The sequence below is a fragment of the [Actinomadura] parvosata subsp. kistnae genome (assembly GCF_900323885.1).
GTDB classification, from domain to species: Bacteria; Actinomycetota; Actinomycetes; order Streptosporangiales; family Streptosporangiaceae; genus Nonomuraea; species Nonomuraea composti.
The window spans coordinates 1,504,971-1,616,573 of the sequence record NZ_OOHJ01000018.1 but is presented as its reverse complement, the minus strand read 5'-3'; the positions used below and the strand labels follow the sequence as shown (position 1 = coordinate 1,616,573).

Below are 111,603 nucleotides of genomic sequence, written 5' to 3'. Positions count from 1 at the left end.
CGACAGCGACCGCAACACGGACGCCTCCGGCCCTTCACCCGCGCTGATCGACGAGCTGGTGCGTGAAGGTGCCCGCCGGATGCTCGCCGAAGCGCTCAAGGCCGAGGTCGACGCCTACATCGCCGCCTTCGCCGGCGAACGCGACGAGGCCGGTCGCCGCCTGGTCGTGCGCAACGGCCACCACCAGCCCCGCACCGTGCTGACCAGCGCGGGCGCGATCGAGGTGCACGCCCCGCGGGTCAACGACAAGCGCATCGACGAGACCACCGGCGAGCGGCGCCGGTTCTCCTCAGCCATCCTGCCGCCCTGGTGCCGCAAGAGCCCGGCCATCACCGAGGTGCTGCCGCTGCTCTACCTGCATGGCCTGTCCACCGGCGACTTCGTGCCCGCGCTGAGCCAGTTCCTCGGCACCGGCCACGGCCTGTCGGCTCCGGTCATCACCAAGCTCACCGAGCAGTGGAAGGCCGAGCAGCGCGCGTTCGCCGATCGCGATCTGTCCGGCGTCGACTACGTCTACCTGTGGGCCGATGGCATCCACGTCAACATCCGCCTGGAGGAGCACAAACTCTGCCTGCTGGTGCTGATCGGGGTGCGCGCCGACGGCCGCAAGGAACTCGTCGCGCTGACCGACGGCTACCGCGAATCAACGGAGTCGTGGGCCGACCTGCTGCGCGATTGCGCCCGGCGCGGCATGCGCGCCCCGGTGCTCGCCATCGGTGACGGCGCGCTCGGCTTCTGGTCCGCGCTGGCCGAGGTGTTCCCGCAGGCCAGGGGTCAGAGGTGCTGGTTTCACAAGATCGCCAACGCGCTCGGGGCGCTCCCGAAGTCAGCCCACCCGGGCGCGAAGAAGGCCCTCGCCGAAATCTGGAACGCCGAGAGCAAGGACCATGCCCTCGCCGCGGTCGCCGCCTTCGAGGCCGCCTACGGCGCCAAGTTTCCCAAGGCCGTCGCCAAGATCACCGACGACGTCGAGCACCTGCTGGCCTTCTACGATTATCCGGCCGAGCACTGGCGGCATCTGCGCACCACCAATCCGATCGAGTCGACCTTCGCCACTGTCCGGCACCGCACCAAGGTCACCAAGGGCCCCGGCTCCCGCGCCGCCGGCCTGGCCATGGCCTTCAAGCTGATCGAGTCCGCCCAATCCCGCTGGCGCGCGATCAACGGCGCCCACCTGGTCGCCCTGGTCCGCGCCGGAGCCACCTTTATCGACGGCAAACTCGTCGAACGCCCCACCGAATCACCTGTCCCCACAGCCGCCTAGGAACTTATGATCCACAGGTCTTGACTATTGCTCAACGGTCCTCGTCGAACTCCCAGGTGCGCGTGTGCTCGACATATCTGGCCACGGTATGAGAGTAGGAGGGCGTTTCACGGCCCTTCACGCCGGATCGTGGAGCTTCATGGAATGCCATGGAGTAGACAGGTACTTACAGGCTTGCTAGCTTGGAGACATGGCGTTGGTGAGTGACGGTCCAGTGCCCCGTCGGGTGGGGCTTCGCGGCTGTGCTCCGGCCTGCCGCTCCGAGAGTGCGCACGCCGCGACTGGAGATGGCTCCTCGCTCACCAACGCCTGTTCATCGATCACGGTCCCCATGAGCGCCGCCGGCGCTCTGTTGGCGATCGCTCTTCATGAAGGACGGTGAGCCCTGTGGCAGAGGACTACGACTTTCACGGCACCCACCCCGCCACGCCACGCCCGGACGCGGTGCCGGTCAGGTGGGCCATGGTCGAAGACCGTCCGCTTCCCGCGCGCGTCCGGGGCTACACCTGCGAATGCCTGCCGATCATCTTCGAGGACTGCCGGGCCGGAGGGCAGGGCTTCATCCGGCGGTATGACCGGTCGGTCTCTCCCTGGGTCATCGCCGAGAGTCCACGCATCAAGGTCAGTGCCGCCGAGAGGCTGTGGCGGCAGCTCATCAACGGCGAAGCGAGGTGAGGACGCGCCGACCCTCGTAGCCCACGCACACGTAGCGTCACAGTCTGAAACTGATCTGTGACAAGCGTTTCCGCAGGTCGAAGGCCGACCTGCGGTTTCGCATGCCTGCCGACTGGCAGTTTTTCTGCCAGTGGCCCACGTCACCCGTCTTATCGTCGAAGCAAGCGACGGCGAGAGGGAGGGGCTCGGACGTGGCAACAGAGTACGCGACGCAAGGCCAGAGGATCGCGCGGGCACGTCACCGCAAGGGGTGGGATCAGGCCACCCTCGCTGAGAAGGTTGGCCGCTCCGTCTCCTGGCTGTCGAAGGTGGAGAACGGGCGGCTGCCACTGGACCGCATGAGCGTGGTCGGGCAGCTCGCTGAGGTGCTCGGGGTGGAGGTCGCAGAGCTCACCGGCCAGCCGTACCAGCACGAGACGACGGATCTCGACTCCGGCCACGCGGCGGTGCCGGCGCTACGGCTCGCACTTCAGCAGGCCTCGCTGCCCAGCGGGATTATGCTCCGGGCGGCAAGAGAACCTCGGCCGCTGCAGGAACTTGAGGCGAACGTGCGCCTCGCCGAGCAGCTGCGCCAGGACGCCAGGTTCACCGCTCTGGGCGAGGTGCTGCCCGGCATCCTGACTGACCTGATCGCCGTCACCAACGACTCCTCGGCCGATCGCGAACGGGCCGAGGCGCTGATGTTGCGGGCCTGCCACATGGCGCGGGTGTCGTCCAACCTCCTGGGACATCATGACCTGGGCTGGACCGCCGTGCAGCGTGAGCTCGTCGCTGCGCAACGGGTCGGCGCCCCGGACCTGGTCGCCGCCGCGAGCTGGGACCTCTGCGGCGTGTGGCTGCACGAAGCGCAGCTCGACCCCGCCAAGGACGCGGCCCTGTCGGCGATCGACCAGATCGAACCCCACGTAGGCGGGAGCGACACGATCAAGGCGATGTGGGGCGCCCTGCACCTGCGCGCCGCGGTGGCGTACTCGCGACTATGGGATCAGCGAGAGGCTGAGGGCCATCTGGAGGAGGCCCGCAGGGTCGCCGAGGTGCTGCCGCGGGACGGCAACGTCTTCCAGACGCAGTTCAACCGGGTGAACACCACGATCCACGCGGTCGAGGTGAGCATGGAGCTGGGCCGGCCCCGCGAGGTCATCTCCCGCGCCGAACACGTTGAAGTCGCCCAGATCGCCTCGTCCGAACGTCAGGCCCACTACTGGACCTGCACCGCGGCGGGTTACCACATGAACAGGAAGGACAACCAAGCGGCAGACGCTCTGCTCCGTGCCGACCGGATCGCGCCCCAGCACGTCCGGAACCGTCCACTGGTCCGCAACATCGTGCGCGACCTGAGGGACAGCGGCAACCTGCATCGTCAGCGCGAGATCCTCAATCTCGCCAAGGCGATGCGGCTGCTGTGAGCACGGAAGACGGAGGGCTATCCGCGCAATGGCTCCCCACCTGTCAGGTAACCCGGGGGCGCTCCGGCGTCCTGCCTACACAATGGGGTGGTACGTGGGTCTCAGTGAGATCGAACGACAGATCCTGCTACGTGAGCTGGCGGAGATCACGGTCGACCTGGCCGAACTCCAGCGGCGCACCGAGAGGATCACTTCTCGGCTTGATCAGGACGAGTCCGGGCGTCTAGCTCGTCCAGCCTGACTGTCAGCTTCTGCATGTGCTGACGGATCTCGCTCAGCTGCTCGGAGATGATGCGGAACTCTTCGCTGTGCTCGCCGGGAGTCGGGCCGGCGGTCTCGTCGTCGGGGGTCCGGCTGACGAAACTGCCGGCTCCCTGGCGGGTCTCGATGAGTCCTTCGTCGCGTAGGACGGCTAGGGCGTTGCCGATGGTCATCATGGCAACGCCGTACCGTTCGGCCAGTTCGCGGGCCACGGGGAGGCGCTCGCCGACCGCGTAGCGGCCCGATGCGATGTCGCGCCGGATGTCCTCGGCGATTCGCAGGTACGGCCGGCGACGGTCGGTGGATGCCATGACCCAACTTTAGCCTTTCTAGATGCCTAGGTCTCTGGGCAACCTGTAAGCAATCTCGATCCGAGTCAGCTATCTTGGTTTACAAAACTAGATACCTAGGTATCTTGGTAAGTAGAACACCGCCTCTGAAGGAGATCAGCTCTCGTGCGTACCATCCCGATCCCCGTCGACACCTCCAAGCTCGTCATCACCTGCGTGAAGGCGCCCAAGCCGCGCCTGCTCAACAAGGACACCGGAGAGATCAAGACCGACAAGCACGGCAACACCGTCTACGAAGTCACCGTCTCGGTCGAGGACGAGTTCGGCCGGATCGAGCTCGTCAAGATCGGCACCTCGGGGGAGCCCCCGATCAGCGCCGGTCAGCAGGTAAACCCGACCGGCCTGGTCGGGTACGTCTGGGAGATCGCCGGCCGGTGGGGCATCTCCTACCGAGCCGCCGCGCTCCTACCGGTGGACACGGAGCCGCTCCGTGTCTGACACCACGCTCATCATGCTCGGAGTCCTGGCCGCTTCGGCGGCCGGGCTCTGGGCTTGGCGCCGCTGGCACTACCCGTCGTTCTGGCTCGTGGTGGCCTTCCCGTTCGTCGCGATCAGCGTACGGGCCAGCTGGCGCAAGGTCGCCCTCGGCTGCAACCTCACCAAGAAGCGGCAGCGCTTCTGGTTCACCACCGTTCCTGGCCTGGTCGCCTCGACCGGCGTCGTCCGCGTCCGGCGCAAGTGGCAGCGCATCGCCGTGGACACCAAGCCGTTCATGTGGCTGCCCAAGCCCACCCGCTACGGCTGGCGGGTCACCCTGCACACCCTTGAAGGCCAGATCCCCGCCGACTACTCCGATGCCGCCGAACGGCTCGCCCACTCCTGGGGGATCCACGCGGTCCGCGTCTCCTCCCCTCGTCCCGGACGGGTCGTTCTGTCCGCCACCGTCCGCGATCCACTCGTCCGGGTCGAGAACTTGCCGACCTCGCCCGAACTGCTCAAGGTCATCGTCGGACGCCTGGAGACCGGCGGCCCGTGGATCATCGACTTCAAGACCGTCCCGCACTACATCAACGCCGGAGCTACACAGTCAGGCAAGTCCAACCTCGCCAACGCCCTGGTCCAAGGACTCGCGCCACAGCCGGTCGCGCTGGTCGGCTTCGACCTCAAGGGCGGCGTGGAGTTCACCCCGTACAGTCCTCGCCTCTCGGCGCTGGGCACCACACGAAGTGAATGCACCGCGCTGCTTGATGACCTCGTTGGCCTGATGACCGCCCGCATGGCCCTGTGCCGTGAGGCCGGCGCCCGCAACATCTGGCAACTCCCGGACGAACAGCGGCCCGTGCCTGTCGTCGTCCTGGTCGACGAACTCGCCGAGCTGTACCTGATGGCCGACAAGAGCGAGAAGGACGAGATCGCCAAGACCTCGACGGCGCTCCTGCGGGTGGCCCAGCTCGGGCGAGCTTTCGGCATCTACCTGTTCTGCTGCGGCCAACGCATCGGCTCCGACCTCGGTCCCGGCGTCACCGCCCTCCGCGCCCAGTGCTCCGGCCGCATCTGCCACCGCGTCAACGACCCCGAGACCGCCACCATGACCCTCGGCGACCTCGATCCCGCCGCACTCGCCTCGGCTCGCGCCATCCCCGCCGAGACGCCGGGCGTCGCGATCGTCGCCTCCCAGGACGGCCAGTGGTACCGCGCCCGTTCCTTCTACGTCAGCGAGCAGGCCGCCGAACTCGCCGCCACCACCTACACCGACCGAACGCCCACCTGGGCGGACATCGTCGCCGGCCACACCACCTCACCGACCGACGCCGACCTCGCCGAGTTCCTCGACTCCATCCCGGACCCGCGGAAGGCCTGATCCGATGCGACGCCTCGCCCACTGGCTGATGGACACCGGCCCCGTCCTCGTCCTGGCCCTCATCGCCGGAGCTGGGTCCTTCACCCACATCCGCGACACCGCCAGCGAACACGGACAGTCCGGCTGGATGGCCTGGGCGATCGCCGTCTGCATCGACCTCACCTGCGTCATGGCCGCCCGCGAGCGGCAGCGCGACAAGAAGACCGGGCGCCAGCGGCGCGGCCCGATGTCCTGGCCGGTCCTCGTCCTGACCGGCGGCATCGTCCTCTCTCTGGCTGCCAACCTGCAACAAGCCGACCCGACCGTCTGGGGCTGGATCACCGCGGCGACTCCAGCAGCGGCTTTCCTCGTCGCAGTCTCCATGCTCGAACGCCGGACGTCGGGCCCTCGTCCCACCTCACTCCCGGAAGCATCGCCGAGTCCTCAGCCCGATGAACCGCCCGCCGTACCCGCCAACGATCGTCCCGCTCTCGCCCCGGCTGTGGACGTGGATCGGCCTGGACCTTCTCCTGCGCTTGTCGACTACGCCCGCCGAGTGGCCGACGAGCACCACGCCAGGCACAGCAAGCCCATCACCCGTGACGTCCTCCGCGCCCGCCTGGGCGTCTCCGAGCAACTCGCATCCGACCTACTCAGCATCTGTGGAACGTTCCAGAACCACGAAAGGCAATCGCCATGAACAACGACCGAAACGCCCTCATCGCCGGCCTGATCGCTCTGGCCGGCTTCCTCAAGGCCAACCCGCAAGTACCCACCTCCATAGCACCCGTCATCATCCGCGGCTTTCCCTCCAACGACACCGACGAACAGATGTGCGCCGAGGTCGACAAGGTCGCCGCCCTGCTCGGTACGGACATCGACCGCGACCACCTCCCTCACGGCCACTACATGACCAGCATCTCCTTCGGACCGGTCACCTACGAGTTCACCGCCATCCTCGCCACCGCCCGTGCCCGCCACGCCGCCGTGGACAGCTACCGCGACTGCATCCAGACCGACATCTAGGAGGTACGCACCATGCGCATCCGCATCGAGGGCAACCGCGCCGAGCTCACCCTCGGCATGATCCACCTACGCCAGAACTTCACGGTCACGTCCATGTCGCGGGCCTTCCCCGCCAGGAACCGACCGCGCCACTACCGCATCTATCTCACGATCACGCCGCGCGAGAGCCACTGATCGTGACGTCAGAAGAGATCGCACTCGGCTGCTGCTGCACCTGCAACGGCTCGGGCCTCGACGGCGACGGCGACACCTGCCGTGACTGCCGCGGCACCGGAATCGACAACCACGGCGCATAGCCGAGATCCCCTCACCTGGCCACACAACCGCCAAGTTCCGCGCCAGGTGAGGGGCCATCCCACCCAGAGCACATCCGGACAGGACGGATCCATCTTGCACCACCCACACGCCATAGCCGGGATGATCTCCCGACTTCATGACCCCAATTACAACCGCTGGGCCTGCCAGATCAAGCGGACCGGCGGCTGCCGACAGCCCATTCACCTACGCGGCAAGGTCGAGCACTACGACCAGGCCACCGGCCACCTGCTGCACCGGTACAGCACCACCACCGAACCCAACGGCGTCCTTCGAGTGCCGTGCAAGACGCGCCGCGCCTCGCGCTGCCCGGCCTGCGCCGAGGTCTACCGCGCCGATACGTACCAACTCGTCCGCGCCGGCCTCGTCGGCGGCAAGGGCGTGCCCGAGACGGTCACCTCACACCCGTGTCTGTTCGTGACGCTTACCGCGCCGTCCTTCGGCGTCGTCCACGCGCGGCGGGAGAAGAACGGCAAGGTCCTGCCCTGCCACGCCCGCCGCGACGCCGAGGTCTGCCCGCACGGGCGGACGATGTCCTGCACCGACCGGCACAACGCCGACGATCCGCGACTCGGCGAACCGCTGTGCCCCGACTGCTACGACTACGACGGCTCGGTCCTGTTCAACGCCATCAGCCCTGAGCTGTGGCGGCGCTTCACCCTCGCACTACGCCGACGCTTCGCCAGGCTCAACGGCTTGACCGTCAAGGCGCTCCGCGAGCACGTCAGCATCGCGTTCGCCAAGGTCGCCGAGTACCAGCGCCGTGGCGTCGTCCACTTCCACGCCGTCATCCGCCTCGACGGCCCGGACGGACCCGACGCGCCACCACCGACATGGGCCACGGCAGACACACTTGCCCAAGCCGTCCAGCACGCGGCTGCCGCAGTGACGGCAGAGATCAAGCCTCTGCGCCGTGCCTTCCGCTGGGGCACGCAGCTCGACACCCGCCAGATCACCATGACCGGGGACCTCACCGACCAAGCCGTGGCCGCCTACATCGCCAAGTACGCCACGAAGGCGGCGGAGTGCGTCGGCACCCTGGACCGGCGGATCCAACCCCTCGACAACCTGAACGTTCTTCCGGTGCGCGAGCACGCCCGCCGGCTGATCGCCGCCTGCCTGCGCCTCGGCAGCCAACCCGCCCTGGCCGACCTCCGGCTCATCCATTGGGCCCACATGCTCGGCTTCCGCGGCCACTTCTCCACCAAGAGCCGCCGCTACTCCACCACCCTCGGCGCGCTCCGCTCCGCCCGCGAAGAACACATGCGCGCAGAAGAGATCTCCACCGGACGGCTCCCTCTGTTCGAAGAGGGCACCGTCCTGGTCATCGCCCACTGGGAGTACGCCGGACAGGGCCTCTCCTTGGGCGAACAGCTCCTCGCCGCAGCCATAACCGGTGTCCGCCTGCCGCAGATGGTCGGTGATCCTCAATGAGCAGAAGCGACGAACTGCTGACCGTTCCTCAGGTCCTCGACGAACTGGGCGGAGTCTCCCGCCGCACCTTCTACCGCTGGCGCGAACTCGGCCGCGCGCCGGTCTGCGTCCAACTGCCCAACCTCGAACTCCGCGTCTGGCGGAGCGACCTCATCGCCTGGCTCGACTCTCGACGGGAGGCCGCGTGAACACCACCTACGACGTGAAGTTCAGCCAGGTCCAGCAGCGCTCGAACCGCGGAATGCCCGTCTACGTCGCCCGCTGGAGGGTCGCGGGCAAGGAGAAGTCCAAGAGCTTCCGAACCAAGGGCCTGGCCAACGCCTTCATGTCCGACCTCCGGCAGGCGGCCAAGGCGGGGGAAGAGTTCGACGTAGCCACCGGCCTGCCGGTGTCGATGCTGGCGCCCGAGGCCACTGGACCGTCCTTCCTGGAGTTCGCGCAGGCGTACGTCTTGCGCCGCTGGAACATGTCCGCGGCACGCACCCGAGAGACGGACGCGTACGCGCTCCTGTCGCTGATCCCAGCCCTCGTGGCCGACGCGCCGCGCCGCCCGCCCGCGGATGACCTGCGCGAGGTCCTCCGAATCCACGCGCTATTGCCGGAGCAGCGGCGTACAGACCTGACCCCGACACAGGCATCGGTTCTGAGCTGGTTGGAAAGGGCGTCGCTGCCACTGACGGCTCTGGGGGAGGCACACGTACTTCGCGCGGCGCTCGCCGCGATCTCGGTCACCTTCGCAGGCGAGCCGGCCGGAGCCAACACGGTCCGACGTAAGCGCGCCGTACTGCATCACCTGCTGGAGCACGCGGTGGAGCAGAAGGTCTTCAGCAGCAACCCGCTGGACGAGATCAAATGGACAGTGCCCAAGGCGGTGACGGCGGTCGACCCGCGCACCGTGGTCAACCCAGCTCAGGCCAAGCAACTCCTCGACGCCATCCCCAAGGTCGGACGCAAGCGCGGCCCCCGGCTCAAGGCGCTGTTCGCCTGCATCTACTACGCCGCGCTTCGGCCCGAAGAAGCGGCCGATCTCAGGCAGAGGAACTGCACCCTGCCGGAATCGGGCTGGGGCCTGATCGTCCTGGAGAAGGCGCGGCCCCAAGGGACAAAGCGCTGGACCAACTCCGGCGAGACCCACGAGTCGCGCAGCCTGAAGCATCGCGCGGACAAGGAGACTCGAGAGATCCCCATCCCTCCCGTCCTGGTCGCCATACTCCGCGAGCACATCGCCACGTTCGGCACCGCCGAGGACGGCAGGATCTTCACCACCAGGACGGGCGGGACCTACTCCAGCTCGGCGCACTCCTACGTCTGGCAGGAAGCCCGCAAACTCGCCCTCACTCCTGCCCAGGTGGCCTCGTCGCTCGCCGCCCGACCGTACGACCTCCGCCACGCGGCGGTCTCACTCTGGCTGAACGCCGGCGTCCCGGCCGTCGAAGTCGCCAAGCGGGCCGGTCACAGCGTGGACGTCCTGCTACGGGTCTACGCCAAATGCATGGACGGCCAGCAAGAGCAGATCAACAGCAAAATCAACAGCGCTCTTGACGAGTAAGTCCAGGATATTCACCTTCGGCCCCGGTCTTCCGGGGCCATTTCACGTTCTGCTGCTCGACATGCCGCGTCGCTCCGTTCCAGAGACGGCACGCTGCGTCACCCTGGCATGAATAGGCAGCGAGAGGGGGCTTATGGACAAGGACCATGACTCAACCCCGTCCTCCGGACCGCTGAGGCGACCACCGTACGGAATTCCGATCCGCCCTCGGGTCAGGCGCGATATGCCGACCTCCCTCGAATGGCGTAAGTACTCGCCCCCGACTCCACCGCAGAGATCATCGTCGCGGCGTTGGACGCGCACTGCCAAGCTGCTGCTCGGGGCCGGCTGCTCGACCTGCGCGATCTTCGCCGCCTGGTCGATCGTCTGTAGTCCGCTCAGCTCACCCGGCGTTGGCTCTGTTCCGGCGCCCACGGCATCAGGTGCGATTGTCCAGACCCCGACACCGATGCCTTCGCCGACGTCCACTGCGCGTCCTCGTACGAAATCCAACCCGGCTCCAAAGCGACCGAAGGCCACCACGATCCCATCACCCAGAAGGCGGGAACGATCAGTGGGCCGTCCCACGCCGGCTCGCCATGCCGGTCGGGAGGCGGAGCCGCGACCAGTGCAAACCCGTCGAACGCCAGAGAACAGACAAGCCGCCCCGAAGAGTGACGTTGGGAAGCGGCCAGGGCCACTGATAGCCGCCAGATGCGACAGACTCTTCCCGCCCTCTGTCCCCGCCTTTCGCATCCGGAATTGGGCATGCCACCGCTTGTACCGGTGATCTACAGCCGAAGCAGAGGCTCTACGCCAGCGGCTTATGCCCACTGGCCCATGACGGGATGTCGGCCGGCACGGATGACTTCACCTGAACGGTGGCTGCGGCCCAGGCAAGCCCAAGCTGCACCCCCTCAACAAGGGACTTCTCCCTGCCGATCTCCCACAGCAGGCCGGCGGCGAAGGCGTCTCCGGCGCCCGTTACGTCCATGGCATTCGTGGGGAGGGCTGGGAAATGATGAGTGCCGTCCTCTGAATGCACGGTGACACCGTTAGCGCCGTCGGTGACGATCGCGACGGTGCCCTCGGGGATGACGGCGAAGTCATTACGGGACCCGATCACATACCGCATGGCCGGGACCGTGCCGGGCGGGACGCCCGTGACCAGAGCTCCAGCGGCGGCCATGGCTTGAGCTGCGGGAGTGAAGACGTCGCGCCAGGCGGCGAAATAGACGATGTCACCCGGCGCCACCGCCGTGGCGGGAATGGTGACGTCATGCAGCAGGTCAGGGTGAATGCCGACGATCGTGCGCTCCCCATCGGGCTCGATGAGCAGAACTACGGACGATGTGCGTCCTTGCAGGACTTGTACGTGCTCGACGTCCACCCCTGCCGCGGTCAGCGTGGTCGTCATCCTCTGGCCGGCGGCATCCGATCCCACGTAACCGACCATGTGCACGCGGGCTCCGGCGCGGCTCAACGCAGTGGCGACGTTCGCGCCGGTGCCTCCGGGACGCTCGGCACTCTCGCCGGCTTGAACGAAGTGACCGCTGCCGGGCAGGTGGTCGACATACAGCGCGAGGTCCCAGGCGATCGGCCCGATGATCCAGAAGTCAGGCATACCTGGCCTGTCGCATGGCCAGCAGCCCTTGTGCGAGGACTTCCAACGAAGGGGGAAGTGCGACTTGCGGCGCCCAGGGGATGTCCACCGCGTCTTGGCGGCAGCTCAGGATGCCTCCGACGATTGCAGCCACGGTGTCAGTGTCCCCACCGAGGCTGACGGCGTACCGCATGGCACCGACTGGGTCCTCGTAGAGGCTGAGCACGTGCAGGACTGCTCCCAACGTGTCCATCACGTCCAGTGACACGCCACCTGGGCTCGGTTCCCACCCTTCGATGCTGAAGACGCCGAAGTGATCGAGCTCCTCGGTGGCGATCGTGATCAGGTCCTGAGCGGCGCAGGTTTCGAGTGCCCAAGAGCCCATGGCGGCTACCGCGCTGGCGGTGGCGATGGCACGCGCGTCGGCGTGGGTGGTCCTGGTCATACGCTCGACCAGCTCACGGCGATGCTGAACGTCGGTGGCGGGGACGGCCCAGCCGATGGGCAGGACGCGCATCATCGCGCCGTTGGTCGCTCCGCCGTCCGTCGTGACGGAACCGGTCGCCTCGAACCGGGCAATCGCTCGCCGCGTGGTGGGGCCGGCGCCGCGCATGGTGGGCAATGCCGCCGCGAGGGCGGTCAGGAAGGCATGTTCTGAGCCGCCGGTGCTGATCAGGTTCTCGGCGAGCAGGATGAGCTGTTCGGTGTCGTCCGAGGTGCTGCCGGTCGGCCATTCCCCGCGGGCGGTCAGGGTGTCCGTGAGAGCGATGTCCTGAGCCGGCTTGCCCTCCCACGGCACGCCCAGAGCGTCACCACAGCAGAACCCGACGAGTCCGTTCAGAATCCGCCCCGAAGGAGGGATCGCCTGTTCGGCGAACAACTGATCCAGCACTCCGAACCCTCCCTGGACCGCGAGGCGTCGGCCGTGGTCGGCGTGGTGGATGCGCTCACGACCCTGCGTGAGGCGTGCCAGAGAGAGGTGGGCGGAGGCTACGTCGTATGGAGTGCCATGGTGCTCGAACTCGGTCAGTGCCTGCTCAGTCAGTCGCCGTGCACTTGAGTGGTCACCGTTGGCTTGGTGAACGTCGGCCTCGCTGTGCGTGACCTTCGCCGCCAACAGGCCGTCTCCCAGATCGCGGGCCATCCGGCCTGCTTCGAGCAGGCTGTGAGTGGCCTCTTTCAGCAGGCCCAGGCCGCACTGAGCCTTACCCGTCCCGTGCAGGGACTGAGCGACTCCGCGGGCGTCCTCTGACGCTTTGCGGATCGCGAGCGCCTTGTTCTGACTGTCCAGCGCGGTGCGCCAGGAGCCGGTGGCTTCGGCGACCAGGGCGGCATCTTGCAGGAGCCCGGCGTAGAGCACCTGATCCCTCAGGTGGTCAGGACGAGCCCCGACTTCCTGTAGTGCCTGGTTGATGAGCGCGTCCGCCCGGTCGACGTGACCGGAGAAGTATTCGATCTCGCCGAGGAGCTTAAGCCAAGGCGCCTGGTCTGCCGTGCTGTTCATGCCTTCGGTGGCGTGCCGGCGTCCGTCGGAGAAGCGCCCCCGGTACAGCTCGATCTCCGCCAACCGGAACAGGAACCCTTGCCGCGCCTCTCCCTCCGCGAGGGTCAAGGCCGCCTGGGCGAGGCGCTCGGCTCGCTCGAAGTCTCCCCGGCAAAAGGCCACTTCGGCACGGACGAGCTCGGCATGCGCCGATCTCCGAGGTAGGTCGTCCAGCAGGGCTTCGGCTCGGTTCCAGTGCCCCAGTCCGAGATAAGCGCGGGCGACCCGGTACAGGCAACGACCACGATCCTCGTCACGGTCGATACGCAGTTCGCTGAGCAGTCCCGCGAGCGCGCGGCACCGGTCGAAGCGGCCGGTGGCAAGGCTGCGATCCATGAGCGCCACCCACGCCGTCACGCCCTGGGGTGATGAAAGATGGCTCAGATGGTAAGCCGCCTCCATCTCGGCGGTGAACTCCTCGCGCTCGCCGTAGTACCTGGCCAGGACCTCATGGGCACGGCGCAGCTCGGCTGGCCGGACGTTCTGCAGCGAGCGACGCAGGATGTTGTGCATGGTGTAGGCGCCAAAGCCGCCGGCTGTGCCTCCTCGCAGCGGGGCGATGAAGGAGAAGGCCGTCAGTCTGCTGAACGCGCTGCGGTCGCAGGGGAAGTCCAGCTCCTGCCCGAGATGGCGGAAGGTCTCGGCGGTGAAGGCTCGGCACGCGCTGACCGCCAGGATCCCGTACTCGGCTTCGGCGGGCGTCCATTGCAACAACCGGTGGGCCAGGTCGCGTTCCTTGTCGACCAGGCCGGTGAAGTCGGCAGGGGTGAGGCGAGAGCCGGCAGCGAGTGCCACGTCCGCGCACAGGCCGAGGAAGTACGGGTGGACTTCGTCGGGGGCGGTGGAGGCGTACTCGACCAGCGCTTGCCGCATGGTTGGGTCGGTGATGCCGGCCATGCTCAGGTAGTGCTGGGCGTCGATGCTGGTCAGGTGGCCGACCAACCGGAAGTCCAGATACCGGTCGGGGATCGGGAAGGCGGGAGCCGCCGACCATGGCGGCCGAGTCCGGCCCGCCAGGATGGCGATAATTCCGGCGCCCAGGTCGAGATGCCCCAGAAGGCAGCGCAGCCACTCGTCCCGCATCAGCTTGTCAGCGTGGATCAAGCTGTCCGGGTCGCCGATCGCCTCGCCGAAGAAGGCCTCGTGGGTGTCGAAGAGCAGCACGATGCGTGGATGGTCGCCGGCGGCGTCGTTCAGGTCCTTGGCAAACAGGCGGGGGAGCTCGTGCAGGAGGTCCGGCTCGGGGACGAGGGTGAGAATCTGCTCGGCGTCCTCCTGGGGGACGCGCCGCTGCATCCGCCTGCGGGTGAAGACCTTGTCCATCCGCACGTTGAGCATCTGAAACAGTTGCTGGCCCACCCGCAGGACCGGCAGCGTCATGATGGCGTCGGCGATGTCCAACGCGATGCCGGCCTCTCCTCGCGGGAACAGCTCCGGAACCCGATGGGCGATGTCGAAGCCGAGCTTGTGGAGGTAGGTGATCGCGGCGAAGTCGAAGCGAGGAGTCGCGATGCCGTATCGGGCGAGCTGTCGCTTGAGCATGAAGAGCCCGGAGAACGCCTCTTGAGGGCGATTCTCTCCTGCGGGCCGTGCTCCGAAGTCGATCCTGGCCACCGGGACCGGCCGGCCATGCTCCGTCAGTCGCTCCAGCAGCTTGACGTCTGAGGCCGCCTGAATGGTCGCCCACTGGTCTGTACGCAGGCAGCAGCGCTGTTCCAGGTGCCGCAGCAGCAGTGATTTGCCATTCCCGCCGAGTCCGTGCAAGTAGAGAATCCGTTCGGTCACGGGGTCCTCGTTGATGAGCGAGACGACGTGGCGGGTCAGCTCGAAGCGATTCGCGAAGAGATCAAGCGAACGATCGGGAGCCACGACGGACTTGGCTGGGCCTTCCTCGAAGATCGGCACAGTCAGCCCTGCACAGACGCATATCGCATGTGGTTCTCCAGAGAGGACGTGAATGGAGATGGCAAGAGGGTGCTTACAGCCGTACTTGGTTCTACACCGAGGCAACATATCCCTCCACCTTCTCAAGCGAGAAGCGCGGGAGACGTGGATAGCCAGGCCGGGTTGCTCTCGTGCAGGCATTTGTGCCTGACCATATACCCATGGTTCAAATGGTTAATGAGAATGCATAACGTGTTTACCTCGCATATCGGGACATGCTTGACTTCCGCCTTGTAAGCCACACCCTCTGGGAGTGTTCATGGGGGAGTTCGTCGGGATCGATCCCCTCGGGGCAGACAAGCTGATCCGCCAGATGGAGACGGGGAAGGACGTCCTTGGCAGAACACGGCCGGGACTCGAATCAGCGATCGCCGAAGCCGGTGCGGACTGGGCCGGCCGGGCGGGTGTCACCGCGATGCACCGGACCTGGTGGTTCTTCCACGAGTCGCAGCAGGACCTGAAATGGCGCGTCGACACCCTCAAGCGGATGGTGCCGACCCAGCAGAAGGGCATGCTGACCGCCACCATGCCCTTCAGCAACCAGACCGAGGCAGCACAGGCTGCCAAGAAGGACGCGGCAGCGATCACTGAGGCTCTCAAGCGCCACGATGAGCACCTCTCCGGGCAAAGCTGGGCTGAGGTGGAGAAGGCCGCGGCGGCGCTCAAAGGACGTGTCGATGATCCCGCCTATGCTGCGGCACTGCTCGCGGCACTTGGCCCCACGGCCTTCCAGAAGCTGTTCCGCGACTGGATGAACAACCGAGCCGCAGGGAATCGCCGAGGCCTGACGCCGGAGTCGGCCAAGCGAGCCGGCGACGGTTTACCGGGCCTGCTCGCCAAGGCCTTCGCCAGCGCAGAGAGCTCTGGGCGGCTCGGAACCGAATGGCAGAAGATGGTCGAGACCGCTCCTTCGGACATCCTGACCACTCTCGTCAAGTTGGCTCCGCAGTCCAGCACGTTCCTCACCAAGGCGGCTATCAATCTTCTGAACCGCCCGCCGAACTCCGACGCGTTCCCCACGGATGCCAACTGGAACCTGTACAACCTGGCCAAGGCATTCGCGGCGAACCCCGAGGCGTTCCAGCGGTTCTTGGCCGAGCACCCGAAAGAGGCTGGGACCATGCTCGACGCCTACACCATCAGGTCGAGCGGCGTCCCCGCTTATGAAGAAGCGCTGGCAGAGGCGTTGGACGGGGCATTGAAGCCGAAGTCCGGGGTGGACGAGGTGCGAGAGCGCGCCTGGATCAACGTCATCAACAGCATTGGGTCCGAGCACTCCCTCTGGATCGGCGGGAGTCTCGGCACCTTCCCCAATTCGCCGGTCAGCCGTGTGCTGGCCAAGAACATCCGTCCGATCTTCGACAACCTCGCAAGGGGCCAAGCTGACAAGAGAGCTCAGGAGGCGTACAAGCAGGCGGTAGCGGACGGAGTGGAGAACCCACCACTACCGCCGCCCTATCTTGCTCCCCGAGCCCCATGGAACACGCTCGACCCAGCCGTGAGCGCCCGATTCTTCGGCGCGTTGATGCAGGATCCCGCCACGGCCAAGACTTTGATGAACCTGGCGAAGGAGTACGTCCAGGACATGGACATGGGCCGCTTTCACCCCTCCGACCAGGGCAACTATGGCGCGGCGGCGTTCTACAACTACTCCGCACGGGCGGGAGCGCTGTCGAGCCTGCTGTTGTCCGGATCGACTTACGCCGAGTGGAGCGACGATGAATACGCGGAATGGCTCGCCGACAGCATCTTGATGCCGGTGGACTTCGCCGATGAGTTCGTGCCCGACGTCGGCAAGATACCGGGAACCGGCAAGGCGAAGATGCTCGACGAGATCAAAGACAGATTGAAGAAGATGATCACCGATTACATGGATGGGAAGACGCCGGATGACGCCGGGACGGTTGCCAACAGACTCGTGAACATGCAGGTAGACGTGATGATCAAATCACTCAAGGAAGCCGGGCACGGTGGGCTGACGTCGGACGAGCAGGCCACATTGAGAGATGCGGCAATGGGCCGAATGCTTGGTGCTCTTACCAATGCTCTCAAGGTAAGAGGCGGTTGACCATGCCTTCTAGAGTTCAGCTACTTCGAGAGGCGGCTGAAAAGGAGTCGCTCGCTTCCAAGTTCGCCGGCTATGCCACCCGCCTCGCAGGGACCTTCGAAGGGGTGCCATCGCGGCCAAGCGACAGCGATCCTGTTTGGAGAGGAGCGGCTGCTGATCGGTATCTTGCGGATGCCGTTCGTCTCAGGCGGGAGATGGGCGATCTTGAAAGCTCGTGCCTGGCCACTGCTGATGCCCTTCGCCGCCGAGCTGAGCAGCTTCGAAAGGAGGCTGCGCAGGCGCCCGACCTAACGTGAGCGGGGGGTCAGCCGTTGCGGGGATAGCATTCGGTCTTGCCGACGATCACGACGTTGGGTGTGGAGTCCATCCGGGCGAAGAGTATGAAGGTCAAGCGGGCTTCCGGATTGACCAATACAGCAACGCTCGTGTTATCTTCCCGGAGGTCGAGATTGTCGACAATCTCGTCGTGATAGCCCCTGCTGAGGAGCTCGCCTTTTAGTATCCCAACAAGACTGATCGGGCTCTCCTTGGCTGGATTCGCGAAGGTGCCCTTTGCGATGTAGGAACGGCGCTGCTTATCGGGTCCACAAGTCGAGTTCCGGTCCGGGCTGTCAGCCCGTTCCTTCGTCAGCCCTGTTACGCCGGTCTCCACCCAGGACACCACTGCATCCCCGTCGCTCACGAGTCTCTTGACCGCATCCGCCAGTGGCGGTGGTTCGGGCTCGCCCGAACAGCCCGACAGGACCGCACAACAGGCAAGTGTCGCGGCAACTACCCTCAAAGACGCACCAAGGCGCACGATCGGACCTTATCCGAGTGGCCTTCGCTCGTACATGCGATTGGACACAGGTATAGCGAGTTGCGATGAGGCGCGTCTCTTACTGCTTGACTACTTTTGCTTGGAGCGACATGCCGGATCACCCAGGTCAGGCCGCTTGGCTGTAGTCAATGATCACGTGCGCCGGGCGAGTTGCTTGGTGTCCTTGTGTGACACCAATATGTGAAAAAGTGCTCTGCGTCGATCCATGCGCCCCACCATATGTCTCATGGCAGAACGCCGTAACTCGTGGCGGGCGTTGGTAGGCGCCTTGGCGCTGGCTTCCCTGATGATGCTCGTCGTAGCAGTCGTGCGAGCCTTCGACCCTGATGAGACCATCAATGTCGCTGATCTGGCTGCTGTGCTGATCGCCGCAACCGTCGCCGCAACTGCAGTCTTCACCTGGTCCAGATTGCCGCGGCAACTTGCGTCAGCCCTGGGGCCGGCTCAAGCATCGAAGGCCGCTGAAGTCTTGGTTGGTCTGATCCGCAAGCAATGGGAGGCCGAGGCCCGGCATCGCTCTCTGGATGATCCGCAACCGATCCCGGTGTGCTGGAAACTCACGGGGAACGAGGCGGTGATGAGCCAGGGGCGACTGGTCGCCACCCAGACGAACCTCACCTTCGACGGACGCAGTGACGACATCGTCGCTATCGCCGGTCAGTTTCGCGGCCTTTCTCGTTGCCGGTTGGTCATCACTGGAGAGCCTGGCATGGGCAAGACCACCTTGGCCGTGCAACTGTTGCTGCAGCTACTGGCCACCCGGACACAAGATCAACTGGCGACTCGGCAAGGCAAAGTCCTTCCGATCCCGGTTCTCCTGCCTCTCTCCGGCTGGGACCTCAATGTTCATCCTCGGCTGCAGGAATGGTTGGTCGACAGGCTTGCTAAGGACTATCCCGCCCTGAGCGCCCCGGAACTCGGCTCCGGCGCCGTAGGTGCACTGGTGGCCGGAGGTTACATCTTGCCCGTGCTGGATGGCTTGGATGAGATTGCCCAGCACGCCCGTCCTAAGGTGATCAAGGCATTGAACGCGTCGCTCGGCAGTGGCGACCAGCTCATCATGACTAGCCGTACAGCTGAGTTCACCAAGGCGATAGCCGGCGCTGGTCGGCCGTTGAATGGCGCCGCCGTCATCGTTCCGACCCGTCTCAGTCCACAGGACGCAGCTGCATATCTGCGTGCCTGCCTTCCCAGGCTCCCTTCGGAGAGTTGGTGCAAGGTGCTCGCGGCACTGGAGAATCGATCAAGTGCCGCGTTGGCCGAAACGGCCGCAACACCGCTGGGCCTCTGGCTGATCCGTACTGTCTATGCGGACTCCGGCGCCGATCCTGCTGAGCTGACCGGCCCCCTCGGCATTGACCGAGCCAGCCTTCGCGCTCACTTGCTCGATCAGCTCATTCCCGCACTGATCAGGACACGTACGCCCAGCACTGATCGCAGCGGTCATTTTCGACCTCGCCGCAGGCGCGACCCGGATGCTACCCGTCGTCATCTCACCTACCTCGCGCAGGCCTTCCCGCCGGCCATCACGTGCGATATCGCATGGTGGCGCATCGCCGCCAGTGTTCCCCAGATTCGACACATCACTGGCCTGGTGGGTGGGGTCGTGGCGGCCACATTGGGTGGAGTCGGGGCTGGGCTGGCGTTGGGCATCGCGTACGGACTCGTGCATGGGCTGGTCGCGGCGCTGACGTTCGGACTCGTGTTCGGGCTCGCCGTCGGCATCGGGCACACGTGTTGGGCGGATGAGGAGCCCGGCCACGCGAATCTTCGTCTCCGCGGCCGGATGCGCCTTCTTGCTCAGAGCGTCCGGCGTTGCAAAGTGGCAAGCTCCGTGACGCGGCTCAAGGTCATGCTTCCCGCCGCGCTCGCATTGGGACTCACGGCCTTCGTCACGACAGGGTTCGAGGTCGGCGTCGCTACAGGACTTGTGGCTGGGCCTACGTTCGCGCTGACAGTCGAGGTCGCAGTGGGGGTCGTGGTGTGGGCCGAGAAGCCGACGTTGACGTCCGTCAGCACTGCCATCTCTAGCTGGAAGTCCGACAGGACCCTGACTTTGATGCGGGGAGTCCCGTTCGGGATTCCCTTCGGATTGGCTTGTTGCTACATGGTTGGGCTCAGCAGTGGCCTCGCCTCAGGATTGACCATCGGTGTAGCGACCGGTCTGGTGTTTGGCGTTTCCGCAGGGCTCGTGTTCGGGCTCCTTATGGGAAGACACCATGCGTGGCTCGTCGGTGTTATCGCGAGTTGCTATCTGGCCCTGAGAGGGGAGCTGCCTTGGCGCATCATGAGCTTCCTGGATGATGCTCATCGGCTTGGGCTGCTCCGGGCTGTCGGGCCGATCTACCAGTTTCGTCATGCTGACCTGCACGATCACCTCGCCGCTGTGCCGTCCGGTGGACTTCTCCCTGAGACGGTCGGACATCCCTCAGAGCGGTGAGGAGCAGAATCGGTACCGTTAGACGTCGGAAGTCATCCGCGATGGCTGCCTGACCATGGTGCACGTGACCTGCGGAGACTCCTTCAAGATCATCCCGCATATATCCCGTGATCAAGGTCCTACGGCTGCATACGGGCGCCTTCGGCTACCTACTCGAGGTCTGGAAGCAAAAGACCTGCGGCAGAGAAACCGCAGGTCAGAGGCTGAAATACCTGGTCGAGATACGTGCCCCCGGCAGGATTCGAACCTGCGGCACCCGCTTTAGGAGAGCGGTGCTCTATCCCCTGAGCTACGGAGGCGGACGCTCGTAAGCCTAGCGAAAGTTTGGCACTGTGTGCGACGCGGCCCCGCCGCCGGTTTCCCCGGGTTGGTTATGGGTGCTCTGAGCTGCGGTAAAGGCATGACAAGTGATCAGAATCGTGCGCATCGTGCCCGGATACCGTCGGGGGCTGTGACCAGGAGGCGATGTGCGCAGGCCCGTCGGCGGCCTGTTGTGCTGTTCGGGGCGTTGCTGGCGCCGGCGATTCTTGCGGGAGGGTTGCTGGCGGGGGAGATGCGTGGGTTTGAGTGGGGGGTCGCTCGTGCGGGGGTGGGGAGGAGGGCGTAGCGGGGGTGGCGTTCGAGCCGGTGTTGGTGCCGGCGCCTCCCCGGCCTGAGCGGCGGTATGCGGCTGCCATGCCCTCGCCTGTGCGGGAAGTGCCTCGGCGGGTGCGGAGGGTGGAGGTTGAGGAGGCTGCTCCGGAGGAGCGCGGGAAAGAGGAGGAGCCTGTTACGCCGGCTCCTGTGCGGACTCAGGGTGGGTGTCCGGGGGAGTGGGTGGATACCTGGTTGTGGGAGTTGTGCCGGGATCGGGAGCAGGAGCAGGAAGGGGCGGGGCAGGAGGAGGGTTTGGTGGGTGATGGGTGGTTGCCGGGGGTTTGAACCGGTGGGGGCTTGAGGGCGTACACGAATGTGAGGAGCTGAGTGCGCCGGGGGCGTCGTGAGGGGGCGGGGCGTGGTTCGGTGGGCAAAGTGGGCTATTTGTCTCGTAACAGCTCTTCGGAGTTCGGTCCGGGCACTCGGGGGGCTGTAGTAACGTGCGTGCCTGACCAGGGTAACGAGATTGCAAACGGAGGAGTCGGACGTGCCAGCCCCTCGATCAGCGGGTCTGATCGCGGTTGTCATGGCGGTGGCTTCTCTTCTCGTGCCCTTGGGGGGCGTTCCGGCGCAGGCTGAGGTGCGGGTCCAGCGCGCGCAGCAGGAAGCTGTGCGGAAGGATCCGGGCAATCTGACCGAGCTGCGGAAAGAGGCCGAGCGGTCGGCCAAGGAGCTCGAGGACGCCACCAAGGCGCTGGAGAAGCGGCGGGCCGAGATCGCGGCGTCCGAGAAGGAGCTCAAGAGCAAGCTGACCACGCTGCAGGAGCTGGAGCGGCGGCTGGCCGTGATGCGGCAGCCTGTCTCGCAGATGGCGGAGCTGCTGTACCAGCAGCCGTTCATCGCCGGCGGCATCGTGCCGTTCCTGTCCGGTAGTGCGGATGAGAAGACGTTGCGGGCGCTGATGGACGCCAACCAGATCGTGGCGGTGCGGCAGCAGGCCGTCGAGCAGACGAGCGCCTTGTACAAGGAGACCGAGCGGCTGGCGGGCGAGGCGCAGGAACTGCGGGCGGGGAATCTGCTGGCCGAGGCGCAGCTGGCCGCTGAGGTCGACACCCTGCGGCAGCGGTCGGACAAGATCGTGAAGTCTCTGACGGCGGCGCTGGTCAAGCTGGGGATCAAGGTCGACAAGGTGGGGCGGGCGGCGCTCGGGTGCAATCCGCTCCGGGCGGCCACCGCGGATCAGTATCCCAACGGGCTGATTCCGAAGGCCATGCTGTGTCCGTTGCAGCAGAAGGGGTTCAGTCTCAGGGCGGATGCCACGATCGCGTTCGTCAGCCTGAACGAGGCCTATCGGCAGCGGTTCGGGAAGCCCATGTGCGTGACCGACGCCTATCGGAGCCTGGCCGAGCAGCAGTCGGTCTACTATCGGCGGCCTGGGTTCGCCGCTGTGCCGGGGCGGAGCAACCACGGGCTCGGGCTGGCTGTGGACCTGTGCGGTGGGGTGGAGAGGTCCGGGTCCGCGGAGTTCGTGTGGATGGAGAAGAACTCCAAGCGGTACGGGTGGTTCCACCCCTCCTGGGCCTACAGCAGCCCGTTCGAGCCGTGGCACTGGGAGTACGATCCCAAGATCGACAAGCTGCTCTGAGCCGTCGGGCTCAGGCGGCCGGAGCCACCTGGGCGCTGCAGTAGGCGCAGCGGGAGGCGGGCTTGGGGATCTCCGACAGGCACTCTGGGCAGTCGCGGGTCTTCGACTCGATCTTGGCGGCACCGCGCTCCTTGAGGTGGGTGTACGGCTTCACCACCAGGAAGTAGATCACGCCTGCGACCAGCAGGAACGATACGACCGCGTTGATGAAGTTGCCGTACATGAAGTTGGACCGGCCGACCGTCACCTTGAGAGAGGAGAAGTCGGGCAGGCCGCCGAAGGCGGAGACGAGTGGTGTGAGCAGGTCGGCCACGAATGACTGCACGATCGAGTTGAAGGCGGCCCCGATGACGACTGCCACGGCCAGGTCGATGACGTTCCCCTGCATGAGGAACTTCTTGAATCCGTTCATGGGAATGGATCGTAGTCGAACGATTACCGTAAGTTAGGTTTGATGGTGAGTGACAGGCGGGCGTGAGCCTGGGCGGTGGCCAGGTCGGCTGCTTGGGTCGGTGTTGTGGCCAGAACGATCAGCGTGCCGGCGTCGTCGTCTGTGGTGGTGGGCTTCGGGATGGACAGGACCGTGGTGTCCTCGGCGAGCCGGCGGGCGGGGGTGCTCGCGTCGTAGGCGGCCAGGAGGGTGATCGTCGAGCCGGGGGAGATCAAGGCCGCCGCGGCGGCGTCGGCTATGCGGACCGGGGTGGCGACCAGGCCCGGCGGGAGGCGGTAGGAGGCGAGCAGGCGGACGTCGGTGAGAGGCTCGCCCTTGCGCATCGGGGTGGCCAGGGTCTGGCCTGCTGGGATCGTACGTATGGCTCCTGTGGGTGGAGGGACGAGGGCGGCCGGGTGGAAGTCGGCGGCGTTGAGCGGGCCGGGGGAGAGGTCGCGGGAGGCCACCAGGACCGTGGGGGCGGAGCCGGCGGGGCGGGTGGCGGCGAAGGCCGCGACGACGGAGACGGCGGCGAGCGCCGCCGCTACGAGGCGGCGGCGACGGCCGTGGCGCGACAGCCAGGACTGGATCACGGCAGCTCGAAGGGGAGCTTGATGCCGTCGAGAGCCGACCCGCAGGGGCAGGTGCGCTCCTCCGGCAGGGACTGAACGGTCTCCGCGACCAGAGTGCGCATGCGGGTGACGTTTTGCGCGAAGAACTCGAGGACCTCGTCGTGCGTCACGCCCTGGCCGGCCTCCACTCCGGCGTCGTGGTCGGTCACGAGGGAGATGGACGTGTAACACAAGGCCAGCTCGCGGGCCAGGATCGCCTCGGGGAAGCCGGTCATGCCCACGATCGACCAGCCGTTGCCCGCGAACCACTGCGACTCCGCGCGGGTCGAGAAGCGCGGGCCCTCGATGACCACCAAGGTGCCGCCGTCGACCGTCTCCCAGCCGCCCGCGCGGGCCGACGCCACGGCCGTCGAGCGGCCCGCCGGGCAATAGGGGTCGGCGAAGGAGACGTGGACCGCGCCGTCGATGTCGTAATACGTCTGAGTGCGGCCAGAGGTGCGGTCAACGAGCTGGTCGGGGACGACGATGGCGCCGGGGCCGTACTCGGCTCTGAGCGAACCTACGGCGCTCGGCGCGAGCACCTGGCGGACGCCGAGCGAACGCAGTGCCCAAAGGTTGGCACGATAGGGGATGCGGTGCGGGGGGAAACGGTGATCTCGGCCGTGTCTGGGGATGAACGCCACCGAGCGGGAGCCGATGCGCCCGACGGTGACGACATCGCTCGGGGGGCCGTAGGGTGTGGCGAGCTCGATCTCCTCCGCGTCGTCGAGCAGGGAGTAAAAGCCGGAACCGCCGATGACACCGATATCTGCGCGAGTGACCATGGCGCAGAGAGTATCCGGAGCGGTGGTGGGTGAGGCGGACACGAACGGCGTTCTGTGGATAACCGCGGCTGGCGCCCGGTGAGCTGTGGACAGCGGGGTCGGCCGGTGGGCGGCTGTGGATAGTCGGTCGCGCGGAGTAGGCACACCAGTACGAAGAGTAGGATCGCCGCATGCGGCAACAGGGCCTCGGGCTCATCATCCTCGCGCTCATGCTCGGCATGCTGCTCGCGGCGCTCGATCAGACGATCGTGTCCACGGCGCTGCCGACGATCGTGAGCGACCTCGGTGGGCTGGAGCGGCTGTCGTGGGTCGTGACCGGTTACCTGCTGGCCTCGACCGTCTCCACGCCGCTCTGGGGCAAGCTCGGCGACCAGTACGGGCGCAAGAAGCTGTTCATCGGGGCCATCTGCATCTTCCTGGCCGGTTCGGCGCTGTGCGGGCTGAGCCAGAACATGGGCCAGCTCATCGCCTTCCGGGCCGTTCAGGGGCTGGGCGGGGGCGGGCTGATGGTGCTGGCGCAGGCGATCGTGGGCGATGTCGTCTCGGCGCGGGAGAGGGGGAGGTACCAGGGCTTCTTCGGGGCGGTCTTCGCGGTTTCCAGCATCGTGGGGCCGCTGCTCGGCGGGCTGTTCGTCGATCACCTGTCGTGGCACTGGGTGTTCTACGTCAACCTGCCGCTGGGGGCGGTGGCGCTGTTCGTCATCGTGGCGGTGCTGCCGGGGGACGACACGCGTACCAAGCACACCATCGACTACGCGGGCGTGGTGCTGCTCGGAGCGGCGACCTCCTGTCTGGTGCTGATGGCGACGTGGGGCGGCACGACGTACAGATGGACGGATCCGGTCATTCTGGGCTTGGCGGGGGCGGCGGCGGTCCTGCTGGCCGGGTGGGTGCTCGTGGCGCGGCGGGCGAAGGAGCCGGTGCTGCCGCTCGGGCTGTTCCGGGTGCGGGCGTTCGCGATGTCGTCGGTGGTCGGGTTCGTGGTGGGGTTCGGGATGTTCGGGGCGCTCACGTACCTGCCGCTGTTCCTGCAAGTGGTGCACGGGGTCAGCCCGACGCTGTCGGGGGTGTATCTGCTGCCGATGATGGCGGGGATGCTCACCCTGTCGATCGTGAGCGGGCAGATCATCTCGAAGACCGGCAAATATCGATTCCTGCCCATCGCCGGCACGGCTGTCGCGACCGTGGGGATGTTTCTGCTCTCTACGCTGACGGAGGGGAGCAGTCTGCTCGCGATGGGGGTCTACCTGCTGGTCCTCGGGGTCGGGCTGGGGATGACCATGCAGGTGCTGGTCATCGTGGTGCAGAACGCGGTCAGCTTCAAGGACCTCGGCGTCGCCACTTCCGGGGCCACGTTCTTCCGGTCCATCGGAGGGTCCTTCGGGGTGGCGACCTTGGGGTCCGTGTTCTCGGCCACCTTGAACGACGATCTGCGGGAGGTGCTGCGCGGGGTGCGGCTGCCGGCCGGGTTCGATCCTGGGCGGGTTCAGGAGGACCCCACTGTCATCCAGCGGTTGCCGCGCGGGCTGGCGCAGGGATTCCTGCATGTGTACGCGGATGCGATCGCGTCCGTCTTCCGCGTGGCGGCGCCCGTGATGTGCGGGGCGTTCCTGCTGAGCTGGTTCATTCCACAGGCGCGGCTCAGGGAGACGACGAAAGCGGCGGACCTGGGCGAAGGGCTGGGGGCCACGTCCGCCGAGCGGTCGTCGCTGGCCGAGGTCGAGCGGGGGCTGGTACGGCTGGCCGATGCGGATCTGCGGCGCGGCTACTACGACCGGCTCGGGGCGTTGGCCGGGCTGGACGGGATCGCGCCCCAAGGGGTGTGGGTGATCGCCCGGCTGAGCGGTGAAGGGTGGGTGCGGGCTGAGGAGCTGGCCGCGCGGGCCGAGGTGAGCAGGGAGTACGGGCGGCCCTATGTCGATCAGCTCGTGGCGGTGAACTTGGTGCGGCGGTCCGAAGACGGGGATGCGTTGTGCCTCACCGAGGCGGGGGAGGAGGCGGCTGCGCGGCTGCTGGGGCGTGCTTGCGAAGGGCTTCGGGGGCTGGTGGCGGATTGGGGGGCGGATCCGCAGCTTGAGCGGCTTGTTGAACGGATCGCGCCGGAGCTGCTCGGTGCGCCGGCCGATCGGCCTTCTTGATGAGGGAGTGGTGCTTCGGCGGGTGATGAGGGTGAGGGGGAGTCAGGCGCTTCGATGAGCGCCGGGCGGCTTGCCGGTGGTGCGTGGGTGGTTCCAGGCAGGCCAGGGGTGTTGTGGGGTGGGTCCGGAAGGTCAGGGGTTTTGTGGGTCGGGTCCGGAACTGGTGGGTGCTGTGTGCACTGGTTCCGGGAGCAGGCGCGTGCTTTGTGGGCGGGTTCCGGGAGCGGGCACGTGCTTTGCGGCGGGTTTCGGCAGTTGGCCGGCGCCTTGTGGGGCGTCGTTCCGGTGGCTGGTGGCTGAGTCTCGGCGGCTGGCGGGTGGCACGCGGATGAGGTCCAAGCGGCTGGCGCGTGCTGTGGGGGCGGAGTTTCGGGAGCCGGCGGTGCTGTCCGCTGGTCTCGGGAGCCGGCGGGGTGCTGTGCGGGTGAGGACTCGGGTGCTGGTGAAGGGGCTGTGCGGGTGGGGCTCGGGTGCTGGTGAAGGGGCTGTGCGGGTGGGGCTCGGGTGCTGGTGAAGGGGCTGTGCGGGTGGGGCTCGGGTGCTGGTGAAGGGGCTGTGCGGGTGGGGACTCGGGAGCTGATGAGGGTTGTGCTGGGTGTGGGCTTTGGAGGCGGTGAGGGCTGTGCCGGGTGTGGGCTTGGGAGGTGATGGAGGTCGTTGGGCGGAAGCGGGCGAGGGCGGGATGGGCTCTTGCCGCAGGGGCTCGTGCCGCCTATCGTCTCGATGTATCGGCTCGATATATCGGGCTGGAGGCTTTGCGAGTAGTTCGACTGACCGGGAGTGGTGATGAGGCGGATCGACTACGACAAAGAGCAGTACCGGAACTACGCGCGTGGCCGAGCGCTGAGCGAGCAGCAGTTGCAGGTGTGGATCAGGGCGTTCGAAGCGGTGTTGCCTGAGCGGCGTCCGCTGGCGGGGCTGGACGTCGGGTCGGGGACCGGGAGGTTCACCCCTGCGCTGGCGCGGGCGTTCGGGCCGGTCGTCGGGGTCGAGCCGGCCGTTCGGATGCGGGAGATCGCGGAGGCGGAGTCGCGGCATCCTGATGTGCGGTACGTGGCAGGTTCCGCCGAGGACATGCCGCTGCCGTCCGGGAGTGCTGACTACGCTCTCATGTTTCTGGCCTGGCACCACGTTCAGGACAAGGTGCGGGCGGTCGGCGAGCTGGGCAGGGTGCTCCGGCCGGGCGGGCGGCTGCTTCTGCGGGCGAATTTCCGGGATCATCACCCCAGGCCGTGGTGGCTGGAGCACTTTCCTCGCGGCCTTGAGGCGGACACCGCGTTGTTCCAGCCTTTGCACGAGGTGATCGCCATGTTCACGTCGGGCGGGTGGCGCGTCGTCAGCTTCGGTACGGTCACCGAGCCGTCCTCCGGCACCTACGGTGACGTGCTCGAACGGCTACGGTTACGGACCCTTTCGATCTTCGGGCAGCTGAGTGACGAGGAGGTGGAGATCGGGTTCCGGCGGCTGGAGGAGGTTGTGGCCGAGAATCCCGGAGCGCCTGCGCCTGTGTTCGCTGAGCCGCTGCTGACGCTCGAACGGTGCCCGTGAGGTCGAGGACGCGGCCTTAGGGATCCGACGGTCTCGCAACCGGAGGTGGTGCCGAGGGTCGCTCCGGTCTTGCGGCGAGCGTGGTCGTCCGGTCTTGCGGCGGGGGTCCCGCGAGCATGGCTGCCCCGTAGTGCGCAATAGTCCCGCCACCGTGGCCGTCCGGCTGGGTGCGGGGCGGGGGCGCTCCGAGCTGGGAAGCTTCGCGCTGCGTTCGGATGGCGCAGGAGAAGCGCGCCTCGCACCGGCTATCCGGGTAGGAGCAGGCCAGGCAGGAGCCGGTGACGGCGCTGCAGGCGCGTGCGGACCTCACGCCGACCGCCTCTTACCGCCATCGGTTCAGTCACAGCAGCTCCAGAGCACTTGCCGCGCGTGCCGGATGGGCGCCGCGGGCCAGGCGAAAGGCAGCGGCGCGCCGTACGGGCACGGCTCCGCGGGGTGGTGGGAGCCGTGCGGGACCTCAGCTGGACGCGGCGGCCGGGGCGGGGGCCGAGCTGGTGGTGGACGAGCTCGAGTCCGACGACTTGCTCTCCCCGGACTTCGACGAAGACGAAGACGAAGAGGAAGAAGAGGTCGAGGACGACGAGGTCGACGAGGACGAACGGTTGTCGGTCTTGTAGAAGCCAGAGCCCTTGAACACGATGCCGACCGCGGAGAACACCTTCCGCAGGTTGCCCTGGCACTTGGGGCAGACCGTCAACGCATCGTCGGTGAACTTCTGGACGACCTCGAGCTGCTCACCGCAGTCGTTGCAGGCGTACTGATAGGTCGGCACGCGCTCCTCCTTTAACAAGCTCTAGCACTCGAGCGATGCGACTGCTAATGGTAACCGATCGGGTCAATCACCTATTCCAACCCCCGCTCTCCGTACCATCCGGCCAGCTTGCCGCTGCGGCTGACGGCGCGCAGGCGGCGTTCGACCTGGTCGCGGCAGGCGGCGGTGGTGACGACGAGGAGCTGGTCGTCCACCCGGACGCGGGTGGTGGAGGCGGGGACGAACGATTTGCCGTCGCGTACGACGAGCGTGACCTGGGCGCCGGCGGGCAGGCGGAGCTCGAAGATCTCCACGCCGTGGAGGCGGGAGCCGGGCGGGATCGTGACCTGCAGCAGATCGGCGTTGAGCTCCTCCAGGGGCGCGGACTCCACGGAGAGGTCGTGGGCCTCGCCGGGGGCGGACACCCCGAGCACGCGGGCCGCGAACGGCAGTGTCGGCCCCTGGAGCAGGGTGAACACGATGACGATCACGAAGACCTGGTTGAAGATGTCCTTGGAGCCCTGGACGCCGGACGCCCAGGGGATGGTGGCCAGGACGATCGGGATCGCGCCGCGCAGCCCCGCCCACGACAGGAACGCCTGGTCGCGCCAGCTCACCCAGCCCAGGCGCAGGGCCCAGGCGAGCGCCGAGCTGGCCACGACCGAGAGGGGGCGGGCCAGGAGGACGAGGATGGTGCCGGTGATCAGGGCGGGGACGATGGCCGACGGCATCTCGTGCACGTCGGCCAGCATGCCGAGCATGACGAACAGGCCGATCTGCGCCAGCCACGCGGCTCCCTCCGCGAATCCCCTGGTGGCGGCCCGGTGCGGGAGGCGGGAGTTGCCGAGGATGAGCGCCGTCAGGTAGACGGCCAGGAAGCCCGAGCCGTGCAGGAGGACGGCGCCGCCGTACGAGACGAAGGTGAGCGCCAGCACGGCGATCGGGTAGAGGCCGGAGGCGGGCAGGGCGACGCGGCGCAGGGCGTACGCGCCGGTGGGGCCCACGGCGAGCCCGACGGCCGCGCCGATGATCAGCTCGACGGTCGTCTCCAGCAGGAACGTTCCGAGCGTGGCCTGCGAGTGGGACGCGCCGCTGAGCAGGACCACCGCGATGACCGTCGGGGCGTCGTTGAAGCCGGACTCCGCCTCCAGCACCCCCGCCAGGCGCGGCGGCAGGCGTAGCCTGCGCAGCACGGAGAAGACGGCGGCGGCGTCGGTGGAGGCCAGGACGGCGCCGAGGATCAGCGCGGTGGAGCCGTTGATGCCGAGCAGCCCCTGGACGAGCAGGGCGACCACGACGATGCTCACCGTCACGCCCACGGTCGCCATCACCAGGGCCAACGGGACGGAACGCCGCACATGGGACCAGGTGGTGGTCAGACCGCCCTCGGCGAGGATCACGGCGAGCGCGGACAGGCCGATCTGCTGGGCGAGTTGCGGGCTCTCGAACGGGATCCCGAACCCCGAAGGCCCCAAGGCCAGCCCGAAGCCGAGAAAGATGAGCAGGCTGGGCAGACCGGTACGATGCGCCAGCCGTACGGACGCGATCGCCGCGATGACGATCGCGGCACCGATGAGAAGCCAGAGATCAAGCGTCATCTGGCTCCTCTCCGTTATCTGCGTTCACATAAGCCTAGTGAGTCCTGAAGGGGTCATCGCAAAGCGGACCGGGCGGTCATGGGGCTCCGAAGGGACATCGTCGATCAGCTCGCCGTCGTGCAGCAACGCCACGGTGGGGACGTTCGGGCCGACGCGGGCAAGAGCGCGGTCGTACGAGCCGCCGCCGCGCCCCAGGCGGACCCCCGTGCGCCGGTCGACCGCCAGCGCGGGCACGATCACGAGGGCGGCGGTGCGCACGGCGTCGACGCCGCGGCGGGTGTCGACCGGCTCCATGATCCCGAAGCGGCCGGGAGCGAGGGTGTCGGGCCCGTCGTACACCGCCCAATCCAGGTCATTGTCCTCACGGAGCACCGGGAGGATAACGGTGGCTCCATGTTTCCAGAGAGCGAACACCAGCCCGTGCGTCTCCGGCTCCGACCCCGCTGACCAGTAGCAGGCCACCAGACCGGCCATCTGGACCCAGGGTTGTTCGAGCAGGGTTTCGCGAACCTTGATGGCGTTTGCACGCAGTTGTTCGGGGGAGAGGGAAGCACGCGCCGCGCTCACCTCGCGACGCAGGTTCAGCTTGTCCACAGGTCCCTCCACTAGGGTCTACTCATGGCTGACTTCGACCCTGTGACGAAAGCCGTCGTGCCCGCCGCGGGTCTGGGCACCCGGTTTCTTCCGGCGACCAAGGCGACACCCAAGGAGATGTTGCCCATCGTCGACAAGCCCGCGATCCAGTATGTCGTCGAGGAGGCCGCCTCCGCTGGGCTCCTCGACGTCCTCATGGTCACCGGCAAGAACAAACGCTCCATCGAAGACCATTTCGACCGGGCGTTCGAGCTCGAGGAGGCCCTTGAAGCCAAGGGCGACGAGCACCGGCTGTCCCAGGTTCGCGAGCCCGCCTCGCTGGCGACCCTGCATTACGTACGGCAGGGCGAGCCGAAGGGGCTCGGCCACGCGGTGCTGTGCGCCAAGCACCACGTCGGCGACCACCCGTTCGCCTGCCTGCTCGGTGACGACCTCATCGACCACCGCGACCACCTGCTGCGCCGCATGATCGAGGTGCGCGACACGTTCGGGGGGAGCGTGATCGCGCTGATGGAGGTGCCCAAGGAGCAGGTGTCGCTGTACGGCGTGGCGACCATCGAGGCGACCGCCGAGGAGGACGTCGTCCGCGTGACGGACCTGGTGGAGAAGCCGCCGGCCGACGAGGCGCCGTCCAACTGGGCGATCATCGGGCGTTACGTGATCGACCCGGCCGTCTTCGAGGTGCTGGAGAACACCCCGCCGGGGCGCGGCGGCGAGATCCAGCTCACCGACGCGCTGCGGACGCTGGCCTCGCGCGGCTCCGAGGAGGGCGGGCCGGTGCACGGCGTGCTGTTCAGGGGGCGGCGCTACGACACGGGCGACAAGCTCGACTATTTGCGGACCGTGGTGAAGTTCGCGGCGGATCGTGAGGATCTGGCGCCGGAGTTCGTGCCGTGGCTGCGGGAGTTCCTCGATGAAATCAGTTGACGCGCATCTGGCCGAGATCCTGGCCACTGTTCGTCCGCTGGCCCCCCTTGAGCTGGAGCTGGAGCAGGCTCTGGGCACGACGCTGGCCGAGGACGTCTCCTCGCCGGTGCCGTTGCCGCCGTTCGACAACTCCGCCATGGACGGCTACGCGGTCCGCGCCGCGGACCTGGCAGACCTTCCCGCGACGCTGCCGGTGATCGACGACGTGGCGGCCGGGTCGGTGGAGCTGCGGGCCGTGGGTCCCGGGCATGCCGTACGGATCATGACCGGCGCTCCCCTGCCGGCCGGGGCCGATGCGGTGGTGCCGGTCGAGTGGACCGACGGCGGCACCGTCACCGTACGCATCGACCGCCGCGCCGAGGCCGGCAACGCGATCCGGCGGGCCGGCGAAGACGTGCAGGCCGGCGAGGTCGTGCTCAGGGCCGGCACCGTGATCGGGCCGGCCCAGCTCGGGATCATCGCGGGCGTGGGGCGGCGGCGCGTCTGGGCGCGGCCGCGGCCCCGGGTCGTCGTGATCTCCACCGGCGCGGAGCTGGTGGAGCCGGGCGGCACCCTCCAGCCCGGCCAGATCTGGGACTCCAACAGTTACACTCTGACGGCCGCCGTGCGGGAGGTGGGGGCCGACGGGTTCCGCGCCGGCTCCGTCGGGGACGATCCGGGCGTTCTGCTCGATCGGCTCGACACCCACCTCGTACGCGCCGACGCGATCATCACCAGCGGCGGGGTGTCGATGGGGGCGTACGAGCCGGTCAAGGAGGCCCTGTCGCCGCTGGGCACGGTGCGCTTCGAGAAGGTGGCGATGCAGCCGGGGATGCCGCAGGGGTTCGGGGTCCTAGGGGACGACCAGGTGCCGATCTTCGCGTTGCCGGGCAATCCGGTCTCGTCGTTCGTGTCGTTCATGCTGTTCGTACGCCCCGCGCTCGACAAGATGCGCGGTTTGCCCGGCGGGATGCCCGAGACGGTCACCGCGGTCACCACCGGGGTGCTGCGCTCGCCGTTCGGGCGGCGGTCGTACCTGCGCGGGGTGCTCGCGGCCGACGGCACCGTGTCGCCCGCGCACGGGCAGGGATCTCATCAGCTCGCCGCCCTGGCCTCGGCGAACGCGCTCATCGTGGTGCCCGAGGACGTGACCGAGGTGGCGGCGGGCGCTTCCGTGGAGGTGGTCCGGCTGTGAGCGAGCTGACGCACATCGACGAGACGGGCGCCGCGCGCATGGTCGACGTGTCGGCCAAGGACGTCTCGGCGCGCAGTGCCGTCGCCACCGGGCGGGTGCTGCTGTCGGCCGAGACCGTGGCGTTGCTGCGGTCGGGCGAGGTGCCCAAGGGCGACGCGCTCGGGGTGGCGCGGATCGCGGGGATCATGGGTGCGAAACGGACACCCGACCTGATCCCGCTCTGCCATCCCATCGCGTTGCACGGGGTGAAGGTGAGCCTCGACGTCGAAGACTGGGGCGTGGGGATCACCTGCCGGGTCAAGACGGCCGACCGGACCGGGGTGGAGATGGAGGCGCTGACGGCGGTGTCCGTGGCGGCTTTGGCCCTGATCGACATGGTCAAGGCGGTGGATCCGGCTGCGGTGATCACCGACGTGCGGGTGGAGGAGAAGCTGGGCGGCAAGACGGGCCGGTGGACACGCGATCCGGCGTGATACGGGAGCGAGGTGGGTGTGATGCGGGCGTTGGTGATCACAGTGTCGAACCGGGCGTCGGCGGGGATTTATGAGGATAAATCGGGGCCGCTGCTCGTCGACCTGCTCCGGCAGGACGCCGGGTGCGAGGTGGTCGACGGGCCGGTGGTGGTGCCCGACGGCGAGCCGGTCGAGACTGCGCTGCGTGACGGAGTGGCCAGTGATTACGACGTGATCGTCACCACCGGAGGGACCGGGCTGACGCCCATGGATTTGACGCCGGAGATGACGGCCAGGGTAATTTCTCGCGAAATTCCGGGCATTGCGGAGGCCATCCGGTTGGCAAATCGCGAAAAAGTGCCGACCTCCGTACTGTCGCGTGGATTGGCCGGGCAGGCGGGCAACACCTTGATCGTTAATTTGCCCGGTTCGTCGGGCGGCGTGCGTGACGGCGTCGCCGTACTGGCTCCGATTCTGCGGCACGCGGCCGATCAGATCCGGGGCGGCGATCACCCGCGCTGACGGCGGATCCGATCGCCCTCGATGATCCGTGGCGACATCGCGCCCGATAGGGGGATGATGAGAGATGTGGATCGACTTCGTGGCTGGCCGGTGACCCTGAACGAAGGTCCGGTAGGCCTCCGGCCGCTGCGGCTGGGCGACGTGCGGGTGTGGCGCGAGACTCGGCTGCGCAACGCCGACTGGCTACGCCCGTGGGAGCCCAGCAATCCCGAGACGCCGCTGTTCAGGACGGGGCTCGGGCCGTACATCTCGATGGTCGGCACCCTGCGCCGCGAGGCGCGGCAGGGACTCGCGCTGCCGTGGGTGGTGACCTACGACGGGCGGTTCGCGGGGCAGCTGACCGTGGGTGCCATTGTGTGGGGCTCCGCCCGTTCTGCCCAGGTCGGCTACTGGGTCGACGGGGCCCTGGCGGGCAAGGGCATCATCCCCACCGCGCTCGCCATGGCCGTTGACCACTGCTTTTTCACCACCGGTTTGCATCGGCTGGAAGCGAACATCCGCCCCGAGAACCAAGCCAGCCGTAGAGTGGTTGAGAAGCTGGGATTCAGGGAAGAAGGCATTCGGCGTCGCCAACTTCACATCGACGGAGCCTGGCGCGATCACATTTGCTACGCGCTGACCGTTGAGGATGTTCCTGGCGGGCTGCTCGTGCAGTGGCGTCGCGCGCGTGAGTCAGCCGCTCACGGCGGGTCTCCTGTCGAAGAGGTTTGACGATCTCGCGACACACCGCACCGAATGCTCGTCAATCAGTGACACGCGGTCTTACGGTGCGTGACGTGAGCATATTGAAGGCGCGACGAGCACATCCGCGTCTTCGTGCTGCCCGGAGGTGGTCGTGAGCAGCGTCCTCCTCTACTTCGCCATCGTCGTGATGTGGCTGTGCGTCCTCATCCCGATGTGGCTGCGCAAGGACAAGGCCAACCTCGCCGAGCTGGCCGAGCTCGAAGAGTATTACACCGGCGAGCACCAGCTCCCCGATCTCGACAACCTCGCCCCGCCCGACTCCGACGAGGACGACGAGGCGCCGCCGGTGGAGATCGAGAAGGTCGACGTCCGCCAGTTCCGCCTCCGGCGCCGCGCCATCATCGTCGCCCGCCGCCGGCGCCTGCTCTTCTTCACCGCCCTGCTGGTGCTGGCCTCCGTCGTCACCGCCGCGGTGAAGGTGATCCCGTGGTGGGGCGTCGCGCCGTCCGTCGTCATCATGCTCGCGTACATGACGTTTCTCCGCATCGCCGTACAAGTGGACAGGGAACGCCGCGAACGGGCGCTCCAGGCGCGTGCTGAGCGGCTGCGGCGGCAGCGTGAGCAGCGGCGGGCCGCCGCCGAAGCGGAGGCCGAGGTCATCGACCTCACCCCGCACCATCCCGACGTCCTCTTCGACCAGTACGCCGAACCGCCCAAGCGGGCGGTGGGGGATTGATGGGTGGCGCGAGGACTCTCGGAAGTTTGCTAATCTAGTCGAGTCCTTGGGGATGTAGCGCAGTCCGGTAGCGCACTTCGTTCGCATCGAAGGGGTCAGGGGTTCGAATCCCCTCATCTCCACCCAGGTCAAAGGCCGCTTCCCGGTTATAGGAAGCGGCCTTTTGCGTTGCCGGGTGACTAACCGAGTGACTACGTGTCCTCTGCCTCTTCTGGGCGATCTCGGTGGCGGAGGAGTGTCACTTCCTCCAAGGAGTCGCGCCCCGTGAAGCAGCCGTAGGTCATGAGCAGCGCGTCCTGCTGTGCGCGATCAAGCTCGGACGAGGCGATCGCTCTCTCGACGGGGTCCGTGAAGCCTATGGCGCGGTCCATCAGCTCTTGCCAAGACACTTCCAGGATGCTGGCCAGCGTCTTCCACTGGCCTCCTTTGGGGCGTCTGTGTCCGTTCTCGAGGTTGGAGATTGTTCCTGTGGACACCCCGAGGCGCTGAGCCACGTCCTCCTGGCGCAGGCCGAGCTTGTTTCTTGCGGCGGCGACGAACTGGCCGAATTCATCCCTCATGGTGCTCATCGTGACCGACTCCTAGCTCTCTGTCCGATGGTCGCCAGAAATCGGGCCGAAGAGTTCGTCCATAGCCACTGCACCCTCCAGGAGCATTGGGCGGAGCTGCTTGCGGTAGACGGTCTCGGTAACGGTGGTGTTGCGGTGGCCGACCAGGCGTGAAAGCCCTCGATGGGCATGCCGGATCGCCGAGCGCGGCGACCTCATCATCGATGACCCCGCTCGCGCGGCCGGGCACCTGATGCTGCTCATCTCCGCCGACAACCTCACGGACCGGGCGGACCTGCATGACGAGAACGCTCCGGGAGATGGTCGCCGCCGGGGTCTCGGCCTTCCTACGACTATGCGGAACGGGGCCGGCGGGCGTGGCTCATGACGCGCGCTTTCGGGGACAAGGCCGAAGGCCGCTTCCCGAGCGTTGGAAGCGGCCTTCGCGTTACGAGCGTTCGGGCGTTCGGGGTCAGCTGCAGCTCCACCGAGCCCAGTACGTGTTCCGGTAGTCGTCCGTGACCCACATCGCGTGGACGATGTTGTTGTCGCCCAGGTAGATGTCGCCCGGCCAGGCGAGCGGGTCCGGATACGGGAAGATCACCGGCGCCCCGGAGGCTCCCCAGAACCCCGCGTCGTACCCGGTCGTGGTCGTGCGCTCGACCAGGCCGACGGTGTCGCCGGTGGTGTTCGCCGCCACCGGGCGGGCGCCCGCGCGGGTGTGCAGCACCGAGCCGTCGCTGTTCCACACGATGGCGACCTCGCCGCCCGACGTGGCCGTGCCGTAGCCCACCGGCCGGCCGCTGTTGTCGCTCTCCGTGATGGAGAAGCTGCTCACTCCGGCCGGCGTCTGCAGGTCGTGCAGGGTGCCGTCCGGGTACAACATTTTCTTGGACGTGAGCAGGATGCGGCCGTCCTTGTCGATGCTCACCGGGCGGCCCTGCCCGACGACGCGGTACGTCGAGTAGTTGGACGCCGGCCACACCACCACCGAGTTCCCGGAGCTGACGCTGGCCAGGCCGACGATGTCCCCCTTGTCGTTGATCGCGATCTCTTCCGTGTAGGTGGAGCCGGACACCTTGGCCAGCTTCACCTTGGACCCCGAGCCGGGCCGCCACACGTACGGCTCCGACGGCCCTCCCCACGGGGTGAGGCTGCCGATCACGGTGCCGCTGCTGTTGACGTCCTGCGGGGTGTCGCGCTTGTTGCCGTCCATGGTGGGCCACTTCGCCACGGTCTGGCCGTTGCGCCATAAGAAGCGGCCGTTGTTCTCGCTGGCGCCTACCGCGTACTCGCCGCTGGCGCTCGCGCCCACGATCGAGGCGTAGTTGTCGCCGTTCTGGTCCGGGAGGTTGCCCAGGTAGGTGCAGGCCGTGGCGGCGGACGCGGGGTTCGCCGGCACCATGAGCCCGGCGGCGGCCAACGCGCTCACCAGGATTGTGCGCACGTGCTTACGCATGGAACTCCTCGCGGGTCGATTCCCGGCTTTCAGGACGAGCTGCCGGATCGAGCGCAGCCTCCCAGCCGCCCATCAAGGGGACCTCGAATTGATATGGGGAGGCGTCTCAAGCCGCTCGGCGGCCCATGATGAGGTCTACGGGGATCCGTACCGGCAGGCACAGGGTTTGGCCGTGCTGGTCGAACAGGTCGTCGCGGGAGGTGAAACAGCCCAGATCGGCCAGGACGTGTCCTGAGAGGTCGCAGGAGGAGCAGGTGCTGCCGTCCCAGTCCACGGCGGTGTGCGCGATCGCGTCGAAGAGTGTCACGCTTCCGGTGTTGGTGAATCGGCCTCCCGTTCGCAGCGCGGTCAGGTCGCCGTAAAGCTCGGAAACGGCCACCCACTTTCCGTCGAGGAGGAATTGCGGCCAGGCGAGCACCACCTGCCGGGGGATCAGCGCACGCAGCCGCGGGAACCGCGGATGCCAGAAACGTCCATCGAGCAGCAGCCCTCTGGCGCGCGTGGGGATCCCGCGGCCGCGTGCCGCCGCCTCCAGCAGGGCCAATCGCTGGCTGCATGAGCCGCGGCCCAGACGCAGGGTCCGGGAGGCGGGCTGTCTTTCGTTCATGGCGTAGACGGGGCGCACGCGGGCTGCGATGAGCTGGTGCGCTGTGATCAGGAACGCTCGTTCTCCCGCAGGGGCGACGTCCCGGATCTCGGCCGGCACCGCCAGGACCAGGGGATGTCGCCAGTCGAGGATCGGGGTGGCCGCCGTACTTCCTGCTGGTGTTGTTCGCCGAGAGACGGCCGGACCGTCGCAGCGCGGTCGTGAACGGGCTGGATCCATTCGTTGATCTTAGGTGGCATCATCTCCGCATGAGCTGCGACCATCGCCGCGTTCGTGGAGCGGCTCTTGTGACGGTGGCCGGACCTGGACGACGTGGACGAGGAGGGTGTTGACGACCTTCCCTGGTCGACGTCTCCCTTGATCGGAGAGGCGGCAGGCCCTTACATCTACCTCCCCATGGCGTACAGCCGCGCGGAGGAAGTCTCGGCATACGTCGCCCAAACTCGCCGGCTGCTGACCCCGTGACCGGTGGCTGGCCGCTCAGTACCCGCCGCGCCGTGGGGCGGCGGTCGGGCGGCGGGAGAGGGTGGGGCGGCCCGTGGGTTTGAGGTCGCGGGCCGGTGGTTCGTGCCGGTGGGAGGAGCGGGACTGCGGGTCGGTCTTGGACGGGGTGATCGAGGCGGGCAGTCTGATGTGCATGGATTCTCCTTAAGCCCTGCTGAGCCAGGTGACCTGGGCGCCGTTGTCGAAGGCCTCGCGCCGGGTGGGGGTGAACAGGGTGGGGCGGAAGGGGCCGGAGAACATGGGGATGCCCGCGCCCGCCACCACCGGGTAGCTCTTGAGGATGATCTCGTCGATCTCCGGGAGCAGGGCGGCGGCGAGTTTGCCGCCGCCGCAGAGGTAGATGTCCATGCCGGTGTCCTCGGCCTTCAGGCGCCGGACGAGCTCGACCGGGTCGCCCGGCGCCACCTGGACGGTCGGGTCGTCGATCGTCAGGGTGCGGGAGACGACGTACTGGCGCAAATGGGCGTAAGGGCTGGTGGTGGGGACGTCGAGGGCCGGCTCGTAGGTGCCGCGGCCCATCACCAGCGTGTCGAAGACCTTGTTGGGCGCGTTCTCCAGGCCGACGAGCTTGCGGATGTGGGTGGGGAGGGTCTCGGGGTAGCGGGCGTTGATCCAGGCGGCCATCTGGTCGGACACGGGGTAGAAGTCGAACTCCGCGTTCGGGCCGGCGATGTAGCCGTCGAGTGAGACGCCGATGTAGTAGACCAGCTTTCGCATGAACGTTCAACTCCTGATGTAGTACTCTGTTTGGAGTGGTTTGAACGTAGTACTACGGATGGAGTGGTGTCAAGTGCGCAGGAATCCGGAGCGGCGGCAGGCGCTGATCGACGCGGCCATCGAGGTGCTGGCCAGGGAAGGGGCGCGGGGGCTGACCTTCCGGGCCGTCGACGCGGAGGCGGCCGTTCCCCCCGGCACGGCGTCCAACTACTTCGCCAACCGCGACGACCTGTTCACCCAGGTCGGCGGGCGCATCTACGAGCGGCTGCTGCCCGACGAGGCCACGATCGCGCGCGGCCGGGAGGGCGTGCAGGACGAGGCCCGTTACGCCGAGCTCATGCACGAACTGGTGGATCGGGTCTCCGCCTTCAACTCCGGATACCTGGCGCTGCTGGAGCTCCGGCTGGAGTCCACGCGGCGCCCCGAGCTGCGGGCCGTGCTGACCAAGCGCATCCGGGAGGACATCGACGCCAACATCGGCTACCACGCCGCCTCCGGCCTGCCCGGCGACTCGACCTCGGTGGTGCTGCTCTACCTGGCCCTCAACTGGCTGATCGTGGAGCGGCTGACGCTGCCCGACATCTTCACCGAGCAGGAGGTGCACGAGCTGGTGGACGCCGCCGTCCGGAGGTCGCTGGCGAGCGACGGGGTCACGGGAGGATGAGGACCTTGCCGGGGGCGTGGCCGGCCTCGACGTCGCGGTGCGCGTCCGCCGCCGCGGCGAGCGGGTGGCGGGCGGCGATGGGGTGGGTGAGGACGTCGTCCTCCAGCAGGCGGGTGACGTGCTCGGTGGCGGCGCGCAGGGCCGGGGCCGGCATGACGAACACCAACGTGGTACGGATCGTCGCGCCTTTCCGCATCAGCCGGTAGAACGGCAGCGCCGGCTCCGGCACGGCGTCGGAGGCGTACGTGGCGATGGTGCCGCCGGTGGCGATGACCTCCGAGGTGAACGGCAGGTTGGCGCCGAAGGCCACGTCCACCACCCGGTCCACGCCCCCGGGCACGAGGTCGAGGACGGCCTCGGCGGCGCCGGGCGCGCGGTTGTCGATCACGTGGCGGGCACCGGCGTCCAGGGCCGAGGCGCGCTGTTCAGGAGTGCGGGCCGTGGCGATCACGGTGGCGCCGCCGTGCGCGGCGAGCTGGACGGCGTAGTGGCCGACGGCCCCGGCGGCCCCGGTGACCAGCACCGTCCGCCCGGCCACCGGGCCGTCGGCGAACAGGCAGCGGTGAGCCGTCAGCGCCGGCACGCCGAGGCAGGCCCCTGCCTCGAACGACGTGTTCGCGGGCAGCTCGATGGCCTGGGCGGCGGGCACCGCCACGTACTCGGCGGACGTGCCGAACGGGCGGCCGTGGTTCGCGGAGTGCACCCACACCCGGCGGCCGATCCACGACGTGGGGACGCGGGGGCCGACGCGGTCGATCACGCCGGCGCCGTCGTCGCCGGGGATCACGCGCGGGTCGCGCATCACCCGGTCGCCCGCGCCCTGGCGCCGCTTGACGTCGGCCGGGTTGACCCCGGCGGCTCGTACGCGGACGCGCACCTCGCCGGCGGCGGGCTCGGGATCGGGCAGCTCGCCCACGGTGAGCACCTCGCCGGCGGGGCCGGTGCGGTCGTACCAGACGGCCCTCATGACGCGAACGGGAGGAACGCGTCGAGCGCGGCGGCGACCAGGTCGGGCCGTTCCAGCGACATCATGTGCGGGGTGCCGGGAAGCTCCTGGTAGGTGGCGCCGGGGATGCGCCCGGCCAGCGCCTTCATGATCTCCGGCGTGCAGGAGGCGTCCAGCTCGCCGGCCAGCACCAGCGTCGGCGGCTCGAACCCGGCCAGCCGTCCCTGCACGTCCACCCCCTTGAACGCGCGCCACGCGGCGGCCCAGTCGGCCGGGTCGGCGCGCAGCACCAGCTCCCGCGCGTAACGCACGCCGGGGCCGTTGACGGCGAGCGCGGCGGGCGTGAACCACCGGGTGAGCGACGGCACGATCTGGGCCGCCATGCCCTCTTCCTCGGCGGACCTGGCCCGCCCCTCGAACGCCTCGAAGGCATGGTCGGTGGTGCCCAGCAGGGCCAGGGAGGCGAACCGTTCCGGCCTCGCGACGGCGGCGGTCTGCGCGATGCCGCCGCCGTACGACAGGCCGACCACGTGGGCCTGCTCCAGGCCGAGCGCGTCGAGCACGCCGAACAGGTCGGCGGCGGCGTCCTCCATGGTGAACGAGGTCGGCGCCCCGGCGGCTGCGCCGTGCCCGCGCAGGTCGTAGGCGTACACCTGCCTGGTTCGCGCGAGTTGTTCCATGACGGGCTCCCACATGCGCCAGCCGAGCCCGAGCGCGTGCAGCAGCACGACCGGCGGCCCCGACTCGCCGTGGCGGGCGACGACGGTCTCGTGGTCGGCGAGCCGGACCCGCTGGAGGGTGGCGGGCGCGGGCGTCCCGGCCGCGGCCAGCACCTCGTCGATCACGCGCAGCGCGTTGAGCGCCCGCGGCATGCCGGCGTAGAGGGACACGTGCTCGGCGAGGGCGCGCAGCTCGGCGGGGGTGACGTCGTTGCGCAGCGCGGCGGCGGTGTGCACGGCGAGCTGCGGCTCCGCGCCGCCGAGCGCCGCGAGCATCGTGACGGTCGCCAGCTCTCTCGCGGTACGGCTCAGCTCCGTGCGGGCGATCGGCCCGCCGAAGCCTTCGAGGATGGCGTCGAACAGCTCCGGCGACTGCCTGCGCAGGCCGGCCAGGGCCTGCTCGGGGGCCGATCCCATCATGGCCGTGTACTCGCGGCGGCCTCGTTCCCAGCGGTCCATGTCGTGGTCTCCTGTTCCTTCGTGGTGAGACCACGATGCCGCCGTACAGAGTGATAAGTCCAAGACATGATCGGACTTATGGTGATATCGGGGAGTTATCACCGGTCATGAAGCCGATGAACGCCGCCAGCGCGGGAGCGGGACGGCGGCCGGCCGGCCAGGCCAGCGTCGGCCGCCAGACCGGCTCGGGATCCAGGGACGCCACGCTGACCGGCGGGCCCGGCGCGACCGCGACCGAGCGCGGCATGATCGCGGCGGCCAGGCCGACCGACGCGAGCGCGCGGGCCGTGCCGTACTCCCTGCTCTCGAACCGGGCGTGCGCGCTCACCCCCGCCTCGGCCAGCGCGGCCTGGACGATCCCGCCCACCGCCGACCCCGAGGCGTAGACGACCAGGTCGGCGCCGTCGAGCTCGGCGAGCCGCACCTGCTCCCGCCCGGCGAACGCCCCCTCGGCGGCCGTGACCAGCACCAGCGGCTCATCGCCCAGAGAGCGCCAGGCCAGCCGCCGGTCACCGGGCGGCGGCGGGGCCGCCAGCGTGGCCACGTCGAGCCGGCCCGCGTGCAGCGCGGCCGCCATCTCCTCCGTGTTCAGCTCGCGCAGCTCCACCTCGACCGCCGGGTACGTGCCGCAGAACACCGCCAGCGCCTCGGCCAGCCGCCCCATCAGCCCGCGCGCGGCCCCCAGCCGGATCCGGCCGCGAACCCCGGCGGCCCAGCCGAGCATCTCGTCCTCGACGGACACCAGGTCGGCGAGGATGCGGTCGGCGTGCTCCAGCAGCGCGGCGCCCGCCGGGGTGAGCGCCACCCGATGGTTGTTGCGCTCGAACAGGGCCAGGCCGAGCTGCCGTTCGAGCTTGCGGATCTGCTGGGACAGCGCCGGCTGCGCGATGCGCAACGCCTCGGCCGCCCGGGTGAAGTGCAGCTCCCTGGCGACCGCCTGGAAGTACTCCAGCTGGCGCGAACTGATCATAGGACGATTATCCGGCCGTACGGGCTGATGGTCGCGTCCGAAACGTGCCGGTACCTGCGCCTTCATGGCTGCTTGGCTGGGGCTCGCACCCCACACGCACCTGCCTGAACGGAACTCATGTCCACCACCACGCTCGCCCGTCCCCTCGTCGGCCGGCTCGCCGTCACCTCGCTCATGCTGGGCATCTTCGCCATCGTCACCAGCGAGATCCTGCCCATCGGCCTGCTGACCGCCATCGGCGCCGACTTCGGCACCTCCGACGGCGTCACCGGGCTGACCATGACCCTGCCCGGCATCGTCGCGGCGGTCGCCGCGCCCACCGTCACCCTCACCACCGCGCGCCTGGACCGCCGCGTGATGCTGGTCGCCCTCATGGCGGTGCTCGCCGTGGCCGACGTGCTGGCCGCGGCGGCGACCTCCTACTGGGTCATGCTGGTCTCCAGGGTGCTCGTCGGCCTCACCATCGGCGGCTTCTGGTCGATCGGGGCGGGGCTGGCGGGACGTCTGGTGCCGCCGCACGCCGTCGGCACCGCCACCGCGGTGATCTTCTCGGCCGTGCCGCTGGGGTCCGTGCTCGGCGTCCCGGCCGGCACGTTCATCGGCGACCTCGCCGGCTGGCGGACCGCCTTCCTGGCCCTCGCCGTGCTGGCGCTGCTGGTCATGGCCGCCCTGCTCGTGCTGCTGCCGCCGTTGCCCGCCGAGCAGGTCACCAGCCCGCGCGTCCTGCTGGGCCTGCTGCGTGCCCGCGGTACGGTGCTCGCCCTGCTGGCCACGTTCCTCGTCGTCCTGGCCCACTTCGGCACCTACACCTACGTCACCCCCTTCCTCCTGGACGTCACCGGTCTGACGCCCGCGGCCGTCAGCGCGGTCCTGCTGGTGTACGGGGCCGCCGGGATCGGCGGCAACTTCCTGGCCGGCCGGGCCACCACCACCCGCCTGCGGGCCGCCTTCGCGGTCGCCGGGGGCTGATCGCGGTCGCCACCCTGCTGCTGCCCTTCGCCGGCGGCACTTCCGTCGGGGCCGTGGTGCTGCTCGTGGTCTGGGGGCTGGCCTACGGGGGTGTGCCCGTCTGCTCGCAGGCCGCTTTCATGGCCGCCGCCCCTCGCGCGCCCGAAGCCGCGACGGTGATCTTCACCTCCTCCTTCCAGGCGACGTTCGCGCTCGGGGCCCTGGCTGGTGGGCGGGTCGTCGACGCGTTCTCGGTCTCGGCCGTGATGGTCTGCGGCGGGGCGATCGCAGCGATCATGGCGGTGGTCACCTTCGTGAAGCTGCGCTGAGCTCCTACGTTCGCTGTTCGGCCACTTCGTGGCGTTCCTGGTCGGCTTTCACGGGAGCAGGCCGCCTGTGCAGGAGGAGGGCGGTCAGGCCGCCCGCGACCAGGCCCCAGAACGCCGCTCCGATGCTCAGGATCGTCATCCCCGAGGCGGTGACCACGAAGGTGACCACCGCGGCCTCCCGTCCCTCCGGCTCGGTCACCGCGCCGGCCAGCGACGAGCCGAGCGCCGACAGCAGCGCGAGGCCCGCCACCGCGGTGACCAGCACGGGCGGGGACAGCAGCACCAGCGCCATCGCCAGGCCGGCGCCCAGACCGAGCGCCAGCTGGCCGGCGCCGAGCGCGACCGTCGCGATCCACCGGCGGCCCGGGTCGGGGTGGGTGTCGGGGCCGGCGGTCAGCGCCGCGGTGATCGCGGCCAGGTTGAGCGCGTGGCCGCCGAACGGTGCTGCCACCGCGCTGGCCAGACCGGTCGTGACGAGGAGCGGGCGCAGGGGCGGCGCGTACCCGTAGGTCGACATGACCGCCATGCCGGGCACGTTCTGGGCGGCCAGGGTGACGAGGAACAGCGGGACGGCGATGCTCACCAGCGCCGACAGGCTCAGCGTGGGGACGGTCAGCTCGACCGCCGGACGCAGGGTCGCACTGGACAGGCCGCCGCCGGTGCCGTGGACCGCGATGGCGACGACCGCCACGACGAGCGCTCCCGGAACGGCCCACTGCCGCACGTATCGCTGCAACACCGCCCAGGTCAGGACGACGGGCACGGCCAGCAGCGGGACGTCGACGACGGCGCGTACCGGTGCGGTGCACAGGCTGAGGATGACGCCCGCCAGCATCGCACTCGCGATCGGACGCGGGATGGCGGCGATCGCCCGGGCCGGCCAGGGCGACAGACCGGCCAGGACGATGAGCGCCGCGCACACGACGAACGCCCCGACCGCGGCCGGGAAGCCGCCCGGCACGGGACCGGTTGCCAGCAGCAGCGCCGCCCCAGGGGTGGACCAGGCGATGCTGATCGGCATGCGATACCGCAGCCCGAGGAAGATCGCCGTCGCCCCGATGCCGCAGCAGAGGGCCAGCAGCCCCGACGCCGCCTGCCCGGGCGTCGCGCCGATGGCGCGCAGCCCGGCGAGCACGACGGTGAACGAGCTGGCGTAGCCCACCACCGCGCTGACCAGCCCCGCCATGACGGCCTGCATCCGCACGCCCACTCCTCGGTGTCGCCGATCGTTCCACATACGGAACGAACCATAGCCAGCTACGTCATGACCGGACAAGCCTCCGGCCATCAGCAGGGGTCCAAGGCCATCGCCGCGGGTGGTGCTCCTCGGCCGCGAAACCGTACGGTCGGGTGGTTACGGTCGGCGCGGCTGGCGCTGCTGGCGGAGGGAGATCCGGTTGCCGTCCGGGTCCACCGCCTCGACGCGGACCCCGAACGGGTAGTCCACCGGTTCGGGCTCCACGAAGGTGACGCCTCGGCGGCGCATGACCTCGAAGTCCTTCCGCAGGTCATCGGATTCGAGGATCAGCGGACCGGGCGCGCCATCCTGGTCGCCGGCCGGCTGTCCCGCGGCCGCCGCATGCGACCACAGGAGGATCTGCACCGGGCTCTCGGGGACGCCGACGGTGAGGAAGCGTCCGTCGGGCCCGGAGTAGTCGGCCCGCTTCTCCAAGCCGAGTCCCTCGGTGTAGAACTCCAGCGCGCGGTCCTGATCGGTGACGTAGACCGTCGTGTACATGATGGTGTGCAGCATCGTGCTCTCGATTCACTCGTCCGTGTGGCGACCGTTCCTTTCCGGTCGTCACAGCCATGACGAGGACCGGCGGGAGAAGGTAACAGCAGGGCGGGATGGGGTCATGGTGTTGCCGTGCGGATGACGTGCCTGCCGACCAGGGAGGAGACGCCGAGGGTGACGCCGATTCCGATGGCGATCGTGATCGCGTAGGGGAGGGGGGCCGCCGCCTGGAGGGGGTTGCCGGTTTTGACGATGGCGAAGGGGAGGACGGCGAGGAAGGCGCCCATGCTGCCGGCGACGACGCTGATGGCGGTGGCGGCGCCGATCTCGCGGACGAGCATGCGGTGGGTCTGGGTGCTGGTCGAGCCGACCAGGGACATGGTCGCGAACTCGGTGCGGCGCTGGGAGATGGAGGCGACGAGGTTGTTGGTCAGGGCGATGGCCATGAAGGCCGCGATCAGCGCCACCACGAAGTAGTTGATCGAGGCGAGCACCTGGCCTGTGCTGTCGGTGGTGCCGGCCGCGTTCTCGATGCCCTGCATGCTGAGCGTGCCCGCCGCCACGCCGACGAACAGGGTGAGGAAGGTGACGGTGGGGCGTACCCGGCCGGGGGCGGCGGAGAGGTTGATCGCGGCCAGGTGTGAGGGGGCGGCTCGGTGGGTGCGGCGGGTGGACATGCGGTTGACGAGGGCGATGAGCTCGGGGGCGAGGACGCAGAGGCCGACGGCGACGAGGACGCAGCCGGGCCCGGTCATCGCCGTGGTGAGCACGTCGGACGGGTCCATGCCGAGCACGGCGGCGGATGAGCCCAGGCCGGCGATGATCATGAGTGTGGCCGTGACGCGGCGCCCGGGTGGGGTCGCGCGGGTGCGGCGGGCGAGGGGCGGGGCGTCGGCGACGGGGCTGCGGCGGGCCAGGGAGCGGCTGCCGATCCAGGCGGCGAGGACGCTCGCGGCCAGCACCACGAGCACGCCGAGTACGGGCAGGAGCACGCCGGGGGCGAACACCAAGGTCGCGCTGGTAAGGCCGGCGGCCTGGATGTCGCCGGTCACGATCCGGCCGATCACGTAGCCGCCGGCCAGGCCGAACGGGGCTGTGACGGCTGTGACGGCGGCGGTCTCCACGACGAGCATCCACTGGACCTGCCGGGGGCCGGCGCCGATGAGGCGGATGCCGGCGATCTCCCCGGCGCGGCCGGCGAGGGCGACGCTGATCGTCGAGACCATGGCGAACAGCACGATCGCGACCGTCCAGCCGCCCATGATGAGCGGGAACTGCACCAGGAACGCGCGGTCGGCGGCGGCCGTGCTCGGGGCCAGGCCGGTGCCGAGCAGGGTCATCATGCTGGTGACGAGGATCGTGCCGACGAGCGCCACGAGGCCGGTGGCGATGGCGGCGGTGCGGTGGTACGCGAAGGAGCGTACGGCGATCTTGATCATCGGCTTGTCACCGCGCTGTTGGCGGCCTGCTCCGCCGACTCGACCAGGACGGCCATGCGGCCCGCCACCTGCTGGGCGGTGGGCTGCTTGAGGCTGTCGACGATGCGGCCGTCGGCGAGGAAGAGCACGGCGTCGGAGTAGGAGGCGGCGACGGGGTCGTGCGTGACCATGATGATCGTCTGGCCGTGGTCGGCCAGCTCGCGCATCAGCCGCAGGACCTCTCTGGCGCTGCGGATGTCGAGGGCGCCGGTGGGCTCGTCGGCGAAGACGATCTCGGGGTCGGTGATCAGGGCCCGTGCGACCGCGACGCGCTGCTTCTGGCCGCCCGAGAGCTGGTCGGGGCGGTGGCTGCCGCGGTTGCCGAGGCCGACGCGGGTGAGGAGGTCGGCGGTGCGGGCCGGGTGCGTCCTGCGTGCGTCAAGGCGCAGGGGGAGCTCGACGTTGTCGATGGTCGAGAGCGCGGGCAGGAGGTTGAACGACTGGAAGACGAAACCGACGCGGCGCCTGCGTAGTTGCGCGAGTTGTGCCTGGTCGAGGCTGCGCAAGTCCTGCCCGTCGAGCTCGACCGAGCCGGACGTCGGCCGCTGCAGGCCGGCGGCGCAGTGCAACAGCGTGGTCTTGCCGGAGCCGGACGGGCCCATGATCGCGATGAACGACGACCTCGGGACGTCGAGGTCGATGCCGCGCAGGGCGTGGACGGGGCCGGCTTCTCCCGGGTACTCGCAGCGCAGGTCGCGGATGCGCAGCACGGGTGGCGCGTACATGAAGACTCCCTAAAGGATCGTTTTAGACGTCCGTTTCATATGAACGTTTATTTGATACCGTAGGGCATATGAGTGCCAAGGACAAGCTGCTGACGGCAGCGCGCGACTGCCTGCTGACGAAGGGGTACGCCCACACCACCGTCCGAGACCTGGTCGCGGCGTCGGGAGCCAATCAGGCGTCGATCAACTACCACTTCGGGTCCAAGGAGCAGCTCCTCACCAAGGCGCTGCGCGACCTGAACACGGAGTGGGGGGAGCTGCTGTTCGCGGTGCTCGGGGAGGGCGGCGAGCCGGAGGATCAGGAGGCGTTGTGGGGGCGGATCATCGAGTCGATCCGGACCAACCGGGAGCTGTGGTTCGTCAACTTCGAGTCCGTCGCGTCCGCCCGGCAGGACGGTGAGATCCGGGCGATGATCGCCGCCGGGCAGGAGCTGGCGCGGGCGTCGCTGGCGCGGGCGTTCGCGGGGCTGGGGCCGGGCAGCGATCCGGACGAGGTGCACGCGGCCGGGTCGCACTACCTCGCGCTGCTCGTCGGGCTCGCCTCACAGTGGCTCACCGACCCCGAACGGGCGCCCACGGCGGAGCAGTTCGTCGCCGCGCACGGCCGCCGCTGATCAGCGACGACGGCAGACGCTGATCAGCGGCGCAGGATGGGTCCGGGCCGGCCGCGTCCTGCCAGGGTGGCGGGCTCGCCGAGGGCTGGTCAGGGGTTGGCGAGGAGGGAGAGGCCGAGGGCCGTCGTCGCGTACAGGACGTGGCGTCCCGAACGTTCGCAGGCCACCAGGCCGCTCTCGCGCAGCACGCGCAGATGTTGCGACACCGCGCTCGGCGTGACGCCGAGGGCGCGGGCCAGGTCCGTCGTCGTCGCGGGGGAGCGCAGCGCTTCGAGCAGGCCGGCGCGCACCCGGCCGAGCAGACGGACCGTGCTGCCCGCCGGGGTGCGCGTCCCGGCCGTCCACAGGGTGCCGACGCCGCGGGCCGGGTAGCGCACCGTGGTCTGGGTGGACGTCCTCTTCTTGATCAGCACGTACGGCGTGCCGAGGGCGACCGGCATGAGCACCAGCCCGCCGGGCCCGCGATCCACGGTCAGGCCGGAACGCCAGCGGGAGCCCTCCAGCCGCAGCCGGCCGTCGTGCCAGTGCAGGTCCGGATGCAGGTCGGCGAACAGCCGCGCCGCCCCGCCCGCGGCCAGTTGCCTCGCGCGGTAGGTCACGTCGGCGTCGAGCACGGCCCGGATGCGGGGCCAGTGCGGCGCGATGAGCCGGTCGTGGGCGGCCCGCAGCTCGCCGGCGATGGCCCGCAGCCCGGCCGCCGGCCGCTCGGCGAGCGCGGCGACCGGCGGCGGCGGGTCGTCGCCGAACACGCGGCGCAGGCTGAGCCGCACCTGGGAGGCGGGGGTCCGGCGCAGCGCGGCCAGGTCGTCCTCGATGGACGCCCCCGAGCCGCGGGGCGCGGGGACGAGGAACTCCGGCCAGTTCGGACGGTCGCTGACGAGCAGCGGCCAGGTGTGCGACAGGTCGAGCGGGCGGGCGGCGAGCTCGTCCGCCGCCCACCGCAGCCAGCGCAGGTTGACCGGACGCCGGTCGCGGTCGCCGAGCTGCTGCAACGCGGACACCGTCTCGGACAGCGGCGAGATCGCGAACCGGGTCGCGGCCAGCTCCGCCACGCCGAGATCCACCGTCAGGGCCATGGGCCGATTATGTAGCCATGGTCTAAAGGATGTCGGCCGGAGTGCCGCGCGGCGCAAGATCCACGGTTATGACGGAGAGCCTGTCCCGGGGGTACCGGCGGTTGTGGTGGGCGACCGGGATCAGCAGCGTGGGGGACGGGGCGTTCACGGCCGCGATCCCGCTGCTGGCCGTCGCGGTCACGCGGGACGCGCGTCTGGTGTCGGTCGTGTCCGCGGCGACGTTCCTGCCCTGGCTGCTGCTGTCGCTGCCGGCCGGGGCGCTGGTCGACCGGCACGACCGGGTGGCCCTGATGTGGCGGGCGCAGGTGATCCAGGCGGTGATCGTCGCGGCCATCGCGGTGCTCGCCGGGGCCGGGCGGATCGGGGTGCCGGTCCTGGCGGTGATGGCGTTCACCACGGTCGGCCTGCAGTTCGCCGGGCCGCCGGTCGGTGGGCTGCTCTTCGGGGTGGCGGCGGCGCTGCCGTTCGGGCTGGACGCGATCTCGTTCGCCGCGTCGGCGGCACTGCTGGCGACCCTGCGCGATCCAAGGCGCCGGCGGGCGCCTGGTGAGCATCCGTCGACCAGGCGCGGGCGTGATCAGCGGCCGCCGATGCGGGCGGCGATCGCGGAAGGGCTGCGGTGGCTGGCCCGGCACCGCCTCCTGCGCACCCTCGCGCTCCTGCTCGCCCTGAACACCTTCTGCTGGCAGCTCGGCAACGTCTCCCTGATCCTGCTGGCCACCCAGAAGCTCGGTCTGGACGCGCCGGGTTACGGCCTGCTGCTGGCCGCCGCCGCCCTGGGCAGCCTGCTCGGCGGGCTGGCCGGCGCGCCCGTCATCGAGCGGGCGGGCCCGCTGCCCGCCCTCGTCGCCGCTCTCCTCACGAACGCCGCCGCCTTCGTCGGCATCGCTCTGAGCCCGAACGCGGTCGTGCTCGGCGCCCTCCTGGCCGTCACCGGTTTCGTCACCACGCTCTGGAACCTGGTGACGGTCGGCCTGCGGCAGGAGATCGTGCCGTCGGGGCTGCTGGGCCGGGTGAACAGCGTGTACCGGATGCTCGGGTGGGGGTTGATGCCGCTGGGGGCGCTGGCGGGCGGGCTGGTGGCGCACGGGCTCGGGGTGCGGGCGCCGTACCTGGTGGCGGGCGGGCTGCGCGGGGTCGTTCTGCTGGTCGCGGTGCCTGTGCTGGTCGGCGCGATGCGGGGCCTGCGGAGGGCGCCGGTGGATTAGGTCTCCCTCCAAGTCACATTCAAGCCGGCTCCAAATTCGGGCTGATGTGCTCTGTCTCGCGCCGCCGGAACCCCCGGCGCCGCAAGCGAGAAAAGGGAGGGAAGACATGGGCAAGAAGATCGTGAGCCTGGACGACCTCAGCGCCGAGCTGCCGGTGATCGACGAGGCCGACCTCGGCCTGGTGTCCGGCGGCCGGCCGATGGAGCGCTGCTACCACACGGCCGGCACCGACAGCCAGCCGTCCGACGGCTGGGTGTCCGACTACTAAACGCTCGGCGTCGCGCGGGAGGGGCCTCGTGCTCCTCCCGCGCGGCTGAGGGGGGCCGCATGCTACTGATTCTGAGCGAGCCGGGCGACGCCACCGTTCGAATGGTCCTGCCCAAGCTGAAGGCCAGGGGCGCCGAGGTCGTCTGGTGGGATCCGGCCCGGTATCCGGCCGCCGCACACCTGACGGCGCGGTTCAAGGCGGGCGGGCCGCACCTCACGCTGGTGACCGGCGGGGAGAGCGTCGATCTGTCCAGGACGACGGCCGTGTGGTACCGGCGGCCCGGACGGCCGACCGCCGCGCCGGATGTCACCGCCGGCGATCTGCGGACCCGGGTGGAGGAGCTTTCCGAGTGGTTCCTGGAGGGCTTCTGGGACCTGCTGGACGCGCGGTGGTTGCCGGGCAGGCACCCGGTGCTGCGCCGGGCGCACAACAAGCTGGTGCACCTGGCTCTGGCGGAGCGGCTGGGCTTCGCCGTACCGCCGACGGTGATCACCAACGATCCGGCCGAGCTGGCGCCCGCCTACGAGCGGGCCGGGGGGCGGCTGATCGCCAAGCCGGTCGAGTACGTGCCGTTCGAGATCGACGGCGCGCGGCACACCGTCTACACGACCGTGGTGCAGCGCCGGGACCTCGCGGGGCGCGCCCGGCTCGCCCACGAGCCGACCATCCTGCAGCCGTACGTCGGCAAGGCCGTGGAGCTGCGGGTCACCGTGGTGGGGCGGCAGGTGTTCGCGGCCGAGATCGCCTCGCAGGACTCGGCGCGCACGCGCGACGACTGGCGCCACTACGACTTCGACCGGGCCCGCCACAGCGTCCACCACCTGCCGGACGACGTCGCCCGCCGGTGCGTGGACCTGGTGGCCGCGCTCGGGGTGACGTTCGGGGCGATCGACCTCATCCTGACCCCGGACGGCGAGTACGTGTTCCTGGAGATCAACCCCAACGGCCAGTGGGCCTGGATCGAAGACCTGACCGGCCTGCCGATCGGCGACGCCATCGCCGACTGGCTCGTGGCCGGGGAAACGGACCTGTGATGACTCAGCCCGCACTCGGCGCGGCCCTGGAGAGCGGCGTGAGCCTGCTGCGCGGGTTGACCCGCCGCCGCTCCGCCGTGGACGACGCCCGCCGCGCCGCCGCCACCTGGGCCGCGGCGCATCCCTCGCTGGCCGCCCAGCTCGTGAGCAACCCGCGCCCCGGCTCGCCGATCGTGGACTACGACCTGCTGATCGACGACCCCGAGGGCGGCACGATCATGCTCGGCGTGCAGCCGGACGACGGCACGTCCTGGCTGGTCGACCACTCGACGCACTGGGCGGCGGGCAACCTGCTGAGCGTGGACGGCATGCAGATCTCCGTCCCGGAGGCGATGCTCATGCTGCGCTCGCTCACGCGCGCCGGGCTGTCGCCGCAGGAGGAGCTGGTGCGGTTCTGCGTGCTGCGCGGTGCCGCCGCCAAGGAGGAGGTGGATCTGGACGACGTCCAGGCCGCCGCGGATGCCTTCCGCCGCCGCCACGGCCTCCTCACGGGCGAGGCCATGCGGAAGTGGCTGGAACGCATGGGGATGAGTGCCGAGGCGTTCCACGACCACATGGTGACGAATGCGAAGGACCAGAGGTTCCGTACGCGGAAGAGGGCCGAGCTGGCCCCCGAGTACCTGAGCCGTCATCGCGACCGGTTCGCCAGGGTGTGGGCGGTCTGGGCGGTGTCGGGGGAGCCGGTGGACCCCGCCGAGCTCGACGGCTCCCTCGGTGACCGCTGGGACGTGCGGGTCAGCCGCGTCCGGGCGTGGTCGGGCGAGCTGCCCGAGCCGCTGCGCGCGGTGCCGGCCGGGGGTGAGGCCGGCCCCGTTCCCTTCGAGGACGGTCACCTGACGGGGGCGGTGCTCAAGCGGGAGGACGCCGTGGCGGACGCGGACACGCTGGCCGCCGCCGGGACGGCGGCCTTCGACGACTGGCTGGCGGAGGCGGCCGAGCGGGCCCGCGTCACCTGGCACTGGCTCTGACCACGCCACTGACCCCCGTACCGGCTCACGCGGGGTCAGCCGGAAGAAGCGGGCCGGTCGTAGATCCCGACCGCCCACCTGCCCGGCCGCTCGCCCACTTCGGCCTCCAGCCGCTTGCGGACCTTCGGGTCGAGCAAGCCGCTGATCAGGGCCGACTCGTCGCAGCCCGTCTTCCGGCATCCCCTGACAGCCCGCGCGACCTCCAGCACCGGGGCGTCCGAGGGGAAGACCCAGACCTGCAGCGACTGCGGGCGCTCCAGCCAGTCGGCGGGCGCGGACAGCCGGTCGTGCTGCCCGCCGAGCCCGTCGCCGCACCGTGCGGCCGCGCCGCCGCGCTCGCCGCCCTTGAGCCGGTGCGCCGTGACGACCCACGCCTGGGGGTCCTCGCAGACCACCTTGTACCCGGTCCAGGTGCTGGTCGGGGTGAAGGTGACCGAGCGGCCGCGGCCTAGGGTGCCGAAGCGTTCGGAGTGGATCAGCGGCAGGTCGAACTGCTCGGCTCCGAGCCGTACCTCGAAAGTCGCGGGGATCTCGGGGCCGGGCGGCGGCTCCACGCGGGCGGAGTCCACCGGCTGCTGCGCGACCGGAGCGCCCTCCGGCCGCAGCGGGAGGCCGATGACGGCGAGCGCGGCGACGGCCAGGGCCGCCACGCCGGCCGTCACGGCCCGGCGGGTGCGGCGGATGCGGCGGCCACGCCGGAGGATCGTGCCGAGCTGGGCGAGGTCGCCGTCCTGGTCCTCGGCCCGCTCGGTCAGGAGGTCGCGCAGATCGTTCTCGGTGTGCCTCATCGCTGTACCCTCTCCAAGCTCATGCTCTGAACGTCCGGATCGACCCGGAGGCGGGTGAGGGCCCGGCTGAGCTGGCTCTTCACCGCCCCCAGCGAGCACCCGACGATGTCGGCGACCTGCGTCAGGGTGCGGCCCTCGTAGTAGTGCAGGACGATCACCGCCCGCTGGCGCGGCGACAGCGTGCCGATGGCCCGCCACAGCGACGCCTGGTCGTCCACCTCGGCTGCCGCGTCGCGCGGGTCGGCGGTCTCGGGGAGCGTCTCGGACGGGACCTCGCCGCGCCAGCGCCTGCGCCACCACGACGTGTGCGTGTTGACGATGATCCGGTAGACGTACGGATCGGGGTTGCCCTCGATCCGCCGCCAGGCCAGCCACGCCTTCGCCAGCGCGGTCTGCACCACGTCCTCGGCCGTGCCCCAGTCCCGGGTGAGGAGGTACGCCATCCGGCACAGGCGCGGCTGCCGGTGTGCCACGTACTCGGCGAACCCGTCGTCCATCCGTCATCTCCGTCTCGTCGTCGTCCGGTGATGACTACCGTCCGGGGGCCGGATGCGGTTTACAGCGTCACGAGGCGAGCAGGGCGCGGACGCGGCCGGGCGTGTGCCCCAGCTCGGCCCGCATCACGCGGGTCAGGTGGGCCTGGTCGCTGAAGCCGAGGGCGGCGGCGAGCGCGGCGAGGTCGGTCTCGCCCTGGTCGAGGCGGGCGAGGGCGCGGCTGACGCGGACGCGGTTGCGGTAGCGGCTGACCGGCATGCCGACGTGGTGGCGGAAGGTGTGGCTCAGGTGGGACGGCGAGGTGTCCAGCAGCCGGGCCAGCTCGACCAGGCTCGCGGCGGCGAGCGGGTCGGCGAGGACGGCCTCCCTGGCACGCTCGGCCAGGTCGGCCCGGCCGGGCGGCGGGCTGTCGTGCGGCTGCTCGCGCAGGGCGAGCCGGACGAGGTCGAGGACGGCTTCGGCGGCGGCGAAGCCGGGGTCGCCGCCGCTGCGCAGGAGCAGCCGGTGCGCCAGTTCGAGCCGCGCGTCCACCCGCACGGCCCCTGACCCCACCCGCGCCCCGCCCGTCAGCTCGTCGTCGGACAGCGTGACCGCCGTGCACAGGTCGCCGCCCGCCGGATGGGCGAACCGCAGCTCCTCCCCGGGCAGGTGCAGGTACCCGGTGGCGGGCTCGGCGGTGACCTTCCGCCCTTCGACGTCGACGCGGAAGTGCCCCCGCTGGACCAGCACGATGTGCGCGGACGGCGCCGGTTCGGGCGCCGACCAGCGGGGATGGTCGTCGGTGCACTCGACGGCGCGGATCGCGAAGTGGCGGGTCTCGATCACCGTCCTGGTGGTACGCACGAGCACCACCGTACGACAGCCCGCGAATCCGCACATTCGTTCAAGACCGGGCAGCCACCCCGGCACCATGCTGGGCGCATGATCACAACTGTCCGTCGTGGCCCGATGCTGGCCGTGCTGCTGACCGGCCAGGCCATGGCGTCCATGGACGGCTCCATCGTCTCGGTGGCGGCGCAGACCATCCGCGAGGGGCTGGGCGCCGACGGCGCGGCGATCCAGCTCGTCGTCTCCGGCTACCTGCTGACCATGGGTGTGCTCCTGGTGACCTGCGCGCGGATCGGTGACGTGATCGGGCACCGGCGGGCGTTCCTGCTGGGGCTCGGCTGGTTCACCGGCGCGTCGCTGCTGTGCGGGCTGGCCCCGTCGGCGGGCGTGCTGGTGCTCGCCCGCGTCGCGCAGGCCGCCGGGGCGGCGCTGCTGACGCCGCAGATCTTCGCGCTCATCCTGCGCAACTGGGAGGACGGCCCGGCCCGCCGCCGGGCGATCGGCGTCTACAGCATGGTGCTCGCCCTGGGGGTCGCGCTCGGGCAGGTCATCGGCGGCCTGGTGGCGGGGGCCGACCTGCTCGGGCTGTCGTGGCGGCCGATCTTCCTGGTGAACGTGCCGATCGGGGTGATCCTGCTGGCGGTCGGCGCGCGGGTGCTGCCGGGCTCCCGCCCCGACGACGAGCCCGCCCGGCTCGACCCGGCGGGGGTGGCGGTGCTGACGGTCGCGATGACCGCGCTCACCGTCCCGCTCATCTTCGGGCGGGAGAGCGGCTGGCCCGCCTGGGCGTGGATCTCGCTGGCCGGCGGAGTGGCGCTGCTGGCGGCGTTCGCCGGCTACGAGAGCCGGGCGCGGCACCCGCTGCTGGACCCGGCGGCGCTGCGGCCTTCCGGCGTGAAGCCGGGGCTGGCCGCCTGCTGGATCGTCATGGGCTGCTACACCGTCTTCCTGCTCACCCTGACCCTGCACCTCCAGGGCGCGCTCGGGTACTCGCCGCTGCAGGCGGGGCTGGCGTTCGTGCCGTACACGCTGGGGTTCGGCACGCTCAGCCTGACCTGGAGCCGCTACCCGCGCTGGCTGCGGGACGCGCTGCCGGTGGCGGGCCCGCTCGCGTTCGCCGGCGGGGCCGGGCTGCTGGCCCTGAGCTGGCATCCGCTCGGCTCCGTGCCGCTGCTCATGCTCGCCGGCGCCGGGCACGCCGCCGGGTACAGCCCGCTGATCGCGCGGATCACGTCCCTGGTGGAGCCGCGGCTGGCCTCGGCGCTCTCGGCGCTCAACTCCACAGGCCCCGTCCTCGCCGGGGTGACGACGGTGGCGGGCCTCGGCAGCGTCTACTTCGCCGCCCCCTCCTCCGCCGAGGGGCTGCTGCGGGTGGTCGCGGCCGTCGTCGTGCTCCTCCTCATCGGTACGGCCTGCGCCGCCCGCGTCGCCCTGCTCCAGACAGGGGCGCGTACGGCGGAGGCGAACGAGTGAAAGATCCTGCAAAGAAGCGATATGGCATGAGGTGGACCGTGGCGATCCGGCAATAACCGAAGAATTCGGGGTGTCGTGCGGGATGGTGCCATGGTCGGGATGGTGTGGGAGGACGCTCCGTACCCGATGCTGGCGGTCAGCACCTCGGGCGTCGTCGAGCAGGCGAACGAGGCTGCCCGCGCGCTGTTCACCGGCCAGGTCGTCGGTCAGCGCCTGGCACCGGAGTGGCTGGCGCGGGCCCACGACCGGCTCGGCGCGGGCGGGGCGGAGCCGTACGGTGAGCTGGGCGATCGCGTGTTCCAGGCGCACGCCGTGTACACGGCGGGCGGCCGGGTCGTCTGGTGGCTCATCGACGTCACCGGCAGACAGCACGAGATGGACGCGTTGCGGGAGTGGACCGCGTTCCTGGCGGAGGCGTCCAACGAGCTGCTGCCGTCCCTCAACCTGGACCGTTGCCTGGAGACCACCGCCTGCCTGGCCGCGCGCCGCCTGGGGGAGAGCGCGCTGGTGGTGCTGCCGCGCGCCGGCCGCCGCTACGCGATCGCCCGCTGCGGGGGCGACGGGCCGGGCGGTCCGGCAGGACGCGGTCATCGACCCGGGCACGCTGCCGGGGCTGACCGAGGCGTTGCGCGGCTTCCCGCCGGTGCCCACGCGCTGGCTCGCCCCGCAGGAGGCTCCCGGCTGGGTGGGCCCCGAGGAGGGGGCCGGATCGGTGGCGGTGATCGCGTTGCCCGGCCACGGCCTGCCGGCGGGCGCGCTGGTGCTGGTGCGCCGCTCGGGCGAGCGTTTCACCGCCGACGAGCGGGTCTTCGTGCGGCTGTTCGCCCTGTGGGCGGGCTCCGCGATCGCGGTCGCCCGCCTGTACGTCGAGCAGGCCGCCATCACCGAGACCCTGATGGCCGAGCTGCTGCCGCCCGCCACCCCGGCCCTGGACGGCGTGGAGCTGGCGGCGCGCTACCGCCCGGCGGGGCCGGGGGAGCGGGTCGGCGGCGACTTCTACGACGTGTACCCGGTCGCGGGCTCGGGACGCGAGTCGCTGGTGGTGCTGGGCGACGTGGCGGGCAAGGGCCTGGAGGCGGCCGTGCTCACCGGCCGGATCCGCAACACCCTGCGCGCCCTGCTGCCGCTGGCCGACGACCATCAGCGGATGCTGGAGCTGCTCAACGGGGTGCTTCTCAACGACGGCGATCCGACCCGTTACGTCACGCTCGTCCTGGCCTCGTTCCAGCGGCGCGGCCCGCGTGTGGCGCTGCGGCTGACCAGCGCCGGGCACCCCGCGCCGCTGATCATGCGCAACGACGGCCGGGTGGAGACCGTCCCCGCCGTCGGCACGCTGATCGGCGTCCTGGAGGACATCACCAGCGTCACCGACGCGGTCCTGCTGGAGCCCGGCGAGACCTGCCTGCTCTACAGCGACGGCATCACCGAGGCCAGAGGCGGCCCGCTCGGCCGCGAGCTGTTCGGCGACGAGCGGCTGTGCGAGCAGCTCCGGCAGTGCGCGGGCATGCCGCCCGAGGCGCTGGCGGAGCGCGTGCAGATGCTCGCCTCCGAGTGGGCCGGCGAGGGCGAGCACGACGACATGGCGGTCGTCACCATCTCGGCCCCGCGCGCGCCGGGCGAGGAGCCTCCACCCGCGCCGGGCGAGGAGCCCCCGCGCGCGGGGGGTGAGGAGGCTCCGTGAGCGGCGGCGTCGAGGAGCGGGTGGAGGCGTTGTGGGCGGCGGCGACGGCCGGTGACGAGCGGGCCGCCACCCGCGTGGCGACGGACGCGCTCGACGCCGGCCTCCCCATGGAGACCCTGCTGCTGGACGTCGTGGCCGCCGTGCAGTCCCGCGTCGGCCACGAGTGGGCGGCCAACCGCCTCTCGGTCGCCCAGGAGCACACGGCGACGGCCGTCAACGAGCGCGTGCTCGCCGCTTTGGCCCACCACCCCACCCGGCAGAACGACCCGGCACCCGGCATGGGCCGGATCGTCGTGGCCTGCATCGACGGGGAGTGGCACGCGTTCCCCGCCCGGCTGCTGGCCGAAGTGCTGCGGGCGCGCGGCTGGCACGTCGACTACCTGGGCGCCCAGGTCCCGACGCCGCACCTGGTCGCCCACCTGCACCTGACGAACCCGGACGCGGTCGCGCTGTCCAGCTCGCTGGCCATCCGGCTGCCGGCCGCGCACACGGCGATCAGCGCCTGCCAGGCGGCGGGCACGCCCGTGGTGGCCGGGGGCGCCGCCTTCGGCCCCGACGGCCGCTACGCCCGCCTGCTCGGCGCCGACGCCTGGGCCCCCGACGCCCGCACCGCCGCCGACCTCCTGGCCGCCGGGCCGCTGCCGCGCCAGGCCACCTCCGGCGAGGAGCCACGGCAACTGGCCGACCGCGAGTACACGGACCTCACCCGGTCCGCCGGCAGCCTGGTCGGCGCCGTCATGGACGACCTGACCCGGCGCGTCCCCGCGATGGCCGGCTACACCGAGCAGCAGCTGGAACGGACCGCCGAGGACGTCGCCTACCTCGTCGACTTCCTGCGGGCCGCGCTCTACGTCCACGACCCCGAGCTGTTCTCCGCGTTCGTGGGCTGGATGACGAGCGTGCTCACGGCGCGCGGCGTCCCCGAATCCGCGGTCCTGGCGGCCTTGGACGCGCTCGCCGGCCGCCTCACCGGCTTCCCCCGCGCCCTCGGCACGCTGGCGCGGGCCCGCACGACACTCGGGTGAACCCTCACCCGGGCTCTTCGCGGGGGATCCCGCTCGTACGGAGGTCAGCGCACGTAGATGTCCGGCCGCGGGGGCGTGGGCATGCGGTCGCCGAGGAAGAAGCCCGTGTGCGGGGGCTGGTTGTAGGCCGTGTTCTGCCAGGCCACCGAGACGCGGTAGAGCGGGTCGTGCATCAGCGTCCAGATGCGCCGGTCCGTCGGCGTCGTGGTGGCGTAGATGCGCAGCGCCCGGTTGTCGCTGGTCGGCCAGACGACCTCCTCGCGCCAGTCGCCGAACAGGTCCGCCGACAACGACGGCGTGGCCTTCGTGCCGTTGTTGGAGTGCACGCCGGACGCCGTCAGCAGGCGTGTGTCGGCGTCGGTGCCGTACTTGTCGATCCTCGTCTGGTCCAGCAGCTCCCTGACCGGGTCGCCGTCCCACCAGATGAGGAAGTTCACCGACGACGGCTCCCGGCCCGCGCTGTTGCCGGTGACGCTGCGCAGGGTGGTGTCCGAGGCGGACCAGAACTCGCTGGCCACCCGCACCGTCGAGATGTCACCCGCCACGCCCCGGCCGTTGTCGGAGCCGGACGCGGTCGACCACAGGATCGTGCCGGTGCGCGGGTCGATGTAGAGCGAGCCCGGCTGCGAGGTGGACTCGCTGACCTTGAAGTACTCCAGGCCCGCCCTGGCCGGGTCGAAGTCGCCCAGGTGCTGGGCGTCGCCGTGGCCCGTGCGGGTGCTCCACATGCCGGTGCCGTTGTCGTTGACCGCCATGGCGCCGTAGACGATCTCGTCGCGGCCGTCCTGGTCGATGTCGCCGACGGACAGGCTGTGACTGCCCTGCCCGGCGTACTGCGAGCCCGCCGCGTTGCTGTCGAACGTCCACCGCTTGGTGAGCGTGCCGTTCCTGAAGTCCCAGGCGGCGATGACGCTGCGGGTGTAGTAGCCGCGCGCCATGATCAGCGAGGGGCGCTCCCCGTCCAGGTACGCCGTCCCGGCCAGGAAGCGGTCCACCCGGTTGCCGTAGCTGTCGCCCCACGAGGAGACCGTGCCGCGCGGCGGGTCGTAGCTCACCGTGGACATCGCGGCGCCCGTCAGGCCGTTGAACATGGTCAGGTATTCGGGGCCGCTCAGGACGTACCCGCTGGAGTTGCGGTAGTCGGCGCCGGAGTTGCCGATCACCGTGCCGGCGCCGTCCCTGGTGCCGTCGGCGGTCTTCATCGCCACCTCGGCGCGGCCGTCGCCGTCGTAGTCGTAGACCTGGAACTGCGTGTAGTGCGCGCCCCCGCGGATGTTGCGGCCCAGGTCGATGCGCCACAGGCGGGTGCCGTTCAGCCGGTACGCGTCCACGTACACGTTGCCGGTGTAGCCGGACTGCGAGTTGTCCTTGGCGTTGGACGGGTCCCACTTCAGCACGATCTCGTACTGGCCGTCGCCGTCCAGGTCGCCCACGCTCGCGTCGTTCGCGCTGTAGGTGTAGGCGACGCCGTCGGGGGTGGTGCCGCCCGACGGGGGCTGGATCGGCACGTCCAGGTACGTGCCGCCGGTGAAGCGCAGCGAGGCGGGGGACGCGGCCTGCTCGGCCCCGTTCACGACGGCGCGGACCGTGTAGGAGGCGTCGGCGGCGGCGCCGTTGTCGAGGTAGTTGGTGGACGCGGTGAGGTTCGAGGCGATCCTGGTCGAGCCGCGGTAGAGGTTGAAGGCGACGCCGTCGGGGTCGGTGCCGAGCAGCCGCCAGGAGACGAGGTTGCCGGAGCCGGACCTGACGCTGATCACGCCCCGGTCCAGGTCCTCCATCTGCTTGGTGGGGGGTGCGGCTTGGGCGGGGGCGGTGGGGATCGTGATCGCGGTCAGGGCCAGGACGGTGGCGGCGGCGGCCAGGTGTAAGCGCATGGCGGTTTCCTTTGCGGTTTTCCTTGCGGTGGGTAAGCGCTTTCCCGAGGGGTGAAAAGAAAGTTTCACGGGACGGGGGCGGCGGCGTGATAGCGCTAACAGAGGAGGGGCGGGCTGATCTGCGGCGATGGTCACAGAAGCTCCTCGTCTGCGGCGGGGCGGCCGGGGTGTATTTAAGGCCAGCCGGTAGGCCGCGCGCAAGAGCGTCCTTGCCGCCGTTTTGACCCCGGGCGGGATGACGTTGTCATCCCCCTTTTGTTGTGACGGCTCCTCCTCGCGGCGGCGGGCGTTAGGGCTGTGACGGCTCCACCTCGGGGGATGCCGCCTCCGCGTGGCGCCGGCCGCGCAGCAGCGGGACGGCCGCCGCCATGGACAGCGCGACGGCGAGGACCAGACCGGGCAGCAGGCGCGACGGCGAGGACGCGTCCTCACCGGCCTCGCGCAGCCACTCGCCGGGCAGGCCCAGCAGGAGCGCCCCGGCGGGCTCGCCCAGCGCGGCGAGGGCGACCAGCGTGCCGGTGACCCGGCCGAGCAGCCGGGCGGGCGTGATCGCCTGCCGGTGACTCGTCAGCGCGATCGTGGCGGCGATCGAGCCGGCCAGCGGGACCAGGACGCCGATCATGTACCACGACCATCCGCCGGCCACCCCGGACAGGGTGACCAGCAGCGTGAACGGCTGGCTCACCAGCAGGGCCACCCAGGCCAGGCGGTAGACGCCGAGCTTGCGGTGCAGCAGCATCGCCGCCAGCGCCCCCAGCACGAGAGCGCCGTAGACCGACCCCATGCTCGCCAGGGCGACCTCGGCCGGCGGAACGTCCTCCACCAGCACGTGGAACGCCATGCCCACCATGTCGTCGGCGAACTCGCCGGTCAGCCCCGTCACGAACAGGCACAGAGCGATCGCCCGCAGCACCGGGTCGCGCAGGGTGAACCGCACCCCTTCGGCCGCCTCCCGCCAGACCCCGGCCCTGGGCAATGGCGGCCCCTCAACCGCCTCCTGCTGGAGCTCCGCCCTGATTGGCGGCGGTTCCTCGGTCGTCTCCACCGCGTGGAAGGCCACCGCCGCGCAGGCGGCCGCGCCGGCGACCACGATCACGAACGCCGGGCCGCCGGGGTCGGCCAGCGCGAGCAAGGGGCCGATCGCCGCCACGCCGAGCTGCGGCAGCACGGTGAGCAGGGCGTTCGCGGTGACCAGCCGCCCGCGGACGCCGACGACCGACGGCAGGTACGTCTCCTCCCCGACCTGCCACAACGCCGTGAGAGCGGCCGACGCGATCAGCATCACGGGAACGACGAAAGCCCCCACCCCCTCCGCCGCCACGCCCGCGAACACCAGCGTGAGCGCGAGGGCGGCCGCCAGCGTGACCGGCACGACGCGACGGCGCCGCACCCTGTCCAGGAGCACCCCCAGCAGCGGCGCCAGCAGAAGGGACCTGAGCCCCGACGCGCTCGACACGTGGGCGGACGCAGGCGGCGTCAGAGCGCCCAGATCGTACAGCGACGGCTTGCTGAACATGAAGGCGAACGAGACGAGGGTGACGCCGAGGACGAAGAGCGGCATCCGCCGGAGTCGTAACGGGCTGGGGGAGTTCATCGGGACATCTTCTTACAAGGTGGAAGATGCCGACGGCCGGTGCGGGTGGGACTGGATGAAGTCAACCCATAGCAGAAGGTAACCGGGGCGGCAGGTGTCGTGCACTGCGTGGTGACATGACCACGCAGCGGTATGGCCCAGGCCCGTGGTTGAGCGGACAGTTGAAGTCCCTCCGACACGAAAGACTGCGCATGGAACCCCAGCAGATCCCCGTCCCCGGTGAGCGCACGTCACAGACGATCCGCCGGTTCAGAGACCACGGTGGCCCCGTGGTCCCCATCGAACTGCCGGGCAAGGTCAACGCTTGGATGGTGACCTCGTACGACAGCGTCAGCGAGGTCCTGCTCAACGACGGCACCCTCTTCAGCAAGAGCCCACTCAACTTCCCCGCCCTGCACGACGGCACCATCCCGCCCGACTGGCCGATCCGCCAGCTCATCCAGGGCGACCACCTGCTCACCAAGGACGGCGCCGACCACCGCCGGCTGCGCGGCCTCATCAACCGCGCCTTCACCCCCGCGCGGGTGGCGTCCATGGAGCCGCGCATCCAGGAGCTCACCGACGGGCTGCTCGACCGACTGGCCGGCGAGGGCGAGCCGGTCGACCTCGTACGGCACTTCAGCGAGCCGCTGCCCATCGCCGTGATCTGCGAGCTGTTCGGCGTGCCCGAGGAGGAGCGCTACCAGATCCGCGAGTGGACGAACACGATGCTCTTCCACACCGCCACCCCCGAGGAGGCCGCGGCGGCCGGCGGCCAGATGCTGGCCTACCTGGGCGCCTTCGTCGAACGCAAGCGCGCCGAGCCCGGCGACGACCTCACCAGCGGCCTCATCCAGGCGCAGGAGGACGACGGCGACCGGCTCTCCGACAACGAGATGTTGTGGATCCTGTGGCTCGTGCTCATCGCGGGTCACGAGACCACCGTCCACCTCATCGCCAACACCGTCGTCGCCCTGTGCGCCGACCCCGCTCAGATTCCCGCCGCCGATGATCGCGACGCCTGGGCCGCAGTGGTGGAGGAGGCGCTGCGCAGCCGCAACTCCGTCCTCAACGTGCTGTTCCGCTACCCGCTCCAGGACGTGCAGATCTGCGGCACGAAGATCCGGGCCGGCGAGCCGATCTCCGTCGCCCTCCACGGGGCCGGCACCGACCCGGCCAGGTACGGCGCCGGCGCCGAACGCTTCGACGCCTCCCGCGAGCCGGACGCCCACGTCGGCTTCGGCCGCGGCCCCCACTTCTGCCTCGGCGCACCCCTGGCCAGGCTGGAGATGCGGATCGCCCTGTCGTCCCTGTTCGGCCGCTACCCGGGGCTGCGGCCGGCGATCGACGCGGACGCGATCACGTACACGCCTTCGCTCATCACGGAGGGCCCGATGGAGCTGCCCGTGGTCCTGGGGCCCCGTCCCTGACCCGTCTGCCGGTCACCGGAGCCCCAGGGGCGACCCTGGGGCTCCATCCCGGCCTCCTAACTCAACACTGTAGAGTTATACTGAAACTCCACACCGTTGAGTTATTGCTCTCCCGGAGGCCCCGATCATGGAGTACCTGCTCATCAGACAGCGGTTCACCGACTACGACACCTGGCGGAAGGCGTTCGACGGCATGGCGGACGTGCGGGAAGCGGCCGGCATGCGCACCGTCCTCGTCAGCGTCGACGCGCAGCAGCCCGACGAGGCGGTCGTGCTGTTCGCCTGCTCGGACGCACAGGCGATGCGCCAGCACTTCGCCTCCGACGCCCTCCAGGAGGCCCACCGGCAGGCGGGAGTGGTGCCGGGCAGCAACCAGGCCAGCGTGCTCCTCCCACGCTGAACACCCTCCCGGCCCACCCACCGGAGCGCCCGCCGATCCCCGCCCCGGCCGACCCACCGAGCGCCCCTCGCCGCCCCCTGGCCCACCTCCCGAGCGGCCCTCGCCCAGACCAGGGCCTTCCCGAGCCGCCCTTGCCCCGATCGGCCACCGAGCGGCCCTCGCCCCGACCGGGGCCACCGAGTGACCCTCGCCCCGACCGGGGCCACCGAGTGACCCTCGCCCGCCGCCCCGACCGGCAGCCAGGGCATCGGTCCGGCCCTTGCGGTGCCTGTCAGAGCATCGCTTCCAGCAGTCCGGCGACGAGCGGATCGGAGTCGTTCACCCGCCAGGCCGCCGCCACGCTCGTCCGCGCGTCGCCCGGCGTGACCCGGCGAAAGGCCACCCCCTTGAGCCGGATCCGCCGGATGCTGGCCGGCGCCAGCGACACCCCGAACCCGGCCCCGACCAGCGCACACACGGTCTGCCACTCCACCGCGTGCTGCACCACCTCAGGCGTGAACCCGGCTTCCTGGCACACCGCCACGATCCGGTCGTACAGTCCGGGCCCGTGCTCGCGCGGCAGCAACACGAACGGCAACCCAGCCAACCGCGCCACCTCGACCACCCGCCCGGCCGTACTGCCGGCCACGAGCGGGTGGGCGGCCGGCAGCACCGCCACGAACGGCTCGCGTAGCACGGTCGCGAACCCCAGCCCCGGCTCCTCATCCGGCGGCTCCCGCAGCAGCCCGACGTCGATGCGCCGCTCGCGCAGGGCGGCGAGCTGCGGCGCCGTCGTCATCTCGTGGACCTCGATCTGCACGCGCGGAAAGCGCTCCCGGTAGGTGCGCAGCAGCTCCGGCAGGATGGTCAGCGCCAGCGAGGCCGCGAACCCGAGCCGGATCCGTCCCGCCCGCCCGCTGCCCACGTCCCGCGCCGCCGCCAGACCGCCCTCCAGCTCGGCCAGAGCCCGGCGCGCGGCCGGCAGCAGCTCACGGCCGGCCGCCGTGAGCGCCACCCGCCCTGGCGTACGGTCGAACAACGCGTGCCCGACCCTGCCCTCCAGCCGCCGGATCTGCTGGCTCAGCGGCGGCTGCGCGATCCCCAGCCGATCGGCGGCGTGACCGAAGTGCAGCTCCTCGGCGAGCACGACGAAGGCGTGCAACTGCACCAGCGGCGGCAACTCCGATCGGTCCATACCTCTAGAGATATCAGCCGATCCCTGGAACCGTCTTGGACGTATCGTCCCTGGTGGCGGTACGGTTCCGCGCATGACGGAGCGACGCGCGATCCTCAGCGGTTCCACGTTCGAGGAGCAGATCGGATATGCCAGGGCCGTGGTGGACGGCGACCGGGTGCACGTCTCGGGCACCACCGGGTTCGACTATTCGACGATGACCATCTCCGACGACGTGGTGGAGCAGGCCAGGCAGTGCCTGCGCAACATCGGCCAGGCCCTGGAGGAGGCCGGCTGCGGCTTCGGCGACGTCGTCCGCGTACGCTACCTCCTGCCCGACCGCGCCGACTTCGAGCCCTGTTGGCCGGTGCTGCGCGAGTGCTTCGGCGAGGTACGACCGGCCGCCACGATGCTCATGTGCGGCCTGTCGGACCCACGCATGAAGATCGAGATCGAGGTGGACGCCCGCCGTCCCACCACCACCTGACCCTCGGGGCGAAACGCCGGACACGCGCGAGCCGCACCGCCTGAGCCTCCTGCTCCTCCTGGCGAACTGCTGGACATGCGCGAGCCGCACCACGCCATCGTCCTGCTCCTCCTCGCCCGCACAAGCCCGGCCCTCAGTCAGTACGCCGCCTTCTGGCACGCCGACGACGGCAACGAAAGGCAGGGGCGCCGGCACCCGAGATCTCAGCGGTCGGGGCGGCGGGCGGCCTTGCTGACGAGGGCGGCGAAGGAGACCAGAACACCGAGTGCGAGCACGACCATGAGTCCGATGGCAGGCGGGCCCGACAGGCCTGAGGCGGTGACGAGCGCCAGCCCGACGGCGCAGCCTCCGCCCAGCAGGATCAGCCATAACGTGGACAGCTTCCCGTTCACACGATCGGCCTTCCCCTGAGCACGCCGGGTTATCCGCCGCCTCGCGCACCCAGCTCGATCGGCCACACCACCAGCAGGTAGGACTCGCCAGGCCGGTTCGACAGCCGCTCCCGGTCACGGGCACGCCCGTAGACGCCCAGACCGTAACGGCCAGCGCCCTGATAGGTCAGGTTCGGCCGCTGGTCGTCGTCGGTGATGAGGGTCGTGAGGTGCATGACGCCCGTCGTCGTGACGAACTCGATCTCCTCGCTCTCCTCCCAGCCCTGCGCCTGCATGCGAGGGGCCGCCGGCTGCCAGTTGACGTGCACGCCGACCCTGCCCCTGCGTTTCAGCGTACGAATGACCAGCGAGTCGGGGGCGGCGGCGACCAGTCCGGCAGGCAGCTCCGGCGCCGGCGCGGTGTCCTGGTAGGGATTGACCACGCGTAAGCGGTGCTCGTCGGCCATGGCGACGGCACGCAGCGGCGGAGGCACCGTCAGACGCTGCTCCACCCGCACAAGCCGACCGGGCTCATGCTGTGGCTCCACCCTGACGAGCCGACCAACCTCATGCGACGACTCCGCTCTCGCAGGGAGGCCGGGCTCGTGCTGCTGCTCCGCTCTCGCGGGGAGGCCGGGCTCGCATTGTGGCTCCGTTTCGGCCGGGCGGTCGGGCTCGTGCTGCGGCGGCTCCGTCCTGGCGGGACGGTCGGGCTTGTGCTGCTGTTCTGTTCTCACGAGGCGGCCGGGCTCGTGCTGTGGTTGGGCGTGCTGCCTGGCCCACTCGCGGATCGCGCGGGACTTGTCGGGCAGGCCCAGCTCCTCCGCGACGCCGACCCCGAGCCGGGCACGCGCCTGCGGCCCGACTTCGATCGGCCACACGGTCACCTGGTAGAACTCGAACGGCACCTTCGCCACGCCGTCACGGTCGATGCCCCTGCCACGGGCGTGCACCCGCATCCCGTACCGGCCGGGGCCGTGCGCCGTGAGGACGGGCAGCTCGTCGGCCAGGCCCATGCCCAGGCCGGCGAGGCGCATCTCGCCCGTGAAGCTGATCAGCTCGACGTCCTCCACCTCCTCCCACCCCTCGCCGGAGCCGGTGGGCGGGGCGTCGGTGATCCGTACGGTGACGTCCACGACGCCGGTGTGGATGCCGGTCAGGATGACGGCGGCGCCGGGCACCGACGCGGCGAGCCCGTTGGGCACGTCGGAGGGCGCGGTCGCGTCGCCCTGCTCGTAAACGAGGAGCTGGTGGTAACTCACGTGGACATCGGCCCGTACGGACGTGCTCACAGCGGCGACCCCTTCGGCACGGACGGCTGCGACGACCGCGACAGGCGCGACGACTGCGGCGGCACGGCAGCTGCGACGTATGCGATGACCGGGCCAGCGTGTCAGCCGCCACCGACAAAAGTTGCTCGATGGTGCCATGCAGCCGCCACCGACGAAGCTGCCCGATGGTGCCGTGCAGCGCCTCGCCGCCAGCACCTGCGCCAAGACTCTCCACCGCACACCGCGAGCGTCCGCCGCTCTTCGCGCTTACCGCCGCTGTGCGCCGGCCTCCGTCACTCTCCCCGGCCAGTTGCAAGGCGGCGTGCCGGTGAGCGCCTTGCGGGGTCAGGGGCTGGGCCGCTGGTGAGGCTCAGCCGGTCAGGGCCTTGAACAGGTTCGTCACGCCGATCGAGTCCAGGAGCGACGTGGAGGTGCCGCCTGCGGCCTGCGGGGTGCCGCAGGCGGATGAGTAGCCGGTGATCGTGCCCAGGAGCTGGTTCACGCCGATGACGTCCAGCAGCGACGCCGAGCTCTGGGACGCGCCAGCGCTCGCGCCGGACGCATTCTCCGAAGCCCCGTCCACGGAGTCGTCGCCGGACGTACCGGTGGAGGCGGTGCCGGTGGAGGTGCAGGCGGACGAGAAGCTGTTCATGAGCGATTCGAGGTAACGGGCGATCTCGGCGGTGTCGATGGCCGGTGCGGGCGGCACCTCCGTGCCCGGGGCGGACGTGGCGTGGGAGCACACCAGCACCCGTCCGATGAGGTCCTCGAACATGGCCTGGACGGGCGAGACCGGCGTCCCGTCCGCGTTCAGCGGCGAAGGGGCGACGCCGGGCGCGGTGGACGCCGAGGAACTGGGGGCAGCCGATGGGCGCGGCGGCAACTGGCTGGGGTTGGGGCCTGACGACCCGCTCGGGCTGGGCAGGGGCGGCAGGCTGGGGCTGGGGCCGCCGATCCCTGGCTGGGTCGGGTTCGGATTGGCGCCGCCGGTTCCGGGCTGGTTGGGGCTCACACCGCCGGTTCCTGGCGGGTTCGCACCGCCGACCCCCGGCTGGTTGGGGTTCGCGCCCCCGATCCCTGGCTGGTTCGGGCTCACACCCCCGATCCCTGGCTGGTTGGGGTTCGCGCCGCTCACCCCTGGCTGGTTGGGGTTCGCGCCGCTCACCCCCGGCTGGTTGGGGTTCGTGCCCCCGACCCCTGGCTGGTTCGGGGTGACGCCACCGACGCCGGGCTGGTTCGGATCGGTGCCCGGCTGGGCCGGCCCCGCGTCAAGAGGCTGGCCCGCCGGCGTGCCCTGGGGCGCCACAGAAGAAGCATGGGGCGCGGCTCCGGGAGCAGCCGGAAGGCCGTAAGGAGCAGCGGGCAGGCCGTACGGGGCGGCGGGGACGCCGTACGGAAGGCCGTACGGAACGTAGGGCACCGCCGGAACGGCAGGCGCCCCGGCCCCGGCGGAGAAGAACCCCTGGAGCCGGCTGCCGGCGATGATCGTGTCCATCAGCCCTCTGATGTCGTCGGCGGTGACGCTTCCGGCGAGCGGCGCGGGCGGCGACACGTTGATGCTGAACACGTCCTGGTTGCTGCACTGGGCGGCGGCGGTCTCGTTCTTGGTGTCGTCCGCGAGCGCCGGTGCGGCGGTCGCGAGCAGGGCGGCGGCGGAGGTGGCAGTGACGGCGGCAACGGCATGCCGGTACATGGTGCTCCCTGAGGGTGATGATCCGGTTATCGCTGCGATCAGTACCCTTAGTGGTGGTTCAATTACTTCATAGTTGGATCTAGCCCTCTTTACGCCTGGCCTCTATTGTCACGCTTCGTGAAATCATTGAAGACAGCCGTCCTGGCGTGTGCCCTGGTCGCGCCATTAGTCGGCACGACGAATGCCGCAGCGGCGACATACCCCGTGAAACATCCCAAACTCATCGCGAACCCGCTCTACAAGGCGGGCGCCCTCCCCACGTCCACGTGTGCGGAGCCTGAGGTCGCGAGCGGCAACGTCAAGCAGGCGCGCGCCTACTTCGACGCGGTCGTCGAGTGCCTGGAGACGACGTGGAAGAAGCACCTCACTGACGCCGGTCTGAAGTACACGGACGTGAAGGTGCAGCATGTCACGAAGTTTCCGAAGAAGTGGTGCGACATGGAGACGAACAAGGACGATTCTCAAGCGTGGTACTGCACCGACACCCGCACCTTGGCCGTCAAGACCGGTAAGAGCTGGACCTCTGACCCGTCCGACCTTTGGCTCTTCTACGTGGCCGCATCGACCTACGCCTACCACATTCAGAATGTGGTCGGCATAGACGCCGCATATCAGGCGATTCCGTATGGCAAGAGAGCAGAATTGCTCGAGCAGAACCGCCGTTACAACCTCCAGTCGACGTGTTTCGGCGGCGCCTTCATCAAGAGCGTCTGGCCGATGGAAGGCCGCACGTCGAAGGACTGGAACGAGCTGGTGGCCCTGGTCGAGGGCGACGAGCCGGGCGACGAGCGCTGGGACGGCAAGACGGCCAACCAGCGTTTCTGGCTCAAGCGTGGCTTCTCGACCGGCGACCCGGGCTCCTGCAACTCGTGGACGGCCCCGCCCTCCAAGGTGGCCTGACCAAGCGATCGTCCCGCGGCGGCATGCCGGTCGCCGCGGGACCTCCGGTGGAAGGAGGCGGTGCATGCGCGCGTTCCTCATCTCCCTGCTCACCGCCCTGGCCTTGGTCGCCGCCTGTGGTGAGGCGGCGCCGGAGAATCCGGCGTTGCGGGCCGAGCTGCTCGACCGGCTCAAGCAGGATCAGGAGATCAGGACCCTGGAGGCGTCCCAGGAGGACTGGGATCGGGTGGAGAAGGCGAACACCGAGCGCATGCGGCAGATCCTCGACCGGTACGGGTGGCCGGGGTTCGCGCTGGTCGGTGAGGACGGGGCGCGGGCGGCGTGGGCGCTGGTGCAGCATGCCGATCGTGATCTGGAGTTGCAGAAGCGCGGGCTGGAGCTGATGCGCGCGGCGGTGGAGAAGGGCGATGCCGACCCGTCCGACCTGGCGTTTCTGGTGGATCGGGTGCGGGTGGCGGAGAAGCGGCCGCAGGTGTACGGGACGCAGTGGGAGACCGATCCGCAGGGGCGGTGGCGGCCGCGCACTCCGATCGAGGACGAGGCGAGGGTGGATGAGCGGCGGGCCGGAGCGGGGCTGAAGCCGCTGCGTGAGTATCTTGAGGAACTCAAGTCGGCGGGGTGATCTCCAGCTATATTGAAGCGCTGTTATATCGCTGAGAGGAGTCCGCTTTGTACCCCGCGATCGAACCTTACGAGCACGGCATGCTCGACGTCGGTGACGGCAACCTCGTGTACTGGGAGGTCTGCGGCAACCCGGACGGCAAGCCCGCCGTGGTCGTGCACGGCGGGCCCGGCTCGGGTTGCTCGGTCAACATGCGCCGCACCTTTGATCCGGAACGGTTCCGCATCGTCCTGTTCGACCAGCGCAACTGCGGTCGCAGCCGCCCGCACGCCAGCGACCCGGCCACCGACTTGACCAACAACACCACCCACCACCTGATCGCCGACATGGAGCTGCTGCGCGAGCACCTGGGCATCGACAAGTGGCTGATGTACGGGGGTTCGTGGGGCTCGACGCTGATCCTGGCCTACGCCGAGACGCACCCGGAGCGGGTGTCGGAGATCGTCATCCCGGCCGTCACGATGACCCGCCGTTCGGAGATCGAATGGCTCTACCGGGGCGTCGGCAGGTTCTTCCCGGAGGCGCAGGAGCGGTTCCTGCAAGGGGTACCGGAGGCCGATCGCGACGGGGACGTGTTCGGGGTGCTGGCGGCGTACTCGCGGCTGCTGGCCGACCCCGACCAGAAGGTACGGGAGAAGGCCGCCCAAGACTGGGTCACCTGGGAGGACGCGGTGATCTCCCAGGAGGCCAACGGCAAGCCGAACGCCTACAGCGACCGCCCGGCCGACGCCGTCATGGCCCTGACCCGCATCTGCGCCCACTACTTCGCCAACGGCGCCTGGCTGGAGGAGGGCGTCCTGCTGCGGAACGCGCACCGCCTGGCCGGCATCCCCGGCGCGCTGATCCACGGCCGCATGGACATGGGCGGCCCGCTGCAGACGGCGTGGGAGCTGACCAAGGTCTGGCCGGACGCCAGGTTGTACGTGGTGGAGGACTCGGGGCACACCGGCAGCCCGACGTTCAGGGACCTGCTGAGCCAGGCCATCGAGGGCTTCTCCCCGCCCAGGAAGGGGTGAGCCCGCGGCTCGCGATCATCTGGGGGTTTTGGACGGTGCCCCTGGTGACCATCGCCTCGCCGTCGGACGACTCCGTACGGTGAGCCGCGGGCCCACGAGGCCGGCAGACGGACAGGGTGCGGCGAGGCGCCGCCAGCGGCATCGCCACCCCTTGTCCGCGCGCTGACCTGCCGTAACCGTAACCGGGCGAGCCATTCGGCCACCACCTATTTAGTGTTGCGGTCGGCAAGTGTTCATGATGATCAGCGTTTGCGGCCGGTGCGGGGCCGCGAGGGGCGCTCGGGTGGCAGCACCTCCACCGACGTCTTGCGGATGTGGTCATAGACCAGGGACGTGCGGACGTCGGCGATGTTGCGATGCCGGGAGACGTGGTCGAGCACGAAGTCGCGCAGATGCCCGGCGTCGCGCACCCCGACCTGGATGATGAAGTCGTCCCCGCCCGACACGACGAACACGGCCAGCGTCTCCGGCAACGCGGCCACGTAGTCACGGAACCCCTCCACCGCCTCCCTGATCTTCGGATGCAGGCGTACGTTGATCAGCGCCTGCACGGGGCGGCCGATCGCGTCGAGGTTGACCTCGGCGTGGAAGCCCTCGATGACGCCGGACGCGCGCAGCGAGCGCACCCGCTCCAGGCAGGTCGAGGGCGCGATGCCAAGGTGCTCGGCCAGCTCGCGGTTGGTCTGGCGGCCGTCGCGCTGCAGCTCGGCGAGTATCGCCGCATCAAGTTCGTCCACGTACGCATCCTGGCACGTCTTTCCGAATTATCTTCGGAAAGACGTGCTTTTGTTTGGCGGACGAGCGGCCACGGTGTGACTCTTCTGGGAGAACTTCGGAGAAGGGATCCGTGGATGACCGTGCTGGACGAGCTCGACCGGCGTACCGACCTGCCCACCAAGGAGCTCGCGGTCAAATGGGTGATCGTGATCGACCGCGACCTGCCGCGCGGGCTGCAGGCCAACGCCGCCGCCTGCCTGGCCGCCTCCGTCGGGGTCAGCGTCCCGGCCATCGTCGGGTCGGGCGGCGTGGACGCCTCCGGCCTGCCGCACGCCGGGCTGCCGTGGACGGGCTGCACCGTGCTCGGCGCGCCGGCCGCGATCGTGGAGCGCGTCAGGAAGGACGCCGCCGCCGAGCCGGAGCTGGTGGTGGCCGACATGGCGGCGATCGCCCAGCGCACCAACGTGTACGACGACTACCTGGCCGAGCTGGCCCGCACCGAGGAGCCCCCGTACTACGCGGTCAGCCTCTTCGGGCCCCGCGCGATCGTCGATCGGCTCACCGGGCGGCTGCCGTTGCTGCGATGAGGCGCCCTCAGAGGAGGGTGCCTCCTGAGGCGTCGAGCCAGTGGCCGGTCACCCAGCGGCTGTCGTCGCCGGCCAGGAACGCCACCGCGCCGGCCACGTCCTCAGGGGTGCCGACGCGGCCCATCGGTGACAGCGACGACACCCAGGCCAGCGCGTCGCCGACGAGCCTGCCCTCGTGCATGTCGGTGTCGATGACGCCGGGCGCGACGGTGTTGACGGTGATCGCGCGCGGGCCGAGTTGCTTGGCGAGCGTCGAGGTGAGCACGTCGAGCGCGCCCTTGGACATCGCGTAGCTGATGGACTGCGGCATGGCCGAGCCGCGGGTCAGCATTGTGGAGATGTTGACGATCCGGCCGCCGTCGCGCAGCCGGGGCAGCGCGTGCTGGGTGATGAAGAACGGGGCGGTGGCGTTGACCGCGAAGATCCGCTCGAACTGCCCCCGGGTGACGTGCTCGATGCCGGGCTCGTCGTTGAGGATGCCGGCGTTGTTGACCAGGATGTCGAGCCCGTCGGCGCGGGCGTCGAAGGCGGCCCACAGGCGTTCGGCGTCGCCGGGCGTGCCCAGCTCGGCTCGCAGGGCGAACGCCTGCCCGCCGGCCGCCTCGATGGCGGCGACGGTTTCGGCGGCGGCCCGCTCGTTGCCGCCGTAGTGGACGGCGACGCGGGCGCCGTCACCGGCCAGGCGGCGGGCGATCGCCCGGCCGATTCCCCTGCTCGCACCGGTGACGAGGGCGGTCTTGCCGTGAAGGGTGTGCATGCTGTGTGTTCCTGCCTGCTGTAAGGCTGTGCGAATGCGGAAGGGGCCTCCCTCACGGGAGGCGGTCGGTGCCCGGGGCGATCAGCGGTGCGGCCGGGTGTCCTGGAGGAAGTCCATGGTGGCCAGCTCGTTCACGGTGGCCTGGAGCTGGTCGACGCGGGCGCGCCCGGCCCGGACGAGCTCTTCGCCGGCGGCCAGCCACTGGGCGAGGTCGCGGGAGAGCGGCGGGATGCCGGCGAGGATGTCGGCGCTCTCCTTGAGGGTGAGGCCCACGCGCTGGGCGGCCAGGGCCAGCCGGATGCGGCAGATCGCGTCGACGGTGAAGCGGCGGGCGTTGCCGCTGTTGCGGTGGGCGGTGATCACGCCGTAACGCTCGTAGAAGCGGACCGCGTTGGCCGTCACTCCGGCGGCAACGGCCACCTGCCCGACCGTGAGCGAGGCCGAGCCCGCCTCCGGGCCGTGGTGGCCGGTGACCGTCATGGCACACCTCCGACCTTCGCCGCCGCCTCTCGCCCGTCCAGTATGGCCGAGGCGGGCCTCGGGAAGCGCAGCCGCACCAGCAGGGCGAGCGACATCACGACGACGGCCGCCGCCTGGGTCCACCGCAGCGCGTCCACGGCGGCGGCCACCTGGGCGGATCCGCCCGGGCCCGACAGGTCGATGAGCGACGCGCCGCCGGTCACCGCGGCCGTGAGCACCGTGAACAACGCGCTGACCGCCACGGTGCCCAGGCCGTTGGCGACCGTGTTCACCAGGGACAGCAGCGCGGAGCCCGAAGCCAGGTCGGGGCCGTTCAGATCGCGGCTGGAGCTCGACATCGTCGGCATCATGATCGCCCCGGTGCCCGCCCCCTGGAGGAATCCGAGCACGCCGAGCACCGGATAAGGGGTGTCCGGGCGCAGGACGAGCACGCTCAGGAGGCCGGCGGCGATGGCCAGGCCGAGCCCGGTGCCGACGACCCGCCGGGGGCCGAGCCGTTCCAGGAGCCGGGCGGCGATCTGCAGGCTGACGCCCATGCCGACCGCGCCAGGAACCATCAGCGCCGCCGTGACCGACGCGCCGTCGCCGCGGAGCACCTGCACGTACGCGGGCATCAGCAGCGCCGAGCCGAAGTACGGGGCCGCGTACAGGGCCAGGACCGCGGCGCCCGCCCCGAACGTCGGGTTGCGCAGGAGGCCGACCCGCAGCAGCGGCTCCGGATGGGTCAGCGCCCGCACCGAGAACGCCGCGACCAGCGCCACACCCAGGATCGCGGTGGCGAGGCGCACCCAGGCGGGGCCGTCCTGGGCGCTGATGCCGAACGCCACCCCGACGACGCCCGGGACCAGCAGCACCGCGCCGGCCAGGTCGAGCCGGGCCGCCCGGTCGCGCGCCGGGTCGGGCGGCAGCCACGCCAGCGTGCCCGCGATCCCCAGCAGCGCCAGCGGCACCGTGACGAGGAACAGCGCCCGCCACGACCCGGCGCCCAGCAGGGCCGCGCCGAGCACCGGGCCGAGGATCGGCCCGACCAGCATCGGCAGGCCCGTGATCGCCATCATCCGGCCGCGCCGCTCGGGCGCGACCGCGCCGAACCCGATCGCCATGCCCAGCGGCGCCATCAACCCGCCGCTGAGGCCCTGCGCCGCCCGCGCCGCGATCAGCCAGCCCAGGCCGCCCGCCGCGCCGGCGACCGCCGAGGCGACCGCGAAACCGGCCAGCGCCACCACGTACACGCGCCGGGCGCCCCACCGCGCCGCCAGGCCGGCGGCGAGCGGCATCGTCGCCACCATCGCCAGGGTGTACGCGGTGATGATCCACTGCACGGAGGTCAGCGCCGTGCCGAACGCCGCCATCAGCCCCGGCAGCGCCACCGCGACGATCGTGGCGTCCAGCACCGCCATCAGCCCGCCGGACGCCAGCACGACCGCGGCCCGCAACTCCGGCCGCGTCAGCCTGCTCACGGCCGCCCAGCCGGGTTCGCGAGCGGCTGACCGGCCGGGTCCGCGAGCGGCTGACCGGCCGCGTCCGTGCTCCGTCGGCCGGCCGGGTCCGTGCGCCGGAGCGGGCGCAGGGCGCCCGCCCATGTGCGCAGCTCGCTCATCATCGCGTGCAGCGCCTGCGCCGTGCCCGGCGGCGGGACGAACGCGCCCGCCGCGTCCAGGTGCTCCCACGCCATCGGGATCAGCACCGACTCGCGGACGGTGGTCGCCCGCAGCTCGGGGAAGACCGTCCGCAACTGCTCCACGGCCCTGATGCCGCCGGAGGCGCCGTATCCGACGAACCCGACCGGCTTGTACGCCCACTCGGTGAAGTGCCAGTCGATCGCGTTCTTCAGAGGCGCGGGGAAGCTGTGGTTGTACTCCGGCACGAGGAGCACGAACCCGTCGGCGTCCGCGAGCCTGCCGGAGATCGGGGACGCCGCACCACCGCCGGGAAGCAGGTCGTGCATCGGCAGCGCCGCCGTGGCGAGGTCGATCAGGTCGAGGTCGAGCCAGTCGATCGCGGCCAGCTCGCGTTCCAGCCACGCGGCGAGGGGGTCGGCCAGCCGGGGCCTGCGCACGCTGCCGATCACGACGGCGATACGGAGGCGGCCGATGAGGTCGTTCGGTGTCATGGCAGCGACGCTAGAAGTTCGCCTATAGGCGAACTCAAATCGCTCCGGGTCAGATCGGCGGCACCAGGTCGAAGTAGCGGTCGAGCACGGTCTTGTCCCCCTGGACGTCGAGCGCGTCGGCCGGGATCCGCCGCCACAGGAACAGCATCAGGTCTGACGCCGTGCCGGCCAGCTCGACGTGAGCCGCTCTGCCGCCGAGCCGTACGTGCTCGCCGTCGAAGCGCACCACCCACTCGCCGGGCCCGTCGGTCCGGACGAACCGGAACCGCTCGCCCGAACCCGGCGGCGCCGACTGCCAGGCCCGCCGGGCCGGCGCCATCACCTCGAACGTCTGGGTGACGGCGTCGACCGCGATCTCCTCGTGGATCGGGCCGGGGTCGCCGACGGCGTTCTCGGCGTCCCAGCGGTGCACGGCGGCCTCGATCGTCTGCATCCGCAGCCAGAACCCGACCGTGTGATCCTCCGACCAGGTCCACACGGGATCGCCCGGTGACCGCTCCTTGAACAGGGTCTCCAGCCGCTCCGCGCCCTCCTGGAAGGCGTCCAGCAAGGTAGGGGGGATGGGCCCGTGGGTCGGGGTGCGGCCGGGGACGGGCCAGCCCTCCGTGTCGGCGGGCAGCTCGGCCTTGGCCAGCTCGGCGGGGTCGGGCGGCCCGTCGAGCCGGTCCCTGATGATGGCGATCACGAACCGGTGCACCCCGGCCAGGTGGAACACGAGGTCGGTCATCGTCCACTCGGGGCAGGACGGCACGGGGGGCGCGTCGCCCGCCTTGGCGGCCCGGCGGGCGGCGGCGTGGAAGGCGCGGGCTTCCTGACGGAAATGTGCGGCAGCATCCATACCCCTCAGCGTGTCATCGCGGAACCTCCACCTCCATCCGATTCAGCCGGACGCGCAACCCGGCGATGCCCGCGACGGCCAGCGCGAGCCCCACCATCGCGGCGCTCACCCACAGCGGCGAGCGGAGCCCGAGCCCGGCCCCGATGGCCAGGCCGCCGAGCCCGGGGCCGAGCGTGGCGCCCACGTTGAACGCCGCCGTGGCGAAGGCGCCGCCCATGGTGGGTGCGCCGGTGGCCGCGTACAGGACCTGCGTGATCAGCGTGGAGCCGACGGCGAACGACAGCGTCCCCTGGACGAGGACCAGCACGATCGCCGGCACGGCGGCGCCGGCCGCCAGGGCGAACGCGGCCCAGCCCGCCGCCAGCGCGAGCCCGCCGACCACCAGCAGCGGCACGGGCCTGCGGTCGGCGATCCGCCCGCTGATCGTCACCCCGGCGAACGAGCCGGCCCCGAACAGCGCGAGCATCGCCGGCATCCAGGAGGAGCCGATCCCGCTCGCGCCGGTGAGCACGGGGCGAGGTAGGTGAAGGTGCAGAAGGTGGCGCCGTTGACCAGGGCGCCGAGCAGCAGGAGCACCAGCAGCCGGGGCCGGCGCAGCACCCGCAGCTCACCCCGGACGCTCCCGCCCCGCGGACGCGAGGCCCCGCCCGAAGAGGCTCCGGTTTCCACAGCGGAGGTCCCGTCCGAAGAAGCTCCGGGAGCACCGCCGGGCACGGACTTCAGGACGGCGACGATGGCCGGCACCAGCGCCAGGGCCACCGCCCAGAACGCCGACCGCCACCCCCACACCTCGCCCAGCAGCGCCCCTCCGGGCACTCCGGCGACGCAGGCGAGGGTGACCCCGCCCAGCAGGACGGACGTGGCGCGCCCCTTGGCGTCGGAGGGGGCGAGGGCGACGGCGGTGGCCAGGGCGACGGCGAGGAACCCGGCGTTGGCCAGCGCCGCCACGACGCGCGTCGCGACCAGCACCTCGTAGCTGGTGGTGACCGCGCCGAGCACGTGGACGGCGAGGAAGACGATCAGGAAGGCGAGCAGCGCGGCCCGCCGGGACAGCCGCAGGCTGAGCGCGGCCATCAGCGGCGCGCCGACGACCATGCCGGCGGCGAACGCGGAGGTGAGCAGCCCGGCGGCGGGGATGGACACGCCGAGGTCGGCGGCGATGCCGGGCACGAGCCCGGACAGCATGAACTCGGACGTGCCCTGGGCGAAGACCGCCAGTCCGAGCAGGTACACAGCGAAAGGCATCAGAGGAGCTCTCACAGGAAGGCGGGACCCGGAGATCGGCCCCGCTCGTGATGGATCAGCCTGGCTCAGGCTGAAAGGACCCGTGACGCGGTGATCCGGATGGCGAGAGCGCCCATGGTGAACACCCGCCGCAGAGGGGCGGGGAGGCAGCGCGAATCAGCCACCGGACGACCGGTGGCTAGCGTCTGGATGCCTCGGGGCTGGACATGGGCGTCAATTTAGCATGGACGCGACCATGGACCCGCCCGGGAGAGGCCGATGCACGCCAGACCGCAGGTTGTGATCTTCGATGTGAACGAGACGCTGACGGACATGGAGCCGTTGCGGGCGAGGTTCGAGGACGTGGGGTTGTCGGGGGAGCAGTTGCCGGCGTGGTTCGCGAGCGTGCTGCGTGACGGTTTCGCGCTCACGGTGGCGGGCGGGTTCGCCGAGTTCGGCCGGATCGGCGCCGACGTGCTCAAGGGCCTGCGCCTGCCGGACAAGGCGGTCGATCACGTGCTGGGCGGTCTCGCGGGGCTGCGGGTGCATCCGGACGTGCCGGACGGCATGCGCAGGCTGCGGGAGGCCGGCATCAGGCTGTTCACGATGACGAACGGCTCCGCCGCCACGACCGAGGGCATCCTGCGCCGCGAGGGCCTCCTGGACCTGGTGGAGGCCACGCTCGACGTGAGCGGCCCGCGCGCGTGGAAGCCCGCCAGGGCGGCCTACGCGTACGCGGTGGGGTGGGCCGGGGTGCTGCCCGCCGAGGCGGCGCTGGTGGCGGTGCACCCGTGGGACGTGGACGGTGCCCAGCGGGCGGGGCTGTCGGGGGCGTGGGTGGACCGGCGCGGCGTGCCGTACCCGGAGACGATGAGCGCCCCGCACGTGTCGGCCCCCGACCTGCGCGCGCTGGCGGCGCTGTGGGCATAGACGTCAGTGGCGGCCCAGGAACTCCAGCACGATGGGGCTCGCCACCTGCCTGAACTCCTCGAAGTACGCGTGCCGCGCCCCCTCGATCATCCGCAGCTCGGCCCCGGGGATGCGGTCGGCCAGCAGCGGCGCGTTGGCGGCCGGGTTGAACACGTCGTCGGTGCCGTGCACGACGAGCGTGGGGGCCGTGATGGCGGGCAGCGCGTCCCAGGCGTCGTGCCCGGCGCTGGCGGCCAGGTGGCGGCGGCGGGCGTGGGCGGGCATGCCGGGGTCGCCGGTCGTGCGGTAAGGGCCGGGGTGGGTGGCCAGCCAGGCGGGCGTGTACATGAGCTCCAGCAGCGCCCGCTCGGCGGCGGCCCGGTCGGGCTGGGCCAGCGCCTTGCGCACGTCGTTGCTCCGCTCCACCCCGTGCGCGCCGCCGGGCGAGCTGCAGCCGAGCACGAGCGCCCCGACCCGCTCGGGGTGGTCGGCCGCCAGCCACTGGGCGACCCGGCCGCCCATGGACGTGCCGTAGACGTGGGCCCGCCGCACGCCCACCTCGTCGAGCACGGCCAGCACGTCAGCGGCGAACCCGCGCGTCGTGTACGGCTCGTCGGGCTTGTCGCTGTCGCCGGTGCCCCGGTAGTCGAGGGTGATGGTCCGGTACGAGGCGAAGTCGTCGCGTACGGAGTCCCACCAGCGGTGGTCGTTGGCCTGGCCCTGGAGCAGCACGAGGGCTGCCCCGTGGCCTTTGACCTGGTAGGACAGCTTCACGCCCGAGGGGGTCGTCGCGTATGGCACGCCTCCGATGGTGCCATGTCCGGTGCGGGGCGGCGGCTCCGACGTCCCTGGTGAGAGCTCACGAGAGAGAGGACGGCAGTGATGAAGTACATGATCCTTTCGTACGCCTCCCAGCGGGAATACGATGAGATGTCCGGCAAGGGCGGCACCTGGTCGGCGGCGGACCTGGAGGCGATGACGACGTTCATGGCCACGGTCAACAAGGAACTGGAGGAGTCCGGCGAGCTGGTCGAGACGCGGGGCCTGGCGGCGCCGGTGCACACGCGCCGGGTCGGCCTGCGCGACGGGGTCCCGTACGTGACCGACGGCCCGTACGCCGAGACCCAGGAGGTGCTGGCCGGCTACTGGGTCGTCGAGTGCGAGAGCTTCGACAGGGCGGTGGAGATCGCCGGCCGCCTCGGTCAGTGCCCGGCCCCCGAGGGCGCCACCGCCACCATGTACGCCGACATCCGGCCGATCATGGAGTCGGCCGACGACCTGGGGTTCTGAGCGACGTGCGTGACTCCGAGGGCGTGGAGGGCTGAGCGGCATGGACACTTCCGAGGACCTGCTGCGCGACCTGGCGCCGCAGGTCCTCGGCGCGGTCGTGCGGCGTTACGGCCATTTCGACCTCGCCGAGGACGCCGTCCAGGAGGCGCTGCTCGCGGCGGCGACGCAGTGGCCGCGCGACGGCCGGCCGGACGACCCGCGCGCCTGGCTGGTCACGGTGGCCGCGCGCCGCCTGACGGACCTGCTCAGGGCCGAGCAGGCGCGCCGCCGCCGCGAGGACGCCGTGGCCGCCCGCGCCCTCCCCGAGGACCGGCTGTCACCGCCCGCCGACCGGCCGCCGGCCTCGGACGACACGCTCGTGCTGCTGTTCCTGTGCTGCCACCCGTCGCTGTCGCCGCCGTCGCAGGTGGCACTCATGCTGCGCGCCGTCGGCGGCCTGACCACGGCGCAGATCGCCCGCGCCTTCATGGTGCCCGAGGCGACGATGACCCGCCGCATCACGCGCGCCAAGCAGAAGGTCAAGGACAGCGGCGTGCCGTTCCGCCTGCCGGGGCCCGCCGAGCGCGCCGACCGGCTCGGCGCGGTGCTGCACGTGCTCTACCTGATCTTCAACGAGGGGTACGCCAGCACGTCAGGGCCCGACCTGCACCGTGCCGAGCTGACGGCCGAGGCGATCAGGCTGGCCCGCCTGGTGCACCGGCTGCTGCCCGAGGACGCCGAGGCGGCCGGGCTGCTGGCCCTCATGCTGCTCACCGACGCGCGCCGCCCCGCCCGCACCGGCCGCGACGGCGCGCTGATCCCCATGGCCGAGCAGGACCGCACGCTGTGGAACGCCGCGTTCATCGCCGAGGGCGTCGAGCTGGTCACGGCTGCGCTCTCGCGGGGCACGCCGGGCCCGTACCAGCTCCAGGCCGCCATCGCCGCCCTGCACGACGAGGCGCCGAGCGCGGAGGAGACCGACTGGGCGCAGATCACGGCCCTGTACGAGCTGCTGATGCGCGGCTCGGGCAACCCGATGATCGCGCTCAACCACGCCGTCGCCGTCGCCATGTCGCGGGGCCCGAAGGCGGGCCTCGACCGGCTCGACCGCCTGGCGGGCGACGACCGGCTGTCCGGCGACCACCGGCTGTACGCGGTCCGCGCCCACCTCCTGGAGCGGTCCGGCGACCACGAGGGGGCCCGCGCGGCGTACGAGGAGGCGGCGGCCCGCGCCATGAGCCTGCCCCAGCAGCGCTACCTGCACGCCAGAGCGGCCCGGCTGGAGGGGCGTGACACCGGACCGCCGCAGCCGGACCGGCTGGAGGCGCGTGACCCCGGACCGCCGCGCCCGGACCCGCTGGAGGCGCGTGACACCGGGCCGCCGCAGCCGGGCCGGCTAGAGCCGGATGTGCCGGAGGGTGACGCCGATCCGGCGCAGCCGCCCCCGTAGCGGGGAGTCGCCGTTGGGCGCCAGGCGGAGGCCGGCGGAGGCGGCGATCCGGTCGGCGACCTGCGGCACGGACAGCCGGTCGGTCTCGACCTGCTCGGCGAACTCCGGCCGCCGCAGCCGCTCCAGGCACTCGTCCAGCCGCGACACCGCGAACGCCTCGCGCTTGAGGCTGCGGCTCAGGGAGCGCTCCCGCAGCCGGGCCAGCACGGTCTCCCGGTCGGCGACGAGCGCGAAGTGCCGCACGTCGTGGCCGGCCTCGCGCAGCCGGCCGATGATCTCGTCGTAGTAGGCGGGCTCGACCAGCGTCATCGGCGCGACGACGACGCCGGGGTGCTTGCCCAGCACGAGGTCGAGCACCTCGTACACGCCCTGCCGCCAGGCCGGGTGCCGCTGGAAGTCCGAGCGCAGGGCGCGCGGGGTCATCTTGTGCAGCCCCATGCCGACGTACTCCGGGTCGCACACCACGCTGCCGGCCAGCCGGCGGTGCAGCTCGTACGCCGTCTGCGTCTTGCCCACCCCGAACGTGCCGTTGATCCACAAGAGCATGCGGAACAGCCTACGGTGGGCAATTGTGGCAACGGAGACGATCGCGATCGGCGAGGCGGCGCGGCTGCTCGGCATGAACGCCTCGGCGCTGCGGTACTACGAGGAGCGCGGCCTGGTCGCCCCGGCCGGCCGCAGCCAGGGGCGGCGCGTCTACAGCAGGCAGGAGCTGCGGCGGCTGGTGTTCCTGCGCACGATGCACCGGCTCGGCGTGCCCCTGGACACGGCGGGGGCGATGCTGGACGCGCCGGGCGAGCAGTGGCGGGCGGCGGTGGAGGAGCAGATCGCCGAGCTGGAGAAGGTGGTCGTGCGGGCGAGGGTGGCGCAGGAGGTGCTGCGGCACGGGCTGCGCTGCCCGGAGGAGCACCCGCCGCTGGAGTGCGGGACGGCCGTCGGGATGCTGGACCGGCTCCTCGACGGCTCCTCCTTCGAGCAGCTGGCCGCCGAGCACGACCCGGGGTGGACCGAACGGGCGGGCGACGGAGACAGGGCGGGAGACAGGGCGGGAGACAGGGCGGGAGACAGGGCGGGCGGCAAGGAGACGAGCCGGGCCGGCGGAAAATAATCGACGTGGCGGGGGAATGGATCCCGCCGGGGTGTGGTTACATATTTCGTGGCCGGTGTGCCCAGTGTCCCCGGGCCTCACCTATTGCCTTCGCGGACTACCGTTCGGCTGGAGCCGCGTTGTGCCTTTCGCCGAGAGGCGACACGCACACCGGTACGCACTCGTCGGGCGCCCGCCCTCCTCGGAGGGCGGGCGCTCACGTGTGTCCGCGCTCAAACCCTGCCCGCTCAGACCCTGGCCTTCAGTTCGGCCTTCAGCACGGGGTCGGTGACGCCTCCGGGGGAGGCGAGCGCCTCGGTGTCGAGCCCGGTCAGCCGGGCCCCCGCCTGGTAGGCGCTGTCCAGGAACTCCAGCACGGTTCCTACGGGGTCCTCCATCGTCCGTACGTCGTCGTAGCGCAGCACGGCCAGATGGCTGCCCCTGGCGGGGATCCACTCGGCCTGGAGCGGGCGCAGCGGCTCCCGTTCCAGCCCCTCGGGCTCCGGCGCGGTGTAGGAGTAGAACGCCGGCCAGGGCCGTTCCTTGTCCCCGAACCAGAACCCCGAGCTGATGACCTCCCAGCTATAGGCCTCCCGGGTGACCGGGTCGGCCTCGGGCGAGATCTTCACCACCCGCCCGGTGAACCGGGTGACGGCGATGTCGAAGGTGTGCCAGAAGTGGTGGACGGGGCTCGTCTTGCCGGCGAAGTCGGCGGCGAACCGGTCGAGGAGCTGCACCACCTGCGACAGGATCCGCCAGTACCGGTTGATCAGCATCGGGTCGTAGCGCGCGTGCAGGGTGTCCTCGGCGAACGGCGTGTCGTCGCTCATGTCGAACGGCACGGCCCGGATCTCCGGCCGGATGCCCAGCCCGGCCAGCGTCTCGAAGAGCCGGTCGTGGAACGAGGCCACCGACCTGCCGATGAGGCTGAACTCGGCGCTGCGCCCGTCGAAGACGTCCACGACCAGCCGGTGGCGGATGAGGTCGAAGTCGATGCAGAACAGCGGCTGCTCGCCCAGCCCGCCCATGGGCCGCGTGGTGAGCCCGCGCCCGGTCGGGTGGAAGGGCACCTGCCACCAGTGGTTGCGCCGGTTGCTCGACGCGAGCCGGATCTTCCCCACGATCTGGGCGAACCGGTGAAAGGTCTCCTTGGCCTCTGTCCACTCTGCGAGCGGCATGGCCGGGAACAGCTCCATTTCGGCCCCCTCCGACGTAGAGCATTTCCCCACAATCGTAACTACTGGGAGTATTCGGTCAGCTCCCAGGGGTCGTGCGCCGAGAACACCCCGACGCCGTGGTCGTGCACGAGCGCGCGCAGCCGCTCCTGGCTCGACAGCCGCCGCGCCGGATCCACCTGGGCCTGGAGCTGCACGAGGTCCATGATCGGGTGGGGGTGCGGCTCGCGGGCCAGCTCGCCGTGGTAGAAGTACGCGTCGCCGGCGTGCAGCAGCCACCGGTCGCCGTCCCTGACCGCCACCCCGGCGTGCCCGTCGGTGTGCCCGTCGAGCGGCACGTACAGGAAGTCGCCCTCCGGCAGGCCGGCCAGCGGGCGCACGCCGTCCACGCCCAGCCAGCGGGTGCCCGTCCCCGGGTAGGTCACCCAGCGGGGCGCGTGCGCCCAGTGCGAGGGGCGGTAGCGGCGGCTCGGCCCCTCCGCCAGCGCCGCCTTCAGCTCGGCCTCCATGACGTGCACCCGGGCGTGCGGGAAGTCGGGCAGGCCGCCGCTGTGGTCCACGTCGAGATGGGTCAGGACGATGTGCCGCACGTCGGCGGGGTCGTGGCCGAGCGCCGCCACCTGGCGCACGGCCGTCTCGGCGGGCGAGAGCACCGGCTCGACCAGCTCCGTCCACTCGCGTTCGAGGTGCAGGGCGGGGTCGGCCACGTCGGCCAGACCGAGGCCCGACTCCACCAGCACCAGCCCGGAGGCGGGGGTCTCGACGAGCAGCGCGTGGCAGACGGCGCGCGCGGAGGCCAGGCCGTCGGGGGAGTCGATCTCGCGCATCGAGGCGAGGTTGAGGTGATGAATTCGCATGGGGCTAGACTGCGACTTGAAGCGCGGTTCAAGTCAAGGAGCCAGGTCGTGGACGACACGTTGATCGACATCGGCGAGGTGGCCAGGCGGAGCGGGCTGGCCGCGTCCGCGCTGCGGTTCTACGAGCGCAAGGGGCTCATCCGGGCCGAGGGGCGCAACGGGCTGCGCCGCGCGTACCGGCCGGAGACCCTGGAGCGGTTGGCGCTCATCTCCTGCGCCCGCGACGCCGGGTTCACGCTCTCCGAGATCGCCGAGTTCCTGGCGGCGCGGCCGTCCGACGAGCGGCTGCGCGCCCGCATGGCGGCCAAGGAGCGCGAGGTGTCGCAGCGGGTCGACCAGCTCACCCGGCTGCGCGACAGCCTGCGCCACGCCGTGGTGTGCACACACGACCCGCTGGTGGAATGCCCCGAGTTCAAGCAGGCCGTACGCCGGGTGCCCCAGGGCTGACGGGGCACCCGCCGCCGGGCGTCACGCCGAGCTGACGTACTTGCGGGGCCGCAGCGCGTGGGCCCGCAGCGCCGCCAGGGCCGCGAGCTGCCCCGGCCGGTCCATCCGCACGGCCAGCTCGTCGCTGAAGGCCAGCCCCAGCGCCGTGAGCTGGGCCACGAGGTCGGTCACCGGCCCCGTGACGTCCTCCAGGCTCGTCGCCGGGTGCCAGCCCTCGCCGCCCACCACCTCGGCCACCCGCTCGCGCAGCTTGGCGGGCGACATCAGCGTGCCGTCGGCGAGCAGCATCAGCGCCGCCTCCCTGGCCGACACCTCGAACTCGTGCTCGCCCCTGGCCAGCAGCAGCCGGGTCACCGCCGACCACATGGCCGACTTCGACTTCAGCAGCCGCATGCCGTAGTCGGTGATGGTCAGCTTGGCGCCGTCGCGGCGGATCGCGCCCAGCTCCCGCTCGGCCAGGTCGCGCAGCCGCGCCGCCGCGGGCGAGGGCGCCAGCCGCAGCGGCAGCGTCTCACCGGACGCGGCCACCGACAGCAGCCGGTGCAGCGCCGGCAGCGGCTGCGGCGCCACGGGGGCGTGCAGGCGCACCTCGAACGGCTGCGCCAGCTCCCGCCTGGCCGGGCCGCGCCCCAGCACCCAGCGGTTGAGCCGCTCGCCGTGCACGCGGTTGAGCCAGCTGTCGCCGCCCAGGTCGGCGCGCGGCTCGGTGAGCCAGCGGCGGGTCAGGGCCGTGCGGTCCACGCTCTCGCCGGCCACGATGGCCAGCTCCAGCGCGGCGGAGCAGGCGATGTGCGCGCCCAGCTCCTCAGGCCCCATGATCATGCTCCACTGCAGCTCGGGCACGTCGGGCGGGAGCACGCCCGTGGCCTCCAGCGCCTGCTGGTAGGCCGTGGTGCCGGCGTCCTCGCCCTCGCGGGCGTAGGTGCGCAGGATTTGCAGGGTCGTCGGTGACACGCACATGGCGGCATACCGGTCCATGCCGCCGAGCTGGAGCAGCCGCCCCAGGGAGCGCGCCAGGCGCTCCATGTCGCCGCTGCCCTTCATCGTCCCGGCGTTGGGCGGCGCGACCTTGAGCGGCAACGTGTACCAGAGGAACTCGCAGACGTCGAGCTGGGTCACCGTCTCCAGCGGCTCCCCACCCGTCAACCATTCGACGGCGGTCCTGGCCTCCTCGGCCAGATCCGGGTGAGATCGCTCCAACTCGGCGAGAAGGGCGGTGACATCCGGTGCACTCATGCCTCGAAGTTTGCCGTATCGACCCCGGGCCTGACGATGACCGAATCCGGTGCGTATTGGGTCTTGCACAGCGACTACCTAAGAAACCCCTATTGAGCCGACTGTAACGTGATCATATCCACCGTTTCTCAAACAACATGCGCGCCTTCCAGTCCACGTACGGAATCAGCTCGGCGGAGAGAATGGGGTGCAGCCACCAGAAGTTGATGAGCGCGAGCAGGGCGAACGCGCCGACGACGGCGGCACCGAGCGTGCGCCGCATCGGCATCGAGCCCGAGGCCGTCGGCGTCGACGGCCCGATCAGCAGCCCGGCGCACAACGTGATGGCCAGCACCATGAACGGCACCATCGGAATGGCGTAGAACAGGAACATCGTGCGGTTGTCGGCGATGGCGAAGTAGAACCACGGCAGCCAGCCCATGGCGTAGGCCAGCAGCACGGCCCCGGCCCGCCAGTCGCGCGCGGAGAAGTACCACGCGATCAGCGCCACCAGCGCCGCCAGCGCCCCGAACCAGATCACCGGCGTGCCCACGCCGAGCACCGCCTGCGAGCAGTCCTTGACGCCGCACGTGTTCTGCTTGCCCTCGTAGAAGAAGGCGACGGGGCGCAGCAGCAGCGGCCACGACCACGGCTCCGACATGTACGGGTGCGAGGTCTCCAGACCGCTGTGGAAGGTGAAGACCTGCCATTGGTAGGCCACCCACGACCGCATCGAGTCGAAGAGGAAGAACAGCGGGTTGCCCGGCTCGGTGGCCCGGTCCCAGTTGCGGCCGTAGCCGCTCGCGTTGACGAACCAGCCCGTCCAGGTGGCCATGTACGCCACGAACGGCACCACGCCGAACGCGAGGACGCCCTGCGGCACGTCCTTGTTGAACGCCCCCAGGTAGGGCCGGCGCAGCCCCACGGCGCGGCGGGCGCCGAAGTCCCACATCAGCGACATGATCGCGAAGGCGACCGCGAACGCCAGGCCCGACCACTTGACCGACATCGCGAAGGCCAGGCACACCCCGGCGCCGATGCGCCACCACCTGATGCCCAGCGACGGGCCCTGCTGCGACAGGGGCGAGCTCTCGTACCAGGTGACCAGCTTCTCGCGCGCCCGGTCGCGGTCGACCACCAGGCAGGCGAACGCGGCGAGCACCCAGAACATGAGGAAGATGTCCAGCAGCGCCGTGCGGGACAGCACGTAGTGCAGGCCGTCGAGCGCCAGCAGCAGGCCGGCGAAGCAGCCGAGCAGCGTGGAGCGGGTCATCCGGCGGGCGACCCTGGCCAGCACGAGGATGGACAGCGTGCCGATCAGCGCGGCGGCGAAGCGCCAGCCGAACGGGTTGAGCCCGAACAGCCACTCGCCGACGCCGATCATCCACTTGCCCATGGGCGGGTGCACCACGTAGGAGGCGCACTTGTCGAGGTCGGCGGGGGTGCACGACTGCCAGATGTCGGTGTTGCCGGCGAGGATCGCCTTGTCGGCGTCCTTGATCGTGACCTTCTCGACGCCGTGGGTGATGAGCGAGAACGCGTCCTTCATGTAGTACGTCTCGTCGAACACCACGGCCCTGGGATGACCGAGCTGCATGAACCGGATCACCCCGCCGAACAGGGTGACGAGCAGCGGCCCCACCCATCCCCACAACACGCTTCCGCGCAGGGGAGGCACGACCCGATCGCGTACGGACCGGGTCTCGGGGTGGCTCGCGCCGGCCTCCGAGCTCTCGTAGGCCTGGTACGGGGAATCGGTCACCGCCATTCGGACATCGTACGGGCCCCAGAGCGGTGTTTACCAAGGAAACACGGTCTAATCGGGCCGCCCTGCCACAATGGTCGGGTGACAGGGAACGGCAGGTTGGTGCTGGCAGGGGCCCCCATTGGCCAGGTGGGAGACGTCTCGCCGCGGCTGCGCGAGCTGCTGGCGGGCGCGGACGTGGTGGCCGCCGAGGACACGAGGCGGCTGCGCAGGCTCGCCGCCGACCTCGGCGTGGAGCTCACCGGCCGCGTGGTGTCCTACTACGACCAGAACGAGGCGGGCCGGGCCCAGGAGCTCGTGGAGACGCTGAAGCAGGGCCGCACGGTCGTGGTGATCACCGACGCGGGCATGCCGGGCGTGTCGGACCCGGGCTACCGGCTGACGCAGCTCGCGGTGGAGGCGGGCATCACCGTCACCGCGCTGCCGGGGCCGAGCGCCGTCACCACCGCGCTGGCGGTGTCGGGGCTGGCCAGCGACCGGTTCTGCTTCGAGGGCTTCCCGCCGCGCAAGGGCGACGAGCGGGCCCGCCGCCTGGGCGCGCTGGCCGCCGAGGAGCGCACGATGGTCTTCTTCGAGTCGCCGCACCGCCTGGAGGAGTCGCTGCGGGCGATGGCCGAGGCGTTCGGGGCCGGGCGGCGGGCGGCGGTGTGCAGGGAGCTGACCAAGACCTACGAGGAGGTCCGCAGGGGCGGGCTGGGCGAGCTGGCCGAGTGGGCGGCGGGCGGCGTCAAGGGCGAGATCACGATCGTCGTCGCCGGTCACGCGCCGGGCGACGACGAGCCCGACCTCGACGCGCTGGCGGCCGAGGTCGACCGCAGGGTGGCGGCGGGGGAGCGGCGCAGCCTGGCCGTGGCCGAGGTCGCCAAGGGCGCGGGCGTGCCCCGGCGGGAGCTCTATGACCTGGTTCACAGGAGAACCACCACCCCGTAGGGTGCGCATCGTGAGGAACTGGGGGGTATCGCCGCAACGGCTGATTCCGCCGATGCAGGGCGGAGCCCTCCTCGGCTGGCTGGCGCCGCTCGCGGTGGCGATCTTCGGCGGGATCCTGCGCTTCGTCCGGCTGGGCGAGCCCAAGGCCGTCGTCTTCGACGAGACGTTCTACGTCAAGGACGCCTACTCGCTGCTGCGATACGGCGTCGAGATGGCCACCCTGGGCGACGCCAAGAACCCCATCGCCGACCGGCGGCTCATCGCCGGCAGCCTGGACATCTTCAAGCAGTGCGCGCAGCCGTCCGAGTGCGCCTCCTTCGTGGCCCACCCGCCGCTGGGCAAGTGGATGATCGGCGTCGGCGAGTGGCTGTTCGGGATGAACCCGTTCGGCTGGCGCTTCGCCGCCGCGCTGGCCGGCACGTTGTCCATCCTGGTGCTGGCCAGGGTGGCGCGCCGGATGACCCGCTCGACGCTGCTCGGCTGCCTGGCCGGGCTGCTGCTCGCCCTCGACGGCCTGCACCTGGTGCTGTCGCGCACGGGGCTGCTCGACATCTTCCTGATGTTCTGGGTGCTGTGCGGGTTCGCGTGCGCCGTGGCCGACCGCGACTGGGCCCGGCACAGGCTCGTCCGCTGGTACGAGAGCGCCGCCGGCTCCGGCACCGGCCCCCGGCTCGGCTGGCGCCCGTGGCGGCTCGCGGCCGGGGCGTGCCTGGGCGCCGCGTGCGCCGTCAAGTGGTCGGGGATCTTCTTCCTCATCGGGTTCGCCGTGCTGTCGCTCATGTGGGACATGGGGGCGCGGCGAGCGCTCGGCCTGCGCGAGCCGTACCGGGGGGCGCTGGCGTACGACCTGCCCGGCGGGTTCGGCGCGATGGCGCTCGCGCCCGCGCTCGTGTTCACCGCGTCGTGGAGCGGCTGGTTCGTCTCCGCCGACGGCTGGGGGCGCAACTGGGAGCGGGCCACCTCCTCGGGGCCGCTGTTCTTCGTCTTCGACTCGGTGCGCTCGTGGGTGCAGTACCAGCTACAGGTGCTCGGCTTCCACAGCGGCCTGGAGGCCTACCACCCGTACATGTCGGAGCCCTGGCAGTGGCCGCTGCTGTTACGCCCCGTCTCCTTCCACTACCCCACCGACCTGCCGCCGTCGGCCTGCGGCGCCGACAAGTGCGCACAGGCCGTGCTCGGCGTCGGCACCCCCATGATCTGGTACGCCGCCGCGCTCGCCCTGCTCGGCCTCGTCGCCTGGTACGTGTCCTCGCGCGACTGGCGGGCCGGGGCGACCCTGCTCGGCGTCGCCGTGGGATGGCTGCCCTGGTTCTACTACGCCATCGCCGACAACCGCACCATGTACCTGTTCTACATGATCCCCGTGGTGCCGTTCATGGTGCTGGCGCTCGTGCTCGTGGCCGGGCTCGTCCTCGGCAGGCAGGACGCCCCCGCCACCCGGAGGGCGACGGGGGCCGCGGTCGTCGGCGCGTACGCGCTCGTCACGCTGATCAATTTCTGGTGGCTCTACCCGGTGCTGACGGCCGAGACGATCACGCACGCGCAGTGGTGGGCTCGGATGCTGATGAGCTCTTGGGTGACCGCCGCACCCAAGTGACCCCGCGCCGCAGCGTGATCGCCGCCGCGATACAGGCCAGCGGCACGGCCGGCAGAACGTAGCGGTAGTCGAACTCCGCCGTGGCCGCCGGGGCCAGCAGCAGCCCCACCGCGCCCAGCCACGGCAGCACCACCGGGCCGCCGAACTTGCGGTAGCGCACCACCACGCCGTACAGGCCGATCAGCAGGATGCCGCCGAGCATGATGCCGCGCAGGTAGAAGACCTTCTGGTAGTTGCTCATGATCGTCGCCCACGGCTGCACGATCTGGGTTTCCGGCGGGCCCTGCTCGTAGCTGAAGGCGTCGGTGTCGGTGCGCCCGCCCGCGTACGACGACCACTTCGGCAGCCGCTTGGGCTGGCCGGTGTCGTCCAGCTCCACGTACGGCTTGAACTGGTACATGTTATAGGTCGACTCGTCCGGGAAGCGGGGCCGTGCCCAGTGGAAGGAGCGGAAGAAATCGCGGGCCACGACCTTCAGGTAGTCACCAGGCTGCGACAGGATCGCCCGCGTGGCGAACTTGCTGGCGGCGTCGTTGGTGATCTCGCTCCACTTCTTGTTGATGCCCCACCGGTGCAGCACCTCGCCGGTGCCGGTGCCGTCGCCGTTGCCCTGACCCCACAGGTACCACTGGGCGTAGTCTTTGCGCTGGCTCACCGGATCGTTGATGCACAGCAGCAGGAGCTGGACCTCTTTGTACTTGTCGATGTCCATCTTGTTGCAGTCGGCGAAGATGGCCGTGCGCATGTAGAGGATCAGGCCGTCGCTGTTGGTCATCGCGAACTTCCCGTACGCCGAGGCGAACCACCCCATGTACGCCATCACCGGGATCGCGCAGGCCGTGATCACGGCCACGATCGGCCGCCATCCGGCCCGCTTGACCAGCAGGTAGAGCACCACCAGCGCCAGGATCGGCAGCCCGATCGAGCGGGTCAGCCAGGTCAGCGCCAGCAGCAGGCCGACCACCGCGCCCGCCTGCCAGGTCAGCCGCCGCTTCCACAGCACCATCGTGATCACGCCGACCACCAGCAGCATGAACATGGTGTCGGACATCACGAGCTGCTCGAGCTGGATCTGGTAGGCGTCGAACAGCACCGGCGCCGCCGCCAGCGTGGCCCCCCACTTCGGCAGCCTGAACTTGATCCGGAGCAACGCGTAGATCAGGCACGCCGTGGCCAGACCCATGAGATGCTGCGTGAACGTCACCAGTGCGAAGCTGTGGAACGGCTGGAGCAGCATCAGCCAGAAGCTGTAGCCGTCGGGCCTGATCGGGTGCGGCCTCGGGTGCAGCGCCACCGAGACGTACTCGTAGGAGTCGTTGAACCACATGGCCGGGCCGTAGCCGAGCATGGTGATGAGCCGCAGCACGGCGCCGACGCCGAAGGCCGCGGCGAACACCCGATGCCTGCGCACCATGGACAGCAGACGGGCTGTCCTGCCAGGGGCGGAGGGGTCCACAGGGGTAATCTCCGCGACGCTCACCATGCTGTAAAGAATGCCAGTCGTTTTCAGGTCTGTGCCCGAGCATGGGCACGTTCAGGGCATGATGGTTCACTGGAAGAGCCTTAACTGAAGGGTAGACACGTGGAACTGACGGTGGTCATGCCCTGCCTCAACGAGGCGGAGACCGTGGAAGTCTGTGTGCGCAAAGCACTGGCGTGCATGGAGGAGCACGGCATCGAGGGCGAGGTGCTGATCGCCGACAACGGCAGCACGGACGGCTCCCAACAGCTCGCCCGAGACGCCGGGGCCCGCGTGGTCCATGTGGACGAGAAGGGATACGGAAACGCCCTCATGGGCGGCATCAGGGCGGCCCGCGGCAAATACGTCATCATGGGCGACGCCGACGACTCCTACGACTTCACGGCGCTGATGCCGTTCGTCGAGCAGCTGCGCGACGGCGCCGACCTGGTCATGGGCAACCGCTTCCGGGGCGGCATCTCCCCGGGCGCCATGCCGCCGCTGCACCGCTACCTCGGCAACCCGGTGCTGTCGTTCATCGGGCGGCTGTTCTTCCCCTCGGCGATCAAGGACTTCCACTGCGGGCTGCGCGGCTTCCGCCGCGACTCGATCCTGCGGCTGCAGCTCCAGACGGGCGGCATGGAGTTCGCCTCCGAGATGGTGGTCCGCTCCACCCTGGCCGGCCTCGACGTGCGCGAGGTCCCGACCACGCTCTCGCCCGACGGCCGCTCCCGCCCGCCGCACCTGCGCTCCTGGCGCGACGGCTGGCGCCACCTGCGCTTCCTGCTCCTCTACAGCCCCAAGTGGCTGTTCTTCTACCCCGGCGTGCTGATGATGATCGTCGGCCTCGTCGCGGGCACCGCGCTGGTGTTCGGCCCGGTCGAGATCGGCGAGCTGGCCTTCGACGTCGACACGCTGGTCGGCTCCGCCGCCCTGGTGGTGATCGGCTTCCAGGCGGCGCTGTTCGCGGTGTTCACGAAGGTGTACGCGGCCGAGGAGGGCTTCCTGCCCGAGTCGCCCAGGATCCGGCGGCTGATCGACATCGTGAGCCTGGAGAAGGGGCTCGTCCTCGGCGGGCTGCTGGCCCTGGCCGGCCTCGTCGGCCTGGTGATGTCGCTGGTGCACTGGCAGGTGCGCGACTGGGGCGAGCTCGACCCGCGCGAGTCGCTGCGCATCGTCGTGCCGTCCGCGACGGCGCTCATCATGAGCTTCCAGACGATCTTCGCGGCGCTGTTCATCAGCATCCTCGGCATCCGCCGCACCCGCGAGACCTCCATCGACAACGCCGCCGCCGCGGCCGAGGAGGCCGCCGCCGCGATCGCCCTCGAAGAGTCGTCCCAGCACGAGAGCCTTTCGCAGCAGCACTAGAGCCGTTCGCACGCCGCCGCGGGCACCGGCACCGCGGCGGCGCGTAACAGATCAATCTCGCGGCCCCGTAGGCTTGAGAGCATGACCCAGCACATTCTCACCGCCGTGGCGTGGCCGTACGCGAACGGGCCCCGCCACATCGGGCACGTCTCCGGGTTCGGCGTGCCGTCCGACGTCTTCAGCCGCTACCAGCGGATGGCGGGCAACAAGGTGCTGATGGTCTCCGGCACGGACGAGCACGGCACCCCCATCCAGGTCCAGGCCGACAAGGAAGGCGTCAGCGCCAAGGAGCTGGCCGACCGCTACAACCGCGTCATCGCCGAAGACCTCACCGGCCTCGGCCTGTCCTACGACCTGTTCACCCGGACCACCACGAAGAACCACTACGCCGTCACGCAGGAGATCTTCAAGGGCCTGCACGCCAACGGTTACATCTTCCCCAAGACCACGATGGGCGCCATCTCGCCCTCGACCGGCCGCACCCTGCCCGACCGCTACATCGAGGGCACCTGCCCCATCTGCGGCTACGACGGCGCGCGCGGCGACCAGTGCGACAACTGCGGCAACCAGCTCGACCCGATCCAGCTCATCAACCCCAAGAGCCGCATCAACGGCGAGACGCCCAAGTTCGTCGAGACCGAGCACTTCATGCTCGACCTGCCCGCCTTCGCCGAGGTGCTCGGCTCCTACCTGCAGTCCAAGCAGGGCGAGTGGCGCCCCAACGTGCTGAAGTTCGCCCTCAACCTGCTCGGCGACCTGCAGCCGCGTGCGATCAGCCGCGACCTCGACTGGGGCGTGCCGATCCCGCTCGACGGCTGGCGCGACCAGCCCAACAAGCGCCTGTACGTGTGGTTCGACGCCGTCATCGGCTACCTGTCCGCCTCCATCGAGTGGGCCAGGCGCTCCGGCGACCCCGACGCGTGGCGCCAGTGGTGGCAGAATCCCGACGCCCGCGGCTACTACTTCATGGGCAAGGACAACATCGTCTTCCACGCCGAGATCTGGCCGGCGATGCTGTTCGGCTACAGCGGCATCGGCGCCCGCGGCGGCTCGCCCGGCTCGCTGGGCAAGCTCGACGTGCCGTCCGAGGTGGTCTCCAGCGAGTTCCTGACGATGGAGGGCAAGAAGTTCTCCTCCTCCCGGCAGGTCGTCATCTACGTGCGCGACTTCCTCGCCCGCTACGACGCCGACGCCCTGCGCTACTACATCGCCGTGGCCGGCCCGGAAAACCAGGACACCGACTTCACCTGGCAGGAGTTCGTCAACCGCAACAACGGCGAGCTGGTCGCCGCCTGGGGCAACCTCGTCAACCGGTCCATCTCCATGGCGGCAAAGAACTTCGGCGCCGTGCCCGAGCCCGGCGACCTCACCGACGCCGACCGGGCCCTGCTGGAGCGCTCCCGCAACGCCTTCGGGCCCGTGGGCACCGAGCTGGGGCGCTCGCGCTTCAAGAACGCCATCACCGAGGCGTTCGACGTCGTCCGCGAGGCCAACAAGTACCTCGCCGAGCAGGAGCCGTGGAAGCTCAAGGACGACCCTGAGCGGCAGAAGTCGATCCTGCACGTCGCGCTGCAGGTCGTCGACGACGCCAAGACCATGCTCACGCCGTTCCTGCCCGGCTCGTCCAACAAGGTCTACTCCATGCTGGGCGGCGAGGGCGTGTGGTCCGGCATGCCGGAGATCCGCGAGGTCGACGAGGACGGCGGCAGCCCCTACCCGGTGATCACCGGCGACTACGCGGCGGGCGCGGCCCGCTGGGAGCACCGGCCGATCAGGCCCGGCACGCCGCTGGCGCCGCCGGTGCCGCTGTTCAAGAAGCTCGACCCGAAGGTCATCGACGAGGAGCTGGCCCGGCTGGGCGAGTGACGTCGGCTCCCGGCGCGGGAGGCTAGGCTTTGATGGCGTGACCAAGCTTCCCGCCTCGCTTCCCGCCGCGCCAGAGCCGCTCTCCTCGCCCGTCTTCGACAGTCACTGCCACCTCGACATCATGGTCGGCAACCGGCAGGCGTCGTCGGGCGACCCGGTGGCCCAGGCCGCGCAGGCGGCCTCGGCCACCGTACGCGGGATCCTCGACGACGCGCGGGCCGTCGGCGTGACGCGGCTGGTCACGATCGGCTACGACCTGGCCTCCTCGCGCTGGGGCGCCGACGTGGCGGCCGAGCAGGAAGGCGTGTACGCCGGGGTGGCCATCCACCCCAACGAGGCCCACGAGGCCACTCCTGAGGTGCTGGCCGAGATCGAGGCGCTGGCCGGGCGGCCCGAGGTGCGGGCGGTGGGGGAGACCGGGCTCGACTACTACCGCGACTGGGCGAGCAAGGACGACCAGCACGCCAGCTTCCGCGCGCACATCGAGATCGCCAAGCGCACCGGCAAGGCCCTGGTCATCCACGACCGGGACGCGCACGACGACGTGCTGAAGGTGCTGGCCGCGGAGGGCGCGCCCGACAAGGTGGTCTTCCACAGCTTCTCCGGGGACGCCGAGATGGCCAAGAAGTGCGCCGACGCCGGATATTTCATGTCATTCTCCGGGCCGGTGACGTACAAGAACGCCGGCTACCTCCGCGAGGCCGCCGAGATCGCGCCCGCCGAGCTCATGCTGGTCGAGACCGACGCCCCCTACCTGCCCCCCGTCCCGCACCGCGGCAAGCCCAACGCCCCTTACCTCGTCCCGCTCACCCTGCGCTGCCTGGCCGAGGTCAAAAAGGTGCACCCTGACCGGTTGTGCGAGGCGATCAGCGTCAACGGAGTCACAGTTTTCGGCGAGTGGTGACCATCTTTTGGCGAAGTCCGGTGTACAACTCGTAGACAAGCGTAAAGTTCGGGCCGTCCTGCCCCACACCGGAGGTGGCTCGTGCGAGGAAAGAGGCGTGCGCCCCGGCCGCCAGTGCCGTGGCGCTCCCCGTGGACGCCCGTCGTCTGCGCGGTGGGGGTCGCGGCCGTCGGCACGCTCATGGTCGTGTCGCTGCTGGTCAAAGAGGTCACCGTGGTCATCGACGGCGAGCGCAGGCCGGTCCGCGCGTTCGGTGGAACGGTCCAGGAAGTGCTCGCCGACGCCGGCGTCTCCGTCGGCTACGGCGACCTGCTGAGCCCCGCCGCGCGCGCCCAGGTCGACGACGGCACCACCATCGAGGTCCGCCGCGCCCGCCCCATCAAGCTCACCCTCGACGGCCGCACCAGCACCCACCTCGTCACCGCCACCAACGTCGGCGACGCCCTCGCCGAGCTCGACATCACCCCCGCCGCCGCCGGCAAACTCTCCGCCCCGCCCGCCCACAAGGTGCCCCTGGAAGGCATGGAGCTCACCGTCTACACCCGGCGCAAGGTGTACGTCGTGGCCGGCACCACCCGCGTGTCCTGGCGCACGACCGCCAGAACCGTCCGCGAGGCACTCAAGCAGAAGCGCATCGCCCTGCGCCGCGGCTACCTCGTGAACCCGCCCCTCAGCAGCTTCCCCAAGGACGGCACCGTCATCACCGTCACCCCACCCCGCACCGTCCAGATCCAACCCGAGATCATGGAGCTCGACTGGGAGTCGCTCGCCGAGTGCGAGTCACAGGGCGACCCCGAGGCCTACAACCCCGACGGGCCCTACTACGGGCTGTACCAGTTCAGCCTGCCGATGTGGCAGGCGGTGGGCGGCATGGACACGCCGACGACGTGGCCGGAGGAGGAGCAGACGTACCGGGCGCAGCTCCTGTACCAGCAGGTGGGCGGCCGATGGCAAGGCCAATGGCCCCACTGCGGCGACCGCCTCTTCACCATGAACGCCCGCTGACCCCGCGCCTCCCCGCCCGCCACCCCGCGCCCGGCGGCCCGCGCCCGCCGCCCGCGCTCGCCGCCCCGCGCCCGGCGGCCTCGCGCGTTCACCGCAGCATGGCCACGCCCACCGCCCTTTCGCCCGCGCCCGTCGGAGCGCGCCGCGCCTGCCCTTCGTGCTCGTGCCTTGGCGCCCAGCACCCGCGCCCGGAACTACGCCCGCCGCCCTCCGCCGCGTCCGCGCCTGGCCGCCCGGCACCTGCCCCATGCCGCGCTCGCCACGCCACCCTGCGTTCGCGCCCGTGCCTGCGCGCCTGACCGCCTGGCATCCGCCTCCACGCCGAGCAGCGCAGCGCGCGTCCCTGCCGAGCTCCCGGTCGCAGCGCGCCGTGTCCGTCGCTAGCGCTCGGGCCTCGCCGCTTCGTGTTTGTGCCTTGCCGCCCAGCACCCGCCCCCGGCGTCTACGCTCGCCCTTCCGCGCGTGCCGTCGCTCGGCCGCGCCCGCCCTTCCGCGCGTGCCGTCGCTCGGCCGCGTCCGCCGTGCCGCCGCATGCTCGTCGCTCGCGACCACCGCCCAGCCCGTCCCGTGCCCGGGTGCTAGCCGGACAGGGCGGTGCCGAAGTCGATGCCTGCTGGGGGTTGGAGGGGTTGTGGGGGTGTCTCGTCGTTGCGGGCGGTTACCGTGACCTTGCCGGATGGGGCCGCGTCCGGTTGGCCGACGTACAGTTTGTTGCCGCTGAAGGTCACCGACCAGCCGAACAGGCCGTCGGCGGTGGGTAGTTCGCGGTCCTCGGCGGCGTTCTTCCAGGAGATGACCCGGACACCGCCGCCGTAGGGGGCGCCGATCGCCAGTCGTCCGTCCGCTGAGACGGCCATCGAGAAGCCGAACGCCTGCTTGCCCCCCTGCGTCACCCTTCGCGTGGGTTTGCGGGCGGTGTCGAGGAGCTGGACGTAGCCGGGGCCGGGGGTTCCGAGCGCGTAGCCGAAGCCTTCGGCGTAGGCGATCGCGTAGCCGAAGCGGTCGCCTGAGCGGTCCGTCGGGGAGTCCAGTTTGAACGAGGTGATCTGCGGCGCCAGCGCGTCGTCGATGAACACGACCGACCCCGAGTCGATCTTGCCGGCTTCGACCTGGCGGCCGGCGCCGTCGTCGTTCTCGTACGGGACGCCGACGACCAGCTCGTTCTTCGGCCCGAACGCCATCGACCAGCCGAACTGGTCGCCCACCTCGCTGTTGCCCCGCACGTCCACGGTCTCCTGGCTGATCCTGCGCGGCTCGCCCTCGCCCTTGCGCACGTAGACGGCGCCCACGTCGGGGAGCGGGCCTTCGTCCTCGTACGGTGCGCTGATCGCCAGCAGGTCGCCGCGTGCGGCCAGCGACCAGCCGAAGTGCGCGAACCGTTGCGGCTGGGACGCCACGAGGCGTTGCGGGGCCGTCGCGCCCCCGCCGCCGTAGACGACGTACGCGGCGCCGGCGTCCTCGACGCCGTCCACGTCCGTGTACGGGGCGCCGATCACGAGGTCGGCGCAGCCGTCGCCGTTGACCTGCGCGAGCCGTACGGACCAGCCGAGACCATCGCCCCTGGCCGGCCCGGAAACGGGGACCGGCACCACTTTGCCGCCGGACAGCACGTGCACGGCGCCCTTCTGGCCGTCGGCGAACGGGTCGCCGACCGCCACGTCGTCCACGCCGTCACCGTCGAAGTCGGCCGCACCGGAGCAGGCCGCGGCCGTCGCGGGGGACACGGCCGCCGTGACCCCTCCGGCCACGAGCATGAGCGCGGCGAGCGCCGCCCTGAGCGTCACAGCGCCACCTCGATCTGCTTGCCGTTCTCCAGGAGGGTCGCCGTCATCTTCATGGGCTTGCGGTACATGGCCAGGTCGAACACGAACGCGCTGTCCACCCGCCCGCCCGGCAGGATCGCCGGCGGCAGCGTGAGAGGGGCGGGGTCGTGCTCGCCGCCCCGGTCGTCGACCATGGTGACCACGGGCTGCACCAGGACCCTGCGCTCGCCGCCCGGGTTGAGCATCGTCCAGCGGATCACGCAGAGCTGGCCCTTGGCGGACGTCGTACCCTCGAACTCCTTCAACCCGCACTCCGGTGCGCCCGTCACGATCGCCACCGGGTCGTCGAAGGCGGCGCCCAGCGCGAACCGGCGGCCCACGTCGTTCGGGCTCGGGCTGCCCGCCGCCTGGGTGGGGGTGCCCTGGGTCGCGGTGGTGGTCGTGGTGCGGGCGGAGGTGACGATCAGGACGGCCACCGTGACGCCGATGGCGAGCACGGCGGCCGCGGCGGCGATGAGCCACCGGGTGCCGGGCGTGCGGGTGCCGCCGATGGTGTCGTCGGAGTGCTCGCGCTGGTCGTTGGGCGTTCCCAGGGTGCCGGGGTGGGTGTCCGCGCCTAAGACGGCCCCTTGCCTGGCCCGCCCCATGGCCGCGTCGTGGCGCTCGGGCTCCAGCCCGGGGCCGCGTCCCGCCGCGCCCAGGGCCTCCGCGCCCTGCTTCGTGGCCTGCCCGGACTCCGTCCTGAAGCCCTTGCGTGCCTTGGCCCGGCCCGCGTCCTGCGGGGCGGGCACCTGCCAGCGGGCCAGCTCCGCCTTGGCCGCTTCCTCCTCCTGCCGCGCCCGCTCCTCCAGGGACGGCCCCACACCGGCGCCAGGTCCAGGTGCGATGCCCGGCCCGCTCCCGGAGCCCGGCACGCTCCCAGAGCCCGGCGCGTTCCCGGGCCCCGGCCTGCTCGCGGAGCCTGCCCCGCTCGGGGTGCCCGGCGCGTTCCCGGAGCCCGGCGCTCCGGGACCGGTCGCCGCGTCGGCGCCGGCGAGGTCGCCGGCCGCGGCAGCGGGACCTGACGCTTGGGGACCGGAAGCGCGCGAACGTGCCGCCCGCGGACCGGATGCCTGCGAACCGGCCGGCTGGGGGCCGCCCGACTGAGGGCCCGTTGGGACGTTGCCCGGGGCCGGGGAGGCACCGGGGGTCGTGGTGCGGCGGCCGGTCGCGTCGCTGGGGGGCGGGGTCGTGAAGGTGGCTGTGATGTCCGGCTCGTCCACCACGTTCTGCGGCGGTTCCCAGTCGCTGAGCATCTCGGTCGCCACCAGCGTCGGTGGGTCCACGGTGGCGGGCGCCGGCGCGCTGCCGCCGACCAGCGCGATCAGCAGGTCCTGGGCGGTCGGCCGCAGGGCCGGGTCCATGGAGGTGGCCCGCCGGACGAGCTCGTTCAGCGGTGCGGGCAACGCCCCCAGGTCGGGCTGGGTGTTGAGGACGCGGGAGGCCATGGTGATGGGGTCGCCGCGCCCGAACGGGTGCCGCCCGTTCCCGGCGTAGGCGATAAGGCAGCCCCAGGCGAAGATGTCCACGGCGGGGCTGACGGGCTCACCGCGTACCTGCTCGGGCGCCCACCAGCCGGGGCTGCCCAGCAGCTCGCCGGAGAGCGTGAACCCCGTCTCGCGGTCGAGCGCCCTGGCGATGCCGAAGTCGATCACGCGGGGCCCGGACAGCGAGAGGATCACGTTCGCCGGCTTGAGGTCGCGGTGCACCAGCTCGGCCACGTGGATGGCGGCCAGCGCCGCCGCCACGCCGAGCGCGACGCCGTGCAGGGGCCCCGGCTCCAGGGCGCCGTAGTTCGCTATCTGGTCGGACAGAGGCGTGCCGGCGATGTACTCCGTCACCATGTACGGCCGGCCGTCGCCGGTGTTGCCGTTGTCCAGCACCTGGGCCGTACAGAACGACGCCACCCTGCGCGCGTTGTCGACCTCGGCGTGGAAGCGGGCGGCGAAGCCCTCCTGGTTGGCGAACTCGGCCTTGACCACCTTGAGCGCGACGAACCGTCCCGTCGGCGCCCGCGCGAGGAACACGGTCCCCATGCCGCCCTCGCCCAGCCGGCCCAGCAGCCGGTACGGCCCGATCGCGCGCAGGTCGGTCGGCCGAAGCGGCGCGGCGCCCGTTGGCTCCATGAGGGACGTCCCTTCCTGTTCCACGCCATCCTCTCCTTTGGTCTCCCCATCCGCCATCGCAGGTTCTTCGATGCGGGAGACTGGTTGGATGATGAGGCTGTTGGGCCCTGCAGAAATACGTATTTTGGCGAACAAGCTAGATCTTCGTCCGACAAAAAAACTGGGCCAGAACTTCGTGATCGACGCAGGGACCGTCCGTCGCATCGTCCGCGTGGCCGACCTATCGCCCGATGACGTGGTCATCGAGGTCGGTCCCGGCCTCGGCTCGCTCACGCTGGCGCTGCTGCCGTCGGCGGCGCACGTGGTCGCCGTCGAGATCGACCCGGTGCTGGCCCGGCAGCTCCCCGTCACGGTGGCCGAGCGGGAGGCGGCCGACACGCTGACCGTCGTCAACGCCGACGCCATGAAGATCACCCCCGACGATCTCGCCGGCCACGCCCCGACCGCGCTGGTGGCGAACCTGCCGTACAACGTGGCCGTCCCCGTGGTGCTGCACCTCCTCGAAGTGCTGCCCTCGCTGCGCAAGGGCCTGGTGATGGTGCAGTCGGAGGTCGCCGACCGGCTCGCGGCGGGTCCCGGCTCCAAGGTGTACGGGGTGCCGTCGGTCAAGGCCGCCTGGTACGCCGACGTACGCCGGGCCGGCCCCGTCGGCCGTACCGTCTTCTGGCCCGTCCCCAACGTCGACTCCGGCCTCGTCTCCCTGGCCCGCCGCGACCCGCCGGCCACGTCGGCGTCGCGGCAGGAGGTGTTCGAGGTGGTGGACGCGGCCTTCGCGCAGCGCCGCAAGACCCTGCGCGCGGCCCTCGCCACCTGGGCCGGCACCGCCGCCGACGCCGAACGCACGCTACGGGCGGCGGGGGTGGACCCGTCGGCGCGCGGCGAACAGCTCGACATCACGGCCTTCGCCCGCATCGCCGAACTCCGCCCCTGACCGGGGCCATGCCCTTCGCTGAGCGACCGGACGCCATGAGGCGCCGGTCGCCGTGAGGGGTGGGCGTGCCAGGCACCGGGCCATCCCAGGGCGCCAGACCTTGGCCTTGCGAGGTCAGAAGGCGCTGAAGGTGGCCTCGGGGCGGTCCCGCTTGGTGTAGAGGTCCCAGGCCGTGTCCGCGATCGTGTCCGGGTCGAGCGTGCGGATGCCCGCGTCCCCGAACAGCTCCGGCTGGGACATGACGTGCGCATGGATGTCCCCACGCTCGATCAGCCCGCCGATGATCAGGCTCCCGGCGTAGACACCCTGGTCGGTCAGTGCCGCGTTGAGCGTCAGGGCGTAGTTGCGCAGCGCCGCAGAGGAGATCGCGAGGCTGCCGAGGGCGGGCATCGGCATGACGGCGCTGAGCCCGCCGGCGAACAGCAGCCCGCCCTCGCCCCGCTCGACCATCCCGGGCAGCATCTTGCCGACGAGCGCGACGGCCGGATACACCACCTCCATCGCCTCCCGCACGTCCTCGGGGGTGATGCCGGTGATGGGCGGGAGCGGCGCGGCGTCCAGATCGGCGGCTCCTGGCCCGTAGTAGAGCACGTCGACGGTGCCGAACCGTTCGACGATCGCGTCCAGGGCGGCCAGGGCCCGGTCGTGGTCGCGTACGTCGGCGACGAACGCCGCCGCCTCCACTCCGGCCGCGGCCAGCGACGCCACATACCGGGCGTGCCGGGCGTCGCTGCGCGAGACGAGCGCCACGGCGTACCCCTCGCGCCCGAACCGGTGGGCGACGGACAGGCCGAGCCCCGGCCCGGCTCCGATGACGACGGCGGTCTTGCGTGTTGCTGCGGACATGGCGATGCCTTCCCTTAGGAGAGTAAGTCGAGGGCCACCTCAACTTCCCTCAACGTAGCACACAACTTGAGGCATCCCTCAGATTCGTATGATGGAGAGATGGCAGCCGGAACCAAGCCGCTGCGGTCGGATGCCGCACGCAACCGCGACAAGCTCCTGGTCGCGGCCACCCAGCTCATCGCCGAGCACGGCCTCGACGTGCCCTTGGAGCACGTCGCCCGCCGCGCCGGAGTCAGCATCGGCACCCTCTACAACCACTTCCCGACCCGCGAGGCGCTCCTCGGAGCGGTCATGCCCCAGCGGCTGGCGGCCCTGGAGCAGGTCACCGAGCGGGCCCTGGCCGACCCCGACCCCTGGGACGGCTTCGTCGCCTTCCTCGAAGGGCTCTTCGCCCTCCAGTCGGAGGACCACGGCCTCAACGACGCCCTGACCCAGGGCTTCACCCTGGCCACCGACGTGAGCCAGGCCTGCCACCGGGGCCTGCTGGACGCCGAGCGCATCATCGAACGAGCCCAGGTCGCCGGCCGCCTGCGCCCCGACTTCGGCACTCAGGACCTGGTGACGCTCATCTGGGCGATGTCGCAGGTCATCCGCGAGTCCATGAACACCGCTCCGGGCGCCTGGCGCCGCTGCCTGGCCTTCTTCCTCGACGGCCTGCGCACGGAGGCAGCCCACCCCCTGCCCGAACGCTGATCAAGCTCCCGGCGCCGAACGCGGGAGGACGGGACCGCCCCGCCGTGTCCGCCGCGCTGCACTGCGGGCCCTGCCCGAACCGAGGCGCCACCAGCGGCATGCACGGAGGGGGCGGCGTGGCGGCGCAGGTGCGGCCACGCGAGCGGGACGGGCAGGTGTCCGGCATATGGGGATCAACTTGACTCTCCGTGCCGGGCCGCCGTGGGGACATGCGGTTCATCTTTCAAGAACCGCATGTCGGCCCAGCGTGCCCGGATAACATCGAGTGTCCTTGACCCCGGCAAGCGATGAGAGTGGCAGAAGATCGATGAGTTCGGTGACCGTACGTGTGCCCGCGAAGGTCAACGTGCAGCTTTCTGTCGGCCCGCTCAGGGAAGATGGCTATCACGACCTGGTCAACGTCTTCCACGCGGTATCGATCTTCGATGAGGTGGTGGCGAAGGAGTCGGAGGCCATCACGGTCCGGGTCAATGGCAAGTGGTCCGACCAGGTGCCGGTCGACGACTCCAATCTCGCCATCCGCGCCGCGCGCGCCCTGGCCAAGCACGCGGGCCGCACCTACGGCGCCGATCTCGTCATCAACAAGGACATCCCGGTGGCCGGGGGCATGGCGGGCGGGAGTGCCGACGCGGCGGGCGCGCTGGTGGCCTGCAACGAGCTGTGGGGGCTGGGGCTGCCGCTGGAGGATCTGATGGAGATCGCCGGGGATCTGGGCAGCGACGTCCCGTTCTCGCTGATCGGGGGCACGGCGGTGGGCACGGGCCGGGGCGAGCAGCTCAGCGAGCTGCCCACGGGAGGCACGTTCCACTGGGTGTTCGCGCCGGCGATCGGCGGGCTCTCGACGGCCAGCGTGTACGCCGAGTGCGACCGCCTGCGGCAGGCTTCGGGGGCCGAGGTGCCGTGGCCGCAGCTGAACGATTCGCTGATGGAGGCGCTGGGCACCGGCGACGCGTACGCTCTCGGCTCGAACCTCAGCAACGACCTCCAGGCGGCGGCGCTGACCCTGCGCCCCGAGCTCGGCCCCACCCTCGACGCGGGCCGCCAGCACGGCGCGCTCGGCGCGATCGTCTCGGGCTCCGGCCCGACCTGCGCGTTCCTGGCCATCGACGCCACGCACGCGCGCGACCTGGCGGAGAGCCTGACCGCGACGGGCGCGGCCCGCACGGCGGTGGCCGCTCACGGGCCCGTTCAGGGCGCGGTCCTGATCTGATCGTCCCCCGCCTCGGCAGCGGAAAGGCGGAGGGCCGGGAGCCGATACTCTGGGAAGGCCATGAATCTGGTCAACCTTGAGTCCGTTTCCCACGCTTACGGCCCCAAGCCGCTGCTCCACGACGTCTCCCTGGGTGTGGAGGCGGGCGAGCGCATCGGTGTCGTCGGGCGTAACGGGGGCGGCAAGACGACGTTGCTGTCCGTGCTGGCGGGCACCGTGCGCCCCGACAGCGGCCGGGTCACGCACAACCGCGGCCTGCGCGTCGGCTTCCTGTCCCAGCAGGACACCCTCGATCCGGGCGCCACGGTGAGCGAGATCGTGCTCGGCGGCCTGGCGGAGCACGAGTGGGCGGGCGATCAGCGGGTCCGCGAGATCCTGTCGAACCTGATCGGCGACCTCGACCTCGCCTCAAAGGCCGCCGACCTGTCGGGTGGCGAGCGCAGGCGTACGGCGCTGGCGAAGCTGCTCATCGACGACCACGACCTGATCATGCTCGACGAGCCCACCAACCACCTCGACATCGAGGCGATCGCGTGGCTGGCCGCGCATCTGGCGGGCAGGAAGAGCGCGCTGGTGGTGGTGACGCACGACCGGTGGTTCCTCGACGCGGTCTCCACGCGCACGTGGGAGGTCGTCGACGGCAGGGTCGAGCGTTACGAGGGCGGCTACGCGGCGTACGTGCTGGCCAAGGCGGAGCGGGCGCGCATCGCGCAGGCCGCCGAGGAGCGCCGCCAGAACCTCATGCGCAAGGAGATCGCCTGGCTGCGGCGCGGCCCGCCCGCGCGCACGTCCAAGCCGAAGTTCCGGATCGAGGCGGCGCAGGCGCTGATCGCGAACGAGCCGCCGCCGCGCGAGACGGTCGAGCTGATGAAGTTCGCCGCGGCGCGCCTCGGCAAGACGGTCTACGACCTTGAGGACGTCACGCTGCACGCGGGCGGCCCCGGCACGGGCCCGCTGGTGCTCGATCACCTGACGTGGCAGTTCGGCCCGGGCGACCGGATCGGGCTGATCGGGGTGAACGGGTCGGGCAAGTCGTCGGTGCTGCGGCTGCTCGCCGACACGATCAAGCCCGACTCGGGCCGGGTGGTCAGGGGTCGCACGGTGCGCCTGGCGCACCTGTCGCAGGAGCTGGGCGAGCTCGATCCGACGCGGCGGGTGCTGGAGTCGGTGGAGGAGGTGCGCAAGTACCTCCAGCTCGGCAAGCGCGAGTGGACGGCCTCCCAGCTGCTCGAACGCCTCGGCTTCCGCGGCGACGCGCAGTGGAAGGTGATCGGCGACCTGTCGGGTGGCGAGCGGCGCCGGTTGCAGCTGCTCAGGCTGCTGATGGACGACCCCAACGTCCTGCTGCTCGACGAGCCGACGAACGACCTTGACATCGAGACGCTCAACGAGCTCGAAGACCTGCTCGACGGCTGGCCGGGCACGCTGATCCTGGTGAGCCACGACCGTTACTTCCTGGAGCGGGTCACCGACCGGTGCGTGGCGCTGCTGGGCGACGGCAAGCTGTCGCTGCTGCCGGGCGGGGTGGACGAATACCTCGAACGCCGCGCGGCGGGCACCGCCGTGACCGCCCGCCTCGGCGCGGGCGCGCCGGCGGCCGCGGCGAGCGCGATGACCGGCCCTGCCGGGGCCGGGGCCGGAGCAGCGGCCGGGGCCGGGGCGCCGGAGCAGGGCGGGCTGTCGGCCAAGGAGGAGCGCGAGCTGCGCAAGGAGCTCAACCGCCTGGAGCGCCAGCTCGACAAGCTGAGCGAGCAGGAGTCGCGGCTGCACGCGGCGATGGCCGACGCGGCCAGCGACTACGCCAAGCTGGGCTCGCTCGACGCGCAGCTGCGCGAGATCACGGCCCAGAAGGACACGATCGAGGCCGAGTGGCTGGAGGTCGCCGACCGCCTCGGCGACTGAGGGCAGAAGGGCGGACCGCCTCGGCGACTGAAGGCGGAAGGGCGGACCGCCTCGGCGACTGAGCGCCCCCCGAGGCGGGGAGGTCAGAGCGGGAGGTCAGAGCGGGGAGTCGAAGGGTGTGAGGAGGGTGCGGAGCAGCGACGCCAGCGTGCGCTGATCCGCCGGCCCCAGCCCCGACAGCAGCTCCCGCTCCCTGCGCAGCAGGTCGTCGAAGGCGGCGTCCACCCGGGCGAGCCCCGTCTCGGTCAGCGAGACCAGCACGCCGCGCCGATCCTCGGGGTCGGGCCGCCGGCGCACGAGCCCGGCCTGGGCGAGCCGGTCGATGCGGTTGGTCATCGTGCCGGAGGTCACCAGAGTGGCCCGCAGCAGGGCTCCGGGGCTGAGCTCGTAGGGCTTGCCGGCCCGCCGCAGCGCGGTGAGCACGTCGAACTCCCACGGCTCCAGATCGTGTTCGGCGAACGCCGCCCGCCGCGCACGGTCGAGATGCTTGGCGAGTCGTGACACTCTAGAGAGCACCTGGAGCGGTTCGACGTCGAGGTCGGGGCGCTCCGCCCGCCAAGCCGCGACGAGGAGATCGACCTCGTCCCTAGCATCCTCCGTCATGACACAAGAGTGTACTGTCTTGACATCGAGATATCTCTCTCGATATCAATTATCTCTATGTCAAGAGATATTTGGGACCCTGTGACATACGCGGTCTACGCCGACGAGCGGTCCCGGCCGTTCATCGAGCTGATCTCCCGGGTGGGCGCGGTCGAGCCCGACTACGTCGTGGACGCCGGCTGCGGCAGCGGCGAGCTCACCGTGGAGCTGACCAGCCGCTGGCCCAACGCGACCGTCGAAGGCTTCGACTCCTCCCCGGCGATGATCACCAAGGCCCGCAAGCTGGGCTCGCAGGTGCGGTTCGCGGTGGCCGACGTCGCCATGTGGCGGCCCGACCGGCCCGTGGACGTGCTCGTCTCCAACGCCGTCCTGCAGTGGGTGCCCGCGCACCGCGACGTGCTGGAGCACTGGGTGGAGGCGCTGGCCCCGGGCGGCTGGCTGGCCTTCCAGGTGCCGGGCAACTTCGACGCCCCCAGCCACGTGGCGATCCGCGAGCTGTGCTCCTCCCGCGCCTGGTCCGACAAGCTCGGCGACTTCACCCGGGGCATGCCCGTGGGGGAGCCGCTGGAGTACGTGGACCTGCTCAACCAGGGCGGCTCCCAGGTGGACGCGTGGGAGACGACGTACGTGCACATCCTGCACGGCGAGAACCCGGTGCTCGACTGGGTCTCCGGCACCGCCCTGCGCCCCATACTCGACCGGCTCGACCCCGACGAGCAGCGGCGCTTCAAGCAGGACCTCGCCGGGCCGCTGGCCGAGGCGTACCCGGCCAGGAGCTACGGCACGCCGTTCCCGTTCCGGCGGATCTTCGTGGTGGCGCAGAAATGACGATCAGGGGCCTGCACCACGTGCAGCTCGCCGCGCCGCGCGGCAGCGAGCCGGCGTTACGCGCGTTCTACGCGGGAGTGCTGGGCCTGCGCGAGGTCCCGAAGCCGCCCGAGCTGGCCAGGCGCGGAGGCGTCTGGTTCCGGGGCGAGGGCGTGGAGGTGCACCTCGGCGTCGAGGAGGACTTCAGGCCCGCCCGCAAGGCCCACCCCGCCTTCCTGGTGGACGACCTCGACGCGTACGCGGAGAAGATCCCCGAGGCGCGGCCGGACGACCTGTTCCCCGGGTACCGGCGGATCTACGTCTTCGACCCGGTGGGTAACAGAATCGAACTTCTGCAACCCGTGTGATGTTCACCGGGCGGTGGCATCATGGTCCGAAATCGGACTCTTGCGAGGTGCAGTGGGTATCGAGATCGAGGACAAGTTCGACGTCCCCCCGGAGTACGAGCTCCCCGACCTCGGGGGTCTCGCCGACACCGTCGGCCCCAAGAGCTACCAGCTCGTGGCCCTCTACTTCGACACGCCCGACCTGAGGCTCGCCGCGCGGGGTGTCACGCTGAGGCGAAGACGGGGCGGCGCCGACGCCGGCTGGCACCTGAAGCTGCCCAAGACCAAGGGCGCGCGCCAGGAGATCACCCACCCGCTCACCCGCAGCGCCAGGGACGTCCCGTACGAGCTGTCCGAGCTCGTCCGCGCCTACACGCGGGGCGCCGAGCTGAAGGTCGTCGCCGAGCTGGAGACCCGCAGGAGCGTCACGCTCCTCAAGGACGGCGAGACCCGGCTGGTCGAGATCGCCGACGACCGCGTCAAGGGCACCGTGTACGGCGACCAGCCCAGGATCGTCCGGTGGCGCGAGGTCGAGGCCGAGCTGCTCGAAGGCGGCACCCAGCAGTTGCTGGCCAAGGTCGGCAAGCGGCTCAGGAAGGCCGGCGCGACCCCGTCCGAGTCCTCCAGCAAGCTCGAGAAGCTCCTCGAACCCGCCCGTCTCCCCAAGGCCGCCACGAAGGCGGGCAGCGCCGGTGAGGTCGTCGTCGACTACCTGGCCGGCCAGGTCAAGGCCCTGCTCGCGCAGGACCCGCGCGTGCGCAGGGCCGAGGAGGACGCCGTCCACCAGATGCGCGTGGCCGCGAGGAGGCTGCGCAGCGCGCTCAAGGCGTTCAAGACGATCGTCACCGACACGGCGGAGGTGCAGGAGGAGCTGCGCTGGCTCGGCACGGTGCTCGGCGAGGCGCGCGACCTGGAGGTGATCAGGGCCAGGTTCGCCAAGGCGCTGGCCGGGCTGGCGCCGGAGCTGGTCACCGGCCCGATCCAGAACCGGCTCGGCTCCGACCTGCGCAAACGCGAGGAGGAGGCGTACGGGCGGATCAAGGAGGCGCTCAGCAGCGAGCGCTACTACGTGCTGCTCGACGCGCTCGACCGGCTCGTGGCCGCCCCGTCGCTGGGCAAGGCGGCGGGCAAGCCCGCGCAGGAACAGTTGCGTACCGTCGCCGCCGCCAACTGGAGCCGGGTGACCAAGGCGTACGATCGCGCCCAGGCCGTCGAGGACGCCGAGCGCCGCGAGATCGCCATGCACGAGGTGCGCAAGGCGGCCAAGCGGGCCCGCTACACCGCCGAGGCGCTCCAGCCGAGCCTCGGCTCCGACATGGGCAGGCTCGCCAAGCTGGCCGAGAACGTCCAGGAGGTGCTGGGCGCCCACCAGGACGGCGTGGTCGCGCAGGAGACCCTGGCGAAGGAGGCCGAGAGCGCGCGGCAGGCGGGCGAGGACACCTTCACGTACGGGCTGCTGATCGGGATCGAGCGCAACACCGCCGAGCGGGCGCACGCGGAGTTCCCCCGGGTCTGGAAGGAGACCGTCAAAGCGGTTACCAAGGTTCTATGAGCCTTCCTACCATCCCCTTCTCGCGCGGCAGTCTGCTCGAGGTGCCCGAGGCGTACCGGGAACTGCGGGCCGAGCAGGGCA

The 111,603-nt window shown here is 70.5% G+C and carries 108 protein-coding genes, 2 tRNA genes and 1 pseudogene (2 of these 111 running past the window's edge); 60 read left to right on the top strand and 51 right to left on the bottom strand.

Going from position 1 to position 111,603, the window contains the following annotated elements; all coding sequences use genetic code 11:
* From KIS93_RS27505 to KIS93_RS27495, 3 genes are all read left to right on the top strand, one after another.
* Positions 1-1,264: the 3' portion of an IS256 family transposase gene (locus KIS93_RS27505; protein ID WP_080044965.1), read on the top strand. 26 nt of this gene lie to the left of the window's left edge; only the last 1,264 of its 1,290 coding nucleotides appear in the window; its start codon lies off the left edge, out of view; its stop codon occupies positions 1,262-1,264.
* Positions 1,265-1,642: 378 nt separating this feature from the next.
* Positions 1,643-1,939: a hypothetical protein gene (locus KIS93_RS27500; RefSeq protein WP_222107638.1), complete on the top strand. Its 297-nt coding sequence runs from the start codon at positions 1,643-1,645 to the stop codon at positions 1,937-1,939.
* 101 nt (positions 1,940-2,040) lie between these two features.
* Positions 2,041-3,345: a helix-turn-helix domain-containing protein gene (locus tag KIS93_RS27495; RefSeq protein WP_080044967.1), complete on the top strand. Its 1,305-nt coding sequence runs from the start codon at positions 2,041-2,043 to the stop codon at positions 3,343-3,345.
* A 188-nt stretch (positions 3,346-3,533) separates the two neighbouring features.
* Here KIS93_RS27495 and KIS93_RS27490 read toward each other — a convergent pair whose 3' ends face one another.
* Positions 3,534-3,917: a GntR family transcriptional regulator gene (locus KIS93_RS27490; protein WP_080044968.1), complete on the bottom strand. Its 384-nt coding sequence runs from the start codon at positions 3,915-3,917 to the stop codon at positions 3,534-3,536.
* 144 nt (positions 3,918-4,061) lie between these two features.
* On the opposite strand from KIS93_RS27490, the gene KIS93_RS27485 reads away from it, so the two are divergent.
* The 8 genes from KIS93_RS27485 (at position 4,062) to KIS93_RS27450 (ending at position 10,060) form a co-directional block, all read left to right on the top strand.
* Positions 4,062-4,394 (top strand): SCO3933 family regulatory protein, encoded by a 333-nt coding sequence (locus KIS93_RS27485; RefSeq protein WP_080044969.1) that lies wholly within the window; start codon positions 4,062-4,064, stop codon positions 4,392-4,394.
* On the top strand, positions 4,387-5,757 hold the full coding sequence (locus KIS93_RS27480) for an FtsK/SpoIIIE domain-containing protein (protein ID WP_080044970.1): 1,371 nt from the start codon (positions 4,387-4,389) through the stop codon (positions 5,755-5,757). Before KIS93_RS27485 ends, KIS93_RS27480 begins: the two co-directional genes overlap by 8 nt.
* Before the next feature lie 4 nt (positions 5,758-5,761).
* Complete coding sequence (locus KIS93_RS27475) at positions 5,762-6,436, top strand: DUF2637 domain-containing protein (protein ID WP_080044971.1); 675 nt, start codon at positions 5,762-5,764, stop codon at positions 6,434-6,436.
* A complete protein-coding gene (locus KIS93_RS27470) occupies positions 6,433-6,762 on the top strand; it encodes a hypothetical protein (RefSeq protein ID WP_080044972.1) in 330 nt (109 codons plus the stop codon). Before KIS93_RS27475 ends, KIS93_RS27470 begins: the two co-directional genes overlap by 4 nt.
* Positions 6,763-6,774: 12 nt before the next feature.
* Positions 6,775-6,936, top strand: a complete 162-nt coding sequence (locus tag KIS93_RS27465; RefSeq protein ID WP_155129025.1) for a hypothetical protein — start codon at positions 6,775-6,777, stop codon at positions 6,934-6,936.
* Between the two features lie 243 nt (positions 6,937-7,179).
* On the top strand, positions 7,180-8,511 hold the full coding sequence (locus tag KIS93_RS27460; protein ID WP_080044973.1) for a replication initiator: 1,332 nt from the start codon (positions 7,180-7,182) through the stop codon (positions 8,509-8,511).
* Positions 8,508-8,699 carry a helix-turn-helix transcriptional regulator gene (locus KIS93_RS27455; RefSeq protein ID WP_080044974.1) on the top strand — a complete coding sequence of 64 codons (192 nt, stop codon included), beginning with the start codon at positions 8,508-8,510 and terminating at the stop codon, positions 8,697-8,699. Before KIS93_RS27460 ends, KIS93_RS27455 begins: the two co-directional genes overlap by 4 nt.
* On the top strand, positions 8,696-10,060 hold the full coding sequence (locus KIS93_RS27450; protein WP_080044975.1) for a tyrosine-type recombinase/integrase: 1,365 nt from the start codon (positions 8,696-8,698) through the stop codon (positions 10,058-10,060). The genes KIS93_RS27455 and KIS93_RS27450 overlap by 4 nt, the downstream gene beginning before the upstream one ends.
* 790 nt (positions 10,061-10,850) lie before the next feature.
* Here KIS93_RS27450 and KIS93_RS27445 read toward each other — a convergent pair.
* Positions 10,851-11,663 (bottom strand): carbohydrate kinase family protein, encoded by an 813-nt coding sequence (locus tag KIS93_RS27445; RefSeq protein WP_080044976.1) that lies wholly within the window; start codon positions 11,661-11,663, stop codon positions 10,851-10,853.
* Positions 11,656-15,090 carry an ADP-ribosylglycohydrolase family protein gene (locus KIS93_RS27440; protein WP_186404469.1) on the bottom strand — a complete coding sequence of 1,145 codons (3,435 nt, stop codon included), beginning with the start codon at positions 15,088-15,090 and terminating at the stop codon, positions 11,656-11,658. Before KIS93_RS27440 ends, KIS93_RS27445 begins: the two co-directional genes overlap by 8 nt.
* 298 nt (positions 15,091-15,388) lie before the next feature.
* On the opposite strand from KIS93_RS27440, the gene KIS93_RS27435 reads away from it, so the two are divergent.
* Positions 15,389-17,197 carry a DUF6571 family protein gene (locus KIS93_RS27435; protein ID WP_155129028.1) on the top strand — a complete coding sequence of 603 codons (1,809 nt, stop codon included), beginning with the start codon at positions 15,389-15,391 and terminating at the stop codon, positions 17,195-17,197.
* 304 nt (positions 17,198-17,501) lie between these two features.
* Here the strand turns inward: KIS93_RS27435 and KIS93_RS27430 are convergent, their stop codons facing one another.
* Positions 17,502-17,879: a hypothetical protein gene (locus KIS93_RS27430; protein WP_155129031.1), complete on the bottom strand. Its 378-nt coding sequence runs from the start codon at positions 17,877-17,879 to the stop codon at positions 17,502-17,504.
* A gap of 364 nt (positions 17,880-18,243) precedes the next feature.
* Between KIS93_RS27430 and KIS93_RS27425 the strand changes: the two genes are divergently transcribed.
* Positions 18,244-20,457: an NACHT domain-containing protein gene (locus tag KIS93_RS27425; protein ID WP_186404468.1), complete on the top strand. Its 2,214-nt coding sequence runs from the start codon at positions 18,244-18,246 to the stop codon at positions 20,455-20,457.
* 226 nt (positions 20,458-20,683) lie between these two features.
* Here the strand turns inward: KIS93_RS27425 and KIS93_RS27420 are convergent.
* Positions 20,684-20,756, bottom strand: a tRNA-Arg gene (locus KIS93_RS27420).
* 863 nt (positions 20,757-21,619) lie between these two features.
* On the opposite strand from KIS93_RS27420, the gene KIS93_RS27415 reads away from it, so the two are divergent.
* The gene (locus tag KIS93_RS27415; protein ID WP_080044981.1) at positions 21,620-22,678 is read left to right on the top strand and encodes a D-alanyl-D-alanine carboxypeptidase family protein; all 1,059 of its coding nucleotides are present in this window, start codon (positions 21,620-21,622) and stop codon (positions 22,676-22,678) included.
* Positions 22,679-22,688: 10 nt separating this feature from the next.
* Here the strand turns inward: KIS93_RS27415 and mscL are convergent, their stop codons facing one another.
* The 3 genes from mscL to KIS93_RS27400 are packed head-to-tail and all read right to left on the bottom strand — an operon-like array spanning position 22,689 to position 24,504.
* On the bottom strand, positions 22,689-23,090 hold the full coding sequence (mscL, locus tag KIS93_RS27410) for a large conductance mechanosensitive channel protein MscL (protein ID WP_080044982.1): 402 nt from the start codon (positions 23,088-23,090) through the stop codon (positions 22,689-22,691).
* A gap of 23 nt (positions 23,091-23,113) precedes the next feature.
* Positions 23,114-23,701: a CpaB family protein gene (locus tag KIS93_RS27405; RefSeq protein WP_080044983.1), complete on the bottom strand. Its 588-nt coding sequence runs from the start codon at positions 23,699-23,701 to the stop codon at positions 23,114-23,116.
* Positions 23,698-24,504, bottom strand: a complete 807-nt coding sequence (locus KIS93_RS27400) for an S-methyl-5'-thioadenosine phosphorylase (RefSeq protein ID WP_080044984.1) — start codon at positions 24,502-24,504, stop codon at positions 23,698-23,700. The genes KIS93_RS27405 and KIS93_RS27400 overlap by 4 nt, the downstream gene beginning before the upstream one ends.
* A gap of 170 nt (positions 24,505-24,674) precedes the next feature.
* Between KIS93_RS27400 and KIS93_RS27395 the strand changes: the two genes are divergently transcribed.
* Positions 24,675-26,642 (top strand): MDR family MFS transporter, encoded by a 1,968-nt coding sequence (locus KIS93_RS27395; protein ID WP_080044985.1) that lies wholly within the window; start codon positions 24,675-24,677, stop codon positions 26,640-26,642.
* Between the two features lie 786 nt (positions 26,643-27,428).
* Complete coding sequence (locus tag KIS93_RS27390) at positions 27,429-28,190, top strand: class I SAM-dependent methyltransferase (RefSeq protein WP_080047466.1); 762 nt, start codon at positions 27,429-27,431, stop codon at positions 28,188-28,190.
* A gap of 457 nt (positions 28,191-28,647) precedes the next feature.
* On the opposite strand, the gene KIS93_RS27385 is transcribed toward KIS93_RS27390, so the two are convergent.
* From KIS93_RS27385 to KIS93_RS27375, 3 genes are all read right to left on the bottom strand, one after another.
* Complete coding sequence (locus tag KIS93_RS27385) at positions 28,648-28,962, bottom strand: FmdB family zinc ribbon protein (RefSeq protein WP_080044986.1); 315 nt, start codon at positions 28,960-28,962, stop codon at positions 28,648-28,650.
* Between the two features lie 71 nt (positions 28,963-29,033).
* Entirely contained in the window at positions 29,034-30,539 is a 1,506-nt protein-coding gene (locus KIS93_RS27380) for a potassium/proton antiporter (RefSeq protein WP_080044987.1), read from the bottom strand.
* Positions 30,540-30,563: 24 nt separating this feature from the next.
* On the bottom strand, positions 30,564-31,133 hold the full coding sequence (locus tag KIS93_RS27375) for a 5-formyltetrahydrofolate cyclo-ligase (protein WP_186404467.1): 570 nt from the start codon (positions 31,131-31,133) through the stop codon (positions 30,564-30,566).
* 24 nt (positions 31,134-31,157) lie between these two features.
* On the opposite strand from KIS93_RS27375, the gene galU reads away from it, so the two are divergent.
* From galU to KIS93_RS27340, 7 genes are all read left to right on the top strand, one after another.
* On the top strand, positions 31,158-32,060 hold the full coding sequence (galU, locus tag KIS93_RS27370; RefSeq protein ID WP_080044989.1) for a UTP--glucose-1-phosphate uridylyltransferase GalU: 903 nt from the start codon (positions 31,158-31,160) through the stop codon (positions 32,058-32,060).
* Positions 32,047-33,234, top strand: a complete 1,188-nt coding sequence (glp, locus tag KIS93_RS27365) for a molybdotransferase-like divisome protein Glp (RefSeq protein ID WP_080044990.1) — start codon at positions 32,047-32,049, stop codon at positions 33,232-33,234. The genes galU and glp overlap by 14 nt, the downstream gene beginning before the upstream one ends.
* Complete coding sequence (moaC, locus tag KIS93_RS27360; RefSeq protein ID WP_080044991.1) at positions 33,231-33,707, top strand: cyclic pyranopterin monophosphate synthase MoaC; 477 nt, start codon at positions 33,231-33,233, stop codon at positions 33,705-33,707. The genes glp and moaC overlap by 4 nt, the downstream gene beginning before the upstream one ends.
* A gap of 21 nt (positions 33,708-33,728) precedes the next feature.
* Positions 33,729-34,208, top strand: coding sequence for a MogA/MoaB family molybdenum cofactor biosynthesis protein (locus KIS93_RS27355; protein ID WP_080047467.1), 480 nt, complete (start codon positions 33,729-33,731; stop codon positions 34,206-34,208).
* Positions 34,209-34,265: 57 nt separating this feature from the next.
* Positions 34,266-34,919 (top strand): GNAT family N-acetyltransferase, encoded by a 654-nt coding sequence (locus KIS93_RS27350; RefSeq protein ID WP_186404701.1) that lies wholly within the window; start codon positions 34,266-34,268, stop codon positions 34,917-34,919.
* A gap of 124 nt (positions 34,920-35,043) precedes the next feature.
* Complete coding sequence (sepX, locus tag KIS93_RS27345) at positions 35,044-35,628, top strand: divisome protein SepX/GlpR (RefSeq protein WP_155129037.1); 585 nt, start codon at positions 35,044-35,046, stop codon at positions 35,626-35,628.
* Between the two features lie 48 nt (positions 35,629-35,676).
* Positions 35,677-35,750 (top strand) — tRNA-Ala (locus KIS93_RS27340).
* 69 nt (positions 35,751-35,819) lie between these two features.
* Here KIS93_RS27340 and KIS93_RS27335 read toward each other — a convergent pair.
* The 5 genes from KIS93_RS27335 to KIS93_RS27315 all read right to left on the bottom strand — a co-directional run bounded on the left by KIS93_RS27335 (position 35,820) and on the right by KIS93_RS27315 (position 39,463).
* Positions 35,820-36,188: a helix-turn-helix transcriptional regulator gene (locus tag KIS93_RS27335; protein WP_186404466.1), complete on the bottom strand. Its 369-nt coding sequence runs from the start codon at positions 36,186-36,188 to the stop codon at positions 35,820-35,822.
* A 460-nt stretch (positions 36,189-36,648) separates the two neighbouring features.
* A complete protein-coding gene (locus tag KIS93_RS27330) occupies positions 36,649-37,635 on the bottom strand; it encodes a hypothetical protein (protein WP_080044994.1) in 987 nt (328 codons plus the stop codon).
* A 106-nt stretch (positions 37,636-37,741) separates the two neighbouring features.
* Positions 37,742-38,341, bottom strand: coding sequence for a transglutaminase domain-containing protein (locus tag KIS93_RS27325; protein ID WP_222107637.1), 600 nt, complete (start codon positions 38,339-38,341; stop codon positions 37,742-37,744).
* 381 nt (positions 38,342-38,722) lie between these two features.
* On the bottom strand, positions 38,723-38,881 hold the full coding sequence (locus tag KIS93_RS27320; RefSeq protein ID WP_186404465.1) for a hypothetical protein: 159 nt from the start codon (positions 38,879-38,881) through the stop codon (positions 38,723-38,725).
* A gap of 9 nt (positions 38,882-38,890) precedes the next feature.
* The gene (locus KIS93_RS27315) at positions 38,891-39,463 is read right to left on the bottom strand and encodes a dihydrofolate reductase family protein (protein WP_080044996.1); all 573 of its coding nucleotides are present in this window, start codon (positions 39,461-39,463) and stop codon (positions 38,891-38,893) included.
* A gap of 73 nt (positions 39,464-39,536) precedes the next feature.
* Between KIS93_RS27315 and KIS93_RS27310 the strand changes: the two genes are divergently transcribed.
* A complete protein-coding gene (locus KIS93_RS27310; protein ID WP_222107636.1) occupies positions 39,537-40,127 on the top strand; it encodes a TetR/AcrR family transcriptional regulator in 591 nt (196 codons plus the stop codon).
* Here the strand turns inward: KIS93_RS27310 and KIS93_RS27305 are convergent.
* From KIS93_RS27305 to KIS93_RS27295, 3 genes are all read right to left on the bottom strand, one after another.
* Entirely contained in the window at positions 40,114-41,094 is a 981-nt protein-coding gene (locus KIS93_RS27305) for an NADPH:quinone reductase (RefSeq protein WP_080044998.1), read from the bottom strand. The genes KIS93_RS27310 and KIS93_RS27305 overlap by 14 nt on opposite strands.
* Complete coding sequence (locus KIS93_RS27300; protein WP_080044999.1) at positions 41,091-42,251, bottom strand: alpha/beta hydrolase; 1,161 nt, start codon at positions 42,249-42,251, stop codon at positions 41,091-41,093. The genes KIS93_RS27305 and KIS93_RS27300 overlap by 4 nt, the downstream gene beginning before the upstream one ends.
* A gap of 76 nt (positions 42,252-42,327) precedes the next feature.
* The gene (locus KIS93_RS27295; protein ID WP_186404464.1) at positions 42,328-43,221 is read right to left on the bottom strand and encodes a LysR family transcriptional regulator; all 894 of its coding nucleotides are present in this window, start codon (positions 43,219-43,221) and stop codon (positions 42,328-42,330) included.
* Between the two features lie 117 nt (positions 43,222-43,338).
* On the opposite strand from KIS93_RS27295, the gene KIS93_RS27290 reads away from it, so the two are divergent.
* A complete protein-coding gene (locus KIS93_RS27290) occupies positions 43,339-44,190 on the top strand; it encodes an MFS transporter (protein WP_222107635.1) in 852 nt (283 codons plus the stop codon).
* A 53-nt stretch (positions 44,191-44,243) separates the two neighbouring features.
* A complete protein-coding gene (locus tag KIS93_RS63620; RefSeq protein WP_222107634.1) occupies positions 44,244-44,498 on the top strand; it encodes a hypothetical protein in 255 nt (84 codons plus the stop codon).
* 4 nt (positions 44,499-44,502) lie between these two features.
* On the opposite strand, the gene KIS93_RS27285 is transcribed toward KIS93_RS63620, so the two are convergent.
* The 4 genes from KIS93_RS27285 to KIS93_RS27270 form a co-directional block, all read right to left on the bottom strand.
* The gene (locus KIS93_RS27285) at positions 44,503-45,696 is read right to left on the bottom strand and encodes a benzoate/H(+) symporter BenE family transporter (protein WP_230466606.1); all 1,194 of its coding nucleotides are present in this window, start codon (positions 45,694-45,696) and stop codon (positions 44,503-44,505) included.
* A gap of 156 nt (positions 45,697-45,852) precedes the next feature.
* Positions 45,853-46,251 carry a VOC family protein gene (locus tag KIS93_RS27280; protein WP_080045003.1) on the bottom strand — a complete coding sequence of 133 codons (399 nt, stop codon included), beginning with the start codon at positions 46,249-46,251 and terminating at the stop codon, positions 45,853-45,855.
* A 101-nt stretch (positions 46,252-46,352) separates the two neighbouring features.
* Entirely contained in the window at positions 46,353-47,672 is a 1,320-nt protein-coding gene (locus tag KIS93_RS27275) for an FtsX-like permease family protein (protein ID WP_080045004.1), read from the bottom strand.
* A complete protein-coding gene (locus KIS93_RS27270; protein ID WP_080045005.1) occupies positions 47,669-48,436 on the bottom strand; it encodes an ABC transporter ATP-binding protein in 768 nt (255 codons plus the stop codon). The genes KIS93_RS27275 and KIS93_RS27270 overlap by 4 nt, the downstream gene beginning before the upstream one ends.
* A gap of 68 nt (positions 48,437-48,504) precedes the next feature.
* On the opposite strand from KIS93_RS27270, the gene KIS93_RS27265 reads away from it, so the two are divergent.
* Positions 48,505-49,050 (top strand): TetR/AcrR family transcriptional regulator, encoded by a 546-nt coding sequence (locus KIS93_RS27265; RefSeq protein WP_080045006.1) that lies wholly within the window; start codon positions 48,505-48,507, stop codon positions 49,048-49,050.
* Between the two features lie 89 nt (positions 49,051-49,139).
* On the opposite strand, the gene KIS93_RS27260 is transcribed toward KIS93_RS27265, so the two are convergent.
* Positions 49,140-50,126: an ArsR/SmtB family transcription factor gene (locus KIS93_RS27260; RefSeq protein WP_186404463.1), complete on the bottom strand. Its 987-nt coding sequence runs from the start codon at positions 50,124-50,126 to the stop codon at positions 49,140-49,142.
* A 68-nt stretch (positions 50,127-50,194) separates the two neighbouring features.
* Here KIS93_RS27260 and KIS93_RS27255 point away from each other — a divergent pair, with 68 nt between their 5' ends.
* The 4 genes from KIS93_RS27255 (at position 50,195) to KIS93_RS27240 (ending at position 53,604) form a co-directional block, all read left to right on the top strand.
* Complete coding sequence (locus KIS93_RS27255; protein ID WP_080045007.1) at positions 50,195-51,334, top strand: MFS transporter; 1,140 nt, start codon at positions 50,195-50,197, stop codon at positions 51,332-51,334.
* Positions 51,335-51,440: 106 nt separating this feature from the next.
* Positions 51,441-51,602, top strand: a complete 162-nt coding sequence (locus KIS93_RS27250) for a hypothetical protein (protein WP_155129040.1) — start codon at positions 51,441-51,443, stop codon at positions 51,600-51,602.
* A 59-nt stretch (positions 51,603-51,661) separates the two neighbouring features.
* On the top strand, positions 51,662-52,636 hold the full coding sequence (locus KIS93_RS27245) for an MvdC/MvdD family ATP grasp protein (RefSeq protein ID WP_155129043.1): 975 nt from the start codon (positions 51,662-51,664) through the stop codon (positions 52,634-52,636).
* On the top strand, positions 52,636-53,604 hold the full coding sequence (locus tag KIS93_RS27240; protein ID WP_080045009.1) for a TIGR04500 family putative peptide maturation system protein: 969 nt from the start codon (positions 52,636-52,638) through the stop codon (positions 53,602-53,604). The genes KIS93_RS27245 and KIS93_RS27240 overlap by 1 nt, the downstream gene beginning before the upstream one ends.
* Positions 53,605-53,639: 35 nt before the next feature.
* Here KIS93_RS27240 and KIS93_RS27235 read toward each other — a convergent pair whose 3' ends face one another.
* From KIS93_RS27235 to KIS93_RS27225, 3 genes are all read right to left on the bottom strand, one after another.
* The gene (locus KIS93_RS27235; RefSeq protein ID WP_080045010.1) at positions 53,640-54,392 is read right to left on the bottom strand and encodes a hypothetical protein; all 753 of its coding nucleotides are present in this window, start codon (positions 54,390-54,392) and stop codon (positions 53,640-53,642) included.
* A complete protein-coding gene (locus tag KIS93_RS27230) occupies positions 54,389-54,889 on the bottom strand; it encodes a SigE family RNA polymerase sigma factor (RefSeq protein ID WP_080045011.1) in 501 nt (166 codons plus the stop codon). Before KIS93_RS27230 ends, KIS93_RS27235 begins: the two co-directional genes overlap by 4 nt.
* Before the next feature lie 67 nt (positions 54,890-54,956).
* Positions 54,957-55,730 (bottom strand): helix-turn-helix domain-containing protein, encoded by a 774-nt coding sequence (locus KIS93_RS27225; RefSeq protein ID WP_222107633.1) that lies wholly within the window; start codon positions 55,728-55,730, stop codon positions 54,957-54,959.
* Positions 55,731-55,808: 78 nt separating this feature from the next.
* On the opposite strand from KIS93_RS27225, the gene KIS93_RS27220 reads away from it, so the two are divergent.
* From KIS93_RS27220 to KIS93_RS27210, 3 genes are all read left to right on the top strand, one after another.
* Positions 55,809-57,188 (top strand): MFS transporter, encoded by a 1,380-nt coding sequence (locus tag KIS93_RS27220; RefSeq protein WP_222107632.1) that lies wholly within the window; start codon positions 55,809-55,811, stop codon positions 57,186-57,188.
* Between the two features lie 643 nt (positions 57,189-57,831).
* Positions 57,832-58,869 carry a PP2C family protein-serine/threonine phosphatase gene (locus tag KIS93_RS27215; RefSeq protein WP_230465770.1) on the top strand — a complete coding sequence of 346 codons (1,038 nt, stop codon included), beginning with the start codon at positions 57,832-57,834 and terminating at the stop codon, positions 58,867-58,869.
* Positions 58,866-59,894: a cobalamin B12-binding domain-containing protein gene (locus KIS93_RS27210; protein ID WP_080045014.1), complete on the top strand. Its 1,029-nt coding sequence runs from the start codon at positions 58,866-58,868 to the stop codon at positions 59,892-59,894. The genes KIS93_RS27215 and KIS93_RS27210 overlap by 4 nt, the downstream gene beginning before the upstream one ends.
* 44 nt (positions 59,895-59,938) lie before the next feature.
* On the opposite strand, the gene KIS93_RS27205 is transcribed toward KIS93_RS27210, so the two are convergent.
* Positions 59,939-61,768 carry a rhamnogalacturonan lyase gene (locus tag KIS93_RS27205; protein ID WP_080045015.1) on the bottom strand — a complete coding sequence of 610 codons (1,830 nt, stop codon included), beginning with the start codon at positions 61,766-61,768 and terminating at the stop codon, positions 59,939-59,941.
* A gap of 289 nt (positions 61,769-62,057) precedes the next feature.
* On the bottom strand, positions 62,058-63,329 hold the full coding sequence (locus tag KIS93_RS27200) for an MFS transporter (RefSeq protein WP_196223955.1): 1,272 nt from the start codon (positions 63,327-63,329) through the stop codon (positions 62,058-62,060).
* A 149-nt stretch (positions 63,330-63,478) separates the two neighbouring features.
* On the opposite strand from KIS93_RS27200, the gene KIS93_RS27195 reads away from it, so the two are divergent.
* Both KIS93_RS27195 and KIS93_RS27190 read left to right on the top strand, forming a co-directional pair.
* Complete coding sequence (locus KIS93_RS27195) at positions 63,479-64,771, top strand: cytochrome P450 family protein (protein WP_080045017.1); 1,293 nt, start codon at positions 63,479-63,481, stop codon at positions 64,769-64,771.
* 127 nt (positions 64,772-64,898) lie between these two features.
* Positions 64,899-65,171: a hypothetical protein gene (locus tag KIS93_RS27190; RefSeq protein ID WP_080045018.1), complete on the top strand. Its 273-nt coding sequence runs from the start codon at positions 64,899-64,901 to the stop codon at positions 65,169-65,171.
* A gap of 271 nt (positions 65,172-65,442) precedes the next feature.
* Here the strand turns inward: KIS93_RS27190 and KIS93_RS27185 are convergent, their stop codons facing one another.
* Positions 65,443-66,345, bottom strand: coding sequence for a LysR family transcriptional regulator (locus KIS93_RS27185; RefSeq protein ID WP_080045019.1), 903 nt, complete (start codon positions 66,343-66,345; stop codon positions 65,443-65,445).
* A 73-nt stretch (positions 66,346-66,418) separates the two neighbouring features.
* Here KIS93_RS27185 and KIS93_RS27180 point away from each other — a divergent pair, with 73 nt between their 5' ends.
* Entirely contained in the window at positions 66,419-66,811 is a 393-nt protein-coding gene (locus KIS93_RS27180) for a RidA family protein (RefSeq protein ID WP_080045020.1), read from the top strand.
* A gap of 203 nt (positions 66,812-67,014) precedes the next feature.
* Here KIS93_RS27180 and KIS93_RS27175 read toward each other — a convergent pair whose 3' ends face one another.
* From KIS93_RS27175 to KIS93_RS27165, 3 genes are all read right to left on the bottom strand, one after another.
* Positions 67,015-67,203 (bottom strand): hypothetical protein, encoded by a 189-nt coding sequence (locus KIS93_RS27175; RefSeq protein ID WP_080045021.1) that lies wholly within the window; start codon positions 67,201-67,203, stop codon positions 67,015-67,017.
* Between the two features lie 29 nt (positions 67,204-67,232).
* Positions 67,233-68,474 (bottom strand): hypothetical protein, encoded by a 1,242-nt coding sequence (locus KIS93_RS27170; RefSeq protein ID WP_155129046.1) that lies wholly within the window; start codon positions 68,472-68,474, stop codon positions 67,233-67,235.
* 349 nt (positions 68,475-68,823) lie between these two features.
* A complete protein-coding gene (locus KIS93_RS27165) occupies positions 68,824-70,146 on the bottom strand; it encodes a hypothetical protein (RefSeq protein ID WP_155129049.1) in 1,323 nt (440 codons plus the stop codon).
* Between the two features lie 117 nt (positions 70,147-70,263).
* Here KIS93_RS27165 and KIS93_RS27160 point away from each other — a divergent pair, with 117 nt between their 5' ends.
* From KIS93_RS27160 to pip, 3 genes are all read left to right on the top strand, one after another.
* On the top strand, positions 70,264-71,046 hold the full coding sequence (locus tag KIS93_RS27160) for a neutral zinc metallopeptidase (RefSeq protein ID WP_186404461.1): 783 nt from the start codon (positions 70,264-70,266) through the stop codon (positions 71,044-71,046).
* A 64-nt stretch (positions 71,047-71,110) separates the two neighbouring features.
* A complete protein-coding gene (locus KIS93_RS27155; protein ID WP_080045026.1) occupies positions 71,111-71,668 on the top strand; it encodes a DUF6624 domain-containing protein in 558 nt (185 codons plus the stop codon).
* Positions 71,669-71,715: 47 nt separating this feature from the next.
* The gene (pip, locus tag KIS93_RS27150) at positions 71,716-72,684 is read left to right on the top strand and encodes a prolyl aminopeptidase (protein ID WP_080045027.1); all 969 of its coding nucleotides are present in this window, start codon (positions 71,716-71,718) and stop codon (positions 72,682-72,684) included.
* Positions 72,685-72,926: 242 nt separating this feature from the next.
* Here the strand turns inward: pip and KIS93_RS27145 are convergent, their stop codons facing one another.
* Entirely contained in the window at positions 72,927-73,421 is a 495-nt protein-coding gene (locus KIS93_RS27145) for an Lrp/AsnC family transcriptional regulator (RefSeq protein WP_080045028.1), read from the bottom strand.
* A gap of 114 nt (positions 73,422-73,535) precedes the next feature.
* Between KIS93_RS27145 and KIS93_RS27140 the strand changes: the two genes are divergently transcribed.
* The gene (locus tag KIS93_RS27140; protein WP_080045029.1) at positions 73,536-73,988 is read left to right on the top strand and encodes a DUF2000 domain-containing protein; all 453 of its coding nucleotides are present in this window, start codon (positions 73,536-73,538) and stop codon (positions 73,986-73,988) included.
* 7 nt (positions 73,989-73,995) lie between these two features.
* Here KIS93_RS27140 and KIS93_RS27135 read toward each other — a convergent pair whose 3' ends face one another.
* The 6 genes and pseudogenes from KIS93_RS27135 to KIS93_RS27110 form a co-directional block, all read right to left on the bottom strand.
* Entirely contained in the window at positions 73,996-74,745 is a 750-nt protein-coding gene (locus KIS93_RS27135; RefSeq protein ID WP_080045030.1) for an SDR family oxidoreductase, read from the bottom strand.
* Positions 74,746-74,826: 81 nt separating this feature from the next.
* Entirely contained in the window at positions 74,827-75,225 is a 399-nt protein-coding gene (locus KIS93_RS27130; RefSeq protein ID WP_080045031.1) for a MerR family transcriptional regulator, read from the bottom strand.
* Positions 75,222-76,685, bottom strand: a complete 1,464-nt coding sequence (locus KIS93_RS27125; RefSeq protein ID WP_080045032.1) for a DHA2 family efflux MFS transporter permease subunit — start codon at positions 76,683-76,685, stop codon at positions 75,222-75,224. The genes KIS93_RS27130 and KIS93_RS27125 overlap by 4 nt, the downstream gene beginning before the upstream one ends.
* The gene (locus KIS93_RS27120) at positions 76,682-77,338 is read right to left on the bottom strand and encodes an NADPH-dependent FMN reductase (RefSeq protein ID WP_080045033.1); all 657 of its coding nucleotides are present in this window, start codon (positions 77,336-77,338) and stop codon (positions 76,682-76,684) included. The genes KIS93_RS27125 and KIS93_RS27120 overlap by 4 nt, the downstream gene beginning before the upstream one ends.
* A gap of 49 nt (positions 77,339-77,387) precedes the next feature.
* Complete coding sequence (locus KIS93_RS27115; protein ID WP_080045034.1) at positions 77,388-78,176, bottom strand: maleylpyruvate isomerase family mycothiol-dependent enzyme; 789 nt, start codon at positions 78,174-78,176, stop codon at positions 77,388-77,390.
* A 13-nt stretch (positions 78,177-78,189) separates the two neighbouring features.
* Positions 78,190-79,421 (bottom strand): annotated as a pseudogene (locus tag KIS93_RS27110) (Cmx/CmrA family chloramphenicol efflux MFS transporter).
* A gap of 258 nt (positions 79,422-79,679) precedes the next feature.
* On the opposite strand from KIS93_RS27110, the gene KIS93_RS27105 reads away from it, so the two are divergent.
* Positions 79,680-80,330, top strand: a complete 651-nt coding sequence (locus tag KIS93_RS27105; RefSeq protein WP_080045036.1) for a haloacid dehalogenase type II — start codon at positions 79,680-79,682, stop codon at positions 80,328-80,330.
* A 3-nt stretch (positions 80,331-80,333) separates the two neighbouring features.
* On the opposite strand, the gene KIS93_RS27100 is transcribed toward KIS93_RS27105, so the two are convergent.
* Positions 80,334-81,110, bottom strand: a complete 777-nt coding sequence (locus KIS93_RS27100) for an alpha/beta fold hydrolase (protein WP_080045037.1) — start codon at positions 81,108-81,110, stop codon at positions 80,334-80,336.
* 81 nt (positions 81,111-81,191) lie between these two features.
* Between KIS93_RS27100 and KIS93_RS27095 the strand changes: the two genes are divergently transcribed.
* On the top strand, positions 81,192-81,599 hold the full coding sequence (locus KIS93_RS27095) for a YciI family protein (protein ID WP_080045038.1): 408 nt from the start codon (positions 81,192-81,194) through the stop codon (positions 81,597-81,599).
* A 40-nt stretch (positions 81,600-81,639) separates the two neighbouring features.
* Complete coding sequence (locus KIS93_RS27090; RefSeq protein WP_080045039.1) at positions 81,640-83,028, top strand: RNA polymerase sigma factor; 1,389 nt, start codon at positions 81,640-81,642, stop codon at positions 83,026-83,028.
* On the opposite strand, the gene KIS93_RS27085 is transcribed toward KIS93_RS27090, so the two are convergent.
* Positions 82,975-83,574: an AAA family ATPase gene (locus KIS93_RS27085; protein ID WP_080045040.1), complete on the bottom strand. Its 600-nt coding sequence runs from the start codon at positions 83,572-83,574 to the stop codon at positions 82,975-82,977. The two genes, KIS93_RS27090 and KIS93_RS27085, sit on opposite strands and share 54 nt — an antisense overlap.
* 25 nt (positions 83,575-83,599) lie before the next feature.
* Between KIS93_RS27085 and KIS93_RS27080 the strand changes: the two genes are divergently transcribed.
* Positions 83,600-84,136 (top strand): MerR family transcriptional regulator, encoded by a 537-nt coding sequence (locus tag KIS93_RS27080; protein WP_230465772.1) that lies wholly within the window; start codon positions 83,600-83,602, stop codon positions 84,134-84,136.
* Between the two features lie 227 nt (positions 84,137-84,363).
* On the opposite strand, the gene KIS93_RS27075 is transcribed toward KIS93_RS27080, so the two are convergent.
* Both KIS93_RS27075 and KIS93_RS27070 read right to left on the bottom strand, forming a co-directional pair.
* Complete coding sequence (locus KIS93_RS27075) at positions 84,364-85,311, bottom strand: DUF5996 family protein (protein WP_080045042.1); 948 nt, start codon at positions 85,309-85,311, stop codon at positions 84,364-84,366.
* A 41-nt stretch (positions 85,312-85,352) separates the two neighbouring features.
* Positions 85,353-86,147, bottom strand: coding sequence for an MBL fold metallo-hydrolase (locus KIS93_RS27070; RefSeq protein WP_080045043.1), 795 nt, complete (start codon positions 86,145-86,147; stop codon positions 85,353-85,355).
* Positions 86,148-86,195: 48 nt separating this feature from the next.
* Between KIS93_RS27070 and KIS93_RS27065 the strand changes: the two genes are divergently transcribed.
* Positions 86,196-86,594, top strand: coding sequence for a MerR family transcriptional regulator (locus KIS93_RS27065; RefSeq protein ID WP_230465773.1), 399 nt, complete (start codon positions 86,196-86,198; stop codon positions 86,592-86,594).
* 21 nt (positions 86,595-86,615) lie between these two features.
* Here KIS93_RS27065 and KIS93_RS27060 read toward each other — a convergent pair whose 3' ends face one another.
* The gene (locus KIS93_RS27060) at positions 86,616-87,830 is read right to left on the bottom strand and encodes a hypothetical protein (protein ID WP_186404460.1); all 1,215 of its coding nucleotides are present in this window, start codon (positions 87,828-87,830) and stop codon (positions 86,616-86,618) included.
* A 112-nt stretch (positions 87,831-87,942) separates the two neighbouring features.
* Positions 87,943-89,577, bottom strand: a complete 1,635-nt coding sequence (locus KIS93_RS27055) for a dolichyl-phosphate-mannose--protein mannosyltransferase (RefSeq protein WP_080045046.1) — start codon at positions 89,575-89,577, stop codon at positions 87,943-87,945.
* A 78-nt stretch (positions 89,578-89,655) separates the two neighbouring features.
* Between KIS93_RS27055 and rsmI the strand changes: the two genes are divergently transcribed.
* Positions 89,656-90,504 carry a 16S rRNA (cytidine(1402)-2'-O)-methyltransferase gene (gene rsmI, locus KIS93_RS27050; protein ID WP_186404459.1) on the top strand — a complete coding sequence of 283 codons (849 nt, stop codon included), beginning with the start codon at positions 89,656-89,658 and terminating at the stop codon, positions 90,502-90,504.
* Between the two features lie 10 nt (positions 90,505-90,514).
* Entirely contained in the window at positions 90,515-92,101 is a 1,587-nt protein-coding gene (locus KIS93_RS27045; protein WP_230465774.1) for a dolichyl-phosphate-mannose--protein mannosyltransferase, read from the top strand.
* On the opposite strand, the gene KIS93_RS27040 is transcribed toward KIS93_RS27045, so the two are convergent.
* Complete coding sequence (locus tag KIS93_RS27040) at positions 92,037-93,515, bottom strand: hypothetical protein (RefSeq protein ID WP_230465775.1); 1,479 nt, start codon at positions 93,513-93,515, stop codon at positions 92,037-92,039. The two genes, KIS93_RS27045 and KIS93_RS27040, sit on opposite strands and share 65 nt — an antisense overlap.
* 168 nt (positions 93,516-93,683) lie before the next feature.
* On the opposite strand from KIS93_RS27040, the gene KIS93_RS27035 reads away from it, so the two are divergent.
* The 4 genes from KIS93_RS27035 to KIS93_RS67620 all read left to right on the top strand — a co-directional run bounded on the left by KIS93_RS27035 (position 93,684) and on the right by KIS93_RS67620 (position 98,703).
* Complete coding sequence (locus KIS93_RS27035; RefSeq protein WP_186404458.1) at positions 93,684-94,928, top strand: glycosyltransferase family 2 protein; 1,245 nt, start codon at positions 93,684-93,686, stop codon at positions 94,926-94,928.
* Positions 94,929-95,009: 81 nt separating this feature from the next.
* Positions 95,010-96,794, top strand: a complete 1,785-nt coding sequence (gene metG, locus KIS93_RS27030; RefSeq protein WP_080045049.1) for a methionine--tRNA ligase — start codon at positions 95,010-95,012, stop codon at positions 96,792-96,794.
* A gap of 37 nt (positions 96,795-96,831) precedes the next feature.
* Positions 96,832-97,698: a TatD family hydrolase gene (locus tag KIS93_RS27025; protein WP_080045050.1), complete on the top strand. Its 867-nt coding sequence runs from the start codon at positions 96,832-96,834 to the stop codon at positions 97,696-97,698.
* A gap of 81 nt (positions 97,699-97,779) precedes the next feature.
* Positions 97,780-98,703 (top strand): resuscitation-promoting factor, encoded by a 924-nt coding sequence (locus KIS93_RS67620; protein ID WP_155129055.1) that lies wholly within the window; start codon positions 97,780-97,782, stop codon positions 98,701-98,703.
* 578 nt (positions 98,704-99,281) lie between these two features.
* Here KIS93_RS67620 and KIS93_RS27015 read toward each other — a convergent pair.
* The gene (locus tag KIS93_RS27015; protein ID WP_080045052.1) at positions 99,282-100,487 is read right to left on the bottom strand and encodes an FG-GAP repeat protein; all 1,206 of its coding nucleotides are present in this window, start codon (positions 100,485-100,487) and stop codon (positions 99,282-99,284) included.
* The gene (locus KIS93_RS63615) at positions 100,484-102,655 is read right to left on the bottom strand and encodes a serine/threonine-protein kinase (RefSeq protein ID WP_329607672.1); all 2,172 of its coding nucleotides are present in this window, start codon (positions 102,653-102,655) and stop codon (positions 100,484-100,486) included. The genes KIS93_RS27015 and KIS93_RS63615 overlap by 4 nt, the downstream gene beginning before the upstream one ends.
* A gap of 46 nt (positions 102,656-102,701) precedes the next feature.
* On the opposite strand from KIS93_RS63615, the gene rsmA reads away from it, so the two are divergent.
* Complete coding sequence (rsmA, locus tag KIS93_RS27005; protein WP_080045054.1) at positions 102,702-103,562, top strand: 16S rRNA (adenine(1518)-N(6)/adenine(1519)-N(6))-dimethyltransferase RsmA; 861 nt, start codon at positions 102,702-102,704, stop codon at positions 103,560-103,562.
* 114 nt (positions 103,563-103,676) lie between these two features.
* On the opposite strand, the gene KIS93_RS27000 is transcribed toward rsmA, so the two are convergent.
* The gene (locus tag KIS93_RS27000; protein ID WP_080045055.1) at positions 103,677-104,408 is read right to left on the bottom strand and encodes an SDR family NAD(P)-dependent oxidoreductase; all 732 of its coding nucleotides are present in this window, start codon (positions 104,406-104,408) and stop codon (positions 103,677-103,679) included.
* A gap of 99 nt (positions 104,409-104,507) precedes the next feature.
* On the opposite strand from KIS93_RS27000, the gene KIS93_RS26995 reads away from it, so the two are divergent.
* From KIS93_RS26995 to KIS93_RS26985, 3 genes are all read left to right on the top strand, one after another.
* Positions 104,508-105,101, top strand: coding sequence for a TetR/AcrR family transcriptional regulator (locus tag KIS93_RS26995; protein WP_080045056.1), 594 nt, complete (start codon positions 104,508-104,510; stop codon positions 105,099-105,101).
* A gap of 307 nt (positions 105,102-105,408) precedes the next feature.
* The gene (locus KIS93_RS26990) at positions 105,409-106,311 is read left to right on the top strand and encodes a 4-(cytidine 5'-diphospho)-2-C-methyl-D-erythritol kinase (RefSeq protein WP_080045057.1); all 903 of its coding nucleotides are present in this window, start codon (positions 105,409-105,411) and stop codon (positions 106,309-106,311) included.
* 60 nt (positions 106,312-106,371) lie between these two features.
* Entirely contained in the window at positions 106,372-108,213 is a 1,842-nt protein-coding gene (locus KIS93_RS26985; protein ID WP_080045058.1) for an ABC-F family ATP-binding cassette domain-containing protein, read from the top strand.
* A 96-nt stretch (positions 108,214-108,309) separates the two neighbouring features.
* On the opposite strand, the gene KIS93_RS26980 is transcribed toward KIS93_RS26985, so the two are convergent.
* Positions 108,310-108,816 carry a MarR family winged helix-turn-helix transcriptional regulator gene (locus KIS93_RS26980; protein ID WP_080045059.1) on the bottom strand — a complete coding sequence of 169 codons (507 nt, stop codon included), beginning with the start codon at positions 108,814-108,816 and terminating at the stop codon, positions 108,310-108,312.
* 81 nt (positions 108,817-108,897) lie between these two features.
* Here KIS93_RS26980 and KIS93_RS26975 point away from each other — a divergent pair, with 81 nt between their 5' ends.
* The 4 genes in view from KIS93_RS26975 to KIS93_RS26960 are tightly spaced (at most 52 nt apart) and all read left to right on the top strand, a layout consistent with a single transcriptional unit that may run on beyond the window.
* Complete coding sequence (locus KIS93_RS26975) at positions 108,898-109,644, top strand: trans-aconitate 2-methyltransferase (RefSeq protein WP_329607673.1); 747 nt, start codon at positions 108,898-108,900, stop codon at positions 109,642-109,644.
* A complete protein-coding gene (locus tag KIS93_RS26970; RefSeq protein WP_080045060.1) occupies positions 109,641-109,991 on the top strand; it encodes a VOC family protein in 351 nt (116 codons plus the stop codon). The genes KIS93_RS26975 and KIS93_RS26970 overlap by 4 nt, the downstream gene beginning before the upstream one ends.
* 52 nt (positions 109,992-110,043) lie before the next feature.
* Positions 110,044-111,522 carry a CYTH and CHAD domain-containing protein gene (locus KIS93_RS26965; protein ID WP_080045061.1) on the top strand — a complete coding sequence of 493 codons (1,479 nt, stop codon included), beginning with the start codon at positions 110,044-110,046 and terminating at the stop codon, positions 111,520-111,522.
* Positions 111,519-111,603, top strand: the start of a protein-coding gene (locus KIS93_RS26960) for a cytochrome P450 (protein WP_080045062.1). It continues 1,088 nt past the right edge of the window; only the first 85 of its 1,173 coding nucleotides appear in the window; its start codon is at positions 111,519-111,521; its stop codon lies beyond the right edge, outside the window. Before KIS93_RS26965 ends, KIS93_RS26960 begins: the two co-directional genes overlap by 4 nt.

Coding starts and splice junctions, on each gene's coding strand:
- KIS93_RS27495 (WP_080044967.1), top strand. CDS start 2,041: ATGCCTGCCGACTGGCAGTTTTTCTGCCAGTGGCCCACGTCACCCGTC.
- KIS93_RS27490 (WP_080044968.1), bottom strand. CDS start 3,917: ATGGCATCCACCGACCGTCGCCGGCCGTACCTGCGAATCGCCGAGGAC.
- KIS93_RS27475 (WP_080044971.1), top strand. CDS start 5,762: ATGCGACGCCTCGCCCACTGGCTGATGGACACCGGCCCCGTCCTCGTC.
- KIS93_RS27470 (WP_080044972.1), top strand. CDS start 6,433: ATGAACAACGACCGAAACGCCCTCATCGCCGGCCTGATCGCTCTGGCC.
- KIS93_RS27465 (WP_155129025.1), top strand. CDS start 6,775: ATGCGCATCCGCATCGAGGGCAACCGCGCCGAGCTCACCCTCGGCATG.
- KIS93_RS27460 (WP_080044973.1), top strand. CDS start 7,180: ATGATCTCCCGACTTCATGACCCCAATTACAACCGCTGGGCCTGCCAG.
- KIS93_RS27455 (WP_080044974.1), top strand. CDS start 8,508: ATGAGCAGAAGCGACGAACTGCTGACCGTTCCTCAGGTCCTCGACGAA.
- KIS93_RS27445 (WP_080044976.1), bottom strand. CDS start 11,663: ATGCCTGACTTCTGGATCATCGGGCCGATCGCCTGGGACCTCGCGCTG.
- KIS93_RS27435 (WP_155129028.1), top strand. CDS start 15,389: ATGGGGGAGTTCGTCGGGATCGATCCCCTCGGGGCAGACAAGCTGATC.
- KIS93_RS27425 (WP_186404468.1), top strand. CDS start 18,244: ATGGCAGAACGCCGTAACTCGTGGCGGGCGTTGGTAGGCGCCTTGGCG.
- KIS93_RS27415 (WP_080044981.1), top strand. CDS start 21,620: ATGGCGGTGGCTTCTCTTCTCGTGCCCTTGGGGGGCGTTCCGGCGCAG.
- mscL (WP_080044982.1), bottom strand. CDS start 23,090: ATGAACGGATTCAAGAAGTTCCTCATGCAGGGGAACGTCATCGACCTG.
- KIS93_RS27400 (WP_080044984.1), bottom strand. CDS start 24,504: ATGGTCACTCGCGCAGATATCGGTGTCATCGGCGGTTCCGGCTTTTAC.
- KIS93_RS27395 (WP_080044985.1), top strand. CDS start 24,675: ATGCGGCAACAGGGCCTCGGGCTCATCATCCTCGCGCTCATGCTCGGC.
- KIS93_RS27390 (WP_080047466.1), top strand. CDS start 27,429: ATGAGGCGGATCGACTACGACAAAGAGCAGTACCGGAACTACGCGCGT.
- KIS93_RS27380 (WP_080044987.1), bottom strand. CDS start 30,539: ATGACGCTTGATCTCTGGCTTCTCATCGGTGCCGCGATCGTCATCGCG.
- galU (WP_080044989.1), top strand. CDS start 31,158: ATGGCTGACTTCGACCCTGTGACGAAAGCCGTCGTGCCCGCCGCGGGT.
- glp (WP_080044990.1), top strand. CDS start 32,047: ATGAAATCAGTTGACGCGCATCTGGCCGAGATCCTGGCCACTGTTCGT.
- KIS93_RS27355 (WP_080047467.1), top strand. CDS start 33,729: ATGCGGGCGTTGGTGATCACAGTGTCGAACCGGGCGTCGGCGGGGATT.
- KIS93_RS27350 (WP_186404701.1), top strand. CDS start 34,266: ATGAGAGATGTGGATCGACTTCGTGGCTGGCCGGTGACCCTGAACGAA.
- KIS93_RS27335 (WP_186404466.1), bottom strand. CDS start 36,188: ATGAGGGATGAATTCGGCCAGTTCGTCGCCGCCGCAAGAAACAAGCTC.
- KIS93_RS27330 (WP_080044994.1), bottom strand. CDS start 37,635: ATGCGTAAGCACGTGCGCACAATCCTGGTGAGCGCGTTGGCCGCCGCC.
- KIS93_RS27320 (WP_186404465.1), bottom strand. CDS start 38,881: ATGCACATCAGACTGCCCGCCTCGATCACCCCGTCCAAGACCGACCCG.
- KIS93_RS27315 (WP_080044996.1), bottom strand. CDS start 39,463: ATGCGAAAGCTGGTCTACTACATCGGCGTCTCACTCGACGGCTACATC.
- KIS93_RS27305 (WP_080044998.1), bottom strand. CDS start 41,094: ATGAGGGCCGTCTGGTACGACCGCACCGGCCCCGCCGGCGAGGTGCTC.
- KIS93_RS27300 (WP_080044999.1), bottom strand. CDS start 42,251: ATGGACCGCTGGGAACGAGGCCGCCGCGAGTACACGGCCATGATGGGA.
- KIS93_RS27295 (WP_186404464.1), bottom strand. CDS start 43,221: ATGATCAGTTCGCGCCAGCTGGAGTACTTCCAGGCGGTCGCCAGGGAG.
- KIS93_RS27290 (WP_222107635.1), top strand. CDS start 43,339: ATGTCCACCACCACGCTCGCCCGTCCCCTCGTCGGCCGGCTCGCCGTC.
- KIS93_RS27285 (WP_230466606.1), bottom strand. CDS start 45,696: ATGCAGGCCGTCATGGCGGGGCTGGTCAGCGCGGTGGTGGGCTACGCC.
- KIS93_RS27280 (WP_080045003.1), bottom strand. CDS start 46,251: ATGCTGCACACCATCATGTACACGACGGTCTACGTCACCGATCAGGAC.
- KIS93_RS27275 (WP_080045004.1), bottom strand. CDS start 47,672: ATGATCAAGATCGCCGTACGCTCCTTCGCGTACCACCGCACCGCCGCC.
- KIS93_RS27270 (WP_080045005.1), bottom strand. CDS start 48,436: ATGTACGCGCCACCCGTGCTGCGCATCCGCGACCTGCGCTGCGAGTAC.
- KIS93_RS27265 (WP_080045006.1), top strand. CDS start 48,505: ATGAGTGCCAAGGACAAGCTGCTGACGGCAGCGCGCGACTGCCTGCTG.
- KIS93_RS27260 (WP_186404463.1), bottom strand. CDS start 50,126: ATGGCCCTGACGGTGGATCTCGGCGTGGCGGAGCTGGCCGCGACCCGG.
- KIS93_RS27255 (WP_080045007.1), top strand. CDS start 50,195: ATGACGGAGAGCCTGTCCCGGGGGTACCGGCGGTTGTGGTGGGCGACC.
- KIS93_RS27250 (WP_155129040.1), top strand. CDS start 51,441: ATGGGCAAGAAGATCGTGAGCCTGGACGACCTCAGCGCCGAGCTGCCG.
- KIS93_RS27245 (WP_155129043.1), top strand. CDS start 51,662: ATGCTACTGATTCTGAGCGAGCCGGGCGACGCCACCGTTCGAATGGTC.
- KIS93_RS27240 (WP_080045009.1), top strand. CDS start 52,636: ATGACTCAGCCCGCACTCGGCGCGGCCCTGGAGAGCGGCGTGAGCCTG.
- KIS93_RS27235 (WP_080045010.1), bottom strand. CDS start 54,392: ATGAGGCACACCGAGAACGATCTGCGCGACCTCCTGACCGAGCGGGCC.
- KIS93_RS27230 (WP_080045011.1), bottom strand. CDS start 54,889: ATGGACGACGGGTTCGCCGAGTACGTGGCACACCGGCAGCCGCGCCTG.
- KIS93_RS27220 (WP_222107632.1), top strand. CDS start 55,809: ATGATCACAACTGTCCGTCGTGGCCCGATGCTGGCCGTGCTGCTGACC.
- KIS93_RS27205 (WP_080045015.1), bottom strand. CDS start 61,768: ATGCGCTTACACCTGGCCGCCGCCGCCACCGTCCTGGCCCTGACCGCG.
- KIS93_RS27200 (WP_196223955.1), bottom strand. CDS start 63,329: ATGCCGCTCTTCGTCCTCGGCGTCACCCTCGTCTCGTTCGCCTTCATG.
- KIS93_RS27195 (WP_080045017.1), top strand. CDS start 63,479: ATGACCACGCAGCGGTATGGCCCAGGCCCGTGGTTGAGCGGACAGTTG.
- KIS93_RS27190 (WP_080045018.1), top strand. CDS start 64,899: ATGGAGTACCTGCTCATCAGACAGCGGTTCACCGACTACGACACCTGG.
- KIS93_RS27185 (WP_080045019.1), bottom strand. CDS start 66,345: ATGGACCGATCGGAGTTGCCGCCGCTGGTGCAGTTGCACGCCTTCGTC.
- KIS93_RS27180 (WP_080045020.1), top strand. CDS start 66,419: ATGACGGAGCGACGCGCGATCCTCAGCGGTTCCACGTTCGAGGAGCAG.
- KIS93_RS27165 (WP_155129049.1), bottom strand. CDS start 70,146: ATGTACCGGCATGCCGTTGCCGCCGTCACTGCCACCTCCGCCGCCGCC.
- KIS93_RS27155 (WP_080045026.1), top strand. CDS start 71,111: ATGCGCGCGTTCCTCATCTCCCTGCTCACCGCCCTGGCCTTGGTCGCC.
- KIS93_RS27140 (WP_080045029.1), top strand. CDS start 73,536: ATGACCGTGCTGGACGAGCTCGACCGGCGTACCGACCTGCCCACCAAG.
- KIS93_RS27135 (WP_080045030.1), bottom strand. CDS start 74,745: ATGCACACCCTTCACGGCAAGACCGCCCTCGTCACCGGTGCGAGCAGG.
- KIS93_RS27130 (WP_080045031.1), bottom strand. CDS start 75,225: ATGACGGTCACCGGCCACCACGGCCCGGAGGCGGGCTCGGCCTCGCTC.
- KIS93_RS27120 (WP_080045033.1), bottom strand. CDS start 77,338: ATGACACCGAACGACCTCATCGGCCGCCTCCGTATCGCCGTCGTGATC.
- KIS93_RS27115 (WP_080045034.1), bottom strand. CDS start 78,176: ATGGATGCTGCCGCACATTTCCGTCAGGAAGCCCGCGCCTTCCACGCC.
- KIS93_RS27105 (WP_080045036.1), top strand. CDS start 79,680: ATGCACGCCAGACCGCAGGTTGTGATCTTCGATGTGAACGAGACGCTG.
- KIS93_RS27095 (WP_080045038.1), top strand. CDS start 81,192: ATGAAGTACATGATCCTTTCGTACGCCTCCCAGCGGGAATACGATGAG.
- KIS93_RS27090 (WP_080045039.1), top strand. CDS start 81,640: ATGGACACTTCCGAGGACCTGCTGCGCGACCTGGCGCCGCAGGTCCTC.
- KIS93_RS27085 (WP_080045040.1), bottom strand. CDS start 83,574: ATGCTCTTGTGGATCAACGGCACGTTCGGGGTGGGCAAGACGCAGACG.
- KIS93_RS27075 (WP_080045042.1), bottom strand. CDS start 85,311: ATGGAGCTGTTCCCGGCCATGCCGCTCGCAGAGTGGACAGAGGCCAAG.
- KIS93_RS27070 (WP_080045043.1), bottom strand. CDS start 86,147: ATGCGAATTCATCACCTCAACCTCGCCTCGATGCGCGAGATCGACTCC.
- KIS93_RS27060 (WP_186404460.1), bottom strand. CDS start 87,830: ATGAGTGCACCGGATGTCACCGCCCTTCTCGCCGAGTTGGAGCGATCT.
- KIS93_RS27055 (WP_080045046.1), bottom strand. CDS start 89,577: ATGGCGGTGACCGATTCCCCGTACCAGGCCTACGAGAGCTCGGAGGCC.
- KIS93_RS27040 (WP_230465775.1), bottom strand. CDS start 93,515: ATGGTGCGCAGGCATCGGGTGTTCGCCGCGGCCTTCGGCGTCGGCGCC.
- metG (WP_080045049.1), top strand. CDS start 95,010: ATGACCCAGCACATTCTCACCGCCGTGGCGTGGCCGTACGCGAACGGG.
- rsmA (WP_080045054.1), top strand. CDS start 102,702: ATGCGGGAGACTGGTTGGATGATGAGGCTGTTGGGCCCTGCAGAAATA.
- KIS93_RS27000 (WP_080045055.1), bottom strand. CDS start 104,408: ATGTCCGCAGCAACACGCAAGACCGCCGTCGTCATCGGAGCCGGGCCG.
- KIS93_RS26995 (WP_080045056.1), top strand. CDS start 104,508: ATGGCAGCCGGAACCAAGCCGCTGCGGTCGGATGCCGCACGCAACCGC.
- KIS93_RS26990 (WP_080045057.1), top strand. CDS start 105,409: ATGAGTTCGGTGACCGTACGTGTGCCCGCGAAGGTCAACGTGCAGCTT.
- KIS93_RS26985 (WP_080045058.1), top strand. CDS start 106,372: ATGAATCTGGTCAACCTTGAGTCCGTTTCCCACGCTTACGGCCCCAAG.
- KIS93_RS26980 (WP_080045059.1), bottom strand. CDS start 108,816: ATGACGGAGGATGCTAGGGACGAGGTCGATCTCCTCGTCGCGGCTTGG.
- KIS93_RS26970 (WP_080045060.1), top strand. CDS start 109,641: ATGACGATCAGGGGCCTGCACCACGTGCAGCTCGCCGCGCCGCGCGGC.